The organism is Pseudomonas sp. JUb52, from assembly GCF_004341115.1.
Taxonomy (GTDB): domain Bacteria; phylum Pseudomonadota; class Gammaproteobacteria; order Pseudomonadales; family Pseudomonadaceae; genus Chryseomonas; species Chryseomonas oryzihabitans.
The window spans coordinates 55,194-136,063 of record NZ_SLYS01000013.1 but is presented as its reverse complement, the minus strand read 5'-3'; the positions used below and the strand labels follow the sequence as shown (position 1 = coordinate 136,063).

At 61.3% G+C, this 80,870-nt stretch carries 85 protein-coding genes, 1 tRNA gene and 2 pseudogenes (1 of these 88 only partly in view); 54 read left to right on the top strand and 34 right to left on the bottom strand.

The features are described from left to right. Nucleotides 1-179: 179 nt before the first annotated feature. From EC839_RS19920 to EC839_RS19910, 3 genes are all read right to left on the bottom strand, one after another. Entirely contained in the window at nucleotides 180-650 is a 471-nt protein-coding gene (locus EC839_RS19920) for an MEKHLA domain-containing protein (RefSeq protein WP_007162794.1), read from the bottom strand. 107 nt (nucleotides 651-757) lie between these two features. Next, complete coding sequence (locus EC839_RS19915; protein WP_007162793.1) at nucleotides 758-1,879, bottom strand: YncE family protein; 1,122 nt, start codon at nucleotides 1,877-1,879, stop codon at nucleotides 758-760. A gap of 102 nt (nucleotides 1,880-1,981) precedes the next feature. Then, on the bottom strand, nucleotides 1,982-2,986 hold the full coding sequence (locus EC839_RS19910; RefSeq protein WP_007162792.1) for a ribonuclease Z: 1,005 nt from the start codon (nucleotides 2,984-2,986) through the stop codon (nucleotides 1,982-1,984). A gap of 186 nt (nucleotides 2,987-3,172) precedes the next feature. Here EC839_RS19910 and EC839_RS19905 point away from each other — a divergent pair, with 186 nt between their 5' ends. Continuing rightward, on the top strand, nucleotides 3,173-4,417 hold the full coding sequence (locus EC839_RS19905; RefSeq protein WP_007162791.1) for an acyl-CoA dehydrogenase family protein: 1,245 nt from the start codon (nucleotides 3,173-3,175) through the stop codon (nucleotides 4,415-4,417). A 57-nt stretch (nucleotides 4,418-4,474) separates the two neighbouring features. Here the strand turns inward: EC839_RS19905 and EC839_RS25110 are convergent. Both EC839_RS25110 and EC839_RS25105 read right to left on the bottom strand, forming a co-directional pair. Then, nucleotides 4,475-4,870: pseudogene (locus EC839_RS25110) on the bottom strand (methyl-accepting chemotaxis protein); the annotation flags it as partial. Nucleotides 4,871-5,014: 144 nt separating this feature from the next. Next, nucleotides 5,015-5,701 (bottom strand): annotated as a pseudogene (locus EC839_RS25105) (PAS domain-containing protein); the annotation flags it as partial. A 286-nt stretch (nucleotides 5,702-5,987) separates the two neighbouring features. On the opposite strand from EC839_RS25105, the gene EC839_RS19895 reads away from it, so the two are divergent. The 4 genes from EC839_RS19895 to EC839_RS19880 all read left to right on the top strand — a co-directional run bounded on the left by EC839_RS19895 (nucleotide 5,988) and on the right by EC839_RS19880 (nucleotide 9,604). Beyond that, complete coding sequence (locus EC839_RS19895; RefSeq protein WP_372237679.1) at nucleotides 5,988-7,169, top strand: acyl-CoA dehydrogenase family protein; 1,182 nt, start codon at nucleotides 5,988-5,990, stop codon at nucleotides 7,167-7,169. Between the two features lie 10 nt (nucleotides 7,170-7,179). Next, nucleotides 7,180-8,265 carry a sigma-54-dependent Fis family transcriptional regulator gene (locus tag EC839_RS19890; protein ID WP_007162788.1) on the top strand — a complete coding sequence of 362 codons (1,086 nt, stop codon included), beginning with the start codon at nucleotides 7,180-7,182 and terminating at the stop codon, nucleotides 8,263-8,265. Between the two features lie 77 nt (nucleotides 8,266-8,342). Then, entirely contained in the window at nucleotides 8,343-9,203 is an 861-nt protein-coding gene (locus EC839_RS19885) for a pirin family protein (RefSeq protein WP_007162787.1), read from the top strand. Between the two features lie 59 nt (nucleotides 9,204-9,262). Continuing rightward, nucleotides 9,263-9,604, top strand: a complete 342-nt coding sequence (locus EC839_RS19880) for an FKBP-type peptidyl-prolyl cis-trans isomerase (RefSeq protein ID WP_007162786.1) — start codon at nucleotides 9,263-9,265, stop codon at nucleotides 9,602-9,604. A 13-nt stretch (nucleotides 9,605-9,617) separates the two neighbouring features. Here the strand turns inward: EC839_RS19880 and EC839_RS19875 are convergent, their stop codons facing one another. Both EC839_RS19875 and EC839_RS24650 read right to left on the bottom strand, forming a co-directional pair. Continuing rightward, nucleotides 9,618-9,806 (bottom strand): hypothetical protein, encoded by a 189-nt coding sequence (locus tag EC839_RS19875; RefSeq protein WP_007162785.1) that lies wholly within the window; start codon nucleotides 9,804-9,806, stop codon nucleotides 9,618-9,620. 224 nt (nucleotides 9,807-10,030) lie between these two features. Beyond that, nucleotides 10,031-12,706, bottom strand: a complete 2,676-nt coding sequence (locus tag EC839_RS24650; protein ID WP_007162784.1) for a glycoside hydrolase family 5 protein — start codon at nucleotides 12,704-12,706, stop codon at nucleotides 10,031-10,033. 442 nt (nucleotides 12,707-13,148) lie between these two features. Between EC839_RS24650 and xth the strand changes: the two genes are divergently transcribed. Next, a complete protein-coding gene (xth, locus tag EC839_RS19860) occupies nucleotides 13,149-13,937 on the top strand; it encodes an exodeoxyribonuclease III (protein WP_007162783.1) in 789 nt (262 codons plus the stop codon). A 6-nt stretch (nucleotides 13,938-13,943) separates the two neighbouring features. Here xth and EC839_RS19855 read toward each other — a convergent pair whose 3' ends face one another. Beyond that, the gene (locus EC839_RS19855) at nucleotides 13,944-14,336 is read right to left on the bottom strand and encodes a hypothetical protein (RefSeq protein WP_007162782.1); all 393 of its coding nucleotides are present in this window, start codon (nucleotides 14,334-14,336) and stop codon (nucleotides 13,944-13,946) included. Between the two features lie 260 nt (nucleotides 14,337-14,596). Here EC839_RS19855 and EC839_RS19850 point away from each other — a divergent pair, with 260 nt between their 5' ends. Continuing rightward, on the top strand, nucleotides 14,597-15,442 hold the full coding sequence (locus tag EC839_RS19850) for a sigma-54 dependent transcriptional regulator (protein WP_007162781.1): 846 nt from the start codon (nucleotides 14,597-14,599) through the stop codon (nucleotides 15,440-15,442). Nucleotides 15,443-15,692: 250 nt separating this feature from the next. Then, nucleotides 15,693-16,577, top strand: a complete 885-nt coding sequence (gene rfbD / locus EC839_RS19845; RefSeq protein ID WP_132833055.1) for a dTDP-4-dehydrorhamnose reductase — start codon at nucleotides 15,693-15,695, stop codon at nucleotides 16,575-16,577. Between the two features lie 70 nt (nucleotides 16,578-16,647). Here rfbD and EC839_RS19840 read toward each other — a convergent pair whose 3' ends face one another. Then, nucleotides 16,648-18,216 (bottom strand): catalase, encoded by a 1,569-nt coding sequence (locus EC839_RS19840; RefSeq protein ID WP_007162779.1) that lies wholly within the window; start codon nucleotides 18,214-18,216, stop codon nucleotides 16,648-16,650. 258 nt (nucleotides 18,217-18,474) lie between these two features. Between EC839_RS19840 and EC839_RS19835 the strand changes: the two genes are divergently transcribed. Continuing rightward, nucleotides 18,475-18,735 (top strand): hypothetical protein, encoded by a 261-nt coding sequence (locus EC839_RS19835; RefSeq protein ID WP_132833054.1) that lies wholly within the window; start codon nucleotides 18,475-18,477, stop codon nucleotides 18,733-18,735. Between the two features lie 88 nt (nucleotides 18,736-18,823). Further along, entirely contained in the window at nucleotides 18,824-19,030 is a 207-nt protein-coding gene (locus tag EC839_RS19830; RefSeq protein WP_017640335.1) for a carbon storage regulator, read from the top strand. A 21-nt stretch (nucleotides 19,031-19,051) separates the two neighbouring features. Here EC839_RS19830 and EC839_RS19825 read toward each other — a convergent pair whose 3' ends face one another. Further along, nucleotides 19,052-19,522 carry a hypothetical protein gene (locus tag EC839_RS19825; RefSeq protein WP_007162776.1) on the bottom strand — a complete coding sequence of 157 codons (471 nt, stop codon included), beginning with the start codon at nucleotides 19,520-19,522 and terminating at the stop codon, nucleotides 19,052-19,054. A 591-nt stretch (nucleotides 19,523-20,113) separates the two neighbouring features. Here EC839_RS19825 and EC839_RS19820 point away from each other — a divergent pair. The 21 genes from EC839_RS19820 (at nucleotide 20,114) to EC839_RS19720 (ending at nucleotide 35,133) form a co-directional block, all read left to right on the top strand. Further along, entirely contained in the window at nucleotides 20,114-20,392 is a 279-nt protein-coding gene (locus EC839_RS19820) for a hypothetical protein (RefSeq protein ID WP_007162775.1), read from the top strand. Between the two features lie 184 nt (nucleotides 20,393-20,576). After that, a complete protein-coding gene (locus EC839_RS19815; RefSeq protein ID WP_132833053.1) occupies nucleotides 20,577-22,088 on the top strand; it encodes a tyrosine-type recombinase/integrase in 1,512 nt (503 codons plus the stop codon). Between the two features lie 888 nt (nucleotides 22,089-22,976). Next, the gene (locus tag EC839_RS19810) at nucleotides 22,977-23,261 is read left to right on the top strand and encodes a hypothetical protein (RefSeq protein ID WP_132833052.1); all 285 of its coding nucleotides are present in this window, start codon (nucleotides 22,977-22,979) and stop codon (nucleotides 23,259-23,261) included. Nucleotides 23,262-23,438: 177 nt separating this feature from the next. Then, entirely contained in the window at nucleotides 23,439-23,750 is a 312-nt protein-coding gene (locus EC839_RS19805; RefSeq protein ID WP_132833051.1) for a hypothetical protein, read from the top strand. An 11-nt stretch (nucleotides 23,751-23,761) separates the two neighbouring features. Further along, on the top strand, nucleotides 23,762-24,295 hold the full coding sequence (locus tag EC839_RS19800) for a hypothetical protein (RefSeq protein ID WP_132833050.1): 534 nt from the start codon (nucleotides 23,762-23,764) through the stop codon (nucleotides 24,293-24,295). Nucleotides 24,296-24,433: 138 nt separating this feature from the next. Beyond that, entirely contained in the window at nucleotides 24,434-24,775 is a 342-nt protein-coding gene (locus EC839_RS19795; protein WP_132833049.1) for a hypothetical protein, read from the top strand. Next, nucleotides 24,772-24,966 carry a hypothetical protein gene (locus EC839_RS19790; protein ID WP_132833048.1) on the top strand — a complete coding sequence of 65 codons (195 nt, stop codon included), beginning with the start codon at nucleotides 24,772-24,774 and terminating at the stop codon, nucleotides 24,964-24,966. The genes EC839_RS19795 and EC839_RS19790 overlap by 4 nt, the downstream gene beginning before the upstream one ends. Continuing rightward, nucleotides 24,963-25,283 carry a hypothetical protein gene (locus tag EC839_RS19785; protein WP_132833047.1) on the top strand — a complete coding sequence of 107 codons (321 nt, stop codon included), beginning with the start codon at nucleotides 24,963-24,965 and terminating at the stop codon, nucleotides 25,281-25,283. Before EC839_RS19790 ends, EC839_RS19785 begins: the two co-directional genes overlap by 4 nt. 92 nt (nucleotides 25,284-25,375) lie before the next feature. Beyond that, entirely contained in the window at nucleotides 25,376-25,708 is a 333-nt protein-coding gene (locus EC839_RS19780; protein ID WP_132833046.1) for a hypothetical protein, read from the top strand. Next, nucleotides 25,705-26,064 carry a hypothetical protein gene (locus tag EC839_RS19775; protein ID WP_132833045.1) on the top strand — a complete coding sequence of 120 codons (360 nt, stop codon included), beginning with the start codon at nucleotides 25,705-25,707 and terminating at the stop codon, nucleotides 26,062-26,064. Before EC839_RS19780 ends, EC839_RS19775 begins: the two co-directional genes overlap by 4 nt. Beyond that, nucleotides 26,054-26,554 carry a hypothetical protein gene (locus EC839_RS19770; RefSeq protein WP_132833044.1) on the top strand — a complete coding sequence of 167 codons (501 nt, stop codon included), beginning with the start codon at nucleotides 26,054-26,056 and terminating at the stop codon, nucleotides 26,552-26,554. Before EC839_RS19775 ends, EC839_RS19770 begins: the two co-directional genes overlap by 11 nt. Further along, nucleotides 26,551-26,751: a hypothetical protein gene (locus EC839_RS19765; RefSeq protein ID WP_132833043.1), complete on the top strand. Its 201-nt coding sequence runs from the start codon at nucleotides 26,551-26,553 to the stop codon at nucleotides 26,749-26,751. Before EC839_RS19770 ends, EC839_RS19765 begins: the two co-directional genes overlap by 4 nt. Before the next feature lie 33 nt (nucleotides 26,752-26,784). Further along, complete coding sequence (locus tag EC839_RS19760; protein WP_132833042.1) at nucleotides 26,785-27,228, top strand: hypothetical protein; 444 nt, start codon at nucleotides 26,785-26,787, stop codon at nucleotides 27,226-27,228. After that, nucleotides 27,228-29,465, top strand: coding sequence for a hypothetical protein (locus EC839_RS19755; RefSeq protein ID WP_132833041.1), 2,238 nt, complete (start codon nucleotides 27,228-27,230; stop codon nucleotides 29,463-29,465). Before EC839_RS19760 ends, EC839_RS19755 begins: the two co-directional genes overlap by 1 nt. A gap of 126 nt (nucleotides 29,466-29,591) precedes the next feature. Further along, entirely contained in the window at nucleotides 29,592-30,395 is an 804-nt protein-coding gene (locus EC839_RS19750; RefSeq protein ID WP_132833040.1) for a phage baseplate protein, read from the top strand. Next, a complete protein-coding gene (locus EC839_RS19745) occupies nucleotides 30,392-30,745 on the top strand; it encodes a hypothetical protein (protein ID WP_132833039.1) in 354 nt (117 codons plus the stop codon). Before EC839_RS19750 ends, EC839_RS19745 begins: the two co-directional genes overlap by 4 nt. Beyond that, the gene (locus EC839_RS19740; RefSeq protein ID WP_132833038.1) at nucleotides 30,745-31,659 is read left to right on the top strand and encodes a hypothetical protein; all 915 of its coding nucleotides are present in this window, start codon (nucleotides 30,745-30,747) and stop codon (nucleotides 31,657-31,659) included. Before EC839_RS19745 ends, EC839_RS19740 begins: the two co-directional genes overlap by 1 nt. Nucleotides 31,660-31,691: 32 nt before the next feature. Beyond that, nucleotides 31,692-32,045 carry a hypothetical protein gene (locus tag EC839_RS19735; protein ID WP_093256185.1) on the top strand — a complete coding sequence of 118 codons (354 nt, stop codon included), beginning with the start codon at nucleotides 31,692-31,694 and terminating at the stop codon, nucleotides 32,043-32,045. A 2-nt stretch (nucleotides 32,046-32,047) separates the two neighbouring features. Next, a complete protein-coding gene (locus tag EC839_RS19730; protein ID WP_132833037.1) occupies nucleotides 32,048-32,758 on the top strand; it encodes a Gp138 family membrane-puncturing spike protein in 711 nt (236 codons plus the stop codon). 22 nt (nucleotides 32,759-32,780) lie between these two features. Further along, entirely contained in the window at nucleotides 32,781-33,230 is a 450-nt protein-coding gene (locus tag EC839_RS19725; RefSeq protein ID WP_218568253.1) for a hypothetical protein, read from the top strand. Between the two features lie 1,192 nt (nucleotides 33,231-34,422). After that, nucleotides 34,423-35,133, top strand: a complete 711-nt coding sequence (locus EC839_RS19720) for a recombinase family protein (RefSeq protein ID WP_132833036.1) — start codon at nucleotides 34,423-34,425, stop codon at nucleotides 35,131-35,133. Nucleotides 35,134-36,215: 1,082 nt separating this feature from the next. Here the strand turns inward: EC839_RS19720 and EC839_RS19715 are convergent. The 7 genes from EC839_RS19715 to EC839_RS19695 all read right to left on the bottom strand — a co-directional run bounded on the left by EC839_RS19715 (nucleotide 36,216) and on the right by EC839_RS19695 (nucleotide 41,396). Next, a complete protein-coding gene (locus EC839_RS19715) occupies nucleotides 36,216-36,761 on the bottom strand; it encodes a hypothetical protein (RefSeq protein WP_132833035.1) in 546 nt (181 codons plus the stop codon). A gap of 519 nt (nucleotides 36,762-37,280) precedes the next feature. Then, entirely contained in the window at nucleotides 37,281-37,439 is a 159-nt protein-coding gene (locus EC839_RS24220; RefSeq protein ID WP_165904690.1) for a hypothetical protein, read from the bottom strand. A 187-nt stretch (nucleotides 37,440-37,626) separates the two neighbouring features. After that, the gene (locus EC839_RS19710) at nucleotides 37,627-38,217 is read right to left on the bottom strand and encodes a hypothetical protein (RefSeq protein ID WP_132833034.1); all 591 of its coding nucleotides are present in this window, start codon (nucleotides 38,215-38,217) and stop codon (nucleotides 37,627-37,629) included. Nucleotides 38,218-38,297: 80 nt separating this feature from the next. After that, complete coding sequence (locus EC839_RS19705; RefSeq protein ID WP_132833033.1) at nucleotides 38,298-38,687, bottom strand: hypothetical protein; 390 nt, start codon at nucleotides 38,685-38,687, stop codon at nucleotides 38,298-38,300. 148 nt (nucleotides 38,688-38,835) lie between these two features. Then, the gene (locus EC839_RS19700) at nucleotides 38,836-39,174 is read right to left on the bottom strand and encodes a hypothetical protein (RefSeq protein ID WP_132833032.1); all 339 of its coding nucleotides are present in this window, start codon (nucleotides 39,172-39,174) and stop codon (nucleotides 38,836-38,838) included. 455 nt (nucleotides 39,175-39,629) lie between these two features. Then, nucleotides 39,630-39,788, bottom strand: a complete 159-nt coding sequence (locus tag EC839_RS24215) for a hypothetical protein (RefSeq protein WP_165904689.1) — start codon at nucleotides 39,786-39,788, stop codon at nucleotides 39,630-39,632. Between the two features lie 417 nt (nucleotides 39,789-40,205). Next, nucleotides 40,206-41,396, bottom strand: a complete 1,191-nt coding sequence (locus tag EC839_RS19695; RefSeq protein ID WP_132833031.1) for a hypothetical protein — start codon at nucleotides 41,394-41,396, stop codon at nucleotides 40,206-40,208. A gap of 1,494 nt (nucleotides 41,397-42,890) precedes the next feature. Between EC839_RS19695 and EC839_RS19690 the strand changes: the two genes are divergently transcribed. Then, entirely contained in the window at nucleotides 42,891-43,091 is a 201-nt protein-coding gene (locus EC839_RS19690; RefSeq protein WP_132833030.1) for a hypothetical protein, read from the top strand. A gap of 759 nt (nucleotides 43,092-43,850) precedes the next feature. On the opposite strand, the gene EC839_RS19685 is transcribed toward EC839_RS19690, so the two are convergent. The 5 genes from EC839_RS19685 to dapA all read right to left on the bottom strand — a co-directional run bounded on the left by EC839_RS19685 (nucleotide 43,851) and on the right by dapA (nucleotide 47,664). After that, nucleotides 43,851-43,940 (bottom strand) — tRNA-Ser (locus EC839_RS19685). An 81-nt stretch (nucleotides 43,941-44,021) separates the two neighbouring features. Continuing rightward, nucleotides 44,022-44,732 (bottom strand): phosphoribosylaminoimidazolesuccinocarboxamide synthase, encoded by a 711-nt coding sequence (gene purC, locus EC839_RS19680; protein ID WP_007162774.1) that lies wholly within the window; start codon nucleotides 44,730-44,732, stop codon nucleotides 44,022-44,024. 157 nt (nucleotides 44,733-44,889) lie between these two features. Next, nucleotides 44,890-45,648 carry an MBL fold metallo-hydrolase gene (locus EC839_RS19675; protein WP_007162773.1) on the bottom strand — a complete coding sequence of 253 codons (759 nt, stop codon included), beginning with the start codon at nucleotides 45,646-45,648 and terminating at the stop codon, nucleotides 44,890-44,892. After that, on the bottom strand, nucleotides 45,587-46,771 hold the full coding sequence (gene bamC, locus EC839_RS19670; protein ID WP_007162772.1) for an outer membrane protein assembly factor BamC: 1,185 nt from the start codon (nucleotides 46,769-46,771) through the stop codon (nucleotides 45,587-45,589). The genes EC839_RS19675 and bamC overlap by 62 nt, the downstream gene beginning before the upstream one ends. A 14-nt stretch (nucleotides 46,772-46,785) precedes the next feature. Continuing rightward, nucleotides 46,786-47,664, bottom strand: a complete 879-nt coding sequence (dapA, locus tag EC839_RS19665) for a 4-hydroxy-tetrahydrodipicolinate synthase (RefSeq protein ID WP_007162771.1) — start codon at nucleotides 47,662-47,664, stop codon at nucleotides 46,786-46,788. Between the two features lie 153 nt (nucleotides 47,665-47,817). Between dapA and EC839_RS19660 the strand changes: the two genes are divergently transcribed. Both EC839_RS19660 and EC839_RS19655 read left to right on the top strand, forming a co-directional pair. Then, nucleotides 47,818-48,378, top strand: coding sequence for a glycine cleavage system protein R (locus EC839_RS19660; RefSeq protein ID WP_132833029.1), 561 nt, complete (start codon nucleotides 47,818-47,820; stop codon nucleotides 48,376-48,378). A gap of 22 nt (nucleotides 48,379-48,400) precedes the next feature. Then, nucleotides 48,401-48,874 (top strand): peroxiredoxin, encoded by a 474-nt coding sequence (locus EC839_RS19655; protein ID WP_007162769.1) that lies wholly within the window; start codon nucleotides 48,401-48,403, stop codon nucleotides 48,872-48,874. Here the strand turns inward: EC839_RS19655 and EC839_RS19650 are convergent, their stop codons facing one another. Then, nucleotides 48,875-49,129 (bottom strand): sulfurtransferase TusA family protein, encoded by a 255-nt coding sequence (locus tag EC839_RS19650; RefSeq protein WP_007162768.1) that lies wholly within the window; start codon nucleotides 49,127-49,129, stop codon nucleotides 48,875-48,877. 96 nt (nucleotides 49,130-49,225) lie between these two features. Between EC839_RS19650 and EC839_RS19645 the strand changes: the two genes are divergently transcribed. Then, nucleotides 49,226-50,665, top strand: coding sequence for a M48 family metalloprotease (locus EC839_RS19645; RefSeq protein WP_007162767.1), 1,440 nt, complete (start codon nucleotides 49,226-49,228; stop codon nucleotides 50,663-50,665). Between the two features lie 17 nt (nucleotides 50,666-50,682). Here the strand turns inward: EC839_RS19645 and nadA are convergent, their stop codons facing one another. Next, on the bottom strand, nucleotides 50,683-51,741 hold the full coding sequence (gene nadA / locus EC839_RS19640; RefSeq protein WP_007162766.1) for a quinolinate synthase NadA: 1,059 nt from the start codon (nucleotides 51,739-51,741) through the stop codon (nucleotides 50,683-50,685). Nucleotides 51,742-51,954: 213 nt separating this feature from the next. Between nadA and EC839_RS19635 the strand changes: the two genes are divergently transcribed. Further along, nucleotides 51,955-53,808, top strand: a complete 1,854-nt coding sequence (locus EC839_RS19635; RefSeq protein ID WP_007162765.1) for a pyruvate kinase — start codon at nucleotides 51,955-51,957, stop codon at nucleotides 53,806-53,808. A 21-nt stretch (nucleotides 53,809-53,829) separates the two neighbouring features. Here the strand turns inward: EC839_RS19635 and EC839_RS19630 are convergent, their stop codons facing one another. The 5 genes from EC839_RS19630 to apbC form a co-directional block, all read right to left on the bottom strand. After that, on the bottom strand, nucleotides 53,830-54,720 hold the full coding sequence (locus EC839_RS19630; RefSeq protein WP_007162764.1) for an LD-carboxypeptidase: 891 nt from the start codon (nucleotides 54,718-54,720) through the stop codon (nucleotides 53,830-53,832). Beyond that, nucleotides 54,717-55,520, bottom strand: coding sequence for an MOSC domain-containing protein (locus tag EC839_RS19625; protein ID WP_007162763.1), 804 nt, complete (start codon nucleotides 55,518-55,520; stop codon nucleotides 54,717-54,719). The genes EC839_RS19630 and EC839_RS19625 overlap by 4 nt, the downstream gene beginning before the upstream one ends. Before the next feature lie 72 nt (nucleotides 55,521-55,592). Further along, the gene (locus tag EC839_RS19620) at nucleotides 55,593-56,522 is read right to left on the bottom strand and encodes a chemotaxis protein CheV (RefSeq protein ID WP_007162762.1); all 930 of its coding nucleotides are present in this window, start codon (nucleotides 56,520-56,522) and stop codon (nucleotides 55,593-55,595) included. Between the two features lie 116 nt (nucleotides 56,523-56,638). Further along, on the bottom strand, nucleotides 56,639-57,205 hold the full coding sequence (gene dcd / locus EC839_RS19615; RefSeq protein ID WP_007162761.1) for a dCTP deaminase: 567 nt from the start codon (nucleotides 57,203-57,205) through the stop codon (nucleotides 56,639-56,641). 81 nt (nucleotides 57,206-57,286) lie between these two features. Further along, nucleotides 57,287-58,381 (bottom strand): iron-sulfur cluster carrier protein ApbC, encoded by a 1,095-nt coding sequence (gene apbC / locus EC839_RS19610; RefSeq protein WP_007162760.1) that lies wholly within the window; start codon nucleotides 58,379-58,381, stop codon nucleotides 57,287-57,289. A 122-nt stretch (nucleotides 58,382-58,503) separates the two neighbouring features. On the opposite strand from apbC, the gene EC839_RS19605 reads away from it, so the two are divergent. The 5 genes from EC839_RS19605 to EC839_RS19585 all read left to right on the top strand — a co-directional run bounded on the left by EC839_RS19605 (nucleotide 58,504) and on the right by EC839_RS19585 (nucleotide 63,766). Beyond that, a complete protein-coding gene (locus tag EC839_RS19605; protein WP_132833028.1) occupies nucleotides 58,504-59,655 on the top strand; it encodes a M14-type cytosolic carboxypeptidase in 1,152 nt (383 codons plus the stop codon). Between the two features lie 98 nt (nucleotides 59,656-59,753). Further along, nucleotides 59,754-61,793, top strand: coding sequence for a methionine--tRNA ligase (gene metG / locus EC839_RS19600; RefSeq protein WP_007162758.1), 2,040 nt, complete (start codon nucleotides 59,754-59,756; stop codon nucleotides 61,791-61,793). A gap of 42 nt (nucleotides 61,794-61,835) precedes the next feature. Beyond that, entirely contained in the window at nucleotides 61,836-62,810 is a 975-nt protein-coding gene (locus EC839_RS19595) for an RnfABCDGE type electron transport complex subunit B (protein ID WP_007162757.1), read from the top strand. Next, complete coding sequence (gene nth, locus EC839_RS19590; RefSeq protein ID WP_007162756.1) at nucleotides 62,807-63,445, top strand: endonuclease III; 639 nt, start codon at nucleotides 62,807-62,809, stop codon at nucleotides 63,443-63,445. The genes EC839_RS19595 and nth overlap by 4 nt, the downstream gene beginning before the upstream one ends. Before the next feature lie 141 nt (nucleotides 63,446-63,586). Next, a complete protein-coding gene (locus tag EC839_RS19585) occupies nucleotides 63,587-63,766 on the top strand; it encodes a PA3496 family putative envelope integrity protein (protein ID WP_007162755.1) in 180 nt (59 codons plus the stop codon). A 50-nt stretch (nucleotides 63,767-63,816) separates the two neighbouring features. Here the strand turns inward: EC839_RS19585 and EC839_RS19580 are convergent, their stop codons facing one another. Continuing rightward, the gene (locus EC839_RS19580; protein WP_007162754.1) at nucleotides 63,817-65,034 is read right to left on the bottom strand and encodes an argininosuccinate synthase; all 1,218 of its coding nucleotides are present in this window, start codon (nucleotides 65,032-65,034) and stop codon (nucleotides 63,817-63,819) included. 117 nt (nucleotides 65,035-65,151) lie between these two features. Beyond that, entirely contained in the window at nucleotides 65,152-66,102 is a 951-nt protein-coding gene (locus EC839_RS19575; RefSeq protein WP_007162753.1) for an OmpA family protein, read from the bottom strand. A gap of 141 nt (nucleotides 66,103-66,243) precedes the next feature. Here EC839_RS19575 and pyrC point away from each other — a divergent pair, with 141 nt between their 5' ends. The 4 genes from pyrC to bfr all read left to right on the top strand — a co-directional run bounded on the left by pyrC (nucleotide 66,244) and on the right by bfr (nucleotide 68,959). Continuing rightward, nucleotides 66,244-67,287, top strand: a complete 1,044-nt coding sequence (gene pyrC, locus EC839_RS19570) for a dihydroorotase (RefSeq protein ID WP_007162752.1) — start codon at nucleotides 66,244-66,246, stop codon at nucleotides 67,285-67,287. Nucleotides 67,288-67,289: 2 nt separating this feature from the next. Next, on the top strand, nucleotides 67,290-67,961 hold the full coding sequence (gene rnt, locus EC839_RS19565; RefSeq protein WP_371099723.1) for a ribonuclease T: 672 nt from the start codon (nucleotides 67,290-67,292) through the stop codon (nucleotides 67,959-67,961). A 110-nt stretch (nucleotides 67,962-68,071) separates the two neighbouring features. Further along, complete coding sequence (locus EC839_RS19560) at nucleotides 68,072-68,287, top strand: bacterioferritin-associated ferredoxin (protein ID WP_007162750.1); 216 nt, start codon at nucleotides 68,072-68,074, stop codon at nucleotides 68,285-68,287. Nucleotides 68,288-68,479: 192 nt separating this feature from the next. Then, nucleotides 68,480-68,959: a bacterioferritin gene (gene bfr, locus EC839_RS19555; RefSeq protein ID WP_007162749.1), complete on the top strand. Its 480-nt coding sequence runs from the start codon at nucleotides 68,480-68,482 to the stop codon at nucleotides 68,957-68,959. A gap of 58 nt (nucleotides 68,960-69,017) precedes the next feature. On the opposite strand, the gene grxD is transcribed toward bfr, so the two are convergent. Continuing rightward, nucleotides 69,018-69,344 (bottom strand): Grx4 family monothiol glutaredoxin, encoded by a 327-nt coding sequence (gene grxD / locus EC839_RS19550; RefSeq protein ID WP_007162748.1) that lies wholly within the window; start codon nucleotides 69,342-69,344, stop codon nucleotides 69,018-69,020. Between the two features lie 244 nt (nucleotides 69,345-69,588). Between grxD and EC839_RS19545 the strand changes: the two genes are divergently transcribed. Then, nucleotides 69,589-69,993 carry a DUF3597 domain-containing protein gene (locus EC839_RS19545; RefSeq protein WP_007162747.1) on the top strand — a complete coding sequence of 135 codons (405 nt, stop codon included), beginning with the start codon at nucleotides 69,589-69,591 and terminating at the stop codon, nucleotides 69,991-69,993. Nucleotides 69,994-70,187: 194 nt separating this feature from the next. Next, on the top strand, nucleotides 70,188-71,105 hold the full coding sequence (gene argF, locus EC839_RS19540; protein WP_007162746.1) for an ornithine carbamoyltransferase: 918 nt from the start codon (nucleotides 70,188-70,190) through the stop codon (nucleotides 71,103-71,105). 48 nt (nucleotides 71,106-71,153) lie between these two features. Here argF and EC839_RS19535 read toward each other — a convergent pair whose 3' ends face one another. Continuing rightward, complete coding sequence (locus EC839_RS19535; protein ID WP_007162745.1) at nucleotides 71,154-71,936, bottom strand: PhzF family phenazine biosynthesis protein; 783 nt, start codon at nucleotides 71,934-71,936, stop codon at nucleotides 71,154-71,156. A gap of 296 nt (nucleotides 71,937-72,232) precedes the next feature. On the opposite strand from EC839_RS19535, the gene EC839_RS19530 reads away from it, so the two are divergent. From EC839_RS19530 to metR, 5 genes are all read left to right on the top strand, one after another. Then, nucleotides 72,233-73,105 (top strand): MIP/aquaporin family protein, encoded by an 873-nt coding sequence (locus EC839_RS19530; protein ID WP_027601308.1) that lies wholly within the window; start codon nucleotides 72,233-72,235, stop codon nucleotides 73,103-73,105. A 30-nt stretch (nucleotides 73,106-73,135) separates the two neighbouring features. Further along, nucleotides 73,136-74,644 carry a glycerol kinase GlpK gene (gene glpK / locus EC839_RS19525; RefSeq protein ID WP_132833027.1) on the top strand — a complete coding sequence of 503 codons (1,509 nt, stop codon included), beginning with the start codon at nucleotides 73,136-73,138 and terminating at the stop codon, nucleotides 74,642-74,644. 170 nt (nucleotides 74,645-74,814) lie between these two features. After that, entirely contained in the window at nucleotides 74,815-75,579 is a 765-nt protein-coding gene (locus tag EC839_RS19520; RefSeq protein WP_007162742.1) for a DeoR/GlpR family DNA-binding transcription regulator, read from the top strand. 156 nt (nucleotides 75,580-75,735) lie between these two features. After that, on the top strand, nucleotides 75,736-77,265 hold the full coding sequence (glpD, locus tag EC839_RS19515; protein ID WP_007162741.1) for a glycerol-3-phosphate dehydrogenase: 1,530 nt from the start codon (nucleotides 75,736-75,738) through the stop codon (nucleotides 77,263-77,265). A 157-nt stretch (nucleotides 77,266-77,422) separates the two neighbouring features. Continuing rightward, nucleotides 77,423-78,340: a transcriptional regulator MetR gene (gene metR / locus EC839_RS19510; protein WP_007162740.1), complete on the top strand. Its 918-nt coding sequence runs from the start codon at nucleotides 77,423-77,425 to the stop codon at nucleotides 78,338-78,340. Nucleotides 78,341-78,363: 23 nt separating this feature from the next. Here metR and EC839_RS19505 read toward each other — a convergent pair whose 3' ends face one another. Then, nucleotides 78,364-78,624 (bottom strand): type B 50S ribosomal protein L31, encoded by a 261-nt coding sequence (locus EC839_RS19505; RefSeq protein ID WP_007162739.1) that lies wholly within the window; start codon nucleotides 78,622-78,624, stop codon nucleotides 78,364-78,366. Nucleotides 78,625-79,024: 400 nt separating this feature from the next. Between EC839_RS19505 and EC839_RS19500 the strand changes: the two genes are divergently transcribed. Together EC839_RS19500 and ngg are read left to right on the top strand one after the other, a co-directional pair. Continuing rightward, nucleotides 79,025-80,797 (top strand): N-acetylglutaminylglutamine amidotransferase, encoded by a 1,773-nt coding sequence (locus EC839_RS19500; RefSeq protein WP_007162738.1) that lies wholly within the window; start codon nucleotides 79,025-79,027, stop codon nucleotides 80,795-80,797. 13 nt (nucleotides 80,798-80,810) lie between these two features. Then, nucleotides 80,811-80,870 carry the start of an N-acetylglutaminylglutamine synthetase gene (gene ngg / locus EC839_RS19495; protein WP_007162737.1) on the top strand. The gene runs 1,680 nt beyond the window's last position, so the window shows 60 of its 1,740 coding nt (coding positions 1-60); the start codon lies at nucleotides 80,811-80,813; the stop codon falls past the right edge of the window.

The window sequence follows — 80,870 nt, the reverse complement described above, 5'->3', positions numbered from 1 at the left end:
AAACTGCTGAGCATTGCCTATGGCGTGCTCAAATCGGGCAAGCCTTTCGATCCTGCCTTAGCAATTGCACACTGAGGTGGAAGACGGTATCTACGGCGGGGGCATGCGTAGGGTGACAACGGCGCAGCCTTGTCCACGAATTCGATCTTCCGCGCGCAGCCGAGCCCAACGATCCGGCCTCACTCCACCTGCCCGATCCGCTGCGGATCCGGCCAGAACAGCGCCGCCTGCCCCCGCCGCGTACCTTCGGCATCGATCAGATTCCACACCACCCCCGCATGGATCTGGAAGGCCTTCCCTGCCTTGTCGACGCGCCAGCCTTCGTAGCCTGAGGCATAGCCCTGGCGCCCCACCGCCTCCATCAGGCGCTGTCGCTCGTCGCGGTCCCTGGGCGAGGCGCTGTAACGCGAAGGCATGCCGATGAATTGGGCGCGGGGATAGCCGAAGCAGCTCAGCGCCTGCCGGTTGGCGTAGCAGAACAGCGGATCGCTCTCGGTACCGTGGGCCAGCAGGGCATAGGGTGCCTGCTCGTGCAACCAGGCAGGGACGTCGGCCTCAGGCAAGCCGACCGGACGCGGCAGCGGCTGGCCGAGCCAGTGGCGGTAGGAGGCGTCCAGCAGCGGCAGCAGGCTGAGATCGGTGGCGGACAAGGCGGCGGCTCCTGGGTGGGGGACCCCCGCATTCAAGAGCAAGCCGGCGGACTTGGGAAGCCCGGGGCCACCGCAGCAGGACGCTGCGGCAGCCCGGACGGCGCGGTTTACTTCACCGCGGAGAGGTCGATGCGCACCACGCTTTCCGGCGCGGTGTTCATGTATTCCTTGTCGAAGGGGGTCTTCACCGTCGCATACAGCGTCTGGCCATCCGGGCTGACCAGCAGGCTGTTGGGATTGGGCTTGAGGTCGTAGGCCTTCTTCTCGGCGTAGGTGGTGGCGTCGAGGATCAGCAAGCGACCGGTCTCGCGCTGGGTGATGTACAGCTCGTTGCGGGTGGTGTTGAGCTTGATGGCCAGGGCGTCGCCCACCGGCAGGCGCTTGATCACCTTGCCGCTGCGAATATCGAAGACCAGCACGGTCTTGGCTTCGGAGTTGTCGGTCACGAACAGCTGGTGGTTCGCGCGATCCTCGGCCAGGTTCAGCAAGAGGTACTTGCCGCCATCGCCCGGCGTCCAGCGGTGCTCGATCTTGCGGGTGCGCGGATTGATCACCAGCACTTCGCCGCTGCCGTTGGCCGCATAGAGGCGCCCGGTGTCCTCGGAGTACAGCAGGCCGGTCACCCACTTGCCGGCATTGGGAATGCGCGCCTTGAGGGTCAGGGTCTTGGCGTCCACCACCCAGATCACGCCCGGATCGCCGACCCCGCCGACGTACAGCAAGCCGTCGTGGAGAATGACCTGGCGCGGATTGACCGGATGGCCGTCACGCCCCATCTCGTTGAATTTCAGCCGCTTCTCCACCTTGCCGGTGCGCAGGTCGATACGGCTGAGGCCGCCGTCCAGGGAGTTGGTGACGAACAGCGTCTCGCCACTGGCATCGGTGGTCAGGGCGAAGTTCTTCAGATCGGTGTGGATCTGGCCGGTGATGGCCAGGGTGGCCGGATCCAGCTGATAGATCACCCCACCGGTGACGCCCTTGGTCAACTGGGCGGTCGCCGCATAGACCGACTGCTTGGCTGGGCTGTAGGCCAGCTCATAGACGCCGTAGCCCAGTTCGATGCGCTTGAGTTCGGCCGGTGCCTGGGGCGCGGCCGGTTGCGCAGCGACGGGCGCCGGCGCGGGTGGCGGTGGCGTCGGTGCCTCCGGGCGATTGGAACAGGCTGCCACTGCCAGGGACAGCAGCGCCATGGCGCCCAGCGTCGAGACCTTGTTGAAAGACACCGCCATTTGCTTCTCCTAGGGACGAGGTGCGAGGGATCGAATCGATCCTGGAATGATAAACGTTCGCACTATGCCCAAGGCGCAAAGGTCAGACAAGACCGAAAGAGTTCAAATTCCTGTCGGGTGCCGGTCGCCAGCCTCTGCCCGGCCGCTCTGTTCCAGGGCTTTCAGCCGGCCCTGACGGTCCAGGCGAAAGCGCGTGAAATCCTCGGCCAGCTGCAGGTTGCCGCGGTAACAGGCCGCGGCCTCCTGGCGCAGGTCGTCGATGGACGGCGAGCGCCCCGCCTCGGCCTGGTAGCGCGGACTGAAATGGGTAAGCAGCAGGGCCGGCAGCGCCTGCGCCTCGGCGAAACGGGCGACGCCCGCCGCGCTGCTGTGGCCCCAGCTCTGCCCGGTCTTGTCGATCTGCGCCTGGGCATAGGTGGCTTCATGGACCAGCAGCTGAGCGCCCCGGCAGGCCTCCGTCAGCAAGGCGGGTGCGTCGTTGTCCCCCGCCACCACCAGCCGTCGTTCGCCATGGGCCGCCTGCAGGAAGTCGGCGCTGCGCAGCAGGCGGCCTTCATGCAGCACATCCTCGCCGCCATGCAGCCGACCCCACAGCGGGCCACGCGGCACCCCAGCCGCCGCCAGGGCTGCGGGATCGAGGCGCTGCGATCGGCGGGTCTCGCGGAAGCGAAAGGCGTGACTGGGCACCCGATGGGAAAGCGCGAAGGCGTCGATATCCCAGGCCCCAACGGAGACGCCCGCGAAGTCTTCCAGGGCGTGGAAGCGCAGTTCGAAGGGCAGGTGCAGCGCGGTCAGCGCCTGGGTGGCGGCGAGCCAGTCCGCCACCGCCTGGGGCGCGATCAGCACCAACGGCTGGCTGCGTCCGGTCATGGCGGCGCTGGCCAACAGCCCCGGCAGGCCATAGCAGTGGTCGCCATGGACATGGGTGATGCAGATGGCGCGCAGATCCGCGGCCGACAAGGGGGTACGCAGCAGCTGGTGCTGGGTCGCCTCGCCGCAATCGACGAGAAACCAGTCTTTGCCCTGGTCCTCGATCAGGGCCAGGGCCGAGACATTGCGCCGCCGAGTGGGCACCCCGGCCGAGGTGCCGAGAAACAGGAGGTCCATGGGGGCTCCGGGCAAAAGCTCAGTCTAGCGCGGCCGCCCCACTGTCGCCCGGGCAACAGTGGCCAGGCACCCCTGCTGCTGGCCAGGCAGCCCGGGGCCCGCAAACCCCGAGAAAACGGCCTTTCAGGCCCTGGCAGCGCTCTTGCAAAGCCTCTGGCGTCGACCTTTCAATCGCCGAGGATCACCGTGAATCTGCCCGCTCGCCATCTGCCGCCCAGCCCTGCGCCCAGCCCCGACTACGAACAACTGGCCGCCCGCTTCCGTCCGCTCTTTGCGCGCATCGCCGAAGGCGCCCTGGAACGCGAACGCAACCGCACCCTGCCCTATGCGCCTGTCGCCTGGCTCAAGGACGCCGGCTTCGGCGCCGTGCGGGTGCCGGTGGAATTCGGCGGCAGCGGCGCCAGCCTGCCGCAACTGGTTCGGCTGCTGATCGAGCTGGCGGCCGCCGACAGCAATCTGCCCCAGGCCCTGCGCGGCCACTTCGCCTTTGTCGAGGACCGCCTCAACGCCCATGCCAGCACCTCCCAGCGGGTCCGGTTCGAGCGCTTCGTCGCCGGCGACCTGGTGGGCAACGCCTGGACCGAGATCGGCACGGTCAAGCTCGGCGAGGTCATCACCCGGGTCAGCCAGCGGGACGGCGAATGGCGCCTCAACGGCACCAAGTACTACAGCACCGGCAGCCTGTTCGCCGACTGGATCGACGTCTACGCCCAGCGCGACGACACCGGCGGCGACGTCATCGCCGCCATCCGCACCGACCAGCCGGGCGTGCGCCAGTCCGACGACTGGGACGGCTTTGGCCAGCGCACCACCGCCAGCGGCACCTCGGTGTTCGAAGACGTGCGGGTGGCGCCCGAGAATCTCATCGACTTCGCCACCCGCTTCAAGTACCAGACCGCCTTCTACCAGCTGGTGCTGCTGGCCGTGATCACCGGCAGCGGCCAGGCCGCCGCGCGCGATTTCGCTGGCGAAGTGCGCGGGCGCACGCGGGTCTACAGCCATGGCAATGCCAGCGCGGCCAGTGCCGATCCCCAGGTGCAGCAGGTGGTGGGCAAGGCCTCGGCCTTCGTCTATGCCGCCGAAGCCGCGACCCTGGCCGCCGCCGCGGCGGCCCAGTCCGCCTTCGAGGCCCGCTATGCCGGGGATGCCGCCGCCGAGCACAGGGCCAACGTGGCGGCGGAGCTGGAATCGGCCCAGGCGCAGTCGGCGGTCGCCGAGCTGGTGCTGCGGGCCACCAGTGACCTGTTCAATGCCTTGGGCGCGTCGGCCACCAGCACCCGCAAGGGGCTCGATCGACACTGGCGCAACGCCCGTACCGCCGCCTCGCACAATCCGCTGATCTACAAGGAGCGCATCGTCGGCGCCTGGGCGATCGACGGCAGCGAACCGCCCTTCGTCTGGCAGATCGGCGGCGGCAGCAAGCAGGGCTGACCACCAGAATGCACAACGGCAACCCTGGGGTTGCCGTTGTGCATTCAGCGCGCCGGATCAGTTCGACAGCTGGCGGGCGAAACGCCCCACGGCACCGACCACTCGCTGGGCGCCATCCTGGATCTCCACGATCACCTGGCCGGCCTGCCCCGCCAGTTCCAGGCCCTGCTCGGCCTGGCGCCGACCGTTCTCGATCACCGTCACCGCCTCGCCGGCCAGTTGCTGGTTTTGCTGCACCACTCCGACGATCTCCTCGGTCGCCTTGCTGGTGCGCGAGGCCAATTGCCTGACCTCATCGGCCACCACGGCGAAACCACGACCCTGCTCACCGGCCCGGGCCGCCTCGATGGCCGCGTTGAGCGCCAGCAGGTTGGTCTGTTCGGCGATGCCGCTGATGGTCTTGATGATGGTCCCGATCACCTGGGACTGGTTGTCCAGCGCCTCGATGCCCTTCACCGCTTCCTGCATCTGGGTGGCCAGGGCGCGCATCACTTCCACCGTCTGCTGCGCCACCGCCGCGCCTTTGCGGGCCGTGTCATCGGTATGCTGGGAGGTCTCGAAGGCTACGCTGGCGGCTTCGGACACCGCCTGCTCCTGCTGGACCTGATCGGTGATCACGGTGGCGAACTTGACCACCTTGTACAGCCGGTCATGGGCATCGATCACCGGGTTGTAGGAGGCTTCCAGCCAGACGTCGCGGCCATGGGCATCCAGGCGCTTGAAGCGATCCACGACGAATTCGCCGCGACGCAGGCGCGCCCAGAATTGCTCGTAGGCCTCGGAATTGGCCTCAGCCGGCTCGCAGAACAGCCGGTGGTGCTTGCCCTTGATCTGCGCCAGGGAATAACCCATGGCCTGCAGGAATCTGTCGTTGGCATCGAGCACCTCGCCCTGGAGGTTGAACTCGATGACTGCCGTGGAACGGCGCAGCGCCTTGAGCAGGCTCTCGTGCTCGCGCGAGGTCTCGATGGTTCGCGTCAGGTTGTTGCAGAACAGTCGGAAGCGCGTCACCTGGCCCTGGCTGTCATGGAAGGGGTGCAGGATGCCGCGCAACCAGGCTTCCTGACCGTCGCCGCGCAAGAGATGCAGGGCACCGCTGTAGGGCTCGCCGCGGCTCAGCGCCTGCTGCAGTCGGCGGCTGTATTCCTGGTTGCGGACGTGCGCCGGAATGAGGTCCGCCAGGGGGCGTCCCAGCACATCTGCGGCGCGCACGCCCATCTCCTTTTCGAAGTTGGCGTTCACCGCGGAGATGCACCCGCGGCCATCCAGTTCCAGGCCCAGCATTTCCACGTCGAGCTCGGCCTTCAGCCGCTTGAAGGAGTCCACCTGCTCGCGGAGGCGCTGCAGTTCTTGTTTTAGGCCTTTGTTGAACATGACACGCCCCTGGTTGGGAGATTAGGTTACCGCTGTATCGACCGGGATTAGCCAGGCCTTTAATGCCGTCAGCAGGACAGTGACCAGATGTCCGGAATGAAAGATGGATGGCGGCGGGCCATTAACTAATAACAAAAAAATATTTCAACTCAGGGTTTGGCCGGCATTACGTTCTAACGCCTGTCTGCTCTCTCCATTGCAAGAGTCCCCCATGTCCGATTCCCTGCTGGACCCCCTCCTTCCCCTGCTGGAGCGCTTCGCTGCCACCGCGGCGGAACGTGATCGTCAGGGCGGCACGCCCAAGGCCGAGCGCGATGCCCTGCGCCAGAGCGGTCTCCTGGCCCTGAGCATTCCTACGGAACTGGGCGGCCTCGGCGCCTCCTGGGAACAGACGCTGGAGGCGGTACGGCAGCTGGCCCGGGTCGACAGCTCCCTGGCCCACGTCTTCGGCTTCCATCACCTGCTGCTGGCCACCGCCCAGCTGTTCGGCCAGCCCGCGCAGTGGCGACCCTGGCTGGAGGGCACCGCGCGCGATGGTCTGTTCTGGGGCAATGCCCTCAATCCCCTGGATCGCCGTACCCTCGCCCGCCGCAGCGGCGATGCCTGGCAGGTGGATGGCCAGAAGAGCTTTTGCAGTGGCGCCCTGGATTCGGATCTGTTGCTGCTTTCCGCGCTGGAAAACGATGACAGCGGACGCCTGCTGATCGCCGTGGTACCCACCGGCCGTGCCGGCATCCAGCTGTTCGACGACTGGGACAACAACGGCCAGCGCCAGACCGACAGCGGCAGCGCGCGCTTCGACGGCGTACGGGTCGAACACCAGGAATGGCTGCTCGATCCCGGCCCGCTGAGCACCCCCTTCGCCTGCCTGCGGCCGCTGCTGGCCCAGCTGATCTTCGCCAATATCTTTCTCGGCCTGGCCGAAGGCGCCTTCGCCGAGGCGCGCCGCTACACCACCACCCAGGCACGTCCCTGGTTCAAGTCCACAGCGGCCAGCGCCAGCGAAGACCCCTACATCCTGCGCCACTACGGAGAATTCTGGGTGGCCCTGGAGAGCAGTCGGCTGCTGGTGGAGCGCGCCAACGGCGCCTTCGCCCAGGCCTGGCAGCAGGGCACCGCGCTGACCGCCACGGCACGGGGCGAACTGGCCATCGCCATCGCCACGGCCAAGGTCGCCGCCAGTCGTCACGGTCTCGATCTCGCCAGCCGTCTGTTCGAGGTGGGCGGGGCCCGGGCCACTGCCGGCGCACTGCGCCTGGATCGCTACTGGCGCAACCTGCGCACCCAGACCCTGCACGATCCGGTCGATTACAAGCTGCACGAGCTGGGTGACTGGGCCCTCAACGACACCCTGCCCACCCCCAGTTTCTACTCCTGAGGAGCCCGCGATGACCCTGCTGACCCTGACGCGCACACCCGAGGTACCCCGCTACCGGGCAACGGCCCAGGTGTTCGCCGATCCCAAGTCGCGCGACCTGCTCGCCCACCTGGAAAAGATCGCCCCGAGCGACGCCAGCGTGCTGGTGATCGGCGAAACCGGCACCGGCAAGGAACTGATCGCCCGGCATATCCATGCGCTCAGTCACCGCCATGCCGGCCCCTTCGTCGCCGTCAATTGCGGCGCCTTCGCCGAGAGCCTGGTCGAGGCGGAGTTGTTCGGTCACGAAAAGGGCGCCTTCACCGGCGCCCTGGCCGCGCGCGCCGGCTGGTTCGAGGAGGCCAACGGCGGCACCCTGTTTCTCGACGAGATCGGCGACCTGCCGCTGTCGGTGCAGGTGAAGCTGCTGCGCGTCCTGCAGGAGCGCGAGGTGGTGCGGCTGGGCTCTCGCCGCAGTGTGCCGCTGAACGTGCGGATCATCGCCGCCACCAATGTCCCGCTGGAGCGAGCGGTGGCCGAAGGCACCTTTCGCGAAGACCTCTGGTACCGCCTCAATGTGGTCAGTCTGCCGCTGTTGCCGCTGCGCCAGCGCCAGGGCGATATCCTGCCGCTGGCCCGGCACTTCCTCCACGCCTATGCCCAGGCGCCGGTCGCCCTGAGCCCGGCGGCGGAGCGACGCCTGCTGGAGCACCCCTGGCCGGGCAATATCCGCGAACTGGAAAACACCCTGCAGCACGCCCTGCTGCTCAAACCCCAGGGCCTGCTGGATGCCAGTGACCTGTCGTTCGTCCAGCGTCCCAGCCTGGTCCCGGCGGCGCCGCGCCCGACCGAGGCGGCGCCGGTGGACAGCCTGCTGACCGACGCCTTCGCCCAGTTGTTCGAAGAGCAACCGGAGGCCCTGCACGAGCGCGTCGAAGATGCCCTGGTCCGCGCCGCCTACCGCTTCTGCCAATGCAACCAGGTCCACACCGCCCGCCTGCTGGGGCTGAGCCGCAACGTCACCCGTGCCCACCTGATCCGTATCGGCGAGCTGGTGGTCAATCACCGTCGGCCGCTCGCGCCCCGGCCGGAACGCGAGGTCCGCTTCTCCATCTGAAGGGTGGCCATACCCGGCGGGGTACCGACAGGCCATGGAGCGCCTTACACTGGGGTTTTGTTCCGCGAGGCCTCCGCATGACCGCCCGTACCCTGCTGCACCGCCATCCCGCCCGGCGTGACGACATCGGCGACCTCCAGACCCGGCGACCGCTACCCGGCCCCGGCCTGCCCCATCTGGACCCCTTCCTGTTCCTCAATCACCACGGTCCCCAGGTCTATCCGCCGCACAATGCCGGTCTGCCCTTTGGTCCTCATCCCCATCGCGGCTTCGAGACGGTGACCTTCATCCTCTCCGGTTCGCTCGCCCACCGCGACAGCGGCAGCCATGAGAGCGTCATCGAAGCCGGGGGCATCCAGTGGATGACCGCGGGCAGCGGCCTGGTGCATGCCGAGCTGTCGCCCGCCGCCTTCAAGCGCGATGGTGGCGACCTGGAAATCCTGCAGCTGTGGGTCAATCTCCCCGCCCGCCTCAAGTTCACCCCTCCGGCCTACCACGGCGTTTCCGCCGCGGACCTGCCCCTGATCGAAGCCGACGACGGCCGGGTACGCCTGCACCTGGCATCGGGTAGCCATGAGGGTATCCAGGGCGCCGTGGCCACCCCGACACCCATCACCCTGATGACCGTCGAGATCGCCCCGGGTGGCCGCGTTACCCTGCCCGCCCCGGCCGGCAACTCGGTGTTCTGCTATGGGGTGCGCGGCACCGTGCAGATCGCCGGCCAGGACGAAGCGCCATGGCAGCTGTTCGAATTCGCCGATGACGGCGACCACATCGAGATCGGCAGTCGCGACGGCGCCGTGCTGCTCTATGGCCATGCGGCGCCCTTCGCCGAGCCCATCGTCGCCCACGGCCCCTTCGTGATGAACAGCGCCGAAGAAATCCGTCAGGCGATCCGCGACTACCAGGCCGGCCTGTTCGGTGACGTACCGGAGTGAGTCGCCCCGCCAGGACGTCGCGCCCAGGCTAGAATCCGGCTTTTGCCTGGAGCATGGCGATGAGTGACGAATTGCGGATCGAGGATCTGGTGGTGGGCGACGGCAAGGCGGTGGTCAAGGGCGCCCTGATCACCACCCACTACGAGGGTTGGCTGGACGACGGCACCCTGTTCGATTCCTCCCGGGCCAAGGGACGGCCCTTCCAGTGCGTCATCGGTACTGGTCGGGTGATCAAGGGCTGGGATCAGGGCCTGATGGGCATGCGGGTCGGCGGCAAGCGGCGCCTGGAGGTACCGGCGGCGCTCGCCTATGGCGAACGCCAGGTCGGAGCGCTGATCAAGCCACATGCCAACCTGACCTTCGAAATCGAATTGCTGGAAGTCCTGACACGCGACGATTGAGGCCTGGCCGACTTCAGCTCGGCGTCTTGGTATTGCGGCGCACCAACTCGAGCTGGGCTTCGAGCACGCTCAGCCGGGCGAACTGGCGGGTGTAGATGACGAATTGCTCCTGAAAGCGCTGTCGGCTCCGGGCAAGGTCCTGTCGATGACTGCGGATCTGCTCTTCAAGCGTCTGCAGCCGCTCCTGGGTGGTTTGCGTCATGGCACCTACTCCTTGTGCTTGGGGTGTCAAATGGACTCTAACCGTGCCCCGACAAGTCGAGCTATAGCCGTTCGTCGTCCCTTAGACCACCGCTGCAGAGCCGTTTCGTCTCGCGAATGCATCAGTGCAAGGCGTGAAAAGCGCATCTTTCCTCACCGAACGATCAAGAAAAAAGGCGACGAACCCGAGGAGGTTCGTCGCCTTCAGGACACACGCGGTAAAAGCTAACGCGGGCCTACCGCCGTGCAGCTGTTGCTGGCATCGACGTATTTCTTCAGCGTCGGCCACTGCGGACGCTCCACGCCATTGACCGGCTCCACCGCCAGCGCGGAAGCACCCCAGCCCGGACCAGCCGCCCAGTAGGTCAGCGGCATACAGTTCTGCTGCAGATAGGCCAGCATATTGTCGGTGGCGGTCAGCCAGCGGCTGTCGCCTGCGGGTACGCCGAACTCGGCGATCATGCCCCGCTTGCCATTGCGCTTGAGCCATTCGACGAAGGGCTTGACCCGATTGACCCCGACCTGCGGATCGATGGTGCTCGGATTCTGGGCGGCATAGGTGCCACTGCCGTCCTCGTCGAGGTAGACGTTGGCCGCGTAGACGATGTTGTTGGCCGGATCCTTCAAATTGAGCAAGGCATTGCTCACCCCGGGCCAGTTGGCCGCGCTACCCCAGGCATTGCCCTGGACGATCACCGGGTGGGTGCGGTCCATGGTGCGAACGCCGTCGATGCCGGACTGGGCCGTCACCGGCCAGCTGCTGTCGGCGCCATTGGGCTTGCCCATGATGTCATAGCCATAGAGCGCGGCATGGTTGCCCCACTGGTAGGCCAGGCGGTACATCAGATCCCAGTAGTTGAAGTTGGTGACGGTACCGGTGCCGATCAGGGTGCCCTTGTAGCGGCCGCCGTTGTCCAGCGCCAGGATCACCTTCATGTTGTACTTCTTGGCCAGCTCCAGCACCTGGGTGACCTGCTGGGTGTAGGCTCCTTCCAGGCTACCGAAGAAGCGGGTCTGCAGGCGCTCCCAGATCACCGGGAAGCGGATCAGCCGCACGCCCTTGGCGCTCCACTGCTGGAAATTCGCCTCGCCCGGCATGATGTAGTTGACGTTGAGAACCCCGGGCAGCGTCTGGGGTGCAAAGGCGGCACCCGAGAAATTCAGCCCCACCAGGTTGAGCTTGGCGCTGTTGGCGGGCGTGCCGGTCGATCCCGTGGGTGTGGTCGTCGAACCGGTGGCGGGCGTGGTGGCACCCGAGGAGCCCGTGCTGCCGGTGCCGGTCGCAGGCTTCACCTCGGCCACTGGCGTCGTCACGGCCGGCGTCGCACTGCCCGAGTTGCTGCCCGAACTGGCGCTGCCGGTGCTGCCGGTGCTGCCCGTAGAGCCCGTCGTGGTCCCCGGCACCGTTGTCGACGTGCCGGAGGTGGTGGTCCCGGTCTTCAGGGTCTTGGGATAGCCGTAGGCATTGCCATCGAGCTGCGGACTCTCGATGAAGACACTCATGTTGCTGCCGACGACTTGGGCATAGGTCACCTTGTAACTCTTGCCATCGGCCGGCGTGATCTGCGCGCCCACCTTGAAGGCGCCCACGTTGGCCGCCGACGCCGGAATGGAGAAGCCGGCCGCCTTGCGATAGACGCCGTGCAGCCAGTCCTCGTTGGTGAAATCGTTGATCGAGGTGGTCACCCCGGTCGTGGTCGAGCCGCCGGTGTTGCCGGTGCCCGCGGAGGCGCCGGTGCCCGAGCTGCCACCGTTGTTCGAGCCGGTATTACCGCTGGTGGAGCCACCGCTGCTGCCGGTGGAGCCGCCCGTGGCACCGGTACCGCTGGCTGGCGTGCTGCCGGAACCACTGGCCAGCGGGCCGATGGCGGTGCAGCTGCTGTCATCGATGTACTTCTTCAGGGTCGGCCACTGCGGCCGGTCGACGCCATTGATCGGCTCTACCGACAGGAAATAGTTGCCCCAACCCGGGCCGGCGGCCCAGTAGGTGGCGGGAATGCAGTTCTGCTTGAGATAGGCCAGCATCCGGTCCATCAGCGGCAGCCAGCGGGGATCGTTATCCGGCACGCCGAATTCGCCGATCATGCCCTTCTTCTTGTTCTTCTTCAGCCACTCGACGAAGGGACGGACCCGCTCCACGCCATAGTCCTGGCTCAGCTTGCCGACATCGATGCCGGTGTAGTTGCCGCCGGCGCTTTCATCGAAATAGGAATGCGCCTGGAAGATCAGGTTGTCGGACGGATCCTTGAGCGCCAGCAGCGAGTCGTTCCACAGCGGCCAGCGGGTCGCTTCCGACCAGCCGTTGCCTTCGATCATGATCGGCTTGGTCTTGTCGACCGCGCGGACCCCATTGATGCCGTACTGGGCGGCGATCGGCCACTGGGCCATGGAATCGTGGGGCTCGTTCATGATGTCGTAGGCGTACAGCGAGGGCTGACTGCTCCAGCGCTGGGCGATCCGGGTCATGATCTCCTGGTAGCGGTCATAGGGAACCGCTGCGCTGCCGATCACCGATCCGCGATAGAAGGTGTAGTTGTGCAGATCGAGGATGATGCGCATGCCGTATTTCTGCGCATTGGCGAAGGTCTGGTCCACCAGCGCCGCATAGGTCGGGTCCAGCGGACCGCCCAGCACTGGTTGCAGGCGCTCCCAGATGATCGGGAAGCGGATCAGCTTGATGCCCTTGCCGCTCCACTGCTTGAAGTAGGCCTCGACGGGAAAGATGTAGTGGGTGCCGTTGACGCCCGGTAGTACCTGGCCAGCGAAACCGGCGCCGGACAGGTTCAGGCCGACCAGATTGACCTGCTCGGCCTTGGCACCGGTAGCCAGGGTCAGGGCGGCAACTAAGGGCAGCACCTGGGCTGCTCTGCGGGAAAACTTCAGGAAGGATGGATTCATCATCACCAACTGCGCTAAATCGACAGCCCGCTCCCTGAACACTGGCCGATATGAAGTGAGAGAAGAGTCGCGCCATGTTGCCAAGCGCGACGTTGCCTCCAGGCATGTCCAGCTATACAAGCCACATGCCAACTTCATAGTGCTTTACTATGGCCACTATTTAGACATCATTGATAAGTTTAAAAAGCTTTTGATTTTAAAAGCCTTTCTATAACTACCGTTCATCGGCTCCGATGGGTGAATCCATTCACCACTAATCATCAGCGCGTCGATTCAAGTCCGCCGTCAAATTTATTTCCGGAACAATCCGACAACCGACCAAAAGTTCCCGAAGGTGCCAAAAAAAGTAAGTCGCAAATTAACGTGAAACAGATCACATAAACATACCTGAGGAACTGCCCATATCTCGTTCGGGTCATGGCTATAACCGCTTCCGGAGCACTTCATGACCTCCCTTACCCTTGCGACCTATAACGTCAACGGCATTCGTGCCCGGTTGCCCATCCTCCTGCAGTGGCTGGAGCGGGAGCAGCCCGACATCGTCTGCCTGCAGGAACTGAAAGCGAAGTCCGCCTACTTCCCGCAAGCGGAGCTGGAAGCTGCGGGCTACGGTGCGCTCTGGGACGGCCAGCCCTCCTGGAACGGGGTCGCCATCCTGGCGCGGGATGACCAGCCACTGGAGGTTCGCCGGGGCCTGCCGGGAATGACCGACGATCCCCAGCGCCGCTATCTGGAGGCCGCGGTCAAAGGCGTGGTCGTCGCCAGCCTCTATCTACCCAATGGCAATCCCTGGCCGGGCCCCAAGTTCGATTACAAGCTGGCCTGGTTCGAGCGCTTCATCGAGCATGCCGAGGGACTGATGGCGAGTGGGCATCCCGTGGTGCTGGCAGGCGACTACAACGTGGTGCCGACCGACCATGACATCTACGACCCGAAATCCTGGCGCAAGGACGCCTTGCTGCAACCCGAGAGTCGCGCCTGCTTCGAACGGCTGCTGGACCAGGGCTGGCTGGACGCCTTGCGCGCCTGCCATCCGGATGAGGCGATCTACACCTACTGGGACTATTTCCGCCAACGCTGGCAGCGCAACGCCGGTCTGCGTATCGATCATCTGTTGCTGAGTCGGGCGCTGCAGAAGTCCCTGCAGGAAGCCGGGGTGCATCGCTGGGTACGCGACCTGGAGAAGACCAGCGACCATGCGCCGACCTGGATCCGCTTCAAGGCGCCTGACTGAAGGCGTTCAGGCGTCGCGCAGCAGGTCGTTGGCGTTGAGCAGGGCGAAGAGCACTTCCGGACGCTGATTGAGACCGCGGCGCACCGCGGCCGGTATCGTCTGATGGAGCTTGCGACACAGTCCCGGTCGTGGCTGCAGCTCGATGAGCATGCCGCGCGCGCTGCGTACCTCTCCCGGCCCTGGCTCGATCTCCAGCTGGATGCCGAGTTGCTCCTGCAGGCGCCGTTGCAGGCGCTGCAGATCGGCCACGCTGGTGACGTTTTCCAGGCGCTCCAGCAGGCGCTGCTCTTCCTGGCGATTGAGCAGCAGCGCCCGCGCATCGGCGGCCGGATCGGCCAGTACGGCGTCGCGCTCGCAGGTACAGACGCCAGGCGGACAGGGCGCACGCAAGGAAGCCATGTGACGTCTTTTCCTCTCGTTCCGGAACGGCAGGATAGCGCCGATCGCCTCACCCTGACGACGGCGGTGCCGAGTGGGCGACACGACAGAACGTTCGGACAGTGAGTTTCTCAGCCGTTCAAGAGACCCCGTGGCCGACACAGGGATTCCCTGCATGCCGAGTACCAAGGGATCGCGCTCCGCCTTAAAAAAAACAATCGATATTAAAAAATAGCTAAAGCTTATTTTTAGATATATGAGATAGCCACTAGGATGAGGCTTTGACTGCCCGCGATATCGCCATGCCCACGCTCTCCTCCGACCTCCTGATCGTGCCCGCGGAGCAACAAAGCTCCCTGACCATCCGCGCCAAGGCCCTGGCCTTCGCCGACCCGCGTTCGCGGCAACTGCTCGAGCACCTGGATGCCCTGGCGCCGCGCCCCTCCCCCGTGGTGCTGACGGGCGAATGGGGCACCGGGCGCGAATTGCTGGCGCGACGGCTCCACGAGCGCAGCGGCCGCACCGGACTGTTCAGCAGCCTCGACTGCGCCTCGCTCAATCGTCGGCATGCTGCGGCCGAACTCTTTGGCTATGTCCCACGCGCCTATGCCGGCACCTCGGGCAGTCGGGTGGGCTGGTTCGGTACCGCCCACGAGGGCAGCCTCTATCTCGACGAGATCGCCGACCTCTCCCGCCCGCTGCAGGAGGAGCTGGTCGAGGTCCTGTCCGACGGAAGCATCCTGCGGCTCGGCAGCAGCCAGCGAACCCCGGTGGACGTCCGCCTGATCGCCGGCTCCAGTATCGATCTGGCGCTGGCCGTCGCAGCCGGCCACTTCGACGAACGCCTCTGGCAACGCCTCGCGCCGGGGCAGGTGGCGGTACCGCCCCTGCGTGAGCGGCCGGCCGATCTGCTCCCCCTCGCCCGGCATTTCCTCAGACTGCATGCCGAACGTCTCGGCCGGACACCCCCGGAATTGACGGCTGAGGACGAAGCCGCGCTGATCGCCTATCCCTGGCCGGGAAACATTCGCGAACTTGAACAGGTTCTCCATACCGCGCTGCTAACTGCCTCGACGTCCGGACTCCAGCTTGGCAAGCTGCTGCCACTGTCCCTGGTACCCCGCTGAACTCTGCCGACAGACGGCAGTCCTAGCCGCGTACCCTTGCTCGAGTCCCAGCATGACCACCCTGTCCATCCTGTCGATGCCCACTCCGCCATAGTCTGCGGCTGCCATCTTTCCCCAGGAAAGATGATTGGAATCCTCGTTTTGTCGCCTCGCGCGGCAGGCGTTGATTCGTGTGGGAAAAGCCCAGGGCTTTTCAGGAATCGATCGACAGGACGTACGTCTTCCGCTGAAGACGTTCAGGCATGCTTTCATGAATATTGTGATCACTGGCCGTTCCGGCCAAGTTTCGCGCGCCTTGCAGCGCGAGTTCGGTAGCACCCATCAATTGACCGTGCTGGGTCAGGCGGATCTCGATCTGGCCCAAACCGGGCAACTGCGCGCGGCCTTCGACCGGCTGGAACCCGACCTCATCCTCAACGCCGCCGCCTATACCGCCGTGGATCAGGCTGAAGCGGAAATCGAGCGAGCGGAGGCGATCAACGCCCGGGCGCCGCAAATCCTGGCCGAGTTGGCGCGTGAGCGGGATATCCCCTTCGTGCACTATTCATCCGACTACGTCTTCGATGGCCGCGGGCATCAGCCCTATACCGAGGCTTGCGCGCCGGCGCCCCTGAGCGTCTATGGCCGTTCCAAGCTGGCGGGCGAACAGGCGGTACTGGCTGCCGGGGGCCGCGCCCTGGTGCTGCGCACCTCCTGGGTCTACTCCCATGACGGCCAGTGCTTCTTCAACACCATGCGCCAGCTGCTGGCCGAGCGCGACGAACTCCATGTGGTGGAGGATCAGCTCGGCGCTCCCACCTGGGCGCCTACGATCGCCACGGCCACCCGCCAGCTGGTCGAACGTCTGCTGGAGCACGGCGATGTCGGCGGTCTCTATCACCTGACCAATGCAGGCCAGACCTCCTGGTACGGCTTCGCCGCCGCCATCGCCGCGCGTCTGGAGCGACGCGGCGAACTGCGCGCCCGCCTCTATCCCACCACGACCGCACACTACCCCACGCCGGCGACGCGACCGCTCTATTCCTGCCTCGACTGCAGCAAGGTCGAAGCGGTCCTGCCGAACCCCCTGCCGGACTGGCAGGCCGACTTCGACCGTTGCTGGGCGCGGTTCGAACGCGATAGAACGCTGAATTGAACGGGCCGGACCCCGGCGGCGCCTGCCCGCCGGGTCGCCTCGGCTTCAGCCGCAGGCGGCAGCGTCCCCCTCAATGGCTTTCCCGTTCCCCACCCTGGTAGGTGGGCTCAGCCACGTCCTCGTTGGGCGCTGGATGGCCCGGCAGATTCGGTAGCGCCTTGGCCCTTTCTAGGTCGATGCCGGCGCCCTGGGCCACCCGGGTGCCATAGTCCGGATCGCAGTGCCAGAAGTGCCAGACCATGCGCAGCTGGATGTCTTCGGGACAGGCCTGCATGTCGGCGACCAGGTTGGCGATAAGATCGTCCCTTTCCCAGTCTTCGAAGCTGCGATAGCGCGCGCCGGTCTGCTGGTAGTCGGCAGCCGTCTTGCGGGATTGATAGCGCCCCAGATGGCCTTCGATCCATTGACGATACTCGTGCTGCGGCCGCGGCGCCTCGCTCAGGCCACCCTGGGAACTGGGCTCGTAATTGACGTGAGGATTGCTCCCGCTGCGATCCACCTGCAGCGCCATCTGGCCATCGCGCTGATTGGTGGCGTAGGGGCATTTGGGCGCGTTGATCGGCAATTGCAGATAGTTGGCGCCGACCCGATAGCGCTGGGTATCGGAATAGGACAGCGTCCGCCCCTGCAGCATCTTGTCGTCGGAAAAGTCGATGCCCTCCACCAGCACCCCCGTGCCGAAGGCGGCCTGCTCGGTTTCGGCGAAGACGTTCGAGGGATTGCGATCCAGCACCAGCCGGCCCACCGGCAACAGGGGAAACTGGTCTTCCGGCCAGCGCTTGGTGTCGTCCAGGGGATCGAAGGGCAGTTCGTCGTGCGCCTCGTCCGTCATGATCTGCACGCACATCTCCCACTCGGGATAGTCACCCCGCTCGATGGCGTCGTAGAGATCCCGACTGGCATGGCCCACGTCGTACTTCTGGATCTCGGCCGCCTGCTCGCTGGTGAGATTCCGGATGCCCTGCTTGGGCTCGAAGGAGAACTTGCACAGCACCGCCACGCCCTGGTCGTTGACCAGCTTGTAGGTGTTCACGCTGGAACCCTGCATGTGCCGATAGTCCGCCGGGATGCCCCAGGGGCTCTTCACCCAGGTCACCATGTGCAGCGCTTCCGGGTGATGTTGGACGAAGTCGTAGAAGCGCCAGGGCTCCTGGCGATTGGTGATGGGGTCGGGCTTGAAGGCATGGATCATGTCGGGAAACTTGATGGCGTCGCGAATGAAGAACACCTTCAGGTTGTTGCCCACCAGATCCCAGTTGCCGTCCTCGGTATAGAACTTGATCGCGAAGCCTCGCGGATCACGCGCGGTCTCGGGCGACTCCTTGGCCCCGATGACGGTGGAGAACCTCAGGAAGACCGGCGTCTTCACCCCGGTTTTGGTCAGCACCTTGGCACAGGTGTAGCGGCTGGCGGGTTCGTCGCCGATGGTACCATAGGCCTCGAACCAGCCATGGGCGGCGGTGCCCCGGGCATGCACCACCCGCTCGGGCACCCGCTCCCGATCGAAATGGGTGATCTTCTCGATGAACTGGTAGTTTTCCAGCGTGGCGGGGCCCCGCTCGCCCACGCTGCGCAGGCTTTGGTTGTCCCGTACCGGATGACCCTGGCGGGTCGTGAGAGTGATCTTGTCGTCGCTCATGGTGGTCTCCAGGCTAGTCACGTCGAACACTGCAGTGACCGGGCCTGTCCGCGGCAGTTGTCAGCCGTCAGACGAGCTGTCCGGAGACGAAACGGCGCCGGGCCGCTTGCGCTGACCACCCGGGGCTCTAGCCGCTACCTCTCGTCCGTTCGGCGGAAAAATCGCTGATCGCGCTATCGATCCCATCCAGACTGTTCATCAGCAGTCGATAAGACTCACGGCGATACTCTCCAACAAGAACAGCAGCCGGAGCTTCCCATGCCAGAAGAATACGAAAGCGATCCGCACCCCTGCTCGAAACCGGCGGGGCATTCCGACTTCAACGAAATGGCTGCCGCCGTCGCCGCCGCCATCTCCGTCTGGGCTCTGACCACCCTGGTCGCCTTGCTCGCGGGTTATCACGGCAGCGGTCCGACCAATGCCATCAACCTGCTGGTCGTCCTTGCGGGCGCTCTGGGATTCGTTGGAAGGCGCTGGCAACTGGGGCGTCGGTGTCGCTCCGTACATCGCGCCAGATAACCGGCGGAGCCTAACAATCTGTCTACTGATTCTCACCAGAGGCGGAGCTGGTTATCATCGGCGCCCTGAAATCATGGCAGGGATGCTCATGTCTTATCTGGTCTTGACCCGTCGCACCGACGAAATCATCAACCTTTCCCTGAAGCCGGGGGCTGATGAAGAACAGGTGCTGGATCTGCTATTCAATGGCGGCATCAACATCCGCATCCTCAAGGTGCAGGGCGACCGCGTGCAGGTAGGCATCCAGGCGCCGACCGACATCAGCGTGATGCGGCAGGAATTGCTGCCCTTCTAAGTCGCCGCTGACCGACCGTCGCTACCGCAACCAGGGCGAGTTGCGGTTGCGCACGTACTCGAAGCGCCCCTCCAGACCCCGCCATTCAACGCCCTGCCAGAGTTCCGGCGCCAGCGTGCCTTCGGCCTGCAGATCCGCTCGATAGTGGGCGAAGAACGGCTGGCCGTCGCGCAGGACGATGACGTTGTGGCGCTCTTCGATCTGGGCGATGAGATCCAGGACGGCTTCGGCCGAGCGGCCGCCGCTCAGGCAATAGCAGCTGCCATATTGATGCAGCATGCTTTCGAAGCGGTAACGATAGAGGGTGCAGCGATCGGTCTCGAGGTGAACGCTCTGCCCCTTGGCATCCTGCAGGGCATGGTGCACGCAGTGGTCGCAGTCCTCGAATTCCTGACGCGACTCCACCCATTCACCGAGAAACTGCTTCTTCCACCGCCATACCAGCAGCCCACGATCTTCAGGCCGGGAATACACGCTGACCTTGTAGAACATCGCTCGACTCCTCTTATTGTTATGCGCCGAAGCCACCGTCCAATGGCTGCCGCTTGCCGCTCGGCCATCGGAGGTCGCACGCTCTGAGGCGTGCCTTTCCAGCATCGCTCCATTTGCCTGAGGCGTCCAGCCATTCCCGAGCGCTGGCCCCTACCGCTCGACGGTACGCAGCTACCGCAAACGGCCCTGGATGCGTCCATGAAGCGCCGCGGCTTCGTCCAACTTCCATACAAGATGACGTCGGGTCTGCCGGCAGCTTTATCGCCTCGAGATCACGCAAGACCGCCATTCCAGAGCCGGATACAACGTGGGTACAAGTTCTGGTACCGCCCATCAGGCAAGGCGATATTGGCTGCTCAAGACGATTCCGGCGAACTAGTATTCGGCCAACCGTGATCGCCATGAGTGGTCGAAATCGCAGCCCTGACAAGGACTTGGACGGTCCCGGTGGCCAGGCAACCGCGCCTGGTCCCGTTCGGATCCCTGACCGGCTGAACGCCTTTTCGCGAATCGCCAGCAGCAGGGCCTGCAGCCGCCCTGGCCATCCAGGGCGGCGCCTCGGTGAACCCCTTATCCACTCAAGGACCTTTTATGACTGGCCTGGATAGCGACTGCAAAGAGGCGCTCCGTTATGCCATCAGAAACTGTCCCGCGCGCACGACGGGCCAGCTGGCGGCCATCGACTATGCCGAACGGGCCATCCGCCAGGGCTTGAACGCCCTCTCCCCCCTGGAGCAGAAGACGCTGGCCCTGGAGCTGGGTTTCTGGCTAAGCCATTACCAGCGGATCCAGGAATTCTCCGCTCCTTGCCCAGCCGATGCAGAGACCGTGCAGAAGCCTGCGGTCTCCCCTACCAGCAAGATCGACTAGCCAATCCGCAGGCAATAAAAAACCCCGAGGTGCCTGGCACGCTCGGGGTTTTCCGTATTTGGCGGAGAGATAGGGACTCTATGAAATGGGCCCTGCACCCCCTGTAACTACTGGTATTGCTGGCTTACAGCCTCAATAGTGGTCACAATGAGTGGTCAAATCAGATGGTCAACAGGAGGTTGCCATGGCTACTCATCTCGTTCAAAAGCCCGGCGAAAGCACGTGGTACGTCCGCTTAGCGATTCCCGTTGATGTCCGCCATGCCTTCGGCGGAAGGGTTAAATTGATCCGCACAACGGGCACGAGCAACAAGACCGAAGCGATGGAGAAGCGACTGCCGATCCTTGCGCAATGGAAGGCCGACATCGCAGCCGCCAGGGCAGGTAAGGCAGCAGCTCGTGAGGGTTGGCGGGATGAGGTGGCAGGGGAAGGGATCATCCACAAGGCGCGAGTAGACACCGCCCTCCTCTATGCCATACGCAACCCGACAAGGCCGTCCCCGATCACCCCTACAGAAGAGGAGCTGATAGCAAGGGTAGCCGACTGGTATAGCCAGAAGGATTCCTTGATTGCTGAAGTGGAAGCCATGGGCCTAACGGACACTGCCACCCAGATGAGGGAATCCTTCGACAGAGTCTTCGGAGCATCGGCCTCAGAGGCTGTGATGATTGCTGATGAGGTAGTCCAGGGGTTCTCTGTTGAGGAAGCCCAACAGAAGTACGGTCTCACCCCATCTGAGACGAAGGAGGCTCGCACAATCGTCAGTGAGCCCCACACATACACACCAACGTCACAACTCACACCAGCACGTCTCAAAGCCTTCAGAGAACATCGTGAGAAGGCTCAGATTGCAACAAAGACAATCGATCAACAACTATCGAAGCTTCAGAAGTTGTCGGCCTACCTCAAACAACAAGGTGTCTCTCTCAACCATGACACTGTGGCAGCATGGCTGGAATCTTTGGACTTAACCTCAAAGACGAAAACTCAATACTTGTTGGCGGGCAACACGTTCTGGAAGTGGGCCATGAAGAACGACGCTCGATGGAAGGTTGACTTCGCTGGAGTGGAAAGTCCATTCCGTGAACAGGAGTTACCCAAGGTCAGAGGTAAAGCGAAAGCTGAAGCTGCCCGCAAGGCTTTCACAGTAGAAGAGATTGAGATAATTTTTTCACAGGCCAAGAGTGAGGGTCACGAACGTCTGTGTGATTTGATTCAGTTTGGATCGTACACAGGTGCTCGCATTGAAGAACTCTGCCAACTCAGGGCCGATAGTATAATCACCATTGAAGGTGTGCAATGCTTCAAGATTGCAGACAGCAAAACAGCCGCTGGCATTCGAGAGATTCCAGTGCACCCTGCCCTCGTGCCTCTTGTTGAACGTCTATCAAAGGAGACGAAAGACGGTTATCTACTGCCCTCGTCTGGTGGCAACAAGTATGGTGTCCGGTCCGATAGCTTGTCGAAAGCGTTCGGACGCCTCAAGAGTTCCCTGGGATTCGGCACACAGCACGTTTTCCACAGTGTACGCAGCATGGCCGTAACACAGTTGTTGAGGAAGGGTGTCCCCGGTGTACAGGTTGCCGATTTGGTGGGCCATGAAACGGGTGTCATCACTTACGACGTTTACGATCAGGGTGCGAGCCCACGACAGAAGTTAGAGGCCATCTCGAAGCTCTCATACAACTTCGATTAGAAGCCCCTACAAGGGCCTCTAAGGGCCTTAAATCTGCCACCCCTGGCCACCCTACCACCAGTACACTTTTACACCCCTGGAGCCCGCATTCTACGGGGCTTCCAAACACGGAATACGGCATTTCCCAGACCACCTCAGAAGGGGTTCCCAACAAAGGAAAAAAGATGCACAAAAGAAGAAAATAACACAAGCAGGGTATTGACAAAATCGGATTCATCATGTAGAATGGTCAAAGAAAGGTTGGAAAAGCGTTGCTCATTCGCTGGACCCTTTTCTACAGGTCTCGTAGCCCTGTTGCCCCGATGAAGACTGTGTCCTTTCCTTCACAGTCTTTGTCAGTCAACACACTGCCCTCCTCAGTGGTGTTGACACCTCTTTAGAATTCAATCGATGCCTATTAGCTTCGTCGATTGTTTGCGGATGTGCTTCCACAAGCGAAGCGCTGGCCTTCCGCGTCAGAGATGTCCTAACAGACATAGACAGAACAGGCCCTCATTCAGACTCAGTGAAATGTGCCTTGTTCGGTCTTTGTCCACTGAGCTGCATCTGGTTAGGTTCACCAGCATGATGTCCCTGGAAGCCGCATTATGGAACGAACCCCTAATTATCTCGTGCAGGGCGCCACCCTGTTAGACAAAGGTCAAGTCTTAAAAGCTCTCCTACTACTCGCAACGAGTGGTATGTATGCCGGGCCAACTCCACCCGACTGACCACCCCCATTCTTGAACAGCGGATTGATCCCCGGTGTTCGGATGCGACGTCTTTCCTCAAGACTCATAGAAACCTCATCTTCGGATGGGGCTTTTCTATGCCTTGTGGTTATTAGTTTCCTTTTGAAAACGAAATAGACGCCGTGCAACACACAACCAAACTACTGAGGAAACGACAATGCAACAACATTACTATCACACAGTGTTCAGCCTTGCCCCTGAAGATCAATTCTTCATGGCAGGTAGTGGATTTGAACATCCCAAGAAGCTTAGCCCTGAAGAAGCACAACAGCTGAATGTACAGGCAGACGGCCTGATGATCCGTGTAGTTGAAGTTACTGAAGCCGAGTATCGGAAGATTGAACGGTTGGCAGATGCTGGCCTACCAATGCTTCCATTCAGCGCTATCCGTGAAATCTACATCGAACCAAAGATCATTCGTGAGGAAGACCTGCAATGGTAACTGCATTCTGCATTTTCTACGTGGTCGGCATGTTGAAGGAATTGAAATGCTTTTAAAAGCCAAAGCTGACAACCGAGATCGCGAAGACGCTGAGTTCGATAGAGAACAGCGTCAGTATCGCAAACAGACGAAGCAATTCAGACAACAGCGAAGAGACAGAGAATGGAAGCGAGGCGAATGACATACATCGCCATTCTTTACAGCTTAGACCTCTACGACAAAGACGCTGACCAACACTTCGAATCTCGATTGGTAATCCACTGCCAGCCCTCTGACGACATCCAGAAAGACCGAATCACGCTTCAAAGATGTCTTGAGACGGCTGATGAAGAAGTTAAAGAGGTTGCCAACATGACCATCATCGAAGTGGACCAAGAGTTCTACGAAGCTTATCACCGAATCAGAAACACTATGGGCATAGACGCCCACATCCCCACAGACCACGTAAGAATGTTGGTCGCGATGTACAAACAACCAATTTACGCATAAGGAAAAAGATCATGACTACCCAACAGACCCGCACAACCTACTACCCTCAAGATCGCGTCGAACAAGTTAGCGAACAAGGCCACGTCATCAGTTCACAAACAGTGACACGCCCTGAAAGAGAAGTTCCTGTCTATGTGCGTCCAGAGAAGGTAAGCCCGCTCAAGGCCAATCACATCTTCGATGAGGCTGTGTTGCAAGCCCGTATTGAGATGGCACGTGCAACGGCCCGTCTGAGCCATCTAAGCCGTGAGCCCCTGAACGTCCACATTGGCGACCTGTTTGAGCCAGCTCTGAAAGCCAAGCTTGACGAGGGATACACGATCAACTTCGGCTTCCCTATTCGCCATCGGGACGGTGTTCAGGCAAGCAGTCATTGCACCCTCAACGTTCCAGAGGCTCGCCTCAACGAGCTGGCTGACGCTGCTGAAGCTGAAGCCCGTAAGGCATACGAAGCTGAGCTTGCCGCTGCTCAAGCCGCCTTCATGGCATCGGAGCTCGCTCGCCGTGTAGCCGAACATCAAGAAACTGTCCGCCGTGAACGTTAACAAGCTGAAGCTGAGCTTGCTGACGTCCTAATGCGTGAGATTGCCGCTGAACTGGAAGCCGCTAACACACAGCCCGCTCCAACTACAGCTGCCAAGAAAACTACTACCAAATCCAAAACTGTTTAAGGAGAAAGACAAATGCACAACCAAGAAGCCTACATCGCTAAAGCCCAATCCATGATCTATGAAGGTGACATCAAACTCAGCGCTCAAGATGTGAGTAATCTCCTGCTGGCTATCGACGGCGTTCGACAACTACGGCCTTACCTGTTCGATCAATACACTGACGTCTGCTTGAAGGTTCGCGCTATGGAAGCCGAACTACAAGAAGAGCTTGGAAGCTGGCAAGTTAAGCAAGAACTGGAAGAGCAGCGGCGTCAAGAAGTGGAAAAGCGCAAAGCAGTAGAACTGCTACTTGCTCAAGCTCGCCTTGAGCGTGCACAGAAGCGTCTGGCTGAAGCACAGGAGAACGCAGCATGACTACCACTACAACAGACGGCCTGACAACTGTAGTGCTAAAGCTAACAGACTTCGAGCTGCGTGCCCTGCAAGATTCTATTGGGTATGGCGTGCAATACAGCCCCGGCATTGCCGGGGAGCTGGAAACCTTCATTCAGCTTGAAGCAAAGATCGTTGACGCAATTGATTTCCCACAAGGAAGAAAAGAATGACATCCACAACAAAAGAATCCTTGGACAAGACAGTTCACCTGCTACGGATGAAGCATGACCCTGAGTATGCAGCACTTCAAGCTGACCTTGAACAAGCTCAGAAGGTGTTAGATCGTCTCGAAGACAATCGCCGACAGGCCGAGAAGGCTAAGGCAACAGACGTCCAGAAAGCAGCGTTCCATAGCACAACTGGAGTCACCCACGAAGACAGTGCAGAGCTACAGAAAATGGCGGCTGTATTGGCGACCATGGAGATTGCAGACAGCCCAGAAGAAAAGATGCGAATCATGCGGGGTTATCTGGATGGCACGCTGTAATGGCCCTATCTAACCAGACAAGGGAGGCGATAATTCCGCCCCCTCCCCCTCCAAGCCTTAATCAGGAAGAAGAGTTACGGCAGGTTGGCTTCTTGCTCAAGCAGAAAGGTGTCTACCTTATCTTCCGTGCATCAACCTCCATCATGGTAGACGGTTGGTCTAACCATGTTAACCCAGCAGAGTATGCGGATGCTTTCGGATCGTGTGTCAGAGGAACAACCTTCAGCTTGCACAAGATCGCTTTCAACAAATGGAAGCCTGCCAAGACAGATGTCTACGTTGTGCAGCTCCCTTCAATGCCGCCTAAGTTGGTAGCTCTGTTCGAAGAGATGGACCAACAATTCATCTACAACGGCACATGCCCAACAACAGCTATGAACGTGGCCAAGCAACTAATCACTGAGATTGCGGAGAGCATCAAATGAGCATCGCTGATCAACGAATCGTCATCGTATGCCGTACCCCAGACGAACCAATCGACGTTATCGAAGCTTGTAACGTGATGGGCATTGGATGGACAGACGGAGAGCCCGCCCGCTACTTCGCCCCTATCCACACCAGCGAGCCTTACAGCGTCGTCATGAGCCAGGGAAGCATCGGGTACTGCCGCTTCAAGGACGTTCCTTCACTGGTAGCTCAGGGCTACACACAGACAACGCCTGACAAATTCATTGCCGCCTGTAATGAGCTGATTGGTCGTGGCTACACAGCACCAGAGCCCACTACAGCATGGCACGCCTACGACGTCCGAAGGGACAGGGACAACATTTATGACGATTGATGCCCAGGGATACCGCACAGAGTTTAGCGACATCCTATACGCGATCAGAGATTGGCAATTCGATTGGCTCCCCAATCTTCCAGCCCAGCTGAAACGCCAGACCGTCGCCCTCCTCAAGCAACATCCCTTCCGCTCTCAAGCCTCCAAGTCAATCGTCTTCCTTGCCGGTGCATTGGAAGGCAACTTCCCCTCTCCCGCCTTCTACATCTGCCGCGACAATCCAGACATCTTGATTGAGAACGTCCTGTTCTCGTCTGACCGCTACAGAGGTACGAACTACACAGTTCGCCGTCGTGATGGCTTTGTGGTGGTAGCGATCGCCAACGGGGCAATCCCTGACGATGTAAACCAAGTGCCTCGCCTACCACACACATACGTGACGGAAGCAATGGAGAACAGCGGACTGACGATCCTGAGTAAACACACAGAAATCATTGATGCCTTTAAAGCAATCATCTCTCTATTTTCTCCAGAGGAGACAACGCAATGACATTCGCTGACAAGCTACGCGAGCTAATCAAACAGCCACAAGGTGATAAGAAGGTTCAGGAATACATCAAGCAAGTCCTGAACGATCCCAATACACGCTGCGAAATCGCTGAGATTAGTAACGAGTATGAGAGCTACACACAGCCCGCCTCAACGGCATCCCCCGCTTCCCTCAAACCAATTTCCGAGACGCTTTGATTTGGCGTCTCTTGTCTAATTCGGAGACTCCAAATGAAAACCTCTCAGACTCGCAACTTCAACGGCAAGATTATCCCCTTCGACACTTACAGTACAGAAATCCTTCAGCGCCTGGAGCAAGTGACCACGGCTGAAGGTGTAGGGCATGGCTACATCATTCAGACTACAACTGAAACTGACATCATCAGGCACCTACACAACTTCATCCAGAACAATGACTGCGAAGTACATGGCCTGAGAGTTTCTGTGATAGCCGGAACAACCTACTTTCTCACCATCCCTGAAAGTTACCGCCGTCACTTCACATACCTTGTTCATTGCTGGGATCAAGCAGCGGTCATTACAGAATTTAGCAACCTTGAAGAGATGTTCAAGATTGCAGCACCAATCACAGCAACACGTCGTCTTGATAAGGGACGCCGTCCCAAGAGTCGGCTAATCCTGTCGACTGCAAAGAACGATAAGGAAAATGCCTGATGTCTGACAAACAAGTTGCCAACTTGATTGGTGGCGTAGAGTTCAAGGTAGACCTAACACAGCTTGAACAACTATTCGCCCACCTCAAGAAAACAGAACAGAAGCTTCGCCAATTCGGAAGACTTGCTGAGAAGCCTATTAAGATTGCTGTACAGCTCGATACCAAAGCAATCGACAAGCAAATGCGTGAGCTTGAGAGCAAGATTCGCAAGTCTATTGGAATCACAGCTCCAGGGGCACCAGCATCTCCAAATACAAAGACTTTGGATCGAGCAGTAAGCCAACAGCTACGTCTGGAAAAGCTTACTCAGCAGGCTCGCCGTAGTACATTCCAAGCTGAACTGGCCCAGAGCAAGCTGAGCTTCACTAACCAGCGTGAAGACGTTGCCCTTGGAACGGCCAAGGTGCGTCAGCTACAGCAACAGGCTGTGTTGCAGGCCAAGATTGCACAGGCCAGCCGTCAGGAGATCAGCACTCAAGCAGCCGGGGCCAAGTATCAAGCCCAGCTGACAGCCGCCAAGACCACACAGGCCCGCTTGGAACAGATGTTGGTGGTAGCCCAGGAGAAAGCCTCCCGTGCTGCTGCACAAACCCTCCAGCAACAAACCATGCTCCAACGTGCCCAGTTGGCACTGGATGGCTACAAGCAGGCCGAGCGCCGTCGTGAAGTAAACCACGCCAACAAGATGCAAGATCGCCGTGAGCGGGCGGCACGTGCTGAAGCTGGGCAGGAACGCCAAAGGGAGCGCTTCCGCTTCGCCCAAGAGCGTCACACAGTTTGGCAGGCTCGGCAGGTTGAACTGGCTGAACGAAAAGCTGCTGGTGCGAATGGTGGCTTCAGTATGCTCGGGGCTCTTGGCCGTTCAGGATTGCCTATGGCTGGATTGGCCGCTGGTGGTCTGGTTGCTGGTATTCAACAGCTCCTGTCCATGGCCGGACAACGTATTGTGCAACGCCAGCAGGGGGCAGACGATGCCCAGCAACTTCGCAATGTGTTTGCCGCTGCTGCCAGCCAGGATCAGGGGAAAGAAGGCTACATCCAACAGCGCTACGTTGACTTCAGCCAGAAATACGGTTCAGAAGTCAGCCTGGACAGCGCCAAGGACTATCGTAACTTCCTGTTGAAGCAACGTGGTCAGGGACGAACCCTTGAGCAGGCCATGCAGCTGTACGAAACACAGACCGCTGCCTTCCGTGGCGCCGGGATGACTACGGACGAATCACGCCGTTCCAACCTCCAGCTGACTCAGATTCGAACGAAGGGCTATGCCGACCGTGAAGACCTAAACACATTCAGCGAGGCCGCTCCTATCCTTCGTGGTTACGTTGAGCGTGCATGGGCTGAGCGTAACAACTTCAAGGGTACGGCTGAGCAGCGTTCAGCTGCTGTCATACAGAGTACGACGAAGGGCAACCTGAAAGCCGCTGACTTCAACAAAGCGATTGAACTGTACTTTGCTGAAAATCAGAAGGTCATCGAAGCTCAGGCTAAGTCGATTCAAGCCAACAACCAACGTCTCCAGAATGATCAGTTCCTTCAAGCAGCGAACATCAACGACAACGAGAAGCTTGTTGAAACCGTCAACAAGAACATCGATGCCCACCGCGCACTCACAGCCGCAATGGAGCCTTTGCGTACTCGTGTCATGGAATTTGATACGGCCCTGACATCCGTAGCGGCCACCATGACACAGCGTATCGCTGATGCGCTGGACCCAAAGAAGGCTACCTCGGAAGGGATGGCGAACGCTCCTGACGCAGGGCTTGGCGGAGATGGCGGTATTGATCCTGCCGCCTTCAACCGGCCAACACCAACTGATGAAGTGAAAACAGACCCGGTTGATGCCTTCTGGCAGCGTCTGTTCGGTATCGTCCCTCAAGGCGTAAAGGATCAGCAGCTGGGCAAGAAGCCAATTGATGAGAACGCTTTGAGCTACATCGCTCCTACATCGTCAGGCGCTTACCAGTTTGGCTTTGATCCTAAGAAGCTTCAAGGGATGGTAGATGGACTGAATGGGGCCAACTCAGCGGCACAGCAACAGCTCCAGAACATCACCTCTACCACCACCAACACAGTGACGGTGGCAGGTAGCACATACCATCTCGAATTCCCAAATGTCTCGACAGTCGATCAGACAATGGTGGAACAAACAGTGCGTCGTATTGGTGAAGAGCAACGCCGTCAAAATGAAGCTGACCTCCGGGCACTTCTTACCCCGGACAATACACCTCGCTAACCTTCAGGCAGTTCTGCCGTCCTGTGGGGTTGTATAGCCCCCAACCTTAAAACCTCACACAGACGCTCTCAGGGGCCTTCCAGACAATGTTTGGCCCTTGTGCCTGCCTATGACAAGGAAATAAACATGCTTGCAATCATGAGCAAGAATAACGACCTGATTTGGCTGGATGCAGTCCTTCAGTTCGATCAGCAATACCAATCCACTGTCACCAACCACGCTGTGGAAACAGGGGTGAACATCAGTGACCACGTCATCGAGCAGAATGACAAGTTCAGAGTACGCGGCGTAATCACAGACGCAGACTTCAATCGTGACCGACCACAGGTACGATTCGGAAGTTTAACGGATGAAGAACTTGATCAGGAAATTCGCTACAAGGCGTTCTCCAACTATAACCCTGTTTATGATGCCCCCCGAATTGACATGGGGCCTCCAGCCCTCGGCATTTCCTTGCCAGCGAGCGTTACTCAGTTCCTTGGTAACAACACCCCTACTGTAACCCTCACGCCAAGGGAAGCGATCTTCCCTGCAACGCAAGTTGCAACGACATTGAAAGCAATGCAAAAGAGTCGTGACGTGGTGAAGGTGATTGAGTATCGCCACGATGGAAGCTATGTCCTCCATGAAAATCTCATCATGACTTCCATTAGTGACAATCTTGACCCCGACAGTGGTGACGCCATGTATCCCGACATGACTTTCGAGCGTGTTCGCTATGCGAACGTCTCAACCACAAAAATTCCCCAACAGTTGATGAAGAACAAAGTCGCGGAGAAAAAGGTTAAGGGCAAAGTCAGCACCAGAGACAGCGCCAAGAGTGACGCCTTTGTTGAAGCTCAACAGAAAGAGAACGAACAACTAACAGCCAAAGACAAACTCCAAAGTGACGCTGAGGCAGCAGTTAAGAAAGGACCGCCACAGAAATGATCATTACCCAACAAATCCCATTGGACAAAGTGGCCCACTTCGAACAACTGGTCGCCCTGGAAGGTAGCCTGTTCACGCTGACTTTCACCTTTAGCGATCACTACGGCTCCTGGCACATGGATGTAAAGACGTCTACAGGGGTTCGTATAGTCGATGGTGTACGTCTCGTACCGTTGTATCCAATGTGCTTGGATTACGCCCTGAGCCATCTTGGCTTGTCTGGTGCCTTCTACCTCATGCCGCTCACAGCGGTGGACCTTCGATCACTGCCCGACATCACCACCAGCGTTGATCAGCTCGCCACCTACTACCAGCTCCAGTACATGTACGACGATGGGGGCGATGAGTGATGGCAATCCTGAAGAATCGACAATACCGGCTGATCGTCGGTGACGTGAACACAGGTGATGGCTTTGAAGTCACCGACCTCAACATGTCGTTCGATGTCAGCCGCACAGCCGACAACAAGCGCGGAGGAAACAGCGCCTCCATCGAAATCTACAACCTCACAGAAGAGAAGCGGCGTCGTCTGGATCAGAACTTCCTGGCTTGCAAACTCGAAGTAGGCTACCACGACACAGGTTTAAAGCTGCTTGTCAGCGGGGACATCACGGAATCCGGTACACGCCGCCAAGGGCCTGACCTGGTCACGCAGATCGTCATGGGGGAAGGCTACGTTGCCTTGAATCATACGCGGCTCAAGGCAACCACCATCGGGCCAGGCCGTACAGTGGGGCAAGCCTTCGACGAAATCCTACGTCAGATTCCAGAGGTGGCAAAGGGGCCGTATGTGGGGACCAACCTGAACACTCAGTTGATACGCGGATACAGCATCAAGCCCGGTCCGGTACGGGATCAGCTCAATGCCCTGGCCCAAAGCTACGGCCTGGAATACACGCTTGCTAACAACGTCATCACCTTCACCGACCGGGGGCGGGCAATCAACTCTGAAGCTGAAGCCTTGGTGCTGAGCCCAGCAACGGGGCTGGTGAGCACGCCATACCGTGTAGCTGCTGACAGCGGCAAGACCACGAAGGACAGCACACGCCAGTTCGGAATCATGGCACGCATCCTATGTGACGCGTCAGTGTATCCGGGCCAGCTCGTGAAGCTGGAATCATCAATGTACAACGGCTTCTATCGTGTGCAGGAAGCTCGCTATTACGGAGAGATGGACGGCAATAACTGGTATGCCGATCTACTGCTTCGTGATCCGCTGTCCGTCGATAACGTGCGTACCACCAACAAGAAAACGGGGAGCTAACCCTCCCCCACATCACAAGGATCAGACCACCAATGGCCCTGACAGCATCTAAGTTGGGCCGATGGCTCAGCAACATCCTAATTCCATTCATTGCAATTCTGAGCCTCGTGTTCAGTTTGTACACCTGCTACACCGCCTCATCTGCGTTCGAACAGATTGACCGCAAAATCGACACGATGCAAAGCGAGCTTCAATCCCTCCGCAATAGCCCATCAAGTAGTCCCAGCAGCGTCACTGCTCGCCTTGTTCGAGTAGAAGGCGCTGTGGAAATGCTCACTTCTGACACCTACCAGAAGAATCAGTTTGAACGCCAGATAGTTCTATTCGAACAAGCCATCAAAGATCGCCAACGTATCCAACTCGCCCAAATGCACGGAGGGGAATAACTATGCTTGACATTCTACGAACAGCAACACAGCAAGGAATTGATAGTTTCGCCTCTAACCTGCATACGGCTATGCCTGGAGTAGTTGAACGGGTGGACCTTGAACGTATGCGGGCGGATGTTCGCCCTGTCGTCAATCGAGCCTATGAGGATGGCACAGAGGAAGAATACGCCACCATCCTTGATGTACCGCTGGTGATGCCTGGATGCCAACAGGCGCTGATCAGTTTGCCTATTGCAGCAGGAGACAGCGTGTTGCTTGTCTTTGGTCAGTCGGACATTGACAACTGGAGCATCAGCGATACAAATCAGCCTGTTCCAGCCCCTACCCTACGTCAGTTTGACCTTCAGGATGCTATCGCCATCCCCGGCATCTACACCGCTCCACGTAGCCTCAACAGGGCTTCTGTTCACGCCTTCCCGCACAATCCAAAAGACCTAACGGTAGCTATGAATGTTGGGACAGGGACAGAAGTGGAATTGCGCTTAACACAGACAGGGAAGTTGGTAATCAACACCAATCAAGCTGTAGAGGTGAATGCTCAAGATGTTTCTGTGAATGCTAAAGGGAACGTGACCATTACTGCCCCCAAAACAACTATCGTAGGCAATGTTGACATCACAGGTATCTTGACTGTGGCAGGAATCAACATGAATACCCATAAACACATTGGCGTACAGCCAGGAAGTGGCACATCTGGAACACCAGTGTAATGAACCAGTGTAAGGAGCCTGTATGAAGCTCACAGCAGATTATCGAGAACTCAAAGCGCTGATGAAGCGAATGAAAGAGCTTGATGGCACTAAGGTTGTGGCAGGGTTCTTTGAGGAAGACAGGTATGGAGCAGAGAATGACTTTCTACCAGTCGCTCAAGTGGCCTTCTGGAACGAAAGGGGGATTGGCGTCCCCCGTCGATCTTTCATGGCTCCAGCATTCCTTGATGCTCACAATCAGGCGTGGTATGCCAACTTCATCAGACAAGCTGTAGAAGCCGCCATTCACGGAAGACCCATCAAACCAATCTTGCAGAAGCTTGGACAAGAGATGAAGGGTGTGATTGAAGTGAACATTGATGACTATCCAGGCAGCAACAGCCGTGCTTGGGTTGCTATCAAGGGATTCGATGATCCACTACTCTACACTGGCAAGATGCTCAGTAGCGTCAAATACAAGATACGGAAATGAAAAAGCCCCGCTTATGCGGGGCTTTCGTTTGTCTACGACAATCTCATAGCTTTCTTCTGCCTATTGAGTGAGTCATTTGAGCATGTCGAAAACAATGACGTTACAATGTAACATCCCACATTATCGGATTGTTTAGCTACCCTCTCAGGATGAGCAGTTTACACGGATGTTATAGTGTAACATGTGGCTGGAAGCCAGTTGTAGCACGTCATTGGCCCACTTATCCACAGGGGTGCCTACTCCATAGATTTACAGCCGGAAATGGTGTGATCCGTGGAGAGACCCCTGTTAATCGCGATTTCGCCCGATTGAAGCTATGTGTGTCGGGTTTTGTTAAGCACGATCACTCTGCGATTATTTTTCGCAGCTGCGAAACAAATTGATCCAGCCGAATCTATGCGAGCATGTAAATTCAGCTCAGGAATGCGATGTAGCACGTCTGTAGCCCTCATTAGTATCGATTCATGAGCAGAGTGAACGATGGCTACGCTCGAATGAAATGAGAGATTACCGTTCGTCGGGGTTTGTAAATTTGGTTGACTCGGATGTGACTTTTGCTGTAGCGGATTTCGTCCTACTCCTTAGAGTATGCAAAACCTGAGGTTGCCCTCAGGGAATGTAGACGGTGACGGTTGCTACTCTCTCAGCGGACGCTGAGGTTAGGAGGGATTCTGAGGCAATGCCTCAGGGTGTACTGTCTTGGGTTGTCCAGGGCAACCAACCAACAAGGTGGCCCATCCAAGAGCTTCGCTCTACATGAGAGCATTAACCTTCAGTGGTTCCCACTGGTGACTACCCTCCACAGGTAGACCTCTGGATAGAGGCAGAGAGCTTTCTCTTTGGCGACCAACTGATTGTTGGTGGTCGCTGTATCCCTTAGATGGTATGTCTCAGAGGCATTGCCTCTGGCTATCACAGACGAGTCGTAGACGACTCCTTCAGCCTACTCAGAAGTATCAGCTTCCCTACCTCGCTTCGCTCGGTGGCTTTCAGCTCCAAGGGTAGCACATTCTATGCCATTTGTCTACCCCTCCAAGTGTAAAGATTGTGTAAAGTCTGCTTTAGCGTCTGTGTTCCTATTGACTCTGCGTAGCTGATGTGCATCCCGTCCATCCTATACCTGCTTAACATTTCGTAGACGAACGTCAGCAATGTGTTAAGATCGCCCTATCAGCTAATGGGGCAGTCAGAAATGAAACAGGTCGTGGCATACGCACGGATGTCTACCGATGAGCAAAGCCTTTCCGTGGGTGGTCAGTTTGCTGCTATCGAAGCTGCCGCTATGGCTCATGGCTGGGAGATCGTTGCTCGCTTCGTGGATGAGGGTGTCAGTGGGAGTATTGATCCCCTTGAGCGTCCTCAGTGCCGTTTGGCCCTGGCTATGGCTAAAGGGCTGGCCTGCCCTCTCGTGGTACATCACATTGACCGATTGGGCCGTGACCACGCTCACTTCGTCACGGTCCAGAAGCGATACCAAATCATCGAAGCGAGTGATGCCCACGGTAACAAGTTGATCCGTAGCATCAAATCTCTGTTGGCTGAAGAGGAGCTATCCAAGATTCGTCAGCGTACTCGTGATGGCCTAAAGGAACTCAAGGCCAAGGCGGAAGCCGGTGATGCTGAAGCCCTCGCTAAAGTCGCTGCAAGGGACGCTGGAAGGGCGAAGGCTTGGACTTTGGGTAATGGTGCTGCTGTAGCTGCAAAGCGCGTTAACGCCTCGCTACGGGCCGATAAGATGGCTCATCACATCAAGGCATGCCTCTATGATGGCTGCAAGAGCTATTCTGCAATCGCGACATGCTTGAATGCGAAGGGTGTCACCACAGAGCGCGGTTCTGCATTCAAGCCTATGACTGTATCAAGGATGATGGAGAAGCTATCTTTAACCTTCGAATCACGTTGACAGATAGAGATGTTTACAGTATCGTCCATCCCTTCTACGCGGTTTGGTAGGGTGCGTCAGGGTAGGGTTTGGCGTGGTTTGGTACGGGCTTAAGCTGAGATAGCATCCAGCATGAATACTGATGATTGAGGGGAGAGCAACGAGAGTTGCCCTCCCCTTTTTCATGCCTGTGAGAAAGTGTCTCACTGCGTTCGGAGTATCTGTTGCCCCTCGTGTGTGTGTCCACATGCGAGCGAAGCGAGGAACGTGAAGCAATGCTTCAGCTTCAGAGTCATTCGAGAGAAGCACCAGATATTCGAGAAATGCTACGACTTTCATCTGGTCAGTGTGGGGGTTGCTTGATACATCCGGTAGATGGCGGATTTGAAATTTAAGGCGTCTACAAGCTCGCCAGAGAGGCGCTTGCTAAACGCTATAGGTAGATACGGGTTTCCAGATTACACAGCGTCTGAGAGCCCTGTAGGGGCGCTTGCTTGATAGCTCGCCGAAGTCTACGGGTTCTAAAATCATACAGCGTCAGATACCGCGTGAATGCTGGTGCTAAGCGGATCTGAGAAAGTCCAGTGCTTGGAGATCCTGATAATGCTACGTGTTTGATAGCTCAGCTGGGGCGACTGTTAAGAAGCGTGCCGAGAAATCCACGAACGCAGTGAGAAATCCGGGGGGAAAATTCTTTCCCAGGGAAAAGGGGTCAAAAATTTTCGGCGGGAATTGGGAAAAAAGTTGAAAAGGGTCTCAGATTGGTAGCTGCTTTGCATTTCGGTCGCTACACACTGGACAACGCGGCGTTACATTCACAACTTTCCCTTCCTTACTGTATTCCCATCTCCATTTGACACCCTCGAAGCTGTCATCTGTATACTTCATCCACTCCGGCTTCTTCCGCTGCTTAATCAGCCACGCGACTGACGCTATGAGCAGACTTAGGAACGACATTCCCAGTAACGGCAAGTTGATCGTAATGCTGAAGCCCCACAACCAAGTCAATGCGACGGTGGTTAACCAAGTTGCAAAGTAGGAACCAACGATTAGTTCCGCACTTCGCTTAGCAACGGCCTCACCAAAGATTTTCAACAGGGGCCTCAACTCGTCACCCCGTTATTTCGGTAGGACTTTTGTCTCACTCTATGCTCGATGAGAGTAGTAATAGTCGATACAGCCTCATTGTGAGTAGAGCAATTTGGGAAGCAATCCTTTTCTGAATTGCAAGCAACACAAACATAGCTGAGTTGCTGCCCAAAGAGGTCTCTGTTTAGATTCAATGCACAGTCGCAAACTGAGCAGTAAGGCCGGACATCTGTGATGACGTTATTAAAATCGTAGTCCCAGCGCCACAAAGCACCTTCAAAGGTATCTTCGCGATAGGTTTTCCATGCTGGCGGTTCAGGCTCAATAGCCTTAGCAAGTAAGCCACGGATTAGCAGAAACGCGATAACGGCGGTCGACATTATAAATACCATGAGGAGCCACCTGCTGATCTCGACGGGAGCAACAAACCAATCCCATAGTGCACCAACGTAGTCACGTGCAGATGCCAAGAAGACAAGCAAGCTCCCACCTATTGCTGTGATGACCACACCTGCAATGTTGTCAGCAATCTTCGCAACAATCCACTTCACCAATTTCATCAGCCACTTCCGCAATACGGCCTGTCGATGAGCCAATGATAAGGGGTATTTTCGGGAGTTATCCACACGACAGCGAGTGGGGTTTTTGACGGGCACAAGAAAGCCCGCCGAAGCGGGCTTGGTTGACCATTTGGGAGCTATACGGCCTCCCCTGCTTGCTCGAAGTCATCGACATGGCCCCTCCACTCCTCAGGGCTCAGCAGGCCAAGGTCCAAGAGACATCCCAGCATGCCTATTCCTGAATCCAATGCTGACGACATGGCATGATCCGTCCTGGCATCGATGATCCGTTGCCGGGCTGCCTGGATGATCGTTTCCACTGGTAGCGGCCTCCTGTTGGGCCTGGAGCTAACGAGCTTCATTCCGCCCCCTCCTCACCCTGGAACGCTGTGCTGTAGCCCATCCGGCGAGCTATCGACTCCAGCCGACGTGCTGTGTCCTCTACCCTGAAGCTATACACCTTGAAGGTATTCCTGTCCCACACCAGCACACAGAATGGCTTCATTGCCTCTCTCCTTGTCAGGCAAACATCAAATAGCCGATGACGGCTGATGTAATGGCGACCACCAAGACTGTCGTAATGGCGACAATGATGGCGATGTGCCCGGCTCCTATGTTGTGGTAATCGTGCGTGTCTTTGCTATGTTTAGGCTCTTCTGTCATGTCAATGGTCTTCATATGTTATTTAGTGGACGAAATGATACCTTGACGCCTTTTGCATCATCGCTTTGTGTTGGCTGTGTCTTGTAGCGGCCTCTGTAACGCCTTACCGCCTAATCTGCATAGTGGCTATTATAGACCGCATTGTCAACACTGCCCATCTGTTATATCTCATGCAAAGCACTCTCTTAGGAGTGCTACCCTGTCAGCGCTTTGTGTCTATGCCCAGCTTCACAAGGAGTCGCCGCACTTGCGTGGCGTGCCACACAGCTGCCCCTGTAGAGGTTGGTATCCTTCGATTCGTTAGCGTTTGGGCTACATTCTTGAGGGTAGCGCCCTCCTCGGCCCAAAGCTCTCGTAGGGTGTTCTCAAGCTTCGCCGCTGTCTCTGCGTGATTCTCAGACGCTGCTTTGAATGCGTGGTGGGCATTGCTCTTGCTGACTACGTTGTTCAGCAGCTTTTGTGAGCGATGCTCCAACCTGATTATCTCTACAGCGCTTTCCAACTCCTCACCCGCAAGCCCCGGCAAGGAAGCCACGAAGTATGGAGTTTTTCCAATGACGCTCTTTAGTTTCTCCGTGTAATACAGTGGGCTTGCCAGCCAAATGCAAGAAGCCGGAAGCAATGCTTCCAGCTCCTCAAGAGAACTTGCAACTCTTAACAGCTCAGCTGTGTCACCAGCCATGTACCGAATCCAAATAAGCTGAGACGGTATCGGAATCTTGTCGTTGGGAATCAAATAGGCGACCCCCTTAGCCAGCTGCAAGGGATTACCTTCAGACTTGTTCTTAACCATCTTTCTCAAATTTATTATCAAATGTTGGGCGACTGTACAGCCCACGACACAAAATCGTCAACAGCTGTTAGTGTTATCTCTCAGCGCTGGAACAGAGAGTCCAGGGAGCCCCCGCTACGCAGGGTAGCCAGGACAGCCTCCATACTCACCGCTACGCCATCAATCGAGATGGCAACATCCTTCGGACCGATACGCTTCTTAGGCACCTTCACAATCACATGATGGGGGCTGAAGTGTTTATTCTCGTCTCTGTGGATGACGCCACCCTTGGGCACGTTGGCAAGGTGCCATTCCCGATAGGTCGAATACCTAACCCACTCAGGGCAGATTGTTCCTTTGGCTGGATGATGTCTAAAACACAGCTCTAACATCTTGCACCACGTTCGGTAGATGGGATCGGCCTTGCCGTTGCGTGTTGATCCGCCTGGAACATCCATGATGCCCACGCCACACACTAAATTGTCACTCATTTGTCTTTCCTCAAATCGTAGGCTGGCATTTGCCAATTTCCGGGTATGGAACCCCTGTATTTATGCGAGGTACAGAGGTCTAAAAACGACGGGACATAGGGTAGCCCCACCAGTACACTTTTGGCCCTCTACGGGCCGCATTCTTCCGTTAGTAGATGTATCTCTGCCAGTAATCAACAGCCTCTCGCTCAGGTATCTTGAATACCAACCTTATCACCGTGGGATTCACGCCCCTTGTGTTGTAGATGAAAGAGATGATTTCTCTTTTCCAATCGCGATGCCTGTACGAAAGCGGATTATCAGGATCAAGCTCCTTGATGTTCACTCGCTCCGTTCCCCTCTGACTCTGTAGCTCAACAAACCTTGTCACTTGTGACTCTGAAGCTTTCTCGAAAGTTATCTGAGGAAGGTTGTCAGGGGGTGGCACGTCGGTATGAATCAAGCCTTCTATGAGGCCACTTTCTCTGTAGTATGCGAAATAAGTCATTCAGGAATCCTCTCTCAATTTCTAATCGTGTCTATAAGGCCCTGCAAGGCCTCTATTTAGCGTTACCCTGTACCATCCTATAGGGTTAGCCCTTATAACCTCACAGAGAGGCTTACAGAGGCCTCTGGAGCGCTATTTAAACCCACTCTCAACCTACATGTATGGATTTGGCCTACGCAGTCGCTGACGTAATGGTCTTTTATCTTGCGGTGTCTCTCTTCGACTGCTACACAACAGCTCGTCTACGTTGATGTCTGTGTGGTCAAGTAATTTTTGCAGCATGGAATACCTCGCCATTACCGCACCAGACATCTCAATAAAACAGTATTCTGCTGTATCACGGGGAATGGTTTGTGATGTGACGATCCCCGTGATTAGTCTGTTCTGCTTATGCACTATCATGTAAACAGGAGCTGGCTTTTCTTTCTGCATTTGTGGTTCCTCCTTTGGGGTTATCAGTAATTTTCGTCTTGGTCGTCGTCGAGTGTTAGTTCTCTGTCGTTCCAGAAACCGTACAGCTCATCATCCTCAGCTTCCTCGCCGTCAACGGCGACATAGTGTCTGCTGTGATCGCTGAGAGGCTTTTCCTCGTCCTCAAGGAAAGCGTCAGCCATGCCTTCAAGGTCCCCTGAGTTACGACTCATGGCCCGCTGTAGGGCCCTACGTTCACGAGGCGTCATCTCTTGAGCCATCTCTATCCATAGGGCGACATACGCACCCCATAGAGCCGCTTGCTGCACTTCCTTGGGCGCTTTCCGTGGCTTGGGTCCAGGTTTCTTGCGAGTCTTCGCAGCGGGTGCTGTAGGAACTTCGATTACAGCGTCATTTGCTGCTGGCTGAATCGGAGATGCCTGACTAAGGTCGGCCCAACTAATCGCATGTCGAAGCGGGTGATACTGAACGATTAAAGGTTGTTCAAAAGTTAGTGTTGTTTGTGTATCGTTTGCAGACTGAGAGGATAGCGCCCTCTCAATTCTGCGCTCTTGTTTTCTCCGTGCTGCTTTGCCCATCTGATTAGACTCTCCTCTTAGTTAGAATACGAAGTTTTCGTTGTGGCTTTCGGCGTCCGCAAGCATGGCGTAGAACTCATCTTCTTCTGCTTGCTTGACAGCCCAATCTGACGGGCGCTTGTTGGCTTTAGGCCGATCTGGGTTCCAGTTACGGCCTGCGAAGTGTTGACGGATGGCTTGGGCGGTTTCTTCGTTGTGTTCGAAGCGCTCATCGACTGCCATATCATCGCGGTATTCAACTTGCGACCATTGGTCATCAACGGCGTCGTAGTTGATCAGCGACTCATCGTCATCAAGGTCGTCGAGGGATACTTCATCCAGAGATGCTTCTTCGTCATCACCCTCCTCCACTTCAGGAGCGGGAACGTCTTCGCGGTATTCATCGTGAGTAGCAACAGGAAGGGTTGCGGCTGGCTTGTTGAATGTGAAGCCCTTCTTGGCTACTGGCTTCCACGATCCATCACGGAAAGCGCGAACAGCTTTGCCGTAGGCGGCGTATTGGCCGTCTTCGTACAGGGCCAGGATTTCGGCGGGGACTCCGCCTGCGTTCACTACCACGCGAGCTGCTACAGCTTCTGAAGCGTCGGCCTCAGCAACCATGCTTGCGATAACGTGGGCGATAGCTTCAGGGTGGCGCTCGATGTGGCTACCAACAACAGCGACGGCTGTGCGGGCGGCTTGGGCGATGTAGCGAGCCTGACGGTCTCCAATCTCAATGTGCTTGGCAGCAGATGAAGAGATCTTGTCATGCTGAAGCATCCGGCGAATGTCTGAAGGACTCACCTTGAAGGGCTGGAATTTCTCGTCGAAGTCTTCTTCAGGGCGGGTGAGTACACCGATGATCAAGTCATCCAGCCAATCGACGTTGAGATCGAAGCCCAGAGCGTGGCGGATGATTTCTGCGTGTGGGTTGGCCGTGGTCAGACTCTTACGGCCAGCACCAGCAGCACGCTTGCGGGGACTACCGTCTTTGGTTGTAGGCTCTTTGGACTCAGTGTCGTCAGCCAGGATACGGGCCAGATTGGCTTGAGCGGTGGCGTGGTCCTGGGCCAGTTGATCGGCTGTGCCGCTGAAGACGAATTCGTTGCCGTCTGCGTCGAAGACCTTTCCGCTGGAGACTACTTCTGCATAGTCTTCACTGGAAAAGCCAGCTTCGAAGGCTACAGTTTCAAAAGTGACGATTTCGCCTGTGTAGATGTTGACGTGTTGCATTGAATAGATTTCCTTGTACAGATTTTCATGTGATTCCTCCTCACTTGAAAGTGCCTTTTAATAGTGTTTGCTGCTGGTGTATGTAGTTGTCGGATTAAGCGGCTTTAGCGGCTGCCTCCTCAAGCAGTGCCGCCTGTTCTGCTACGTGTTTCTTGTACAGCTCCATTGTCTCTGCTGTGGCTGCTGGGGCACCCAATACACGACGTCGATAGTCGATGTACTTCTGAGCACAAGGCTTGCAGCAGAAAAGGTTGTCTCGACGCTTCGCAATGAATTCGATGTGACAAGTAATACAGTTACGTTTGATAAGCACAGTGCTACCTCCGGGTAAGGATTCAGGTATAGAGTTTGGGGGTCAGAATTGTCGCTTCAGATTCGAAGCGCATGTAAAAAGAAAGCCCAGCGGAGTGGGCTCTAATCACATGAAACAGGGAGAACGAATCTCGACCTGCTTGGGTACTTTAGCATACTTCTGTCAAAAAGCAATACCCTGGCATGAGTTTTGCTTGTAAATTTCTTCATTACCGACGAACGGTCATGAACTACTAATTATCAGGGATTTCTGAGCGTCTGGGACACTCCGGCCCCTCGGGGTTTGTCCCACCATCATCGAGCTTATTACGGCAATAGAGGTTAAGGAACGGAACCCTCCTTCCGTATTAGCGCGGATAGGAATGACCCCTAATGAATCACTCACCTCCCCTGTGCGGAGTGAATCCTTATTACGGCAACATAATAGAAGGGATGAGCACGACCGCCATTTCTTCCACAGGGGACCCTGTGAGTGCAACACCTGCAACACCTATGTTGCAACACCTGGCCTGTTGCAAAGCTTGTTGCAATGCAACACCTTCGTTCTCGGGGGGTTTGCTGTTGCAGAGCTGTTTCTGTTGCATCCCGGCATTCTTGCAACACCTTCGTCCCCCTAAGTAATGGTAACTGTTGCATAGCAACGTAATCACTACGTGTAGCCACGCTACACAGGGTCAACCCGGCAAGCCGGAGGCTGGGACTACCTCAACAGAAAGAGCAGGGACTTTCTTGATTGGCGACCCTTGGTGGTTCGCTTGTGGTATCAACACAAGATTGCTCAGATGTAAGAGTAATCAATTCCTCAGCGTCGCTGAGGTCTTAACATCTTTAGATTGTCATCACAAAGCGACCACAAGTCGCCCATCAAAGATGGTCTCTTGATTGGTAGTCAGTTCTAATGCTGTCGCATTAAAAGGGGAAAGCATCATACACAACCTTCAAAATATTGTCAAGTAGTTCTTTCTGTTATGGTAGCTGATGGACGGCTCACGCCTTACTCTTAGTATTGCGACCGAAATGATTTGGGTCATGGCTTCCCCTACCGATACCGTAGCCCATGGACATCTGCCCCGGCCTGCTAAGGGCAATCCTCATGAACGGTAGTTATTGCGATACTACTGGAACCTTCCAATCACTGAAGGTCTGATACTGTATCGCCACCACCATGCAAGGAAGCATGTCATGCCCTTTCGCAATCCCGAGCTATTCACCCTGAATCAAATGCCATTGGCCGAGCTGGAACGCGAGCTTGATCGCCGTAAGCGCACCATGGAGTCAAACCGACGTTGGCTCAGAAAGCAGCTGGATCGCTTAGCTCGACAGCAAGACGATGTTGCAGCGCTGGAAGCTATGATTCAGCTTCGGAAGGGGACAGTTCACTGATCGTACGGAGGGATAGCCAGGAGCCGTGTTCCAACTCCTCACGCATTCGATAGATTGCAGCGTCCAAGAGAATGGGCGTGGTAGCTTCATAATCCCAGAGCTGCCACCTCAAACGGGCTCTGTAGTCTCTATCGGCGTATAGGCGAATCTGAAGACTGCCCGAGACGATTCGGTCTACCACTATCCGGTAGTCTGGAAAGGCTATCGTAGCAGCGTGCGAAGCGTTCTTAATGGCTTCATCGATAGGCACTCCTGCCCTACTCCTGCTCATGGGGCTTGGTCGTCCGTTGTCGTCCCCTTTATTCGCTCAAGCTCCTTTCGAAGCCGCTCTGTCTCAACAGATTGATCGAAGTACGCCGTCCGCCATACGTTGGCGAGATCACGAAAAGCGTCCCGCTCACATTCCAGCGAAGCAATCAAAATCTCAACCACGTGATTGGGCTGCTCTGACATGTCGCCCCCTACTCGACAGTTTGTCTTGAGCTTTGGAGGCGCGGTAGCTCTTGGAAGTGCCCTTTGGTTTCACCTCTGGACGAGCGGAAGAGACCGCTCATGGACGTAGTACTGGAGGTGCCCACCTTCCCTTCATTCATGACCCGCGAAGAGGTTCGGCCCGATCTTCCACGACGCTGACCTTCCAGACAGCCACTCCTCTTTCAGGCATCGCTGTCACGGTGCCTTTTGAGTGGTCACATCGAGTGGTCACATCAGAAAGCAAAAAGCCCCCTAAACCATTGATTTAGAGGGCTTTTCTATAGATGGCGGAGAGATAGGGATTTGAACCCTAGGAGCCATTGCTGACTCAACGGATTTCGAATCCGTCCCGTTCGACCACTCCGGCATCTCTCCAACGCGGCGCATGATACCAGTCATGCGTGCAAAAGCGAACAAGCAATTGCAAAAAAAAGCTCTGGTATCAGCGGCTTGCGTTTAGAGCGGGACGCCCAGGCGCTGGGCGACCTCTTCGTAGGCCTCGATCACGCCGCCCAGACCCTGGCGGAAGCGATCCTTGTCCATCTTCTTGCGGGTTTCCTTATCCCACAGGCGGCTGCCGTCCGGGCTGAATTCGTCGCCCAGCACGACCTTGCCGTGGAACAGCCCGAACTCCAGCTTGAAATCCACCAGCAGCAGGCCGGCGTCGTCGAACAGCTGCTTGAGGATGTCATTGATGCGGAAGGTCAGCGCCTTCATCTCGGCCAGCTGGTCGAGAGTGGCCCAGCCGAAGGCCTGGACATGGCTTTCGTTGACCATCGGATCGTGCAGCGCATCGTTCTTCAGAAAGAGTTCGAAGGTCGGCGGCGTCAGCTCCAGGCCCTCCTCCACGCCCAGGCGGCGCACCAGGCTGCCGGCGGCGAAGTTGCGCACCACGCATTCCACCGGAATCATCTCGAGCTTCTTGACCAGGCATTCGTTGTCGCCCAGCAGTTGCTCGAACTGGGTGGGGATGCCGGCGGCTTCGAGCTTCTGCATGACGAAGGCATTGAACTTGTTGTTCACCATGCCCTTGCGCTCGAGTTGCTCGATGCGCTCGCCATCGAAGGCAGAGGTGTCGTTGCGGAACAACAGGACCAGGCGATCGGGATCGTCGGTGGTGAATACCGACTTGGCCTTGCCACGGTAGAGTTCTGCGCGTTTTTCCATCTTGGACTCCGGTTCGAAGGGCTTGCAGGCTGTGGACGAACGCAGGTGAGACGACCGGTTCGGGACGAGTACAGCCGGGAAGCGCAGTTTACATAGGATCGTGGATCTTTTGGCCCTGCAGCAACGCCCGACCGCTAAAGAAAAGCCGGTCAGCGCCTCAGGCGATGGCCTGCCACTCCAGCCCCTGCTGCTGATCGGCGATCTGCAGCCAGTCCGCATCGCAACCCAGCACATCGGTGAAGCAGGCGCGGGCGAGCCAGGGGTTGTTGTTCTTCTCGCTCAGGTGGGCGAGCACCAGATGCTGCAGGCCCGGACAGGCCAGCTCCATCACCAGCTCGGCCGATTGCCGGTTGTTGAGGTGACCGCGCACCCCGCCGACCCGTGCCTTGAGGTGATAGGGATAAGGGCCCGCGGCGAGCATGTTGCTGTCGTGGTTGGCTTCGATCACCAGGGCATCCAGGCCACGGTAATGCGCCAGCACCCCAGGGGTGGCCTCGCCGAGATCGGTGAGCACGCCCAGGCGCTTGCGGCCATCGTCGAAGACGAACTGGGTCGGCTCCAGGGCGTCATGGGACACCTGCACCACGGTCACTTCCAGCGCGTTCAGCACCAGCCGTTCGCCGTCCATCAGCAGGCCCTGGGCGGCCACCGGCTTGCGCAGGCCGCGCCCGGTACCGGCGCTGTAATAGACCGGCACCCCGTGCTTGCGCGCCAGGAGCTCGACGCCCTGCACGTGATCGGAGTGTTCGTGGGTGACCAGGACGGCATCCAGCTGGGCAGGTACTACACCCAGCCGGGCCAGACGACGTTCGGCTTCCCGCAGGGAGAAGCCGCAGTCGATCAGCACATAGCTGTTATGGCTGTGCACCAGGGTCGAGTTGCCCCGACTGCCGCTGCCCAGGATTGCGAAGCGCATACTGCATGCTCGTCTGAAGCTTTTTCAGCACGCCTTCGGCGATGTCCTGGGGTGCTGCGGTGTTGATGGTCTTGTCCAGGGTGACCTGGACGGTGTTGCCTACCGAGGTGAGGCGCACCTGGAAGCGCCGTGCGCGGGCGTCTTCCTCTTCCTTGGTCTCGCCCTTGCCAAACATGCGGCCGAAGAAGCCCGGCTTGCGCTCTTCCGGCTTCTGCGCGCCTTCGGCGATGTTCACGTAGTAGACGCCCAGGCTGCGATCCATGTCGTCGACGCGGATGTCGGCGCCTTCGATGGCGCGACCCACGCTGGACCAGGCGCGATTCAGATCGCTTTCCAGCACCAGCATGGGCACGCCACTGCCGTCGACCTCGTAGGTCACGCGCTCGGGGGTGTCGTAGCCGCCGGCGGCCAGCAGCGAGACCGAGCCACTGCCCTGCTCGCTGCGGTCCAGGCCGGCCAGCACCTGATTCAGCAGGGCGTCATCGAGTGCCGAGCTGTTCTGGCTGCTGGACCAGGACGGCTCGCTGGAGCTGCCCTGGCTGCGGGTCTGGGTCTGGATGAAGATTTCGCTGCTGCCCGATTGCACGCCCGGCTCGATGCGCAGGCGGGTGCGCAGCTCGTTGCCCGGCTGCAGGCGGCCGTTGGTGCTCAGACTGCGGGCCAGCGGGGTCGACAGCTCGGTGGGCGCCTGCCAGGCGGTGATGATCTCACCGGTCTGCGGACGCTCTTCGGCGATGCGGAAGCCGTTGTCGGTCAGGTACTGACGAGCCACCGGCCAGACGCTGGCGGGGACCTTCTGGGCGGCCAGCCAGCGGGCATTGCCGCTGCGCTGCACGCTGAACTGCTCGTTGCCACTGCCCTGGACGGCCAGCGCCTGGGGTTTCGGCACTTCGAAGCCATAGGAGCGATTCTGGGTATCGGCCACGTTGGCCGGAATCGGCAGCAGCGGATCCATCGGCTTGGCCTGAACATCGGTTGGCACCTGCATGGGGCCGGTTTCGCGGGCTTCGAGATAGTCATTGCCGCGATCGCGGAAATAACCATGCTCGCCCCACACCCAGCTGCAGCCACTAGCGGTGGCCACGGCCAGACCCAGCGTCGTCAAACCCAGAACACGTTTCATCGACTGCTTCCTAATCACGCCAGCACTCCCGCCTGACGCAGGGCCTGACGTACCACTTCGTGGCAGCGCGAGCTCAGCCAGGTCAGCGGCAGGCGGATACCGGCGTCGATCATGCCCATTTCATGCAGGGCCCACTTCACCGGGATCGGATTCGATTCGATGAACAGATTCTTGTGCAGCGGCATCAGCTGTTCGTTGAGCGCGCGTGCGGTGTCGGCATCGCCCCGCATGGCGGCGGCGCAGAGTTCGCTCATGGCGCGCGGCGCGACGTTGGCGGTCACCGAGATGTTGCCCTTGCCGCCCAGCAGCATGAGTTCGGCGGCGGTGGCGTCATCGCCCGAGTAGACCAGGAAGTCCTTGCCGACACGGGAGAGGATGTCGCGGGCGCGCGCCAGGTCGCCGGTGGCTTCCTTGATACCGATGATGTTCGGCACCTTGGCCAGGCGCTCGACGGTCTCGGCCAGCATGTCGCAGGCGGTACGGCCCGGCACGTTGTAGAGGATCTGTGGAATGGCGACGGTTTCGGCGATCATGCGGAAGTGCTGGTACAGCCCTTCCTGGGTCGGCTTGTTGTAGTAGGGCACGACCAGCAGACAGGCGTCGGCGCCCGCGTCCTTGGCAGCGCGGGTCAGGTCGATGGCCTCACGGGTGGAATTGCCACCGGTGCCGGCGATGACCGGGATGCGGCCCTTGACCTGCTCGACCACATGACGGATCACGGCAACGTGCTCGTCGACGTCGACCGTGGCGGATTCACCCGAGGTGCCCACCGCGACGATGGCGTCGGTGCCTTCGGCGAGATGGAAGTCCACCAGCTTGGTCAGGTTGTCCCAGTCGATACGCCCCTGGGCGTCCATAGGGGTGACCAGCGCCACCATGCTCCCCGCAATCATGCAACCGCTCCTGCCGGAAAAAGAGAGCGGTAATGGTACTGACGCCTCTGCGCCAGCACAAGCAACGCGCCCCCAACGGGCATTCCCCCCGCGAGCGCTTTTCGCTACCCTTTCGCCTTTGCCAGTCTGTAATTCCCCCTGCCAGGAAGCCTAATGTCCGCCACCCCCCCGATTCGCGAACAATTTCTCGTCATCAGCGCGCTGGGCGCCAACCCCATGGAGCTGACCAACGTGCTCTACCGCAGCTGCATGGACAACCGCTGCGCAGTGGTCAGCAGCCGGCTGAGCCGGCACGGGGAATTCAGCGCGCTGATCCTGCAGGTCTCCGGCAACTGGGACGGCCTGGCGCGCCTCGAAGGCGGCCTCGCCGGCCTCGGCAAGCGTCACGGCTTCACCGTCGGCGTCACCCGCAGCGCGGCCCTGGAGAATCGCCCCCAGGCCCTGCCGTACGTCGTCTATGTCAGTGCCGCCTATCGCCCGGACATCCTCAACGAGCTCTGCCAGTTCTTCGCCGACCACAAGATCGAAGTGGAGAACCTGGTCTGCGATTCCTACCAGGCGCCCCAGACCGGCGGCACCATGCTCAACGCCACCATCACCGTAACCCTGCCCGCCGGCACCCAGATCAGCTGGCTGCGCGACCAGTTCCTGGATTTCGCCGACGCCCTCAATCTCGATGCCCTGATTGAGCCCTGGCGGCCGCAGAGCAACTGACGGAACCCGCAAGGAGCTGCCCATGAGCGTGACCCTCGACCAACCGCTTCCGGCTTTCCAGGCCCAGGCCACCAGCGGCCTTGAGGTCTCGCCGGCCAGCCTGCGCGGCCGCCAGGCGGTGCTCTATTTCTACCCCAAGGACAACACTCCCGGCTGCACCACCCAGGGCCAGGGCTTTCGCGATCTGCACGAGCATTTCCTCGCGGCCGACACCCAGGTCTTCGGCATCAGTCGTGACAGCCTGCGCACCCACGAGAATTTCCGTACCAAGCAGGGCTTTCCGTTCGAGCTGATCAGCGACAAGGACGAGACCCTCTGCCAGCTGTTCGACGTGATGCGACAGAAGAAGCTCTATGGCAAGGACTACATCGGTGTGGACCGCAGCACCTTCCTCATCGACCGGGAAGGCGTGGTGCGCCAGATCTGGCGCGGCGTGAAAGTCCCCGGGCACGTCGCCGAGGTCCTGGCCGCCGCCCAGGCGCTGAACAAGGCCTGATCAGGCCTTGCGCAGCCAGTAGCGGAAGGTTTCCCCCGCCACCTCTTCGCCCACCAGGGCGTGTCCCGACAGCTTGGCGAAGGTACGGAAGTCGCGTTGCGACCCGGCATCGGTCGCCACCACGGCCAGCACCTCGCCGGAAGACAGCCGGTTGAGTTCCAGCTTGGCCTTGAGCAGCGGCATGGGGCAGCTCAGGCCGCTGGCGTCCAGCTGGGCGGTCACCGCGCCGGTGTAGGGTTGGCTCAGATCGGCCATGAGATTCTCCATTGGGGGCTACGTCAGTGCCCGGGTTTGCTAGGCACCCAGACGGCGGGCCGCTAAAGTAGCCCTTTTGCGGCCACGAGTCTTGCCATGAACGTCCTGCGCCCCGCCCTGCTGTCCCTGGCGCTGCTCGCTGCGCCCCATCTGGCGCAGGGAGCGAACGATCTGCCGTCACTGGGCGATGCCAGCTCTTCGATCGTCTCGCCCGAGCAGGAGTTTCAGATGGGCCGCGCCTGGCTGAGCATGCTGCGCGGCCAGGTCCCGGCCATCAACGATCCGCAGCTCAAGCAATTCGTCGAACAGACCGTCTACAAGCTGGCCGAGACCAGCGACCTGCAGGACCACCGCCTGGTCTTCATCCTGATCAAGGATCCCGAGATTAACGCCTTCGCCGCGCCCGGCGGGGTGATCGGGGTCAATGGCGGGCTGTTCCTCAAGTCGGAGACCGAGGCCGAGTATGCGGCGGTCATGGCCCATGAGTTGGGTCACCTCATCCAGCGCCACTTCGCCCGTGGGGTGGAAAACCAGCAGCGCATGCAGTTGCCGCTGATGGCGGCCCTGCTCGCCGGCATCGTGGCCGCCGCGGCAGGCGGCGGCGATGCGGGAATCGCCGCAATCGCCTCGACCCAGGCGGCGGCCATCCAGAGCCAGTTGCGCTTTTCCCGACTCAACGAGCAGGAGGCCGACCGCGTCGGCATCGTCAATCTGGAGCGCGCCGGCTACGATCCGCGCGCCATGCCGGAGATGTTCGGTCGGCTCGCCCGGCAGTATCGCTATGACCGTACCCCGCCGGAATTCCTGCTGACTCACCCGGTCACCGATAGCCGGATCGCCGATACCCAGGCGCGTGCCGAGCGTTTTCCCAAGGGCGGCGTCGAGGATAGCAAGCGCTTCCAGCTGATGAAGGTGCGGGCTCAGATGTATTTCGAGGAAACCGCCGGCCTGCTGGTGAAGCGCTATAGAGCCCAGCTGCAGGAAAACCCGGACAACGACGCGGTCCGCTACGGCCTCGCCATGGGCCTGACCAAGCAGGGCCAGCTCAACGAGGCGCGGGACACCCTGGCGCCGCTGCTGCGCAAGGCGCCGGACGAGATCAGCTACAACCTCGCCCAGGTCGACCTGGACATCACCGCCAATCGCCTGCCCGACGCCCAGAAACGCGTGCAGCGACTGCTGGAGCTCTATCCGGACGATCTGGCGGTGAGTCTGGCCCAGGTGGACCTGCTCGGCCGCACCAAGCAGGCCAAGGCTGCCAGCCAGTTGCTCGACAAGCTGCTCAAGCAGCGGCCGATCGATCCGGATCTGTGGAATCAGGCGGCGGATGTACGCGGCCAGGCCGGCGACCTGGTCGGCGTGCACCAGGCACGCGCCGAGTACTTCGCCCTCACCGGTGACTACAACCAGGCCATCCAGCAATTGGGCTTCGCCAAGCAGCGCGCCGCCAGCAACTATCAGCTGGCCGCAAGGATCGATGCCCGCCAGCAGGAAATGATCGCCCAGCGCAAGCTGAGCGAAGAAATCCTGCGCTAGCGTCCTGGGCCGCGCCCTCAGGCGTTGCCCTTGACCTTCAACTGCAGCGCCTGGGTGAAGTCGAGCATGCGCTTGAGCGGCTTGACCGCCCGGGGGATGAGCGCCGGATCGACCAGCACCTCGCCGGAGCCGTCGAGCAGGCAGTTGAGGGTGCGCTCCAGTGTGTTCATCGCCATCCACGGGCAGTGGGCGCAGCTGCGGCAGGCGGCGCCGTTGCCGGCCGTGGGCGCCTCGATGAAGGTCTTGTCCGGGCAGGCCTGCTGCATCTTGTAGAAGATGCCGCGATCGGTGGCGACGATGAACTGGCGATTGGGCAGCGTCTGGGCCGCCTTGATCATCTGGCTGGTGGAACCGACATGGTCGGCCAGTTCGATCACTGCCTCGGGCGACTCCGGATGCACCAGGATGGCTGCCTCCGGATAAAGCCGCTTGAGGTCTTCCAGCTGGCTCGCCTTGAACTCCTCATGGACGATGCAGGAGCCTTCCCAGAGCAGCATGTCGGCGCCGGTCTCGCGCTGGATATAGCGACCCAGGTGGCGATCGGGGGCCCAGAGGATGGTCTCGTCGTTGTCCATCAGGTGTTCGACGATGTCCAGCGCGCAGCCTGAGGTGACCACCCAGTCGGCGCGGGCCTTCACCGCGGCCGAGGTGTTGGCGTAGACCACCACGGTGCGCTCGGGATGCTGGTCGCAGAAGGCGGAGAATTCCTCCACCGGGCAGCCCAGGTCCAGGGAGCAGGTGGCTTCCAGGGTCGGCATCAGCACGCGCTTTTCCGGGTTGAGGATCTTGGCCGTCTCGCCCATGAACTTGACGCCGGCCACCACCACGGTGGACGCCGGATGGCGATTGCCGAAACGCGCCATCTCCAGGGAGTCGGCGACGCAACCGCCGGTCTCCTCGGCCAGCGCCTGGATCAGCGGATCGGTGTAGTAGTGGGCGAGCAGCACCGCGTTCTGCGCCTTGAGCTCGCGGGCGATGGCGGTCTTGTAGGCGGCGATCTCGTCCGGCCCGAGCGCCTTGGGCTGCTTGGCGGCCAGATGGGCCTGGACCAGGAGACGTTCGGAAATCTGCACCATGGCGGGTACCTGAAAACGGGGGTCGTCAAGGCCGCGCATCATAGCAGCATCCTGGCCGACTCCCTATGGGCGCCAGCGGCGGCCTGCGCGATGAGTGGCCATCTGCCGCTAATGTCTGGCAACACTTGGCTTTTCACTTCTCCGGCGGGCACGGGTCCGAGACAGGAACGCCCGGTGAGCGTCTCGCCTGGGCCCCACTGCTGGAGACCTATCGTGCCGCCCCGTTCGACCTCGCGTTCCCGGACCTCCGATCACGATCTCGCCCCCCTCCTCGCTGAACTGCGCGCCCTCCAGGATGCCCTGCACCAGGCCAGCGCGGATCCGCGCCTGGATCGCCAGGCGCTCAATCCTGCCTACCATGCCAGCGCCCAGAACCTGCTTGCCTATCTGGCATTGCGCGAGGGCGATCTGCATGGCCTGCAGCTGCGCCTGTCCGCCCTGGGACTGTCGTCGCTGGGTCGTTCCGAAGCCGCGGTGCTGCCGGCGGTGGCGACCCTTATCAACACCCTGGAGCGACTGCTCGGCGGGAGCCCGGCGGCGCGGCCCACGGCCAAGGCCGCCAACCCGTTGGCGGATCACGCCCGCATGCTGTTCGGCTCCCCTGCCGCCGAGCGGGAGGTGCGCATCATGGTCACCTTGCCGCGTGAGGCCGCGGACAACTATTCCCTGGTGCGGGATCTGCTGGCGGCGCATATGGATTGCGTGCGCATCAACTGCGCCCACGACGAACCGGCCAGCTGGAAGCGGATGATCGAGCACGTGCGCCGTGCCAGCGCGGAGCTGGACCGGCCCTGCAAGGTGTTCATGGACCTGCCGGGCCCCAAGCTGCGTACCGGGCCCATCGCCACGGGCGCGGCGGTGCAGAAGGTGAAGCCCGAACGCGATGCCCAGGGCCGCGTCCGCCAGCCGGCGCGGATCTGGCTGACCGGCCGTCGCCAGCCGCGACCGGCGCCCTCCCCGGCCGCCGCCAGTGTCCAGGTGGGCGAACGCTGGCTGAAGGATCTGCAGCCGGGCGACCATATCCGCCTGGTGGATACCCGGCAGGCGCAGCGGCGCTGGACGGTCGTCGAGGTCGGCGACCGCGGCGGCTGGGCGGAGGCGACCAAGACCACCTACCTTGCGCCCGGACTGCGCCTGAGCGTCGCGCGCGAGGGGCGCAAGAGACACAGCCGCATTGGCGACTTCGCTCCGCAGCCGGGTGCCCTGCGCCTCGCCGAGGACGATCTGCTGATCCTGACCGCCGACCAGACGCCCGGCCGGTCCGCCAGCCAGGACAGCGGCGGTCGCCTGCTGACACCCGCCACACTGGGCTGCACCCTGCCCCAGGTGTTCGCCGACGTGCGCGGCGGCGAGCCGGTCTGGTTCGACGACGGCAAGATCGGCGGGGTGATCGAAGGCGCCGGTCAGGATGCCCTGCAGATCCGTATCACCCACGCGCCGGGCGGCGCCAAGCTCAAGGGCGACAAGGGCATCAACTTTCCCCAGAGCAACCTGCGGCTGGCAGCGCTGGGCGAACAGGACCTCGCAGCCCTGGCGTTTGCCGCCGAGCACGCCGACGCCATCGAGATGTCCTTCGTCAACAGCGCCGACGACGTCCGTGCGCTGCTCGCGGAACTCGAGCGCCTACAGGCCGAGCACCTGGGTGTGGTACTGAAGATCGAGACCCGCCGCGGTTTCGACAACCTTCCCGCACTGCTGCTGGCCGGCATGCAGCGCGGCGGCTTCGGCGTGATGATCGCCCGCGGCGACCTGGCAGTGGAAGGTGGCTTCGAGCGCCTGGCGGCACTGCAGGAAGACATCCTCTGCCTGTGCGAGGCGGCCCACGTGCCGGTGATCTGGGCGACCCAGGTGCTGGAGAATCTGGCCAAGAAGGGTTCGCCTTCGCGCGCCGAGATCACCGATGCCGCCACCGGAGTCCGCGCCGAATGCGTGATGCTCAACAAGGGCCCGCACATCCTCAAGGCGGTCGCCACCCTGGATGAACTGCTGGTGCGGATGCAGGGCTATAACAGCAAGAAGCGCCAGATGCTGCGCAAGCTGGAACTAGCCTCGCCCTGGGCGGACTGATCCGCCCAGGATTGGTAGGGCCTAGAGCACCTGCAGGCGACCCGCTTCCAGGCGCACCCGCGCGCCATAGGGCCAGGCCTGGTTGTCCGGGCCATGGCCGCTGGGCAGGCCGCGATAGAGAGCGATGCCGCGCGGCGCCAGCCATTCGGCGAAGATCTCTTCCAGCGACTGCTCGACGTTGCGCGCCGGGCAGTCGGTGAAGGTGCCCAGGCAGACCGCGCCGATGCGGTGCTCGGTGAGGTTGCCGAGCAACTGGCAGAGGCTGCGTTCGAGTCGATAGTAGGGCTCGCCGACATCTTCCAGCATGAGGATGGTGCCATCGTGGGGACGCAGCGCCGCGGCGGTGCCGACCACGCTGGCCAGCGTGGTCAGGTTGCCGCCGATCAGCTCGCCGGCAGGCACCTGGGCCGGACCGGCCAGGCGCTCCAGCTGCCAGGCCGGACGGCCACCGGCGCACAGCTCCAGGACCGATTCCAGCGAGCGGGTCCGGGCCGCCTGAGTGGCCGGATCCTCGTCGCGGCGCCCCCAGTCCAGGGCGCCGGGACCATGAATGGCGGTGAGACCGCGGCGATGGAAGGCTTCCAGCAGCACCGTCAGGTCAGAATAGCCGATCAGCGGCCGACCCTTGCTGCTGGACAGGCGCGACCAGTCCAGCCACGGCAGCAGCTGTGCGGATCCGTAACCACCGCGCAGGCACCAGACCGCATCCACATCCGCCTGGCTGAAGGCCCAGTGCAGATCCGCGGCCCGCTCCTCGGCGGTCCCGGCGAGATAGCGATGACGCTTGAGCGCCTGCTCGCCCAGCACCGCTTCGATGCCGGCCGCCTGCAGCTGTTCTATCGCCGCCGTGACCAGCTCCTGCTTGACCGCACCTGCCGGACTGACCAGCGCCACACGCCGCACGGGAGTCATTCCAGCACCTCCACCGGCATGCCAGCCTCGATGACACCGCGCCCCAGGGGGATGACGTTCATGCCGAACAGCATGCGATTGTCCTGGAAACGGTATTCGCGCAGGGCGGTCAGTGGCTGCCGATCCGGATCCTTTTCGCCCGTCACCGGATCCTGGGTGATGACGATGCAGCGCGAGCAGGGACAGGCGACGGCGAAATCCACCGTGCCGATGCGCAGGCGCTTCCAGCCGTCCTCGGCATAGGCCGCGGTGCCCTCCACCACCAGATTCGGCCGAAAGCGCAGCATTTCCAGCGGTTTGCCCACCCGCTCCACCAGATCGGCCAGGGAGGCCTCGCTGGTCAGCAGCAGGGGAAAGCCGTCGGCGAAGTGGACCTTCTGCCCCGGCTCGGCGAAATCGGTATTGATCTGGCGGGCATGGCTTTCGGCGATGTACACCAGGCGGCAGCGGCGCCCGAGGAAGTCGCTCAGCCAGGCATCGGCCTCGGCGGCGACCGGCGCCTGCAGGGTGTCGCGCCAGATGGTCACGCCTAGCTGCTCACCGGTGGCATCGGGCACCGCCACCTCGAGCGGAGTCCGCCCTGGCGCGCTCAGGCGCAGTCGATCGGCGGCCAGCCAACGCGCCTCGATGTGATTCATCTGCGCCAGCTGGCGCAGGGTCAGGAAGCGGCCGGTGTCGGCATCCACCACCATCCAGCGGCGATCCCCCACCAGGCCCAGGGCATCCACCTCGGCCTGGGCGAGGGATTCCACGGCCGTCGACTTGACGGGATAACGATAGAGGGCACTGAGGTGCGACATGGGCGCGGCTTCCTGGCGGCGGACAAAGGCCGCCAGTGTAAGGGAGGCGCCGGAGCGGCGAAACCGCGGGGATCAGCCCTCGGCCAGCGCCAGGCGGCGGCGGACTTCCTCGACGAGCTGATCGGGCTGGAACTTGGAGAGGAAGGCGTTGCAGCCTACCTTCTTCACCATGGCTTCGTTGAAGCTACCCGACAGCGAGGTGTGCAGCACCACATAGAGGTCGGCGAGGCGCGGATCCTGGCGGATCTCGGTGGTCAGGCGATAGCCGTCCATTTCCGGCATCTCGGCATCGGTCAGCACCATCAGCAGCTTCTCGGTCAGCACCACGCCTTCGTCGGCCCAGGCCTTGAGCTTGCGCAGGGCCTGCAGGCCGTCGGTGGCGACGTGGAATTTCAGATCCAGCTGGACCAGGGTGTCGCGCAGCTGGCCGATGGCGGTGCTGGAGTCGTCCACCAGCAGCACCTCGCGACCGCGGGCCTTGGCCAGCAGCGGATCGGCCAGGCGTTCCTGGGAGACCTTGACGTTGTAGGGCGCGATCTCGGCCAACACCTTTTCCACGTCGATCACCTCCACCAGGCGGTCTTCGATGCGGGTGATGGCGGTCAGGTAATGCTGCCGTCCGGCACCGCCGGGCGGGGCCTGGATGCTGTCCCAGTTGAGGTTGATGATGCGATCGACGCTGCCGACCAGGAAGGCTTGCACCGAGCGGTTGTACTCGGTGACGATGATGGTGCTGTTCTCGTCGGGCGTGATGGGTCGCATGCCGATGGCGGCGGCCAGGTCGATCACCGGCAGGGTCTGGCCACGCAGGTGGACCACACCGCAGATCATCGGGTGGCGCTTGGGCATCTGGGTCAGGCGCGGCAGCTTGAGGACTTCCTGCACCTTGAACACGTTGATGGCGAACATCTGCCGGCTGGACAGCTGGAACATGAGAATTTCCAGACGATTCTCGCCAACCAGCTGGGTGCGTTGATCGACGGTGTCGAGAATGCCGGCCATGGAAAGTCCACTCCAAAGATAAGTCAGGTCACAGGCTATCGGCGGCCGTGGACTTTTCTTGAGGCCCGGAAACGGCGAAGCCGCCAGACAGGCGGCTTCGCTCGAATGGCGTCGACTCAGGCGCGTGGCAGGGTCACGCCGCGCTGGCCCTGGTACTTGCCGCCGCGATCCTTGTAGGACACCTCGCAAGCCTCGTCGGATTGCAGGAACAGCATCTGGGCCACGCCCTCGTTGGCGTAGATCTTGGCCGGCAGGGTGGTGGTGTTGGAGAATTCCAGGGTCACGTGCCCTTCCCACTCGGGCTCAAGCGGGGTGACGTTGACGATGATGCCGCAGCGGGCATAGGTGCTCTTGCCCAGGCAGATGGTCAGGACGTCGCGCGGAATGCGGAAATATTCCACGGTGCGCGCCAGGGCGAAGGAGTTCGGCGGGATGATGCAGACGTCGCTGACCACGTCGACAAAGCTCTTGTCGTCGAAGTTCTTGGGATCCACCACCGCCGAATGGATGTTGGTGAACACCTTGAATTCGTTGGCGCAGCGCACGTCGTAGCCGTAGCTGGACACCCCGTAGGAGATCACCCGGCTGTCGTCCGCGCCGCGCATCTGGCGCTCGACGAAGGGCTCGATCATGCCGTGCTCCTGGGCCATGCGGCGAATCCACTTGTCCGATTTGATGCTCATGGCAGGTCTGGCTCCGGGGCGAAAAAATTGACCGCGCATTCTAGAGGATCGCAGCGCGGTCTCAAAGGCGAACGGACGAAATCAGTCGTCGCTCACGGTGATGGTCGGCATGCCGCCGCCGGCCTGACCGCCCAGGGCAATGCGGGCCCCGACCTTGCGCGCCAGCTCCTGGTAGATCAGTGCGATCTGGCTGTCGGGATCGGCGATGGCCGTCGGCCGCCCGGCATCGGCCTGCTCGCGGATGGCCATGGCCAGCGGCAGCGAGGCAAGGAGATCCACGCCGTACTGCTCGGCCAGCCGGCTGCCGCCGCCTTCGCCGAACAGGTGCTCGGCGTGGCCGCAGTTGGAGCAGATGTGCACCGCCATGTTTTCCACCACGCCGAGCACCGGGATATTGACCTTCTGGAACATCTCCACGCCCTTCTTGGCGTCCAGCAGAGCCAGGTCCTGGGGCGTGGTGACGATCACGGCGCCGGCCACCGGCACCTTCTGCGCCAGGGTCAGCTGGATGTCGCCGGTGCCCGGGGGCATGTCGATCACCAGGTAGTCGAGGTCATTCCAGGCCGTCTGGGTGATCAGCTGGATCAGGGCACCGGAAACCATCGGCCCGCGCCAGGCCACCGGCGTCTTGTCGTTGGTCAGGAAGGCCATGGACATGACCTCGACGCCATGGGCCTGCAGCGGGATGAACCACTTCTCGTCGCGCACCTCGGGACGGGTGCCCTCGGCGAAGCCGAACATGATGCCCTGGCTGGGACCATAGATGTCGGCGTCCAGCACGCCGACCCGGGCGCCTTCGCGGGCCAGCGCCAGCGCCAGGTTAGCGGCGGTGGTGGATTTGCCCACCCCGCCCTTGCCCGAGGCCACCGCGATGATGTTCTTGACGTTGCCCATGGCTTCCAGCTGCGGCTGGGCGGCGTGGGGCGCGATTATGCAGTCGATCTGGATCTCGGCGGTGTCGACCCCGGGGACGTTCTCCAGCGCGGTCTTGAGCACCTGGGCCAGGCCACCCTTGAACAGTCCGGCGGCATAGCCCAGCTCGAAGCGGGCGCGTACCCGGCCACCGTCCAGCGCGAGGTCGCGCAGGGCACCGGCGCTGAGCAGGTCCTGTTCGAGATAGGGATCGTGATACTGGCGCAGCGCGGCCTCGATGGCCTCGCGAGTCGGAGCGGTCATGCAGACTCCCGGAAACAGCGGATAGGAAAGAGAAGCTGCGGCCTATGCTACCCACTGTCCTTGCTAAAGCCTATCCACGCGGCGCTACACTCCCGGCTTTCCCCTCGCCCGTGGAGCCCTGCGTGAACGCCTCTTCCCTGCACATCAGTTCCACCTTCGACAGCGGCGCCGTCGAGGTGCTGTCCCTGGCCGACCACGCCGACATCCGCCTGCGCATCCGCCCGGACACCGCCTCGCCCTTCACCCAGTGGTTCCATTTCCGTCTCGAAGGCGCCCGCGGCCTGCCCTGCCAACTGAGCTTCGACAACGCCGGCGAGTGCGCCTACCCCGAAGGTTGGCGCGACTATGGGGTGGTGGCCAGCTATTGCGGCCAGCAGTGGTTCCGCATCCCCAGCCGCTATGACGGCAAGACCCTGAGCTGGACGGTCACCCCGCAGCACGACAGCCTGTTCTTCGCCTATTTCGAGCCCTATCCGGAGAGCCGCCACCTGGCCTTCATGGGCGAAGCCCAGCGGCATCCCGCCGTCCGTCTGGAAACCTTCGGCCGTTCGCTGCTGGGACGTTCGCTGGACCTGCTGCGCATCGGCACGCCGGGCGCCGGCAAGAAGAACCTGTGGATCATCGCCCGCCAGCACCCCGGGGAGCCCATGGCCGAGTGGTTCGTCGAAGGCCTGCTGCGCCGGCTGCTGGGCCTGGGCGAACACCAGGGCGATCCGGTGGGCGGCAAGCTGCTGGAGCACGCGGTGCTGCACGTGGTGCCGAACATGAATCCCGATGGTTCGGCCCTGGGCAATCTGCGCACCAACGCCGCCGGTGCCAACCTCAACCGGGAATGGCTGGAGCCGGACGAAGGACGCAGTCCCGAGGTGCTGGCGGTACGCCGGGCCATCGCGGCGAGCGGCTGCGATCTGTTCCTCGACATCCACGGTGACGAAGCCCTGCCCTATGTCTTCGTCGACGGCTGCAACGGCCTGCCCAACTTCGGCGAGCGCGAGGAAGCCGAGCAACGGGCCTTCCTGCAGCGCTTCCAGCGCGCCAGCCCGGACTTCCAGACCCAGTACGGCTATCCCCGCGGCCACTTCGGCAGTGAGACCCTCAAACTCGCCACCAAGTACGTCGGTCACACCCATGGCTGCCTGGCGCTGACCCTGGAATTGCCGTTCAAGGACAACGCCAACGATCCCCGCCCGGACGTCGGCTGGAACGGTGCCCGCAGCGCCGCCCTGGGTGCCGCCATGGTCAGTGCCCTGTATTGGCAGCTGGCGGATCTCTAAGTCCGGACCTGCACCCGCCCATCCCTACGGATGAAACCGACCGGCCATTTCGCTATGATGGTCGGTCACCTTATCAGCGTCGCGATCCAGCCAAGACCATGACCGAGCCCCGCAAGATTCTCGTCACCAGCGCCCTGCCCTATGCCAACGGCTCCATCCACCTCGGCCACATGGTCGAGTACATCCAGACCGACATCTGGGCGCGCTTTCAGCGGCTGCGCGGCAACCAGTGCCTCTATGTCTGCGCCGACGACGCCCACGGCTCGGCCATCATGCTGCGCGCCGAACGCGAGGGCATCACGCCCGAACAGCTGATCGACAACGTCAAGCGCGAGCACAGCGCCGATTTCGCCGACTTCGGCGTGGCCTTCGACAACTTCCATTCCACCCATGCGGAAGAGAATCGCGAGCTGTCGCGCGCCATCTACCTGAAGCTGCGCGAAAACGGCCACATCGCCACCCGTCCGGTCACCCAGTATTTCGACCCGGACAAGCAGATGTTCCTGGCCGACCGCTTCATCAAGGGCACCTGTCCCAAGTGCGGCAGCCCCGACCAGTACGGCGACAACTGCGAGAAGTGCGGCGCCACCTATGCGCCCACCGAGCTGAAGGATCCCAAGTCGGCCATCTCCGGCGCGACCCCGGTGCTGCGCGAATCCGAGCACTTCTTCTTCAAGCTCCCCGATTTCACCGACATGCTCAAGGGCTGGACCCGCGGCGGCGCCCTGCAGGAATCGGTCGCCAACAAGATCGCCGAGTGGCTGGACGCCGGCCTGCAGGAGTGGGACATCTCCCGGGATGCGCCCTACTTCGGCTTCGAGATCCCCGACGCCCCGGGCAAGTACTTCTATGTCTGGCTGGACGCCCCCATCGGCTACATGGCCAGCTTCAAGAATCTCTGCGATCGCCGCGACGACCTGGATTTCGACGCCTTCTGGAACAAGGACAGCAGCGCCGAGCTGTACCACTTCATCGGCAAGGACATCGTCAACTTCCACGCACTGTTCTGGCCGGCCATGCTCGAAGGCGCCGGCTACCGCAAGCCGACCGCGCTCAACGTCCACGGCTTCCTTACCGTCGACGGCCAGAAGATGTCCAAGTCCCGTGGCACCTTCATCAAGGCGCGCACCTACCTGGATCACCTCAATCCCGAGTACCTGCGCTACTACTTCGCCGCCAAGCTCTCGCGTCACGTCGAAGACATCGACCTGAACCTCGAAGACTTCGTGCAGAAGGTCAATTCCGACCTGGTGGGCAAGGTGGTCAACATCGCCAGCCGCTGCGCCGGCTTCATTCACAAGGGCAACGCCGGTCTGCTGGTGGACGCCCAGGCCGCGCCCGAGCTGGAAGCCGCCTTCCGCGCCGCCGCGCCGAGCATCGCCGAGGCCTATGAGACCCGCGACTTCGGCCGCGCCATGCGCGAGATCATGGCCCTGGCCGATCGCGCCAACGCCTGGATCGCCGATAAGGCGCCCTGGAGTCTGGCCAAGCAGGACGGCAAGCAGGATGAGGTCCAGGCCATCTGCGCCCAGGGCATCGAGCTCTTCCGCCAGCTGGCGATCCTGCTCAAGCCGGTGCTGCCCAACCTGGTCGCTGCCGCCGAGCGCTTCCTCAATGTCGCCCCCCTGACCTGGGCCGACCTGGACACGCGCCTGGCCAATCATCAGCTCAATGCCTTCCAGCCCCTGCTCACCCGCATCGAACCCGCCAAGGTGCAGACCATGATCGACGCTTCCAAGGAAGACCTGGCCGCCCAGGCCGCACCGCAGCCCACCGGCAACGGCGAACTGACCAAGGCCCCGCTGGCCGAGACCATCGACTTTGACACCTTCTCCAAGGTCGATCTGCGCATCGCCCTGATCGAGAAGGCCGAATTCGTCGAGGGTGCCGACAAGCTGCTGCGCCTGACCCTGGACATCGGCGATGCCAAGCGCAACGTCTTCTCCGGCATCAAGAGCGCCTATCCGGAGCCGAGCCAGCTCGAAGGCCGCCTGACCCTGTACGTCGCCAACCTGGCGCCGCGCAAGATGAAGTTCGGCGTCTCCGAAGGCATGGTCCTGGCCGCCGGCCCCGGCGGTACCGAGATCCACCTGCTCAGCCCCGACAGCGGCGCCAAGCCCGGCCAGCGGGTGATGTGATAGCGACGGCGCCCCAGGGCGCCGTCCTTTCAAGTGCAAGCCATGAACGCTCAACCTACCCTCATCACCGCCATCGACGCCCTCTTGCCGCAGACCCAGTGCGGCAAGTGCGGCCATCCCGGTTGCCAGCCCTATGCGGCGGGCATCGCCGCGGGCGAAGCGCACAACAAGTGCCCACCCGGCGGCACCGCCACCATCCTCGAGCTTTCGGCGCTGCTCCAGCGTCCGGCACTGCCCCTGGACTCGCCCTACCCAGTGACGCCCAGCCAGCGCGCGGTGATTCGCGAGGCCGACTGCATCGGCTGCACCAAGTGCATCCAGGTCTGCCCCACCGACGCCATCCTTGGCGCAGCCAAGCTGATGCACACGGTCATCGAGAGCGAATGCAGCGGTTGTGAACTGTGCCTGGCACCCTGCCCGGTGGACTGCATCGACCTGGTGGCGGTACCAGCCCCGGTCGGTCGCCCGGCGGAGCGTCAGCGTGCGCAGTACTACCGCCGCCGCTTCGACGCCCGCCAGGCGCGCCTGCAGCGCGACCGCGAGCGCCTGGAGGCCGAACGCCAGCGGCGGCAGGTGCCTCCTGCATTCAGCACGCCGGCGGAGATGCCGGTCACCGCGGACGCTGCGGTCAAACCCTTGAAGATCGCCGCTGCCATGGCCCGCGTCGCCCTGCAAAAGGCTGAACGGCAACTGGTGCAGTACGGCACACCGGCCCTGGAGGCCCAGGTGCAGCAACTGCGCGAAGCCGCCGAGCAGGCCCAGGTGGCCCTGGACAGCGCGCAGCGTGGAGCGGCCACCGCCAGGGCGCCGGCCCTGACGACGCCAGCCACCGACCCCGCCGCCCTCAAGCAGGCCCGCATCGCCGCCACCCTGGCGCGTGCCCAGCTGACCAAGGCCGAGCGCGCCTTCGGTAGCGCGCCCACCCCCGAGCAGAGCACTCAACTGGCTACCCTGCGCGGCGCCGCTCAGCAGGCTGCCCACCGTCTTGCCGCACTGGAAACCCCGACCCGCCCATGAACGCCGCCAAACGCCTGGAGATCTTTCGCCGCCTGCACGAGGACAATCCCGATCCCAAGACGGAACTGGCCTACGCCTCACCGTTCGAGTTGCTGATCGCGGTGATCCTCTCCGCCCAGGCCACCGATGTCAGCGTCAACAAGGCCACCGCCCGCCTCTATCCGGTGGCCAACACCCCCCAGGCCATCCTGGACCTGGGCGTGGAGGGGTTGTCGGAGTACATCAAGACCATCGGCCTCTATAACAGCAAGGCCAGGAACGTCATCGAGACTTGCCGGCTGCTGCTGGAGCGCCATGGCGGCGAGGTGCCCCAGACCCGTGAGGAACTGGAGGCGCTGCCCGGCGTGGGCCGCAAGACCGCCAACGTGGTGCTCAACACCGCCTTCCGCCAGCTCGCCATGGCGGTGGACACCCATATCTTCCGGGTCAGCAACAGAACCAACCTGGCACCCGGCAAGAACGTGGTGGAGGTCGAACTCAGGCTGCTCAAGGTGGTGCCCAGGGATTTCCTGCTGGATGCCCACCACTGGCTGATCCTGCACGGCCGCTATGTCTGCCAGGCGCGCAAGCCCCGCTGCGGCAGCTGCCGGATTGAGGATCTCTGCGAATACAAGGCGAAAACCTCTGACGATTGAAAAAGGGCCTGTCAAAGCCCTTTGGCGATTGAAAAAATCTTTTTTACCGGCCCCTGCTTTGTCGTTATAAGGTGCGCGAAAAGGTCCCGCAGCCCTGTCGATGAGTGCGTGTGATCCTGTCCAGCCTTGCAGGAGTTACCAATGGCCGAAGACAAAAGCGATATCGATGTAGACGATGATTTCGAGACCGATGGCGAAGCGCCCGAGACCGTCGAACCCGTCGTCAGCAAGACCAACCTGACCAAGCGGCGGCTGATCGACAACATGCTCGAAGAGCGCCGCCTGAAGCGGCAGATTTCCGAGTACGACTTCGATCTGTAAGCCATAAAAAACCCCAGCCGAGGCTGGGGTTCTCTCGTGCGGGGCGACCCTTACAGCAGGGTGCGGCCCTTGCCTGCGGCGATGCGCATGCGCAGGGCGTTGAGCTTGATGAAGCCCGCCGCGTCCGCCTGGTTGTAGGCGCCGCCGTCTTCTTCGAAGGTGGCGATGTTGGCGTCGAACAGCGACTCGTCGGACTTGCGGCCGACGACGATGACGTTGCCCTTGTACAGCTTCAGGCGCACCACGCCGTTCACGTTGGCCTGGGAGGCGTCGATCATCTGCTGCAGCATCAGCCGCTCGGGGCTCCACCAGTAGCCGGTGTAGATCAGGCTGGCGTACTTGGGCATCAGCTCGTCCTTGAGGTGGGCTACCTCGCGGTCGAGGGTGATGGACTCGATGGCGCGGTGGGCCTTGAGCATGATGGTGCCACCGGGGGTCTCGTAGCAGCCACGGGACTTCATACCCACATAGCGGTTCTCGACGATGTCCAGGCGACCGATGCCGTTCTCGCCGCCGATGCGGTTCAGTTCGGCCAGCACGGTGGCCGGGCTCAGTTCCTTGCCGTCGATGGCGACGATGTCACCGTTGCGGTAGGTCAGCTCGAGATAGGTCGGGGTATCCGGCGCGGCTTCCGGGGACTTGGTCCAGCGCCACATGTCTTCTTCGTGCTCGGTCCAGGTGTCTTCCAGCACGCCGCCCTCGTAGGAGATATGCAGCAGGTTGGCGTCCATGGAGTACGGCGACTTCTTCTTGCCGTGGCGCTCGATCGGGATCTGATGCTTTTCGGCGTAGTCCATCAGCTTCTCGCGGGACAGCAGGTCCCACTCGCGCCAGGGCGCGATCACCTTGACGCCCGGCTTGAGGGCGTAGGCGCCCAACTCGAAGCGCACCTGGTCGTTGCCCTTGCCGGTGGCGCCGTGGGAGATGGCGTCGGCGCCGGTCTCGTTGGCGATCTCGATCAGGCGCTTGGCGATCAGCGGACGGGCGATGGAGGTACCCAGCAGGTACTCGCCTTCGTAGACGGTGTTGGCACGGAACATCGGGTAGACGAAGTCGCGGACGAATTCTTCGCGCAGGTCGTCGATGTAGATTTCCTTGACGCCCATGGCCTTGGCCTTGGCACGTGCCGGTTCGACTTCCTCGCCCTGGCCGAGGTCAGCGGTGAAGGTCACCACTTCGCAGTTATAGGTATCCTGCAGCCACTTGAGGATCACCGAGGTGTCCAGGCCGCCGGAATACGCCAGGACTACCTTCTTCACATCCGCCATGCCGTTCGCTCCCGTGTATTGCGTTGAGTCGGAAAGCGACAATTCTACTGGTCGCCTCGCTGCTTTTACAGGGGCGCGACGCACTCTGATGTCTGGGCGACATGCGGTCGGGGCGGATCAGCCCTTGGGCTTGGCCAGCGGTGCCGGGGTGGGCGCCGGCGATTCGGCCGGATTGGCCGCGGTACTGGTGGCTGGCGCAGCCGGCGGCTCGCCGCTCGGCGGGACCCGCGAGAACACCAGGGTCACCCGGCGGTTGAGCGCGCGATTGGCCTTGCTGGTGTTGGGCGCCACGGGGTACTGCTCGCCAAAGAAGCGCAATTCGATCTGCTCCGCGGCGAAGCCCTTGCTCTTGAGGTACTCCATCACGGCGATGGCGCGCAGCCGCGATTCCTGGCGGTTGTCCAGGCGGGTGCCCTGGTTGTCGCTGTAGCCGGAAACGATGACGTGGTTGACCGTCGGATCGGCGTTCAGGTATTCGTCGATGAGGTCGAGCTTGGCCTTGGCGAGGTCGTCGAGGGTATCACCGCCACCCGGGAAATTGACCTGGGAATGGCGGATCTGCTCGAAGTTGACCGCCAGCAGCTTCTGGGTGCAGGCCTGGAATTGCTGGTAGGCCGGTTCGAAGCGCACTGGCAGCAGTCGCACCTCGACGCGGTCGTCCAGGGCCCCCGAGCGACTCACCTGGGGCATGCGCCCCTCCATCAGCCCCGCCAGCAGGCGCTGCGCCTGCTGCGCGCTGCTGGCCAGCGCCTGCTCGCCCTCAACCACCTTGACCGAGCCAAGGCTGATATCGCCCAGCCCCGGTTTCCAGGGTACCGCCGCCGCCTTCAGGCTGGCGCTGCCCGCCGGCAACCACTGGCCATTGGGCCGCAGTTCGAACACCGTGGACTCGCCCGCGCGGCGCAGGAAGCCACCACTGCCGAAGCGCGGGATGGGCTGCAGCAGGCGACAGGCGAAGATGTCACCCTCCACCTTCCATTCCACGCTCTCGAGTCGGCTCTGGAAGGTCATCCCCCAGGCCGGCACGGCAAGCAGCAGACAGGAAAGGAAGAGGTAACGCGGGCGCACGTCGGACTCCGGAAAGAAAAAGTACCTGGGGTTCTTATCGGTCAAGGGCGCGGAAAACTTGAGCGCGGTCCCGCCGCACGGGTGCCGGCTACCCCCTTTTCCGGTAGCATTTCCCTACTTTCCCGCAGCCTGGAATCCCGCATGACCGACCGGATCACCCTTGCCCGTCCCGATGACTGGCACATTCACCTGCGCGACGGCGCCGCCCTGCAGCAGACCGTCGCCGACGCCGCCCGGGAATTCGGTCGCGCCATCGTCATGCCCAACCTGGTACCGCCGGTGCGCAATGCCGAGCAGGCCGCCGCCTATCGCGAGCGCATCCTGGCGGCACGCCCGGCCGGCAGCCGCTTCGAACCGCTGATGGTGCTCTATCTCACCGACCGCACCAGCCCGGAAGACGTCCGCGCCGCCAAGGCCAGTGGCTTCGTGCATGCCGCCAAGCTCTATCCGGCCGGCGCCACCACCAACTCCGATTCCGGCGTGACTTCGCTGGACAACCTCTTCCCCACCCTGGAAGCCATGGCCGAGATCGGCCTGCCGCTGCTGGTGCACGGCGAGGTCACCCACGCGGAGGTGGACGTCTTCGACCGTGAGAAGAAATTCATCGACGAGCACCTGGTGCGCATCGTCCAGCGCTTCCCGACGCTCAAGGTGGTGTTCGAGCACATCACCACCGGCGACGCCGCCGCCTTCGTGCGCGAGGCCCCAGCCAACGTCGGCGCCACCATCACCGTCCACCACCTGCTGTACAACCGCAACCACATGCTGGTGGGCGGGATCCGGCCGCACTTCTATTGCCTGCCGATCCTCAAGCGCAACACCCACCAGAGCGCCCTACTGGACGCCGCCACCAGCGGCAATCCCAAATTCTTCCTCGGTACCGATTCGGCGCCCCACGCGCGTCACGCCAAGGAAGCGGCCTGCGGCTGCGCCGGCTGTTATACCGCCTATGGCGCGTTGGAGCTCTATGCCGAGGCCTTCGAGAGCCGCGATGCCCTCGACCGCCTGGAAGGCTTCGCCAGCCACTTCGGTGCCGATTTCTACGGCCTGCCGCGTAATACCGAGACCGTCACCCTGGTGCGCGAGGACTGGCAGGCGCCCGCCTCCCTGCCCTTCGGTGATCACGAGGTGATTCCGCTGCGCGCCGGCGAGACCCTGCGCTGGCGCCTGGAGGTGGGTGCATGAGCATGGACGAGACCTTCAGCGACGAACTGGACGCCAGCCAGCCGATGTCCGACTCGCGCATCCCCATGGCACGTCGCTTCCGCGGCTACCTGCCGGTGGTGGTGGATGTCGAGACCGGCGGCTTTAACGCCGCCACCGATGCCCTGCTGGAAATCGCCGCCACCACCGTGGCCATGGACGAGGAAGGCGTGCTCTATCCGGACCACACCTACTTCTTCCGCGTCGAACCCTTCGCCGGCGCCAACATCGAGGCAGCGGCGCTGGAATTCACCGGCATCAAGCTCGACCATCCGCTGCGCATGGCGGTGGGTGAAGAGCAGGCGCTCAGCGAGATCTTCAAGGGCGTGCGCAAGTCGCTCAAGTCCAGCGGCTGCAAGAGGGCCATCCTGGTCGGCCACAACAGCAGCTTCGACCTGGGCTTCCTCAATGCCGCGGTGCTGCGCTGCGGCCTGAAGCGCAACCCCTTCCACCCCTTCTCCAGCTTCGATACCGCGACCCTCGCCGGCCTGGCCTATGGTCAGACGGTGCTGGCCAAGGCCTGTCAGGCGGCCGGCATCGAATTCGATAACCGCGAAGCCCACTCGGCCCGCTACGACACCGAGAAGACCGCCGAGCTGTTCTGCGGCATCGTCAATCGCTGGCGGGAGATGGGTGGCTGGGTCGATCTCGACTGACCGTCCGTCGCCGATCCTGCCTTTGATGAGATTTTGCCGCCTACAACTTTGACAATCATTCTCATTGTCATTAGCTTTGGCGGCACCTCCACTCATACAGCAGGCGATCCATGTACGTGTGTCTTTGCCGTGGCGTGACCGACAAGCAGATCCGTGAAGCCATCTACGAGGGCTGCTGCAGTTATCGGGAAGTTCGGGAAAGCACCGGTTGCGCCACCCAGTGCGGCAAGTGCGCCTGCCTGGCCAAGCAGGTGGTCAAGGAAACCCTCGGCGAATTGCACGGCGCCCAGCAGCTCGCCTACGCGCTGGACGTGCCGCGCGCCTGAGCGCAAGCCCTGTAAAAAAAGCCGGACCCTGGGTCCGGCTTTTTTATTGTCTAATCAAATGCTTACGGAAAGGATGGAAAAGCTTCCGATTACCGTTCGATTTTCGTCGATTTTTCAACAACTTAAGCTTTTGACAAAGGGCTGTTCCACGCTCAGACTGCCGGCAATCCCACCCCATTCGCAGGTCCGGCCATGAAAGGCGATATCACCGTCATCCAGCATTTGAACAAGATCCTCGGCAACGAACTGGTGGCCATCAACCAGTACTTCCTGCATTCGCGGATGTACAACGACTGGGGTATCCGCAAACTCGGCCATCACGAGTACAAGGAATCCATCGACGAGATGAAGCACGCCGATCGCCTGATCGAGCGCATCCTGTTCCTGGAAGGCCTGCCCAATCTGCAGGACCTGGGCAAGCTGATGATCGGCGAGAACACCCAGGAGATGATCCAGTGCGACCTGCGCCTGGAAATCAGCGCCGTGGCCGATCTGCGTGACGCCATCACCTACTGCGAAAGCGTACGGGACTACGTCAGCCGCGACATGCTCAAGGACATTCTCGAATCCGAGGAAGAACACATCGACTGGCTGGAAACCCAGCTGAGCCTCATCGGCAGTGTCGGGATCGAGAACTACATCCAGTCGCAGATGCACGACGACGACGATTGATCGGGCAGATGCCCACAAAAAAGCCCGCACGTTGCGGGCTTTTTTGTGGGCCAGGGACTCAGGCGTCCTTGGTTTCCACGGCTTGCTTGATCAGGGTCTGCAATTCGCCCTTCTCATAGAGTTCGGCGAGGATATCGCTGCCGCCGACCAGTTCACCACCGACCCACAGCTGGGGGAAGGTCGGCCAGTTGGCGTACTTGGGCAGATTGGCGCGGATTTCCGGATTCTGCAGGATGTCGACGTAGGCGAATTTCTCGCCACAGGCCATCAGCACCTGAGCGGCACGGGAAGAGAAGCCGCACTGAGGCGCGTTCGGCGAACCCTTCATGTAGAGCAGCACGGGATTGTTGGCAATCTGGTCTTTGATGGTATCGATGATGTCCACGATGCACCTCGCTAATACGGTGGGACGATTGTAACGGAAAGGCCGGTGGAACGCCGGGATTTCCGCGACGTCCAGCCCGTGACAGGCGCGGCTCGACCTGGCAATCGACCACGTTCCGACCCGGCCGTTCGCCAGCACCATGACCATCCGGAGCGGCGCCAGGCAAAACTTTGGCGCCCGGGCCGTGGTCAGGTTAAGGGTAGGCGCCGCTCGGTGCGCCTGATCCAAGACCCAGGAGAACTCCATGAGCCTGTTCAGCAAGATCCTCTCAAAGCTCGGCATTGGTGAAGCCCATGCGGATACCCCCGCCGCTGCGCCCACCACCGGCGCGACCGATACCGCCGCACCCGCCGGCAGCCCGGCCGCCCCGACCGGCGCCACCCCCATGAGCCAGGTGGACGTCGCCGCCAAGCTTGACGGTCTGGCCGCCCAGAAAGGCGAACAGCTCAACTGGAAGACCTCCATCGTCGACCTGCTCAAGCTGCTCGATCTGGACAGCAGCCTGACCGCCCGCCAGGAGCTGGCCAAGGAGCTGAACTGCCCCGCCGACAAGATGGGCGACTCCGCCCAAATGAACATGTGGCTGCATAAGGCCGTTCTGCAGAAGCTGGCCGACAACGGCGGCAACGTACCCGCCGACCTGCTGTAAGGCGCCTCCCCTCCGCTACCCCGTCCCAGGCTAGCCGCCCGAAACGAAGGGCCTAGGCTGGGATGGTGGTAAAATGCGACATGAACTTATACCATTTCGCCTTTGGTCTTTCCGCCGTTTGAAACGGCATGCTCTCAGGTTCGCCGCGCCCTCCATGGACGGCCGTTACCGGGACGGGACGCTAGGGTAACGAAATGACGGTTCGCCACTTTCTTTCTTTCATGGACTGTTCCCCCGAGGAACTCCGGCAACTCATCGCACGCGGCATCGAGCTCAAGGCCCTGCGCAATCGGGGGGTGCTGCATGAGCCCCTGCGCAATCGCGTCCTGGGCATGATCTTCGAGAAGGCCTCCACTCGCACCCGCCTCTCCTTCGAGGCCGGCATGATCCAGCTCGGTGGCCAGGCGATCTTCCTTTCGTCCCGTGACACCCAGCTCGGCCGTGGCGAGCCCGTCCCGGACAGCGCTCGCGTCATGTCGAGCATGCTCGATGGCGTGATGATCCGCACCTACGCCCACGAGATGCTGACCACCTTCGCCGCCCATTCCCAGGTGCCGGTGATCAATGGCCTGTCGGACGATCTGCACCCCTGCCAGCTGCTGGCCGACATGCAGACCTTCTTCGAACACCGCGGCGATATCCGTGGCAAGACCGTGGCCTGGATCGGCGACGGCAACAACATGTGCAACAGCTATATCGAGGCGGCCGAACAACTCGACTTCAATCTGCGCATCGCCTGCCCGGAAGGCTACGAGCCCAATCCGCGCTTTCTCGAACGTGCCGGCGAGCGCGTCCGGTTGACCCGGGATCCGCGCGAGGCCGTGGCCCAGGCGCACCTGGTCAGCACCGACGTCTGGACCTCCATGGGCCAGGAAGAGGAAACCCGCCTGCGCCTGGCAGCCTTCAAGCCTTACCAGGTCACCGCCGAGCTGCTCGATGGCGCCGCGCCGGATGTCCTCTTCATGCATTGCCTGCCGGCGCACCGCGGCGAAGAGATCAGCCATACCCTGCTGGACGACCCGCGCGCCGTGGTCTGGGACGAAGCCGAAAATCGCCTGCATGCCCAGAAGGCGCTGCTCGAATTCCTCATCAAGCCGCCACTGCACGCCTGATCCGGAGCCGAAGACCTCGGCCGCACCCTGGCCGCCGAGGTCTCACCATCACAGCAGCAGCTGCCCGCGCATGACCGTTACCGCGCGTCCGGCGATGCTGACCCTATCCCCTTCCAGCCGACACCTGAGCTGCCCACCCCGCGCCGAAAGCTGCTGGGCGGTGAGCATCCGCTTGGCCAGTCGCCGCGACCAGTAGGGAATCAGGCTGCAATGCGCCGAACCGGTGACGGGATCCTCATCCACGCCCACCGCCGGGGCGAAGAAGCGCGACACGAAGTCGACCTCCTGGCCACGCGCGGTCACGATGACGCCCTGCCAGGGCAGCCGGGCGATGGCCGCCAGATCCGGCTTGCAGTCCCGTACCGCCTGTTCCGATTCCAACAGCACCAGCAGCTTGTCCGCCGCCAGGGCATCCACCGGCGATACCCGCAGGGCACGCTCCAGTTCAGGGGTCACCCCCAGCTCCGTGGGCACTAGCGCAGGGAAATCCAGCGCCAGCAGGCCGTCCACTTCGCGAAACACGCGCAGGACGCCCGACTGGCTGATGAACGCCAGTCGGTCGCCCGCCTCGCCATACACCTCGAACAGGACATGCGCCGCGGCCAGGGTGGCATGGCCGCACAGGGGCACCTCGGTCCGCGGGGTAAACCAGCGGATGCGCCAGGTATCTCCCTCCTGCACCACGAAGGCGGTTTCCGAAAGATTGTGCTCGGTGGCGATCCGCTGCAGCAGCTCGTCGGCTGGCCAGCTGTCCAGGCGGTAGACCGCGGCGGGATTGCCGCGAAAGGGCTGATCGGTGAAGGCATCGACCTGATGAAATTCTAGGGGCATGCGCGCTACCTGAGCAGAAGAAGAAAAACAGCGAGCGTCGCCGTCGCGCGGGCACCAGACCCCTGATGATCCCTGGCCGCGACGGCTACCTCTTGAGACCTGCCAACGGGCCGGTTGTCGCCAGAAGTCCTATGACCAAAATAGCAGGCGGCGTCGCATCGGCAATGAATTGTCGAACGTCGTCACTGTTTTTGCGCTCAGGAGCTTTGACAGTTTTCATATTTGAAATTAGATTTTCGGTTGCGAACAAATGGCTCCCCGGCCACCTATAAATACAACAACCACGAGGCTCCTCCATGAGTACTCTTCTCGCTCCAACGCTACGCGGTCAATGCATCGCCGAATTCCTCGGCACAGCCCTCCTCATCTTTTTCGGCACAGGTTGCGTGGCGGCCGCGAAGGTCGGCGGTGCCACCCTCGGCCTGTGGGAAATCAGCATCATCTGGGGCGTGGGTGTGAGCATGGCGGTCTACCTGTCCGCCGGGGTCTCCGGCGCGCATCTCAGCCCGGCCGTCACCATCGCCCTCTGGCTGTTCGGCGGCTTCGAAAGACGCAAGGTGCCCGCCTACATCCTGGCTCAGGTCGCCGGTGCCTTCTGCGGCGCGGCTCTGGTCTACGGCCTCTACAGCAGCCTGTTTTTCGATTATGAACAGGCCCACAACATGGTCCGCGGCAGCCAGGCGAGCCTGGAGCTGGCCGGCGTCTTCTCCACCTACCCCCATCCTTCCCTGTCGATTGGCCAGGCGTTCCTCGTCGAAGCCGTCATCACCGCGATCCTGCTGGCCATGATCATGGCCCTCACCGACGACGGCAACGGTCTGCCCCGCGGCCCGCTCGCGCCCCTGCTGATCGGCCTGCTGATCGCCGTGATCGGCGGCTCCATGGGCCCGCTGACCGGCTTCGCCATGAACCCGGCGCGGGATTTCGGACCCAAGCTGATGACCTTCTTTGCCGGCTGGGGCGAGATCGCCTTCACCGGTGGCCGTGACATCCCCTACTTCCTGGTGCCCATCTTCGGCCCCATCGTCGGTGCCTGCCTGGGCGCCGCCGGTTACAAGGCGCTGATCTGCCGCCATCTGCCCGGCCTGGCCTCCGGTGCCTGCGACGTTCCGGCCAAGGCCGAGGACAGTGCCCGCACCGAAGTGACCTCCGCCTCCAAAGCGTCCTGATCGCCGCGAATCACAATAAGGAACAAGACCATGACCGACCAGAACAAGCAGTACATCGTCGCGCTCGACCAGGGCACCACCAGTTCGCGGGCCATCGTGCTGAACCGCAATGCCAATGTGGTGACCATCGCCCAGCGCGAATTCGCGCAGATCTATCCGCAGGCCGGCTGGGTCGAGCACGATCCCATGGAGATCTGGGCCACCCAGAGCGCGGTGTTCGTCGAGGCCTTGGCCCAGGCCAGCATCAGCAACGAGCAGATCGCGGCCATCGGCATCACCAATCAGCGTGAAACCGCCATCGTCTGGGACAAGACCACCGGTCGTCCCATCTACAACGCCATCGTCTGGCAGAGCCGCCAGAGCACCGCGATCTGCGACCAGCTCAAGCGCGACGGCATGGAAGACCATATCCGCAAGACCACCGGCCTGGTGATCGACCCCTATTTCTCGGGCACCAAGATCAAGTGGATCCTCGACCACGTCGAAGGCAGCCGTGAACGCGCCCGCCGCGGCGAACTGCTGTTCGGCACCGTGGACACCTGGCTGATCTGGAAGATGACCCAGGGTCAGGCCCACGTGACCGACTACACCAACGCCTCGCGTACCCTGCTGTTCGATATCCACAAGCGCGAGTGGGACGCCACCATGCTCGAGGTGCTGGACATCCCGCGCGAGATGCTGCCGGAAGTGAAGTCCTCTTCCGAGGTCTATGGCCAGGCGCACCTGGGCAGCGGCCAGACCACCGGCATCCCCATCGCCGGTATCGCCGGCGACCAGCAGGCGGCTCTGTTCGGCCAGATGTGCGTGGAGCCGGGTCAGGCCAAGAACACCTATGGCACCGGGTGCTTCCTGCTGATGAACACCGGCGAGAAGGCGGTGCAGTCCCAGCACGGCCTGCTGACCACCATCGCCTGCGGTCCCCGCGGCGAGGTCAACTACGCCTTGGAAGGCGCCATCTTCAACGGCGGCTCCACCGTCCAGTGGCTGCGCGACGAACTCAAGGTGATCAACGATTCCCTGGATTCCGAGTATTTCGCCACCAAGGTGACCGACAGCAACGGCGTCTACCTGGTCCCGGCCTTCACCGGCCTGGGCGCGCCCTACTGGGATCCCTATGCCCGCGGCGCGCTGTTCGGCCTGACCCGCGGCGTCAAGGTGGACCACATCATTCGCGCCACCCTGGAATCCATCGCCTTCCAGACCCGCGATGTGCTGGATGCCATGCAGCAGGACGCCGGCGAAGCCCTGAAGTCCCTGCGGGTAGACGGCGGCGCCACCGCCAACAACTTCCTCATGCAATTCCAATCGGACGTGCTCGGCACCCGGGTCGAGCGGCCGGAAATGAAGGAGACCACCGCCCTCGGCGCGGCCTACCTGGCCGGTCTCGCCACCGGCTTCTGGAGCAGCCTGGACGAGTTGCGCAGCAAGAGCACCATCGAGCGCGTATTCGAACCGGCCTGTGATCCGACCAAGAGAGACAGCCTGTACAAGGGCTGGAAGAAGGCCGTCGAGCGTACCCGCGGCTGGGCGCTGGACTGAGTCGAATCCGACCGGGAGGCGACCGGCACCTGCCGGCCGCTTCCCGCAAGGCTCCCCCACGAGGCCGGCGTCTTCCGACGCCGGTCTTGCTTTGCGCGACAAGCGCTTTCCACCTGGATAGAGCTACGGCATCCTCTGTGAATTTACTCGATCACCTCAAGGAAGCCGTAATGAGCCTGGCGCCTCGCCAACAGCAGATTCTCGAACTGGTCCGTGAGCGCGGCTACGTCAGCATCGAAGAGCTGGCCCAGCATTTCTCCGTCACCCCCCAGACGATCCGTCGTGACATCAATCAGCTCGCCGAAGCCGGGCTGCTACGGCGCTACCACGGGGGCGCCGCCCATGACTCCAGCGTGGAAAACACCGAATACAGCATGAGAGCGGGCCAGATGCGCGAGGAAAAGCGCCTGATCGCCGAAGCCGTGGCTGCGGCTGTGCCCGACCATGCCTCGCTGTTCATCAATATCGGCACCACCACCGAGGCCATCGCCCATGCCCTGCTCGGGCATCGCAGCCTCAAGGTCATCACCAACAACCTGCACGTGGCCAACATCCTCAGCGCCAAGGACGACTTCGACGTACTGATCGCCAGCGGCAAGGTGCGCAGCGATGGTGGCGTGGTGGGCCAGGCCACGGCCGACTTCATAAAGCAGTTCAAGGTCGACTACGCCTTGGTGGGCATCAGTGGCATCGACGAAGACGGCACCCTGCTGGACTTCGACTACCAGGAAGTCTGCGTCTCCCAGGCCATCATCCATAACGCCCGCCAGGTGTTTCTCGCCGCCGACTCCAGCAAGTTCGGCCGCAACGCCATGATCCGCCTGGGCAGCCTGGAACAGATCGACCAGCTGTTCACGGAGCAGGAGCCTTCCCCGGCCTTCGCACGCTGCCTGCGCGAGTGGCAGGTCAAGGTCGAAGTGGCGCGTCCGCGCTGATCCCTCGAGGCGACGACCATTCGTCGCCTCGCCTCTGTCTATATTCGTTTTTTTTCGTTTTAGCGGTCTTAAGCCACAGGCTTGGCTAGAACCTGAGTTTTTGCTGGGCTATTATGTTCGAAACCGAATAATTATGTTCGTTTCACAGGAGGCATCATGGCCCAGGCACCCACTGCAACTCCCCGGACTTACGATCTCGCCGTCATCGGCGGTGGCATCAACGGTGTAGGCATCGCGGCCGATGCAGCCGGTCGGGGTCTGTCGGTGTTTCTCTGTGAACGCGACGACCTGGCGAGCCATACCTCTTCCGCCAGCAGCAAGCTGATCCATGGTGGCCTGCGCTACCTGGAACATCACGAATTCCGCCTGGTGCGCGAAGCCCTCGCCGAGCGTGAGGTGCTGCTGGCCAAGGCGCCCCATATCGTCAAGCCGATGCGCTTCGTCCTGCCCCACCGTCCGCACCTGCGTCCGGCCTGGATGATCCGTGCCGGTCTCTTCCTTTATGACCACCTCGGCAAGCGCGAAAAGCTGCCGGGCTCCCGTGGCCTGAAGTTCGATGCCCAGGGGCCGCTCAAGGCCGAGATCAAGCGCGGCTTCGAATATTCCGATTGCTGGGTGGATGACGCCCGCCTGGTGGTGCTCAACGCCATGCAGGCGCGCGACAAGGGGGCCGACATCGTCACCCGCACCCGCTGCGTCAGCGCCCGGCGCGTCGAGGGTCACTGGGAAGTCGAGGTCGAGGGGCCCCAGGGCCGCCAGCAGATCCGCGCCAAGGGCCTGGTCAATGCCGCCGGCCCCTGGGTCGCCAGCTTCATCCGCCAGGACCTGCAACAGAAGTCGCCCTATGGCATCCGCCTGATCCAGGGCAGCCACGTGATCGTGCCCAAGCTGTACGAAGGCGAGCAGGCCTACATCATGCAGAACGAAGACCGCCGTATCGTCTTCGCCATTCCCTACCTCGGCCAGTACACCATGGTGGGGACCACGGATCGCGAGTATCAGGGCGATCCGGCCAAGGTGACCATCACCGACCAGGAAATCGACTACGTCCTCGGGGTGGCCAACGCCCACTTCCGCAAGCAGCTCAGCCGCGACGACGTGCTGCACACCTTTTCCGGCGTGCGCCCGCTGTGCGACGACGAATCGGACAACCCCTCGGCCATCACCCGCGACTACACCCTGTCGCTGGCCGAGGAACAGGGCGCGCCGCTGCTGTCGGTGTTTGGTGGCAAGCTGACCACCTACCGCAAGCTGGCCGAATCGGCCATGGCGCAGCTGCAGCCTTTCTTCCCGCAGCTGGGCAACAGCTGGACCGCCTCGGCACCGCTGCCCGGCGGCGAGCAGATGACCACGCCCCAGGCGCTGACCCGCGAATTGCTGGACAAGGTCAGCGGCCTGACGCCGGCCCTGGCACAACGCTGGGCGACCACCTACGGCAGCCGCGTCTGGACCCTGCTGGGCGATTCGCGCTCCGTGGAGGAGCTGGGTGCGGTGCTAGGCGCCGATCTGCATGTGCGTGAGGTGGAATACCTGCAGCGTCATGAGTGGGTCACCCGTGCCGATGACGTGCTCTGGCGGCGGACCAAGCTGGGCCTGGTGTTCACCGACGCCGAGCGGGCGGCCCTGGAAGACTTCCTGGCGCATTCGGAACCGGCCCAGGCCACCAAGGGCAGCAACGCGGCCTGAGACCCGAGAAGAATTGTCTCCCGGGCGGGCAATCCGCTCGGGGACGCGGTCAGAACTCACCGGTAATCGACCCGGCAAGGACTGGCCAGGGGCGTCAGAGCATAGGCAGCACCATGAAAAGTCTTCATGATGCGCCTTTGTCTTCAGTGCCAGCGCCATGTTCGAACTTCGTCACCTGAAAACCCTGCATGCTCTCCGTGAATCCTCCAGCCTGGTGGAAGCCGCCGAGCGACTGCACCTGACCCAGTCCGCCCTCTCCCATCAGTTCAAGGAACTGGAAGAACGCCTGGGTACCCCGCTGTTCATCCGCAAGACCAAACCCATTCGCTTCACCAGTGCCGGCCTGCGGCTGCTGCAGACCGCAGACGCGGTGTTGCCGCACCTGCGCAGTGCCGAGCGGGACCTGGCGCGTCTGGTCGGGGGTACGGCGGGCCGCCTGCACATGGCCATCGAATGCCACAGCTGCTTCCAGTGGCTGATGCCGACCATCGACCAGTTTCGTGATTCCTGGCCGGAAGTGGAGTTGGACCTGGCCTCCGGCTTTTCCTTCGCGCCCCTGCCGGCGCTGGCCCGTGGCGATCTGGACCTGGTGGTGACCGCCGATCCGGTGGACCTCTCGGGGGTGACCTATGTGCCGCTGTTCACCTACGAGGCCCTGCTCGCGGTAGCCAACCAGCATCCGCTGGCGCAACGGCCCTATATCGTCCCCGAGGATCTCGCCCAGGAAACGCAGATCACCTATCCGGTGGAGCGCGATCGACTGGATATCTTCACCCGCTTCCTCGATCCGGCCGATGTCGAGCCGCTGTCGGTGCGCACGGCGGAAATGACGGTGATGATGCTGCAGCTGGTGGCGTCGGGGCGTGGCGTCTGCTGCCTGCCCAACTGGGCGATCCACGAGTACAGCTCGCGCGGCTATGTGACCGCACGGCGGCTGGGCGAGAAAGGGCTGTATGCGACGCTCTATGCAGCGATCCGCGAAGACATGCTGGAGGCGCCCTTCATGCAGGATTTCCTGCTGACTGCCAAGGACACCTCCTTCGCCACCCTTGAAGGGGTCAGCAGCGCGCGCTGAGCCGGCGCGCTGCTCGCAAGGGCTTACTTGCTGTTGCCGCCCGGGAAGCCGGCGAACTTCTTGTTGAAGCTGGAAACCCGGCCTTCTACCTTCATCTGGCGCTGCTCACCGGTGTAGATGGGGTGCGAGGCGCTGGATACGTCGAGGCTGATGTAGGGATAGGTCTCGCCTTCGTATTCCTGGGTACGGTCGCTCTCGGCGGTGGAGCGGATCAGGAAGTAGGTGTCCGAGGTGGTGTCGTGGAACAGCACGGGACGATAGTTGGGATGGATACCGGGTTTCATGAGGCGTCTCCTGGTCTGGGCGCCCGAGACGGGATGTCTCCTGCGCACCGATTAAAGATACATTATAACATATAAAGGTCGTTTTTGCAGCCCCGCCTGTGACGGTGACGGCAGCCATGGCCTTTGCAATGGAACCATCCGCCGCGCCCGGGGCTCGTAACCTGAGGCCCTGACCGGCGGTACCCCACCCTCTCTGAGACCCGCTGTCGGTCGGTGCGTGCGTTCAGGCCCGCGGCGCCAGACAGACGAGCTGTCCGCCACCCTGCCCTGTTCATCCCGCACAGCGCCCCTGCATTGGCTTCTCAAGGATGGCGAGAAGTCCACACGCATTGGATGCGCACGCCGGGTTCGGGACTGAACTCACCGCGCCGCATCCCAAGGATTCAAGAGGCACAGCACCATGTGCGGCATCGCCGGAGAGCTTCGTTTCGATCGTCAACCTGCATCCATCAGCGCGGTGGAGCGCATCACCCACCGCCTCGAACAGCGCGGCCCCGACGCCTGGGGTTTCCATAGCCAGGGGCCGGTCGCCCTGGGCCATCGGCGGCTGAAGATCATGGATCTGGCGGAAGCCTCGGGCCAGCCCATGATCGAGCCCGAGCTGGGGCTGTCGATGGTGTTCAACGGCGCCATCTACAACTACCCGGAATTGCGCAGCGAGCTGGAAGCCAAGGGTTACCGCTTCCACTCCGGCGGCGATACCGAGATCCTGCTCAAGGCCTATCACGCCTGGGGCAAGGCCATGCTGCCCAAGCTCAATGGCATGTTCGCCTTCGCCATCTGGGAGCGCGACAGCGGTCGGCTGTTCATCGCCCGGGATCGCCTGGGCATCAAGCCGCTGTACCTGTCCTTTACCGACAAGCGCCTGAGATTCGCCTCCAGCCTGCCCGCACTGTTGGAAGCCGGTGACATCGACACCCGCATCGATCCGGTCGCCCTCAACCACTACCTGAATTTCCATGCCGTGGTGCCGGCGCCGCGCACCATCCTGCAGGGCGTGCAGAAGCTGCCGCCGGCGACCTGGATGACCGTGGACGCCTCCGGCCAGCAACACCAGGAAACCTGGTGGACCCTGGACTACGGTCCCCACGAAGACGAGCGTCGCTACACCCTGGACGACTGGGCCGAACGGGTCCTGCATGGCCTCAAGGACGCCGTGGCAATCCGCCAGCGGGCGGCGCGCGAGGTCGGGGTGCTGCTCTCCGGCGGGGTGGATTCCAGTCTGCTGGTCGGCCTGCTGCACGATTCGGGGGTCAAGGACCTGCTGACCTTCTCCATCGGCTTCGAAGATGCCGGCGGCGAGCGCGGCGACGAATTCCAGTATTCCGACCTGATCGCCAATCACTACGGCACCCGCCACCACCAGTTGCGCATCGCCGAGGACGAGATCATCCAGCAGCTGCCCCGCGCCTTCTCGGCCATGAGCGAGCCGATGGTGAGCCACGACTGCATCGCCTTCTACCTGCTGTCGCGGGAGGTCTCCAAGCATTGCAAGGTGGTGCAGAGCGGCCAGGGCGCGGACGAACTCTTCGCCGGCTACCACTGGTATCCCCAGGTGCATGGCGCCGCCGATCCCTTCGCCGCCTACCGCGCCGCCTTCTTCGATCGCGACTACGCCCAGTACGCCGCCACCGTGCAGGCCGGCGTGCGCCTGGAGGAAGACGCCGCCGAGGCCTTTGTCCGCCAGCACTTCGCCAAGCCCGGCGCCAACGCCGGCGTCGACAAGGCCCTGCGCCTGGACAGCACCGTGATGCTGGTGGACGACCCGGTCAAGCGGGTCGACAACATGACCATGGCCTGGGGCCTGGAGGCCCGGGTGCCCTTCCTCGACTATCGCCTGGCCGAGCTGTCGGCGCGCATCCCCGCCGAATTCAAGCTGGGCGATGGTGGCAAGCAGGTGCTCAAGGCGGCGGCGCGCAAGGTCATTCCCCAGGAAGTCATCGACCGGCCCAAGGGCTATTTCCCGGTGCCGGGCCTCAAGCACCTGGAAGGCAACACCCTGACCTGGGTGCGGGAACTGCTGCTGGACCCGAGCCAGGATCGCGGCCTGTTCGAGACCGCCGAGATCGATCGCCTGCTGACCAATCCGGCCGACCGCATCACCCCCCTGCGCGGTTCCAAGCTCTGGCAACTCGCGGCGCTCAACCTCTGGCTGAGCGAGCACGGACTGTAAGGGCGGAATCCCCATGAAAGCGACCAGCTACAACCAGCGCCTCCAGCGCGCCCAGACGCCCTCCTACGAACGG

Bases quoted from the DNA above. Each gene is read 5' to 3' on its own strand.
- EC839_RS19800 (WP_132833050.1), top strand. From the start codon at position 23,762: ATGACTACCCAACAGACCCGCACAACCTACTACCCTCAAGATCGCGTC.
- EC839_RS19650 (WP_007162768.1), bottom strand. From the start codon at position 49,129: ATGGCCGATCTGAGCCAACCCTACACCGGCGCGGTGACCGCCCAGCTG.
- EC839_RS19655 (WP_007162769.1), top strand. From the start codon at position 48,401: ATGAGCGTGACCCTCGACCAACCGCTTCCGGCTTTCCAGGCCCAGGCC.
- EC839_RS19825 (WP_007162776.1), bottom strand. From the start codon at position 19,522: ATGTTCTACAAGGTCAGCGTGTATTCCCGGCCTGAAGATCGTGGGCTG.
- EC839_RS19785 (WP_132833047.1), top strand. From the start codon at position 24,963: ATGACATCCACAACAAAAGAATCCTTGGACAAGACAGTTCACCTGCTA.
- EC839_RS19750 (WP_132833040.1), top strand. From the start codon at position 29,592: ATGCTTGCAATCATGAGCAAGAATAACGACCTGATTTGGCTGGATGCA.
- dapA (WP_007162771.1), bottom strand. From the start codon at position 47,664: ATGATTGCGGGGAGCATGGTGGCGCTGGTCACCCCTATGGACGCCCAG.
- EC839_RS19535 (WP_007162745.1), bottom strand. From the start codon at position 71,936: ATGCCCCTAGAATTTCATCAGGTCGATGCCTTCACCGATCAGCCCTTT.
- EC839_RS19675 (WP_007162773.1), bottom strand. From the start codon at position 45,648: ATGCGCTTCGCAATCCTGGGCAGCGGCAGTCGGGGCAACTCGACCCTG.
- nadA (WP_007162766.1), bottom strand. From the start codon at position 51,741: ATGGTGCAGATTTCCGAACGTCTCCTGGTCCAGGCCCATCTGGCCGCC.
- EC839_RS19745 (WP_132833039.1), top strand. From the start codon at position 30,392: ATGATCATTACCCAACAAATCCCATTGGACAAAGTGGCCCACTTCGAA.
- EC839_RS19710 (WP_132833034.1), bottom strand. From the start codon at position 38,217: ATGGTTAAGAACAAGTCTGAAGGTAATCCCTTGCAGCTGGCTAAGGGG.
- xth (WP_007162783.1), top strand. From the start codon at position 13,149: ATGACCTCCCTTACCCTTGCGACCTATAACGTCAACGGCATTCGTGCC.
- EC839_RS19630 (WP_007162764.1), bottom strand. From the start codon at position 54,720: ATGACTCCCGTGCGGCGTGTGGCGCTGGTCAGTCCGGCAGGTGCGGTC.
- EC839_RS19735 (WP_093256185.1), top strand. From the start codon at position 31,692: ATGGCCCTGACAGCATCTAAGTTGGGCCGATGGCTCAGCAACATCCTA.
- EC839_RS19725 (WP_218568253.1), top strand. From the start codon at position 32,781: ATGAAGCTCACAGCAGATTATCGAGAACTCAAAGCGCTGATGAAGCGA.
- EC839_RS24215 (WP_165904689.1), bottom strand. From the start codon at position 39,788: ATGGCTGACGCTTTCCTTGAGGACGAGGAAAAGCCTCTCAGCGATCAC.
- rfbD (WP_132833055.1), top strand. From the start codon at position 15,693: ATGAATATTGTGATCACTGGCCGTTCCGGCCAAGTTTCGCGCGCCTTG.
- EC839_RS19810 (WP_132833052.1), top strand. From the start codon at position 22,977: ATGCAACAACATTACTATCACACAGTGTTCAGCCTTGCCCCTGAAGAT.
- EC839_RS19545 (WP_007162747.1), top strand. From the start codon at position 69,589: ATGAGCCTGTTCAGCAAGATCCTCTCAAAGCTCGGCATTGGTGAAGCC.
- EC839_RS19855 (WP_007162782.1), bottom strand. From the start codon at position 14,336: ATGGCTTCCTTGCGTGCGCCCTGTCCGCCTGGCGTCTGTACCTGCGAG.
- EC839_RS19740 (WP_132833038.1), top strand. From the start codon at position 30,745: ATGGCAATCCTGAAGAATCGACAATACCGGCTGATCGTCGGTGACGTG.
- EC839_RS19505 (WP_007162739.1), bottom strand. From the start codon at position 78,624: ATGAAACCCGGTATCCATCCCAACTATCGTCCCGTGCTGTTCCACGAC.
- bfr (WP_007162749.1), top strand. From the start codon at position 68,480: ATGAAAGGCGATATCACCGTCATCCAGCATTTGAACAAGATCCTCGGC.
- EC839_RS19805 (WP_132833051.1), top strand. From the start codon at position 23,439: ATGACATACATCGCCATTCTTTACAGCTTAGACCTCTACGACAAAGAC.
- EC839_RS19595 (WP_007162757.1), top strand. From the start codon at position 61,836: ATGAACGCTCAACCTACCCTCATCACCGCCATCGACGCCCTCTTGCCG.
- EC839_RS19705 (WP_132833033.1), bottom strand. From the start codon at position 38,687: ATGAGTGACAATTTAGTGTGTGGCGTGGGCATCATGGATGTTCCAGGC.
- EC839_RS24220 (WP_165904690.1), bottom strand. From the start codon at position 37,439: ATGAAGACCATTGACATGACAGAAGAGCCTAAACATAGCAAAGACACG.
- EC839_RS19820 (WP_007162775.1), top strand. From the start codon at position 20,114: ATGACTGGCCTGGATAGCGACTGCAAAGAGGCGCTCCGTTATGCCATC.
- pyrC (WP_007162752.1), top strand. From the start codon at position 66,244: ATGACCGACCGGATCACCCTTGCCCGTCCCGATGACTGGCACATTCAC.
- EC839_RS19585 (WP_007162755.1), top strand. From the start codon at position 63,587: ATGGCCGAAGACAAAAGCGATATCGATGTAGACGATGATTTCGAGACC.
- EC839_RS19795 (WP_132833049.1), top strand. From the start codon at position 24,434: ATGCACAACCAAGAAGCCTACATCGCTAAAGCCCAATCCATGATCTAT.
- EC839_RS19580 (WP_007162754.1), bottom strand. From the start codon at position 65,034: ATGGCGGATGTGAAGAAGGTAGTCCTGGCGTATTCCGGCGGCCTGGAC.
- metG (WP_007162758.1), top strand. From the start codon at position 59,754: ATGACCGAGCCCCGCAAGATTCTCGTCACCAGCGCCCTGCCCTATGCC.
- EC839_RS19520 (WP_007162742.1), top strand. From the start codon at position 74,815: ATGAGCCTGGCGCCTCGCCAACAGCAGATTCTCGAACTGGTCCGTGAG.
- EC839_RS19775 (WP_132833045.1), top strand. From the start codon at position 25,705: ATGAGCATCGCTGATCAACGAATCGTCATCGTATGCCGTACCCCAGAC.
- glpK (WP_132833027.1), top strand. From the start codon at position 73,136: ATGACCGACCAGAACAAGCAGTACATCGTCGCGCTCGACCAGGGCACC.
- EC839_RS19910 (WP_007162792.1), bottom strand. From the start codon at position 2,986: ATGGACCTCCTGTTTCTCGGCACCTCGGCCGGGGTGCCCACTCGGCGG.
- EC839_RS19560 (WP_007162750.1), top strand. From the start codon at position 68,072: ATGTACGTGTGTCTTTGCCGTGGCGTGACCGACAAGCAGATCCGTGAA.
- EC839_RS19660 (WP_132833029.1), top strand. From the start codon at position 47,818: ATGTCCGCCACCCCCCCGATTCGCGAACAATTTCTCGTCATCAGCGCG.
- EC839_RS19620 (WP_007162762.1), bottom strand. From the start codon at position 56,522: ATGGCCGGCATTCTCGACACCGTCGATCAACGCACCCAGCTGGTTGGC.
- dcd (WP_007162761.1), bottom strand. From the start codon at position 57,205: ATGAGCATCAAATCGGACAAGTGGATTCGCCGCATGGCCCAGGAGCAC.
- EC839_RS19645 (WP_007162767.1), top strand. From the start codon at position 49,226: ATGAACGTCCTGCGCCCCGCCCTGCTGTCCCTGGCGCTGCTCGCTGCG.
- EC839_RS19760 (WP_132833042.1), top strand. From the start codon at position 26,785: ATGAAAACCTCTCAGACTCGCAACTTCAACGGCAAGATTATCCCCTTC.
- EC839_RS19840 (WP_007162779.1), bottom strand. From the start codon at position 18,216: ATGAGCGACGACAAGATCACTCTCACGACCCGCCAGGGTCATCCGGTA.
- EC839_RS19720 (WP_132833036.1), top strand. From the start codon at position 34,423: ATGAAACAGGTCGTGGCATACGCACGGATGTCTACCGATGAGCAAAGC.
- EC839_RS19815 (WP_132833053.1), top strand. From the start codon at position 20,577: ATGGCTACTCATCTCGTTCAAAAGCCCGGCGAAAGCACGTGGTACGTC.
- EC839_RS19915 (WP_007162793.1), bottom strand. From the start codon at position 1,879: ATGGCGGTGTCTTTCAACAAGGTCTCGACGCTGGGCGCCATGGCGCTG.
- EC839_RS19690 (WP_132833030.1), top strand. From the start codon at position 42,891: ATGCCCTTTCGCAATCCCGAGCTATTCACCCTGAATCAAATGCCATTG.
- EC839_RS19695 (WP_132833031.1), bottom strand. From the start codon at position 41,396: ATGCAACACGTCAACATCTACACAGGCGAAATCGTCACTTTTGAAACT.
- nth (WP_007162756.1), top strand. From the start codon at position 62,807: ATGAACGCCGCCAAACGCCTGGAGATCTTTCGCCGCCTGCACGAGGAC.
- EC839_RS19790 (WP_132833048.1), top strand. From the start codon at position 24,772: ATGACTACCACTACAACAGACGGCCTGACAACTGTAGTGCTAAAGCTA.
- EC839_RS24650 (WP_007162784.1), bottom strand. From the start codon at position 12,706: ATGATGAATCCATCCTTCCTGAAGTTTTCCCGCAGAGCAGCCCAGGTG.
- EC839_RS19890 (WP_007162788.1), top strand. From the start codon at position 7,180: ATGACCCTGCTGACCCTGACGCGCACACCCGAGGTACCCCGCTACCGG.
- EC839_RS19765 (WP_132833043.1), top strand. From the start codon at position 26,551: ATGACATTCGCTGACAAGCTACGCGAGCTAATCAAACAGCCACAAGGT.
- EC839_RS19700 (WP_132833032.1), bottom strand. From the start codon at position 39,174: ATGACTTATTTCGCATACTACAGAGAAAGTGGCCTCATAGAAGGCTTG.
- bamC (WP_007162772.1), bottom strand. From the start codon at position 46,771: ATGAAACGTGTTCTGGGTTTGACGACGCTGGGTCTGGCCGTGGCCACC.
- EC839_RS19770 (WP_132833044.1), top strand. From the start codon at position 26,054: ATGACGATTGATGCCCAGGGATACCGCACAGAGTTTAGCGACATCCTA.
- metR (WP_007162740.1), top strand. From the start codon at position 77,423: ATGTTCGAACTTCGTCACCTGAAAACCCTGCATGCTCTCCGTGAATCC.
- EC839_RS19880 (WP_007162786.1), top strand. From the start codon at position 9,263: ATGAGTGACGAATTGCGGATCGAGGATCTGGTGGTGGGCGACGGCAAG.
- apbC (WP_007162760.1), bottom strand. From the start codon at position 58,381: ATGACCGCTCCGACTCGCGAGGCCATCGAGGCCGCGCTGCGCCAGTAT.
- glpD (WP_007162741.1), top strand. From the start codon at position 75,736: ATGGCCCAGGCACCCACTGCAACTCCCCGGACTTACGATCTCGCCGTC.
- EC839_RS19830 (WP_017640335.1), top strand. From the start codon at position 18,824: ATGTCTTATCTGGTCTTGACCCGTCGCACCGACGAAATCATCAACCTT.
- EC839_RS19875 (WP_007162785.1), bottom strand. From the start codon at position 9,806: ATGACGCAAACCACCCAGGAGCGGCTGCAGACGCTTGAAGAGCAGATC.
- EC839_RS19715 (WP_132833035.1), bottom strand. From the start codon at position 36,761: ATGAAATTGGTGAAGTGGATTGTTGCGAAGATTGCTGACAACATTGCA.
- rnt (WP_371099723.1), top strand. From the start codon at position 67,290: ATGGACGAGACCTTCAGCGACGAACTGGACGCCAGCCAGCCGATGTCC.
- EC839_RS19500 (WP_007162738.1), top strand. From the start codon at position 79,025: ATGTGCGGCATCGCCGGAGAGCTTCGTTTCGATCGTCAACCTGCATCC.
- EC839_RS19625 (WP_007162763.1), bottom strand. From the start codon at position 55,520: ATGTCGCACCTCAGTGCCCTCTATCGTTATCCCGTCAAGTCGACGGCC.
- EC839_RS19730 (WP_132833037.1), top strand. From the start codon at position 32,048: ATGCTTGACATTCTACGAACAGCAACACAGCAAGGAATTGATAGTTTC.
- argF (WP_007162746.1), top strand. From the start codon at position 70,188: ATGACGGTTCGCCACTTTCTTTCTTTCATGGACTGTTCCCCCGAGGAA.
- EC839_RS19885 (WP_007162787.1), top strand. From the start codon at position 8,343: ATGACCGCCCGTACCCTGCTGCACCGCCATCCCGCCCGGCGTGACGAC.
- EC839_RS19835 (WP_132833054.1), top strand. From the start codon at position 18,475: ATGCCAGAAGAATACGAAAGCGATCCGCACCCCTGCTCGAAACCGGCG.
- EC839_RS19755 (WP_132833041.1), top strand. From the start codon at position 27,228: ATGTCTGACAAACAAGTTGCCAACTTGATTGGTGGCGTAGAGTTCAAG.
- EC839_RS19530 (WP_027601308.1), top strand. From the start codon at position 72,233: ATGAGTACTCTTCTCGCTCCAACGCTACGCGGTCAATGCATCGCCGAA.
- purC (WP_007162774.1), bottom strand. From the start codon at position 44,732: ATGGAAAAACGCGCAGAACTCTACCGTGGCAAGGCCAAGTCGGTATTC.